The following is a 113,446-nucleotide window of genomic DNA, read 5'->3' on the forward strand; positions in this document are numbered from 1 at the left end:
TCGCAGTAGCCCTGCCCAATCCTCAAGACCCAAGTAGCGACGCGAAATTCCTGATCCTATGAAAAGGTACGGTGGAGAAGGAAATTTCTTCAAATGGCCCAGCAACGATTCGCCCAAAGTCATGCACACCCCCAAAAGATGTTTAATTAACGTGGATTGTTGCAACATGTTGCCACACGATACGTGTGATGGGCCATTGCTAGTAGATGAAATGACTGGAAGCTACTGAAACGTGATGAACCGTAGAGGGCCATCTGGAGCCTGGCCCTAGCAAAAAGCATCCAACCTCAGCCGCTTCTGATTGCGCTTCAACCTATCGACCCGTATCAGTCTGGTGTCACTGAGCGGCTTATGCAAATGCCTTGTGGAACGTCGCGCAGTTTTCTCTGATCCTGTCCCTTCACATCCCCTCACTTGAGCGTAGGTGTGATTAGTCAAGCCTCTCTCCAACTCTCGTCGGAAGAGGGTCTCACAGCGACGTCCATTCTTCTACGTCCACCTCCGTTTCCATCGGGCATGCGCAGACAGAGAATTCCGACGGCAGTAACCATGAAGAGCACCGATGACAGCAGCCACACCCAGTACCAATGCAAGGGAGAGCATCCAACGTGTCGTCAGGGACTTGGAAAAAGTGGGATTACAGAATCGAGGCACTGTCCTAGGAGGCCTTCTCGAGAACGCGATCTACTGCATCCGAACGATCGACAAGGAGCTGGTCCAGGAACGCGAAAAGAATCAATGGCTCACATTGATTCTGCGAAAACTCATTGATCTTTAGCCACAGGGCTCTGTCGTCAAAGAGGTGAGGCGGATGGGACGCAAGAGTCCCACCCCATGGAACCAGCAAGAGGACGCTGCCTCGGTCGAATACAGGGCTGGAATCACGATCGAAAGCTAACCGATGGCATCGATCAATGAATCGTTGACCGAACGAAACCGGAGACCGTGTTGAACCCCAAACCCTGCGAACCCGTTGCACTGGCCCCGGTCGTACCGGAATCAGCCTTGCACCAATTCCGACACGACCGATCACAACAACCCATCAGTACAGCTGCAGGCTCACCCAATAGGCAATTGCCGCGACGAAAGCGCTGGCCGGAATCGTCAGAATCCAGGCCCAGACGATGTTGCCTGCCACGCCCCAGCGCACGGCGCTGGCCCGCTGGGTGGAGCCCACGCCTACGATGGCGCCCGTGATGGTGTGCGTGGTCGAGACCGGCACCCCCAGAAAGGTGGCGATGAACAGCGTCAGTGCGCCTCCGCTTTCGGCGCAGAAGCCGCCCACGGGCTTGAGCTTGGTGATCTTCTGGCCCATGGTCTTCACGATGCGCCAGCCGCCGAACATGGTTCCCAGGCCGATGGCCATGTAGCAGCACACAATCGTCCAGGTGGGAGGCGCCGCGTCACCCGCATTGGCATAGCCGGTGGCGATCAGCAGCAGCCAGATGATGCCGATGGTCTTTTGGGCATCGTTGCCGCCGTGGCCCAGGCTGTATGCGCTGGCCGACAGCAACTGCAGCCTGCGGAACCACCGGTCCACCTTCAGCGGACTGGTGCGCCGGCAGATCCAGGCCACCAGCACCATCATCAGCGAGCCCAGCAGATAGCCCAGCACCGGCGAGACGAAGATGAAGGCCACGGTCTTCCAGATGCCGCCGGCAATCAGTGCGCCCGCGCCGGCCTTGGCGATGACCGAGCCCACGATGCCGCCGATCAGCGCATGCGAGGAGCTGCTCGGAATGCCGTAGATCCAGGTAATGACGTTCCAGGCGATGGCGCCCACCAGGGCGCCGAAGATCACATGCGTGTCCACCACTCCCGGCTGCACGATGCCCTTGCCCACCGTGGCGGCAACGCTCAGGTGAAAGACGAAGACGGCAATCACGTTGAAGAAGGCCGCAAACACCACGGCCTGCGTGGGCTTGAGCACCCCCGTGGAAACCACGGTGGCAATGGAGTTGGCGGCGTCGTGGAAGCCGTTCATGAAATCGAACAGCAAGGCCAGCGCGACCAGCAGAATCACAACCCAGAGGGCTGCTTGTGCGGTTTCCATATCCGGCTCCCGGCTGCGGTCAGGAGTTCTCGAGGACGATGCCCTCGACCAGATTGGCTACGTCCTCGCAGCGATCGGTAATGGTTTCGAGCAGCTCGTAGATGGCCTTGAGCTTGATGACTTCGCGCACATCGGGCTCTTCGCGGAACAGCTTGCTCATGGCCGCGCGCAACACGCGGTCGGCATCGCCTTCGAGACGGTCGATTTCCTCGCAGGTCTTGCGCGCCGCCTCGACCACCGACGCATCGGCGATGCGGCCCAGCATCTTGACCACGTCGCGCACGCGTTCGCAGCAGCGCACGCACAGCTCCGTCAGGCGCGTGATCTCGTCCGTCATCTGGCGGATGTCGTACAGCGCCATGGTCTCGGCCGAATCCTGGATCAGGTCGGCCACGTCGTCCATGGTGTTGATCAGCGAATGGATGTGTTCGCGATCCAGCGGCGTGATGAAGGTCTTGTGCAGCAGGGTGGTGACGTCGTGCGTCACGCGGTCTGCGGCGCGCTCGGCGTTGTCCACATCGTCGTTGTATTTCTCACGCAGATGCGGGTCGTTGTAATTGGCGACAAGCTGCGAGAAGGCGTGTGCCGCATCAACAATGCGGTCCGCATGTTGATTGAACATCTCGAAAAAATTGCCTTCGCGCGGCAATAACTTGCCAAACAGCATGAATGCTCCTTACCGGGGACAGAATAGAACCAGGCGACTCAGTGCTCCACATAAGGCATGCTGGGCATGGCTTCCCGGTTTGAACGGGGCGAAGTGTACTCTCGAGGCCTTTTGCGTTTTGGCGCGCATCATGGACAACCCTATCAAGCGCCACGAAAAATAAAATACACCGGGCGCCCCGTGCACCAGGCGGCCCGCAGGGAGCTCCGTTCGGGCAGCAGGGGCTCCGCCTGCAGCGCTGCGGGCGTGGCTTGCCAACCCTTGGCGCCCTTTCAGCAAGCGGCGGAAAGCACTGTTCAAGGAGGGTGATACGGGCGACGAAGGCATGCGCGTTTTTTTTCTTTATATTTCTTTTTGAAATATATAAATACAGATTTCTTGAAGCCTAGAAAATCAAGGAACACATACACGCCGGTTACAACAAGCCCTCGCTGTCACGAAATCGTCATTTTTTTGACACGCCAAGCATTTTTAGGGGAATTTTCCTGGCGCTGGAACCTACTTATTCTCCTAGGTAGGCGGCGCGCACCCGGGGGTCATCGAGCAGCTCCTGGCCCGCGCCGGTCATGGTGATGATGCCCGACTCCATCACATAGCCGCGGTCGGCGATGGCCAGCGCACGGCTGGCGTTCTGCTCGACCAGCACCAGGGTCACGCCCAGCGCATAGACGTCGCGCACCACCTCGAAGATCTTGTCCACCATGATGGGCGACAGGCCCATGGAGGGCTCGTCCAGCAGCAGCACCTTGGGCTGGCTCATCAGTGCGCGCGCCATGGCCAGCATCTGCTGCTCGCCGCCGGACATGGTGCCCGCCAGCTGGTCCTTGCGCTCCTTGAGGCGCGGGAAGATGCCGAACATGCGCTCGATGTCGGCCTGGATGCCGGCCTTGTCGCTGCGCGTATAGGCGCCCATGAGCAGGTTCTCGGTGATCGTCATGCGCGCGAACACGCCGCGCCCTTCGGGCACCATGACCAGGCCCTGCGCCACCAGGTCCCAGGCGCCCTTGTTCCGGATGCTCTGGCCCAGGTAGAGGATTTCGCCGTCCGCCATGGGCAGGCCCCGCGTCACGGCCTTCATGGTCGTGGTCTTGCCCGCACCATTGGAGCCGATCAGCGACACCAGCTCGCCCCGGCGCACCTCGAAATCCACGCCCTTGACGGCCTGGATGCCGCCGTAGGCCACCTTCAGGTCCCGGACCTGCAGCAGCACCTCGCCTGCTGCCCTGCCGGCGGCGGCCGATGCGGCGTCCGCCGGCCGGTCTTGCGTTGCTTGCTGCATTTCAGTGCCCTCCGGTACCCAGGTAGGCCTCGATCACTTTTTCATTTTTCTGCACCTCGGCCGGCGTGCCTTCGGCAATCGGCTTGCCGTAGTCCAGCACCGTCACGCGGTCGCACAGGCCCATGACCAGCTTCACATCGTGCTCGATCAGCAAGATGGTGCGCCCGTCGTTGCGGATACGGTCGATCAGTTCGCGCAGCTGCACCTTTTCGGTGGCATTCATGCCGGCCGCCGGCTCGTCCAGCGCGATCAGCTGCGGGTCGGTCGCCAGCGCGCGAGCGATCTCCAGGCGCCGCTGGTCGCCGTAGCTCAGCGTGCGGGCCTTGAAATCCGCATATTTGGCGATGCCTACATAGTTGAGCAGCTCATGGGCGCGCTCGCGGATCGCCGCTTCCTCGGCCTTGAAGCGCCGCGTGCGGAAGACCGCGCCGATCAGGCCGGAGTGGGTGCGCACATGGCGCCCGACCATGACGTTCTCCAGCGCCGTCATCTCGGCAAACAGCCGGATGTTCTGGAAGGTGCGCGCAATCCCGGCCCGGGCCACCTTGTGGACGGCCGAGGGCTGGTAGGGCTTGCCCGCCAGCTCGAAATGGCCGGTATCGGGCGTGTACAGGCCCGTGATCACATTGAAGAACGTGGTCTTGCCTGCGCCGTTGGGCCCGATCAGGCCATAGACCTGGCCCTGCGCAATCTTCATGTTCACGTCCGACAGGGCCTGCAGGCCGCCGAAGCGCTTGGAGATCCCTGAAACCTCGAGAACGGTGGAAACCGTGCTGTTCGACATTGCGTCTCCTCCGTGCTCAGGACCGCTGCGGCAGATTCTTGCCGTGCTCGGGCGTAGGCCACAGGCCGCGCGGGCGCATCAGCATGATGACGATCATGGCCAGCGCGATCAGCAGCTGGCGCAGGATGGAGGCGTCCAGCCGCCCATCGGTCATCTGCTGCAGCGGGCCGGCCACATAGCGCAGCACCTCGGGCAGGGCCGAGAGCAGCACGGCGCCCAGGATCACGCCCGGAATATGGCCCAGGCCGCCCAGCACGACCATGGCCACGATCATGATGGACTCCATGAGGCTGAACGATTCGGGCGAGACAAAGCCCTGGAAGGCACCGAACATGGAGCCGGCCACGCCGCCGAACGAAGCCCCCATGCCGAAGGCCAGCAGCTTCATATTGCGCGTGTTGATGCCCATGGCCTTGGCCGCGATCTCGTCCTCGCGGATGGCCATCCAGGCGCGGCCGATGCGCGAGTCCTGCAGCCGATAGCAGATCAGGATGGTGATCAGCACCAGGGCGAGGAACAGGTAGTAGTACAGCGTGACCGACGCGATATCGAAGCCCAGGATCTCCTGGCGCCGCGCCAGGTCCAGGCCGAAGATCTTGACCGAGTCGATCTGGCCGATGCCCTTGGGACCGTTGGTGATGTTGACCGGCTGGTCCAGGTTGTTCATGAAGATGCGGATGATCTCGCCGAAGCCCAGTGTCACGATGGCCAGGTAGTCGCCGCGCAGGCGCAGCACCGGCAGCCCCAGCAGCACGCCCGTGCAGGCCGCGAGGAAGACGCCCAGCGGAATCACCAGCCAGATGGAGGTGTGCATGCCGTCGGGGAACATGGCGCTGAACCACTCGAAGGTCTCGCCCAGATGGGGCGATGCCATGAGCGCGAACATGTAGGCCCCCACCGCATAGAAGGCCACATAGCCCAGGTCCAGCAGGCCCGCGTAGCCCACCACGATGTTCAGGCCCAGCGCCAGCATCACGTACAGCAGGGCCAGGTCGGCGATGCGCACCCAGGCGTTGCCGAAATATTGCAGGATCAGCGGCAGCACCAGCAGCGCCAGGCCGCCGCACAGCCATTTGAGTGCCTTGTTGTCTTTCATGGCAGTCCTTTCAGGCACGGTCGGCCACGCGCTCGCCCAGCAGGCCCGAGGGGCGCAGCGTGAGGATGATGATGAGCACGATGAAGGCAAAGATGTCGGTGTACTGGCTGCCCAGCACGCCGCCCGTCAGGTCGCCGATGTAGCCCGAGCCGATGGATTCGATCAGCCCCAGCAGCAGACCGCCGACGACGGCGCCCGCAAGGTTGCCGATGCCGCCGAACACGGCCGCCGTGAAGGCCTTGAGGCCGGGCAGAAAGCCCATGGTGTGGTGGGCCGTGCCGTAGTTCGAGGCATACATGATGCCCGCGATGGCCGCCAGCACGGCACCGATGATGAAGGTGGCCGAGATCACCATGTCGGGCTTGACGCCCATCAACGCGGCCACGCGCGGATTCTCGGCCGTGGCGCGCATGGCGCGGCCCAGCTTCGTGTAGTTGACCAGGTACATCAGCGTGACCAGCGCCACCACCGTCACCGCCAGCACCAGGATCTGCGTGGGCGTGATCACCGCCGTGCCGATCTCATAGGGAATGGAGGGCAGCAGCGTGGGATAGGCCTTGTAGTTGGGCTTCCAGATGATCATGGCCAGCGTCTGCAGCAGGATGGACACGCCGATGGCGGTGATCAGCGGCGCCAGGCGCGGGCTGTTGCGCAGCGGACGGTAGGCGATTTTCTCGATGGCGAAATTCAGCGTCGCGGCCACCACGCAGGCAATGACGGTGGCGATCAGCAGCATGAGCCAGCCAGGCAAGTAGGGCATGGCCTCCTGCATCAGGCCTATGCAGCTCCAGCTGGTCAGCGCGCCGACCATCAGCACCTCGCCGTGGGCGAAGTTGATCAGCTGAATGATGCCGTACACCATGGTGTAGCCCAGGGCTATCAAGGCATACATGCTGCCCAGGACCAGACCGTTGATGATCTGCTGCAGCAGGATATCCATACGCGCGCACTCCTTCTCCCGTCAAAGATGGAGACACTGCAAGCCTCTCATCCCGAACGACGGAGCCAGCGATGCCATGTCCGCCCCTGCCTTGTTGGTCCGCTCGGGCGGTCTGACGGCTTTGTGGGCCGCACGCAGCAGGAAGCTGGCGCGATTCTAGGCAGCGCCCGCCCCTGCGTAAGGGCGGGGTTTCCCGTGGCTTTACAAGAGGAGGCAAGGCTTTTATACGGCAGTGCAACATGAAAAAAAAGTAGCAGCTACCGCTTTCAAAACAAGCACTTAACCTTTGTTGAATGCTCAAACATACGAAAAGCAGGCGTCTGCCGCTAGCATTTCAGTAGATGAAAGCATGCTGGCATGCAGCCTGCCGGCAACGCCCAGGCCCTTGAGAACCATACGCTCCGCATGAATCCGCCCCGCCCTGCCCCTTCCGAAGCGCCGCCGCTCGATGCGCTGCTTGAGCGCGTGCGCGCCTGCACGCTGTGTCAGGGCCTGCCGCTGGGCCCCAGGCCCCTGCTGCAGGCCGGCAGCGGCGCGCGCATCCTGATTGCGGGCCAGGCGCCGGGGCGGCGCGCCCATCTGAGCGGCATCCCGTTCGACGACGTGAGCGGCGAGCGCCTGCGCGCCTGGCTGGGCCTGACGCGCGCGCAGTTCTACGATGCCAGCCGCGTGGCCATCGTCCCCATGGGCCTGTGCTTTCCCGGCACCGGCAGGAGCGGCGACCTGCCGCCGCGGCCCGAATGCGCACCGGCCTGGCGCATGCCCCTGCTGGCGGCGTTGCCGCAGATCGAGCTGACCGTGGTGCTGGGCCGCTATGCGCTGGCCTGGCATTGCCCCGGGCAGGCGCGCGCCATGCTGGCCGATGCGGTGGCCGCCTGGCTCCAGGCGCCGGGGCCGGTGGTCCCCCTGCCCCACCCCAGCCCGCGCAACATGGCCTGGATCAAGCGCCACCCCTGGTTCGAGGCCGAGGTGCTGCCGCTGCTGCGCGAACGCATACAGCTCGCCCTGGACACGCCAGGCGCCGCCTGATTCACTCTTCCGTGGATTCACCTCCGGCCTGCGCCCGCGCGGCAGCATTGAGCGCGCGCAGCTCCTCGAGCTTCTGGCCGATCTTGATCTCCAGCCCGCGCGGCACGGGCTGGTAGAAGCCGGGCTCCTCCATGCCGTCGGGCAGATATGTCTCGCCCGCCGCAAAGCCGCCTTCCTCGCTGTGCGCGTAGCGGTAGTTCCTGCCGTAGTCCAGCTGCTTCATGAGCTGGGTCGGCGCATTGCGCAGGTGCAGCGGCACGGGCCGCGTGGCGTCGCCCTTCACGAAGGCCTTGGCCTTGTTGTAGGCCATGTAGCCGGCATTGCTTTTGGGCGCCACGGCCAGGTAGATCACGGCCTGCGCCAGCGCCAGCTCGCCCTCGGGACTGCCCAGGCGCTCGTAGGTGGCGGCCGCATCGTTGCACATCTGCATGGCCCGCGGGTCGGCCAGGCCGATGTCCTCCCAGGCCATGCGCACGATGCGCCGCGCCAGGTAGCGCGGGTCGGCGCCGCCGTCCAGCATGCGGCAGAACCAGTACAGAGCCGCATCGGGATCGGAGCCGCGCACCGATTTGTGCAGCGCGCTGATGGTGTCGTAGAACTGCTCGCCGCCCTTGTCGTAGCGGCGCATGCGCTCGCCCAGCACCTGCAGCAGCCAGGTATCGGTGATGCGCTCCACCTGGGCCTGCTCGGCCGTGATGGCCAGCGTCTCCAGTGTGTTCAGCAATCGGCGCGCATCGCCGTCGGCATAGGCGATCAGGCGCTGCAGCGCTTCGTCTTCGATAGCGGGAACCGCTTGTATAGCCTGGGCCTTGGCCACGATCTGCTTGAGATCGTCCTCGCCCAGCGACTGCAGCACATAGACCGCCGCGCGCGACAGCAGCGCCGAATTGACCTCGAACGACGGGTTCTCGGTGGTCGCGCCGATGAAGGTGAACAGCCCGCTTTCCACATGCGGCAGAAAGGCGTCCTGCTGGCTTTTGTTGAAGCGGTGCACCTCGTCCACGAAGACGATGGTGCGCTGCTGCATCAATCCGTCGCGCGCGGACTGGGCGCGCTCCACGGCCTCGCGGATGTCCTTGACGCCGCCCAGCACGGCGCTGATGGAGATGAACTGCGCATCGAAGGCATCGGCCATGAGCCGCGCGATCGTGGTCTTGCCCACGCCGGGCGGGCCCCAGAGGATGCAGCTGTGCGGCCGGCCCGATTCGAAGGCCAGGCGCAGCGGCATGCCCGGCCCCAGCACATGCTGCTGGCCTATCACCTCGGCCAGCGTGCGGGGGCGCAAACGCTCGGCCAGCGGCTGGTGCGGGGCCGAAGCGCCGGCCTTGCCGCCGAACAAATCAGAGGCTGCCGAAGGGTTTGTTGCAGGTGTTGCCATATATCAGAACTTCTTATCAGGCAGAATAGGGTTTCAGCGGATTATTGCTCTCCATCGGCGAAGAATCCCCTCTTCGTTATGGATATCGGCTTTTCTGGTCTGCCAGCCACAAGCTTAAACGGCCCAGCCCCTCTGATTCCCCAGCCGCCTGCCGCCATCCACAGGGCCTGGCAATCCCGGCGCCTGATGCGGCCACCCGCCCTCAGCCGGAACTCGGAATCCGCCATCGCACTTGATTCCAACTTCCATGGCCTTTGCTGCGTGCCTTGCGGCAGGCCCGGGCTTTTTCGTATGACACAACTCAAGACGCGGGACCTGATCGCCCTCGGCTTCATGACCTTTGCGCTGTTCCTGGGCGCAGGCAACATCATTTTCCCCCCCATCGTCGGCAAGGCCGCGGGCGAGCACCTGTGGGGCGCGGCCGCCGGTTTTCTGCTCACCGGCGTGGGCCTGCCGCTGCTGACCGTGGTGGCCATGGCCCGCGTGGGCGGCGGCATCAAGACCATTACCGCGCCCATCGGCACCGTCGCGGGCACCGTGCTCGGCATAGCGGTGTACCTGTGCATAGGCCCGTTCTTCGCCACGCCGCGCACGGCCACGGTGTCGTTCGAGCTGGGCATCGCCCCGCTGACCGGCTCCTCGCCCACGGCACTTTTCGCCTACTCGGTGGCCTATTTCGGCCTGACCATGCTGCTGTCGCTGTACCCCGGCAAGCTGGTGGACAACATCGGCAAGCTCATCACGCCGGTGCTGATCGTGGCCCTGGCCGTACTGGGCAGCGCGGCCTTCATGCTGCCGGCCGGCGGTCCCGGCACGGCCGCGGCCGGCTACCAGAGCGCCGGCATGGCCCTGGGCCAGGGCTTTCTGCAGGGCTACCAGACCATGGATGCACTCGCGGCCCTGGTCTTCGGCATCGTGATCATCCACGCCATCAGGGACTGCGGCATCTGCGACGCGCGCCTGCACACCCGCTACGCCATCATCGCCGGCATCATGGCCGCCACGGGCCTGGGCCTGGTCTATGTGTCCCTGGTCTACCTGGGCGCCACCAGTGGCGCCCTGGCGCCGGACGCCGCCACGGGCGTGCAGATCCTGACCTCTTATGTGCAGCACACCTTCGGCCGCTGGGGCATGGTGCTGCTGGCCGTGGTCATCCTGCTGGCCTGCCTGACCACGGGCGTGGGCCTGGTCAGCGCCTGCGCCACCTATTTCGGCCAGCTCACGGGCTGGGGCTACCGCCGCACCGTGGTTGCCATCAGCCTGTTCAGCCTGGCGGTGTCCAACCAGGGGCTGGAACAGCTGATTGCGCTGGCCGAGCCGGTGCTGGTCGCCATCTACCCGCCAGCCATCGCCCTGGTTGTCTTGAGCCTGCCGTCCTCGCTGTGGAAGTCGCCCGGCCGGGTCTATATCCCCACCATGGCCGCGGCCCTGGGGCTGGGCATCTGCGACGCCGTCAAGGCCGTGATGGGCCCCGATGCGATTCCCCCATGGCTGGGCCAGTTGCCCGGCGCCTCGGTCAGCCTGGGCTGGACGCTGCCCGTGCTGGCCGTCGCCGTGCTGGCCGCGATTGCCGACCGGATGCTGGCCACGCCTGCGCCCTTGCCTTCTGCTGGCAATACATGAGCCGGCAACGCTTGAAGCAAGTTTCAAAAAAAGGTCTGCATGCAGACCTTTTTTGTTTCCCGAATCTCTTTAGCGCTTATTGCTTGAGCACATCGGCGCCCTTGGGCGGCGTGAAATGGAAGGTGGCGGCCGGCAGCGAGCCCAGGGTCTGCAGCTGCCTGAACTGCATCAGCGAGCGCTGGCCGAAGCTGTCCAGGATGTCGAGCGCGGCCAGCTGGCCCTGCGGCGTGAAGCCCACGCGCACGCTCTTGAGCTGGCCGGCCTTGTCCCTGGGGGTGGCCAGCACCCACTCCAGCCCGCCCTCGTCCGGCGCCGGCTGCAGGTCGAAGTCCGCCTTCAGCGCCTTCAGGTCGGTGGCCGCTGTCAGGATGGCCGCCGGCGTGCTGCCCAGCACCTGGGCCTGTGCGCGCTGCGTGACCTGATTCAGGTCCGCGTCGTACAGCCACAGCGTCTTGCCGTCGGCCACGATGGTCTGCTCGAAGGGCTTGGTGTAGACGAACTTGAACTTGCCGGGGCGCTGGAATTCGAAGCTGCCGCTGGAATTCTTGGTGCGCGCTTCCTGGCCGTCCTTGGCCGGCGCCGTCACGGCCTGGGTGAACTCGGCCTTGCCGGCCTGGGCGTTCTTCATGAACGCTTCCAGGCTCTGCAGCCCGTCGGCCAGTGCCAGGCCTGCGCTGCCGGCCATCAAAATCGCAGTGATCATTTTCTTCATAGAAGCTCTCCGATAAGTCCCTGGCGGGGTGCGCCGAGCCGTCTCGCGGCTCGGGGCATCAGGATTCCCGGGCCGGCACCAGCACTTCGCGCTGGCCGCTGGACGTGAGCGAGCTGACCAGGCCGGCCCGCTCCATCTGCTCGAGCAGGTTTGCCGAGCGGTTGTAGCCTATGCGCAGCTTGCGCTGCACGTAGGAGATGCTGGCCTTGCGATCCTTGAGCACGATCTCCACGGCCTGGTCGTAGAGCTCGTCCTTTTCGCCGCTGCCGCCGCCTTCTCCATCGTCATCGCCGTCGCCATCGGTGGTGCCGCCTTCCAGCACGCCTTCGATGTAGTCGGCTTCGCCCTGCTCCTTGAGATAGCTGACGACGCGGTGCACCTCGTCGTCCGAGACGAAGGCGCCATGCACGCGGATCGGCAGGCCCGTGCCGCTGGCCATGTAGAGCATGTCGCCCATGCCCAGCAGCGACTCGGCGCCCATCTGGTCCAGCACCGTGCGGCTGTCGATCTTGCTCGACACCTGGAAGGCGATGCGTGTCGGGATGTTGGCCTTGATCAGGCCCGTGATCACGTCCACGCTGGGGCGCTGGGTGGCCAGGATCAGGTGGATGCCGGCCGCGCGCGCCTTCTGGGCCAGGCGGGCGATCAGCTCCTCGATCTTCTTGCCGACGACCATCATCAGGTCGGCCAGCTCGTCGATGACGATGACGATGTGCGGCAGGCGCTGCAGCGGCTCGGGATCCTCGGGCGTGAGGCTGAACGGGTTCGGGATCGATTCCTCGCGCGCCCGGGCCTCGTCGATCTTGGCGTTGTAGCCGGCCAGGTTGCGCACGCCCAGCTTGCTCATGAGCTTGTAGCGGCGCTCCATCTCGGCCACGCACCAGTTCAGGCCGTTGGCGGCCTGCTTCATGTCGGTGACCACGGGACACAGCAGATGCGGAATGCCCTCGTAGACCGACATTTCCAGCATCTTGGGGTCGATCATCATCAGGCGCACGTCGCGCGCCTCCGCCTTGTACAGCAGCGACAGGATCATGGCGTTGATGCCCACCGACTTGCCCGAACCCGTGGTGCCGGCCACCAGCACGTGCGGCATCTTGGCCAGGTCGGCCACCACCGGGTTGCCCACGATGTCCTTGCCCAGGCCCATGGTCAGCAGGCTCTTGGCATCGTGGTAGACCTGCGAGCCCAGCACTTCCGACAGGCGGATGGACTGGCGCTTGGCATTGGGCAATTCGAGGGCCATGTAGTTCTTGCCCGGAATGGTCTCGATCACGCGGATGGACACCAGCGACAGCGAGCGCGCCAGATCCTTGGCAAGGTTCACGATCTGCGAGCCCTTGACGCCCGTGGCCGGCTCGATCTCGTAGCGGGTGATCACGGGGCCGGGCATGGCGGCGACCACGCGCACTTCGACGCCGAAGTCCTTGAGGCGCTTTTCGATGAGGCGGCTGGTCATTTCCAGCGTCTCGGGCGAGACGCTTTCCTGGCGCTGCTGCGCCGCGTCGAGCAGATCCACCTGCGGCAGCCTGCTGTCCGGATGGTCGGTGAACAGCGGCTGCTGGCGCTCCTTGACCACGCGCACGCTGGGCTGGGCCGCTTCCTGCAGCACCGGCTCGATGATCTGCACGGGCTGGTGCACGCCGGTTTCCGCGCCTTCGCTGCGCTCCTGGATCACCTCCTCGCGCTCGCGCGCGGCCTTGCGGCCGGCCGCTGCGTCCCTGGCGATCTCGCGGCGCTCGCGGCCGAACTGGACCAGCCCGTCCAGGCGCGCGCCCAGGCCCTCGGCCAGGCTGCCCCAGGAAAAGCCGAACACCATGGCCGTGCCGAGTATGAACAGGCAGATGCCGATCAGCCCCGAGCCGGTAAAGCCCAGCCACTGCAGGCTGTGCAGGCCCACCATGTAGCCGAACACGCCGCCGGCGGGGCCGGGCAGCATGCTTTCGAAGCGGTACAGGCGCGTCCATTCGAGCGCGCAGCTGGAGGACATGAGCAGGAACAATCCGCCCCAGAACAGGAAGCGGCGGCGCCACAGCGGCATCAGGGACAGCTGCGCGCCCTCCTTGTCCGTGCCGCCGCGGATCCAGCGCATCAGCGCAAAGCACCAAGTCTGGACGGCGGCCAGCACCAGCCACCAGATCGACATGCCGAAGCCGAAATAGCAGGCATCGGCCAGCCAGGCACCGACCCGCCCCATCCAGTTGTGGACGAAGGTCAGGTGCCCGTTGCCCGAAGTGGACCAGGCCGGGTCCTGCGGCGAATAGGTGAACATGGCCATGAGCCAGAACACCAGGGCCAGCAGTCCCATCATGAGCAGGACCTCCTGGCTGAAGCGGATCACCCCATAGCGCACAGGCGGCGTGCGGGATTTGGCCTTGCCAGAAGAAGACGCTTTCAGAGCGTTCAATGAATAAGTCATAAACAGCGGGAGCTTACCCCAGGCCCTTGGCCTGGCCATGGAAACGGCCGAAGCAGCCAGCTAGCGTAATGCAAGCACTTGCAACAAAACACAACGCCGGACAGCGCAACCGATCCATCAGCATCATTTTTAACAATTGCGGCGATTAAAGCGGCACAGAACGCAACTCTTGATCACGAGCGATACTCCCATACCTATCCTGTCAAACCCCAACCTGTTCGCGCCGGTTGTCGGCATGCTTTTTTAACAGAGCCCCGTTTCATGTCTTCTACAACACAACACGCACAAGTCCTCATTCTCGGCTCCGGCCCCGCCGGCTACACGGCAGCCGTGTATGCGGCCCGCGCCAACCTCAAACCCCTGCTCATCACGGGCATGGCCCAGGGCGGCCAGCTGATGACGACCACCGAAGTGGACAACTGGCCCGCCGACGTGATGGGCGTGCAGGGCCCGGAGCTGATGCAGCGCTTTCTCGAACATGCCGAGCGCTTCAAGACCCAGATTGTCTTTGATCACATCCACAAGGTCGACTTTTCCAAGCGTCCGTTCACGCTGACCGGCGACAGCGGCACCTACACCTGCGACTCGCTGATCATCGCCACCGGCGCCTCGGCCAAGTACCTGGGCCTGCCTTCCGAGGAGGCCTTCATGGGCCGCGGCGTGTCGGCCTGCGCCACCTGCGACGGTTTCTTCTACCGCGAGCAACCCGTGTGCGTGATCGGCGGCGGCAACACCGCCGTGGAAGAAGCGCTGTACCTGTCCAATATCGCGAGCAAGGTCACCCTGGTGCACCGCCGCGACAAGTTCAAGGCGGAGCCCATCCTGGTGGACAAGCTGATGGAAAAGGTCAAGGAAGGCAAGATCGAGCTCAAGACCCACTTCACGCTCGACGAGGTGCTGGGCGACCAGAGCGGCGTGACCGGCATCCGCATCAAGCACACCCAGGACGGCCATACCGAGGAAATCGCCCTGCAAGGCGCCTTCATCGCCATCGGCCACCATCCCAACACCGATATCTTCCAGGGCCAGCTGGAGATGGAAAACGGCTACATCGTGACCCAGGGCGGCCTCAAGGGCTTTGCCACCCAGACCAGCGTGCCCGGCGTGTTTGCCGCCGGCGACTGCCAGGACCATGTGTACCGCCAGGCCATCACCAGCGCCGGCACGGGCTGCATGGCGGCGCTCGACGCCCAGCGCTTCCTCGAGCAGGAGTGACCCCTTGCTGCCCGGCCGACGGCCAGGCAGAGCAAAAAGCCCCTGGACTTCGCCAGATATGTGCGGGTCCGGGGGCTTTTTGCCGAAAACGCTATAATCGCAGGCTTTGCTGGATCTGAAACCGTCTGAAGCGAGCGAAGCCAGGCTTTGCGCCGCGCCGGACACTCCTGCAAATCCGGGCTACCGCCACCCAATGAAAACTGGCGAGGTGAGGTCGGCAACCCAGCCTGCTTGCGCAGGCTCTCCGGTGTTGTCGACCGTTTAAAACTATCGGAGTGTCCTCATGGCACGCGTATGTGAAGTAACGGGCAAGAAGCCCATGGTGGGCAACAATGTTTCCCACGCCAACAACAAGACCAAGCGTCGTTTCCTGCCCAACCTGCAATACCGCCGTTTCTGGGTGGAGAGCGAAAACCGTTGGGTGCGCCTGCGCGTTTCCAGCGCTGCTCTGCGTCTGATCGACAAGAACGGTATTGACTCCGTGCTCGCAGACATGCGCGCTCGTGGCCAGGCTTAATTCCCCGAAGGAGAAAAATCATGGCTGCTAAAGGCGGACGCGAAAAGATCAAGCTGGAATCCACTGCAGGTACCGGCCACTTCTACACCACGACCAAGAACAAGAAGACGATGCCTGAAAAGATGTCGATCACGAAGTTCGACCCCAAGGCTCGCAAGCACGTCGAGTACAAGGAAGTGAAGCTGAAGTAATTCGGCCTTGCTCCAAAAAAACCGCCTCACGCAAGTGCAGGCGGTTTTTTTATGCACGCAGTGGCCGAAGGCCCGCGCAGGAACCCTCCCTATACTTGGCGCTTTTCAACGAGGACGGAGGGATCCCATGAATCGAGGAATGCCGGGTGCAGCACTGCTCATTTCGCTTGCCATGTCGCCAGCCGTCCTTGGCCAGACATTCGTATGCCCCACCGGTCCAGGGCCCGGCCAGCGGCAGGTCGGCATGACCGGAGGATCGCCCGGCCTGGCATCCGTGCCCGTCTGCGTACAGAACGGTGCCGCTCCCGCGGCAAGCCAGCCTGCAGAGAGCTCGCCCGCCGACGCACTGGCCGGCATGGCAGGCATCCACATGGACCTGTTGCGCGAAGGGCAGGAGCTCGTGGAGGAAGGCCAGAGGATTGCCCGGGACCCCGAGTTCCAGAAGCTGCGCAAGGGCTACTGGACTTTCTCGCATGACGAGCGGAATCCGCGCTCGGGTCTGCAATGCGCCGCGACTTTCGGCAGCCTGTCCGGCGCCGTCCAGCTTTCCGGGCCGACTGCCTCGCACAAGGGCGCACTCCTGACCTTTCTGGGCATGGACATTCCCAAACCCGCCAGCCCCCGGAAAGTCAGAACCACCCTGGTCCAGAACAAGGAGCAGCCCCAGGAAGTAGGCGCGATCAACTACGCCATTACCGAGGGGAAATGGGGCGCTCTCGCCTTTGCGCTTGCAGGGCCCGAAGCGCTGATCAAGGAGCTGGAGGAACAGGCGGACTTCAGGGTGTCCGTTGACGGCAGGAACGTCATCACCACCTTCTACAAAGAAGGCTCCAAGGCCCGCGAATACATGCGCCAATGCCTTGCGGGCCAGCTGGCGAAGTAGGAACGCCGCTCTTGCGGAGACGTCCCGCCGTACTTCCAAGCGGCCGGGCTCCCGCTCCTAGCTGCGCGGATTCTGGCCCAGCTGCCTGCAGGCCATTGCGCCCAGCGTGGCCATGGCCTGCTCCATCAAGCCATCGACGGGATGGGTACAGGCCAGACGCATGCAGTGCTCATAGCGGCCCGAATTGGAAAACATGCTTCCGGGCGCAATGCGTATGCCCTTGTCCAGTGCGGCCGCGAACAGCTCGGACGTGGACATCTCCGCAGGAAACTCCAGCCACAGGCACAGTCCCCCGGCAGGCAGGCTCAGGCGCGTACCCACAGGAAAGTGCCGCGCCACCAGCCTGGCCATGGCTTCGCGCTGCTTGCGCAGCAATTGCCTGAGCTTTTCCAGGCTGCGCTGGTGTGTGGGCGAGCCCAGCACTTCGGCCACCACGAGCTGGCCCAGCGTCTGGGTGTTTCGGCTTTGCGCGAACTTGAGCATCTGCACCCGTCCATGCCACTGGCCCGCATTCATCCAGCCCTGGCGCAACCCGGGCGCCAGGCTTTTGTTGAAGGCCTGGCAATAGATCACATGGCCTGAAACGCTGTCCCAGGCCTTGAGCGGACGGACAGCCTGCGGCCCCTCCACGAACAGGCCGTAGGAATCGTCTTCGATCAGCGCCGCGCCATGGGTGGCGCACAGCGCGACCAGCCGGGCCTTGTGCTCGTCGGGCATGCGCGCACCCAGCGGCATCTGCAGCTCGGGCACGACCACCACCGCCTTCAGGCGCGGCTGCGTCTGGAAGGCCAGCTCCAGCGCCTCGATCGACATGCCCGTGCGCGGGCTGCAGGGGATCTCCAGCGCCTTCAGCTGCAGCGATTCGACGACCTGCAGCAGCCCGTAATAGGTGGGCGACTCCACGGCCACCATATCCCCTGGCGAGGCCACGGCGGCCAGCGCCAGGCTGACGCCTTCGGAGTTGCCGGTGGTGGCCAGCACATCTGCCGGCGCCACGCGGATGCCCGACGCCAGCGCCCGTCGCGCCATGGCCTGCTGGAACTCGGGATGGTTGCCCTGGTTGGCCAGCAGCGAGCGTCCCTGCGACAGCAGCGTCGGGTGCGCGCGCAGCAGGCGGGTGACGGTCTTGTTCAGGTAGTGATGGTCGAACAGCGCCGCCGGCGGCGTGCAGCCGCCGAGATCCATATACACATCCGCCTGCCGGCCCCGCTCCAGCAGCAGCGAGATGTGCTCGTTGATGCCCACGAAATGCGCATGGGGGTTGGGCTGCACGGGCTGGCTCAGGTCCGGTTCGCTGGCCAGCGGCAGGGCCGCCGCCGCGGCGCGCACAAAATAGCCGACGCGGGGCCTGGCTTCCAGGCAGCCGTGCTCTTCCAGATAGCGCAGCACCTGCAGGGCCGTGGACAGGCTGATGTCGTGCCGTGCCATCAGCTCGCGCACCGAAGGCATGCGCTCACCCGCCTTGAGCGTGCCCAGCGCAATAGCCGTGCCATAGGTGGCGGCCAGCCGCTGGTACAGCGGCAAGGCCGGATTTGCAGCTGGCGAGGACTCAAGAACGGCAGGTGTCAGCATGATAGTGAAAGCGCTTTTCCGTCCCCATCATGCCAGCCGATCCTGTTCTGCAACAGATACAGATAAGCCGCGAACCGACCGGAACAGCCGCCGGAAAATCTGCATTGATACGCCTGCCCCGGCCGGATGCTGTGCCTGTCGTCAAACCGGGCCCCAACCTAAGCTGGAAACCCTGAATCACCTCCAAACAGGGCCATCCCGTGCATACCGAAACCCGCCAAAACAGCGCCTCGCAGCGCCACCCACTGTCCCCCGGCCAGATGCTGACACTGGCACTGACCGAAGGCAGCACCCTGACCTGCCTGGGTGCGCCCATCCAGCTGAGCGCCACGCCGCTGGCGGCCTTGGATGCCTGCTCGGGCTACAGCATGTGCCTGCGCAACGGGCAAAGCTGGCGCGCACCCGGCAGGCTCTGGGTCCAGCTGGTCTGCGTGGGCGAGCGCAGCAGCGTGCAGGTGCAGCCGGGCATGCCCGCAGCCAGCAAAAACCGCCTCGGCCTTGAGGGCCTGAGGCGGTGGATTGCTCGCTACCGGCCAGGCGGCCGCGAATCCGCTACCGGCATCAAGCGTGGGCAGCGCGCAGCTTGACGGAGAACTCCTTGAGCATGGCGATGCCGCTGGCTTCGGCACGCTGGCACCAGGCCTGCAGCTGGCTGGTCAGCTGTTCGCGGCTCAGCGTGGTGTTGAGCCACAGCTGGCGCAGCTCCTCGCGCATGATCAGCATCTGGTCGATCACGGGATGGGCCGCGCGCGCCTGGGCCAGCTGGGCCTGGGCGCGCTCGGGCACCTTGTCGTTGTCGCGATGCAGCCAGCGCTGGGCTGCCAGCAGCAGCGAGACATCGGCCTTCTGGGCCTTGCGCTGCCTGAGCACGTCCAGCTCCTGCCGCACGGCGGCACGCACGCCGCGCGCATAGCGGGCCATGACTTCGTAGCGATTGGCAATCACGGCCTCGAGAGTCAGCTCGTCGGCCACGGGCTTGACGGCGCCCATGCGCAAGCGCGGCGGCGTCTTCTTGACCTTGGCCCAGCCCATCTTCTGCATGGCGCTGATATAGAGCCAGCCGATGTCGAACTCGTAGCGCTTGACAGAGAACTTGGCCGAGGTCGGATAGGTATGGTGGTTGTTGTGCAGCTCCTCGCCGCCGATGATCAACCCCCAGGGCACGAGATTGGTGGAGGCATCGGGCGCCTCGTAGTTGCGGTAACCCCAGTAGTGGCCCACGCCATTGACCACGCCGGCCGCCCAGAACGGAATCCAGACCATCTGCACGGCCCAGATGGACAGGCCGATGGCGCCGAACAGCGCCACATCGAGGATCAGCATCAGCGAGGGGCCCAGCACCGAATGGCGGTACACATTGCGCTCCATCCAGTCGTCGGGCGTGCCGTGGCCGAACTTGCGCAGCGTGTCCTCGTTTTTCGCTTCCTCGCGGTACAGCTCGGCGCCGCGGCGCATCACGGTGCCCAGGCCGCGTGTCTGCGGGCTGTGCGGATCTTCGGCGGTCTCGCACTTGGCATGGTGCTTGCGGTGGATGGCCACCCATTGCTTGGTGACCATGCCCGTGCCCAGCCACAGCCAGAAGCGGAAGAAATGCGAGGGCACAGGCCCCAAGTCCAATGCCCGGTGGGCCTGGCAACGGTGCAGGTAGATGGTGACCGCGGCGATGGTGATGTGCGTGGTGGCCAGGGTATAGAGCAGCAGCTGCCACCACGACAGCTCCCACAGGCCATTGGCCAGCCAATTCACCAATCCGTCCACAACCGCACTCCCGTTCAAGCCGATATCCAGCGCCATGCGCCAAAGGCCCAGGCAAAAAGCGTGCTCGCTTCCGCGAAGCACGAGAACTGCCATTTTAGGTGGACGCCCTACATCCACACAGCCCTTTGTCTGACGGGGGATACTGGATTTGCCGGGAATTTACGCTTTTTTCATCCAAACTGCCGCAAAAAATCCATCGGTTTCATGGCGGTGGGGCCACAGGCGCACATAACGCCGGCCGTCCTCGCCGCCGCTGCACAGCGCATCGCCGCCCTCGACCTTGAGCTGTTCCAGCAGCTCGCCGGCGCTCAGCGGCACGAAGTCCGGGTGCGCAGCCGAAAAGGCCTCGGCAATGGCTTCGTTCTCCTGCGGCAGGATGGAGCAGGTGGCATAGACCAGGCGGCCGCCGGCCTTCACCAGGCGGGCGCTGCTTTCGAGGATGGCTGCCTGCTTTTGCGTCAGCTCTTCCACGGCCTTGGGGCTCTGGCGCCACTTGAGGTCGGGATTGCGGCGCAGCGTGCCCAGGCCCGAGCAGGGCGCATCGACCAGCACGCGGTCGATCTTGCCGGCCAGGCGCTTGATGCGCTCGTCGCGCTCATGGGCAATGGCCGCCGGGTGCACATTGGACAGGCCCGAGCGCGCCAGGCGCGGCTTCAGGGCGTCGAGGCGGTGGCCCGACACGTCGAAGGCATAGAGGCGGCCGGTATTGCGCATGGCCGCGCCGACGGCCAGCGTCTTGCCGCCCGCGCCGGCGCAGAAGTCCACCACCATTTCGCCGCGCTTGGCGTCGAGCAGCAGGGCCAGCAGCTGCGAGCCCTCGTCCTGCACCTCGATGGCGCCGCGCGTGAAGGCATCCAGCCGGGCCAGCGCCGGCTTGCCATCCACGCGCAGGCCCCAGGGCGAATACGGCGTGGGCTGGGCCTGGATGCCGGCCTTTTCCAGTTCCTTGCGCACATCGGAGCGCTTGGCATTCAGGATGTTCACGCGCAGATCCAGCGGCGCGCTGCGCTCCATGCTCGCGGCCAAGGCCCAGAATGCATCGCCCAGCTGCGCCTTGAGCGGCGCCACCAGCCACTCAGGCAGATTGTGGCGATGGGCCTCCATCAGGTCCTCGGGCTGGATGCTTGCGCAGTCCTTGAGCCATTTGAGCTCCTGCGGCAGCAGGGCTGCCTTCACGAAGCTGTCGCTGTCGAAGCCTTCACGGGCCCTGGTTTTGGGTTCCTTGCCGCTCTGTTCCTTGAGGCATTCGGCAAAACCCAGGATGGCCAGCCGGCGCTCGCGCGGGCCGCTGCCCGAATGCGCCAGCGCTTCGAACAACAGCTTCTTGCGCAGCACGGTGTAGGCGGTTTCGGCCAGGGTGGCGCGCTCGCGCGGGCCCAGGCTGCGGTTTTCACGGAAAAAGCGGGACACCACGGCATCGGCCGGATGTTCAAATGTCAGGGTGCGCTTGACGAGTTCGGTGCAAGCGTCGAGAAGCTGTTTGGGATGCATGGGAGCGATTGTCCCACTGTCGCCCAAGCCCTGGCCTCTCTCCCGGTTCTCGCCGGCATGCCGTCGCAGATGTTTTCTCAAGCATCAAAATGGCGTACAGCCCTTACCTATCCAGCGCATCCCGCTATCGAATTGCATAATGAGCCCACAAGACCTTCCGCCGCTCATCGTCACCGAACCCGGCCTCTACGCGCACTACAAAGGCATGCGCTATGAAGTGATAGGCACCGTGCGCCACAGCGAGACACTGGAATCCATGACGCTGTACCGCGCCCTGTATGGCGAACACGGCCTGTGGGTACGGCCCGCGGCCATGTTCAACGAAACCGTGGTCATAGACGGCGTGGAAAGGCCGCGCTTTCGCCGGCTGGCGGACACGGAAAAAGAACCTGAACAGCCCTGAGCACGGGCGCATCAAGCGCCACCCGCTATCGATTCTTGAGCAGATTGAGGACAGCGCGCGGGTAGATCACATGCTCCTGCACCAGCACGCGCGCGGCCAGTGCCTCGGCCGTGTCGCCCGGCAGGATGGGCACGACGGCCTGCTCGAGAATCGGGCCCACGTCGAGCTCCGCCGTGACGCGATGCACCGTGGCGCCGGCGAACTTGCAGCCCGCGGCTATGGCGCGCTGGTGCGTATGCAGGCCCGTGAAGGCCGGCAGCAGCGAGGGATGGATGTTGACCATGCGCCCCTCGTAGTGCGCCACAAAGCCCGGCGTGAGAATGCGCATGAAGCCGGCCAGCACCACCAGATCGGGCGCATGGCGGTCTATCACCTGCATCAGCTGGGCGTCGAAGGCCTCGCGGCTGTCGAACTGCCTGTGATCCAGCACCTCGGTGGCGATGCCGTTGTCGCGCGCAAAGGCCAGCCCCTGGGCCTCGGCCTTGTTGCTCACCACCGCAGCAACCCTGGCGTTGTACTGCTTTGCCCAGTTCTGCTGCTGGGATGCACGCACAATGGCGGCCATGTTCGAGCCGCCGCCCGAAATCAGGATCACGATGTTTTTCATGGGCGGCGATTGTCGCACTACCGGGCTTTCCCTTAGCCCGAGTTCTTGTGTGCCGCCCTGTGCCTTTTGAGGAGACTCCATGCCCTTCGATCCCAGAACCGCCCCGCTGACCGCCGTGGAGGCCCGCGTGCTGGCCACACTGATGGAAAAGGCGCGCACCGTGCCCGACAGCTATCCGCTGACGCTCAACGCCCTGGTCACCGGCTGCAACCAGAAATCCAGCCGCGATCCGGTGATGGAAGTGAGCGAATCCCAGGCCCAGGAAGCGCTGGACAGCCTGCGCTTCAGGACGCTGGCGGTACAAATCAGCGGCAGCCGCGCCACGCGCTGGGAGCACAACTTCCCGCGCGGCGTGGGCGTGCCCGACCAGTCGGCCGTGCTGCTGGCGCTGCTGATGCTGCGCGGCCCGCAGACGGCCGGCGAGCTGCGCATCAACTCCGAGCGCTGGCACCGCTTTGCCGATATTTCCTCGGTCGAGGCATTCCTGGACGAGCTGCGCGAGCGCAGCGAGGAAAAAGGCGGCCCGCTGGTGGTGCAGCTGCCGCGCGCGCCCGGCGCCCGCGAACAGCGCTGGGCGCACCTGCTGTGCGGCCCGGTCGATATCGCGGCCCTGCAAGGCGCGGCCAGCGCGGCACCGGCCGGCAATGCACCGGCCCTGCAGCAGCGCGTGGATGCGCTGGAGGCCGAAGTGGCCCGCCTGCGCGCCACCGTGCTGCAGCTGTGCGAGGCCCTGGGCGTGGAAAGCCCGCTGCAGGATGCGGCACCCGGCACCGCAGGCGGCCCGGCTGGCTGAAGGCCGCCGCGCTTCCTCCTGGGGTTTTCACCAAAGCCGGGCCGATCTGTCGCAGCCTCGACAGCTGGAAAAAGAACGCGCGTGCTACAACCTGGACCTTCTCAGGAGACAAGCGCATGGATCTGGCATTTACCCCCGAAGAACAAGCCTTTCGCGAAGAAGTCCGCACCTGGGTGCGGGCCCATCTGCCGGAGGAGATCGCGCACAAGGTGCGCAACGATTTGCGCCTGACGCGCGACGACCTGCAGCGCTGGGCCAAGATTCTCGGCAAGAAGGGCTGGCTGGCCTCGGGCTGGCCCGCCCAGTTCGGCGGACCCGGCTGGACCGCCGTGCAAAAGCATCTGTTCGAGGAAGAATGCGCCGCGGCCTGCGCGCCCGGCGTCGTGCCCTTCGGGCCGGTGATGGTGGCCCCCGTCATCATGGCCTACGGAAGCCCGGAGCAGCAAAAGCGCTTCCTGCCCGGCATCGCCAGCGGCGAAGTCTGGTGGAGCCAGGGCTATTCGGAGCCCGGCTCGGGCTCGGACCTGGCCAGCCTCAAGACCCGCGCCGAGCGCGTGGGCGACAAATACATCGTCAACGGCCAGAAGACCTGGACCACGCTGGGCCAGTACGGCGAGTGGATCTTCTGCCTGGTGCGCACCAGCAGCGAAGGCAAGCCCCAGACCGGCATCAGCTTCCTGCTGATCGACATGAAGTCCCCCGGCGTGACCGTGCGCCCCATCAAGCTGCTCGACGGCGAGTGCGAGGTCAACGAGGTCTTCTTCGACAACGTGGAAGTGCCCGCCGACCAGCTGATCGGCGAAGAGAACAAGGGCTGGACCTATGCCAAGCACCTGCTTTCGCACGAGCGCACCAACATCGCCGGCGTGAACCGCGCCAAGCGCGAGCTCGAGCGCCTCAAGCGCATCGCCAAGACCGAAGGCGTCTGGGACGACCAGCGCTTTCGCGACCAGATCGCGCTGCTCGAAGTGGACATCGTGGCCCTGGAGATGCTGGTGCTGCGCGTGCTCTCGGCAGAGAAGTCTGGCAAGAACCCGCTGGACATCGCCGGCCTGCTCAAGATCAAGGGCAGCGAGATCCAGCAGCGCTATGCCGAGCTGATGATGCTGGCCGCCGGCCCCTACAGCCTGCCCTTCATCGAGGAAGCCATGGAAGCCGGCTGGCAGGGCGACTTCCCGGGCGGCGTGGTGGCCAACGCGCCGCTGGCCTCGACCTATTTCAACATGCGCAAGACCACGATCTACGGCGGCAGCAACGAAGTACAGCGAAACATCGTCGCGCAGACGGTGCTGGGCTGACCCGGAACTGGTGACGGCGACGATATTTCGCTTGCGCGAAAACGTACGACTCCCCCGTGCCCCCCTCCGGGAGGGGGTTCTAGCAAGAGCTTCGCTGGATGTGAAGGGCGCCAAGGTGCCGCATGCAGCCAGCATCAGGAGACTTTCATGGATTTCAATTTTTCCGATGACCAGCAACAACTGCGCGACGCCGTCGCGCGCTGGGTGGACAAGGGCTATACCTTCGAGCGTCGCCAGTCCATCGTGGCCCAGGGCGGCTTTTCCCGGGAAGTGTGGGGCGAGCTGGCCGAGCTGGGCCTGACCGCCCTCACCGTGCCCGAGCAGTACGGCGGCCTGGGCCAGGGCGCTGTCGATGCCATGGTGGTGATGGAAGAGCTGGGCCGCGGCCTGGTGATGGAGCCGCTGGCCCAGGCCTTCGTGGCTTCGGCGGTGATCGCCCGCTACGGCAGCGAAGCCGTCAGGCAGCAGTGGCTGTCCGCCATCGCCAGTGGCGAAGCGCTGGTCGTGCTCGCATCGCAGGAGCGCAAGGCGCGCTACCGCCTTGATGTCTGCGATGCAAAGGCCAGCAGAAACGGTGATGCCTACACGCTGGACGCTACGAAAAACATAGTCCCGGCAGGCGACCAGGCCGATGCCTTCATCGTGCCCGCGCAGCTGGACGGCAAGATCGCCCTGTTCCTCGTGGAAAAGGGCGCGGCCGGCGTATCCACGCACGGCTACAGCACCCAGGACGAAGGCCGCGCGGCCGACCTGCTCTGCAAGGCCACGCCCGCCACGCTGATCACCGCGGACGGCCTGGCCGCGCTGACGCTGGCTCAGGATGTGGCCAACGCCGCCCTGTGCGCCGAAGGCGTGGGCGTGATGGAGCAGACCCTCAAGCTCACCACCGAATACATGAACCAGCGCAAGCAGTTTGGCGTGGTGATCGCCAGTTTCCAGGCCCTGCGCCATCGCGTGGCCGACATGAAGATGCAGCTCGAACTGGCCCGCTCCATGAGCTACTACGCCAGCCTCAAGCTCGGCGAACCCGAGGCCGAGCGCCACCTGGCCCTGGCCCGCGCCAAGGTGCAGCTGGGCCAGTCCATGCGCTTCGTCGGCCAGCAGTCGGTGCAGCTGCACGGCGGCATCGGCGTGACCGACGAATACGTGGGCAGCCACTACTTCAAGCGCCTGACGCAGATGGAAATGACCGGCGGCGACACCCTGCACCACCTGGGCGTGCTGTCCGCGGGGCTGCAGGACAGCGCCGGCGTCTTCGCCTGAAACCGGCCGTCCCGCCACGGCCGAATGACCAGCACTTAAAAAGCCCCGCATCGCGGGGCTTTTTTGTCAGGAAAAGTGGATCAGGCCGCTTGCAGGCTGCCGGCGCGCACGCGCTGCGACAGGCGCAGGCGGCTGATGAAGCCGATCTGGCGCAGGGCCTCGGCAAACTCCTGCTCGGTGCCGCGCTCGGTGCGCGATGCCAGCTCGGCAAACAGGCCGGCGCGCGTGTAGTGGCGCACGCAGGCGATGAAGGGAAAACCGTGGCGCGAGCGGTAGGCCTGGTTCAGCGCGGCCAGGCGCTCGCCCTGCTCCTGCTCCAGATCGCCCAGGCCGGCGCTTTGCTGCTCCTGCTGGGAATCGCTGGTCAGCGTGCCGGAGCGCACGGCGCTGGCCGACAGCTCGGGGTGGCCGCAGAGAAAGCGCACGGCCTGCTCGCGGGGGCTGGCATGCACGGCGGCCAGCATGGCGCCATGCAACGCATCGATGCTGTCGAAGGGCCGCTGGCTGGCAGCCGCTTCGGCAACCCAGGGGGCGTATTCGAAGACCTCGCCGAGCGCGGCCACGAAGGCGCCGTGCGCCATGGTGTTGAGCTCGTCGAGCGTGGGAAGGGAGGAGGCAGTGGTGGTAGTCATGGAGCCAGTGTAGGAAGCGCGTTTGCCGCCTCACAGTCCTGGCTTGTTATAGCCCGTATAGCAGCCGGCTACGCCAGCTCTGTCAGCACCTGCGAGGCCTGGCTCAGCAGCCCGCGCAGCCAGATGTGCGATGCATCGCGGTGCCGCGACGAATGCCACAGCTGGTAAAAGCGCATGGTGCGGTTGCCCATGGGCAGGGGCACCATGGCCAGCGGCAGGCGCCTGGCATGGTAGGCCGCGAAGTGGCGGCTGGTGGTCAGCAGCAGATCGGTCCCCACGAGCAGGTCCGGCGCCAGCGAGAAATGCGAGCACTGCACGCGGCCGTCGCGGCTCACGCGCATGGTGCCCAGGCTGGTCTCCACCACGCCGCGCTGGTCCGGCGAATAAGGCGTGAACACGATATGGGCCGACTGCAGATAGTGCTCGGCCGTGAGCTGGCCCGGTGCGGCCAGCGGGTGCCTTTCGTCGAGCAGGCAGACCACCTGGTCCTCGATCAGCGTGGACATGTGCAGATGCTCGGGCGGGCTCGGCCAGTTGCCGATGACGATGTCCACCTCGCCGCTTTGCAGCGCCTGTTCGTAGTCGAAGTTCTGGCCCAGGGGCAGCATGACCAGCCGGGCACCCGGCGCCTGCGTGCGCATGAGCTGGACCACGCGCGCCATGAAGGGCGGCGCCAGGTAGTCGGGGGTGGCAAGGGTGAAGCGCTGCTGCGTGGTCCCGGCAGAGAAGTCCTTGCCGGACGTCAGCAGCCCGTCGATCAGCCCCAGGGCCGCGCGCGCCTGCTCCACGGCCTGCAGCGCGCGCGCCGTGGGCACCATGCGGTTCTTGTCCCGCACCAGCAGCGGGTCGTTGAAGATGGCCCGCAGCCGCCGCAGCGCCGCGCTGATGGCCGGCTGCGACTGGTTCAGGCGTATGGCCGCGCGCGACACGCTTTTTTCGCTGATCAATGTGCACAGCACACGCAGCAGGTAAGTGTCGAACGGATCTTCGCTGCGAGACACGTGTTTTCCCTATGAATATGCATTTTGCTATGCGGCTCATAGCAGCTGCCTAGTTTCGCATATTGCCCCAACCCGCGACGATGCAAGCGTCCCCAAACCCAAACAACAAACTTCCGAGACAAGGACTTGCCATGAGTGCTCAACATGTGCCGATCAGCGGCACGACTGCCGGCGTCGACCAGGTCGACGCCACCTATTCCAAGATCTCCTGGCGCCTGCTGCCCTTCCTGGGCGTGCTGTGGGTGCTGGCATGGCTGGACCGCGTGAACATCGGTTTCGCCAAGCTGCAGATGCTCGACGACCTGAAGTTCAGCGAAGCAGTCTACGGCCTGGGTGCCGGCATCTTCTTCATCGGCTATTTCCTGTTCGAAGTGCCGTCCAACATGCTGCTGCAACGGATCGGCGCCAAGAAGACGGTGATGCGCATCACCATCGGCTGGGGCATCATCTGCGTCATGCAGGCCTGGGTCACGACACCGACCCACTTCTACATCCTGCGCTTTCTGATGGGCGTGTTCGAGGCCGGCTTCTACCCCGGCATCATCCTGTACCTGACCTACTGGTACCCGTCCAAGCGCCGCGCCAAGGCCTTCGGCACATTCATGTCGGCCTCCGCCATCGCGGGCGTGCTCGGCGGCCCCCTGGCCGGCGGCATCATGACCTGGGCCGCCGGCTGGCATGGCATGCACGGCTGGCAATGGCTGTTCATCATCGAGGGCATTCCCTCGGTGCTGGCCGGCGTCTTCGCCTATTTCTACATGACGGACCGGCCCGAGCAGGCCAAGTGGCTCACCGATGCCGACCGCGCCGTGGTGCGCCAGCAGCTCGAAATCGACCACAAGGCCCAGGGCGAGCGCCACAGCGACTGGCGCACCCTGTTCGGCAACCCCATGGTGTGGCTGCTGATCGCCGTGTTCTTCTGCCTGCTGTGCGCCAACTCCACGCTGACCTTCTGGACCCCCACCGTGATCCGCGAGGCCGGCTTCACCTCGCCCATGGAAGTGGGCTGGATTGCCGGCGCCGCCTACCTGCTGGGCGCGGCTGGCATGGTCATCAACGGCCGCCATTCCGACCAACGCGGCGAAGTGTGCTGGCACTTCGCGGGCTCGGCCCTGCTGGGCGCCGGCGGCATGCTGGCCCTGGCCATCACCATGGGCATGTCCAGCATCCCCGTGATCGTGGCACTGACGGCCATGGTGCTGGCCCTGGTAGGCACCATGAGCGCCATTCCCGTGTTCTGGCAGATGCCCAACATGCTGCTCAGCGGCGGAGCCGCCGCCGTGGGCGTGGCCCTGATCAACTCGGTCGCCAACCTGGCCGGCTTCGGCGCCCCCTACCTGATGGGCGTGATCAAGGCTTCCACCGGCAAGGTCGCTCCGGGCCTGTACCTGGTCGCCATCGTGGAAGTGCTGTCCGCCATCCTGGCCATCGCGTTCATTGCCCGCATCCAGCGCCGCAAGAGCCTCTGAAGCCGCATCCGCCCCGAGGAGACAGATCCATGTCCAAGACTTTCCCATCCAGCGCCGGGCACCAGGCCCAGCCGCAGGCTCCGGCCCGCCGCCAGTTCACTCTCTCGGGCCTGGCGCTCGGCGCCACCGCCCTGGCCGCCGCACGCGGCGCGCTGGCCGCCGATGCACCGGCAACGCCAGCCGCTCCTGCCCAGTCCTCCGGGCCCATCGTGCTGCACGGCGCCAGCCCCCGGCTGACCATGCATGCCGTGGACACCTTCCACGGCTCCGCGGCCACGGGGCTGCGCGTGGATTTCTCGCGCTTCGACGGCCAGAACTATGTGCTGCTGCGCAGCTTCATCGTGAATGCCAACGGCCGTGCCGACGATCCGCTGCTGATCGATGACAGCTACCGCGCCGGCCGCTACGAAATGCTGCTGCACGTGGACGAATACTTTGCGGCCAAGGGCGCCAAGCTGCCCCGCCCGGCCTTTCTGTCCAAGGTGCCGGTGCGCTTCCAGGTCGTGAACACGGCCGAGCGCATCCACCTGCCGGTCCAGTTCGGCCCCTGGAGCTATACCTACTCGCGCGGCAGCTGATCCGCCGCCTTTTTCCATCCCGGATACCACTATCTCGCGAAAGGCAAATCATGGCAGGCATCAGCACCCACGTACTCAATGTCACCACCGGCCGACCCATCGCAGGCATGCGGGTCGAACTCTATGATGTGGCGCAGTCTCCCGCGCAGCGCCTGAACAGCACGCGCACCAATGCCGACGGCCGCACCGACAGCCCCATGCTGCCGGCCCAGTCGGCCCGCACCGGTGACTTCGAACTGCGCTTCTACGTAGGCGAACATTTCAAGGAGCCCACGGCACTGTCGGAAGAAGTGCTGGTGCGCTTTTCCATCTTCGACGCAGCCCAGCACTATCACGTCCCCATGCTGTGCTCGCCCTGGTTTTTCACCACCTACCGCGGCAGCTGATTTTTTACAAGGAGAACAATTCCATGAACAACGAAGACAAGTACCTGCTCGAATCCATCCGCCTGGCCATGGGCAACGTCAAGGACCGCAAGCAGGCCACCTGGCCATTCGGTGCCGTGCTGGTCAGGGATGGCCAGGTGCTGGCCCGCGCCGTCAACCAGGTGGAGGACCTGTGCGACCCGTCGGCCCACGCCGAGATGCAGGCCCTGCGCATTGGCGCCAAGGCCCAGGGCAGCACGGACCTGTCGGGCGCCGTCATGTACGCCAGCGGCTATCCCTGCTCCATGTGCTACACGGCCATGCTGCTGGCCGGCGTGAAGAAGGTGTATTTCGCCTACTCCAACGAGGACGGCGAGCCCTACGACCTGTCGGCCGCCCGCGGCTATGTGGAGCTGGCCAAGCCCGAGGAGCAGCGTGAAATGGCCCTCATCAGCCATCGCGTGCGCGACGAGGGCGAGGACCTCTACGAAGCATGGCAGAAGGCGGTTTCCGCCACGGCCTGACCGCATACTCCTTTCCTCTCTCCTGCCCCGCGCTCCGGCCCGGGGCTTTTTAAGCCCGGCGCCAGGCGGCCGCGATCAGAGAGGGGCCACCCTAGCTGCGCCAGCGCGAATGGCGCGGCACATGGGCCACGAGGAATTCCATCTGATCGGCCAGGATGCGGCGGTTGCGCAGGATGAAGTCTTCCCACAGGCTGGGGACATAAGGCGTGTAGAGCAGCGGCATACGGGCCTGCTCCGGCGTGCGCGGGCCCTTGCGGTGGTTGCAGGCGCGGCAGGCCGTGACCAGGTTCATCCAGGTATGCTGGCCGCCCCGGCTGACGGGAATGATGTGCTCGCGCGTGAGCTCGCTTTCATGGAACTGGCGGCCGCAATAGGCGCAGACGCAGCGGTCGCGCGCAAACAGCTTGCCGTTGGTCAGGCCCGGCAGCAGCTCGTGCGGGTTGATCGCGGGCACGCCCTTGGTGCCGATGATGCTGTTGATGTGAATCACTGACTGCCGACCGGTCACAGCATTGTGGCCGCCGCGGAAACAGGCGATCTCCCCGCCGGATTCCCAGCGTACTTCATCCGCTGCATAGTGCAGCGCCGCCTGCTCCAGCGTGATCCAGGACTGGGGCAGTCCCTGGGCTGTCAGCTTCAAGACTTTCACAACATGCCTCCTGCCGGTAAACAACAAGAACAATCAGTCGCAAGAGTGATGCGCACTCACAGGCGGCCGCCAAGCCGCCCGAATCAAGGCAATATACTCCGAAATTATGTCAAATTGACGGCCGCCGCTGCCCGCATCGGGGCGAGCCGCTACGAAAAACAAAGCACGCCATGAAGATTTTCCGAGGATTCAAGCACCCTGGCCTGGCGCCGGCCTGCGCTGTGACCATTGGCAACTTTGACGGCGTGCACCGCGGCCACCAGGCCATGCTGGGCCTGCTGCGCGCCGAAGCGGCACAGCGCGGCATTCCCAGCTGCGCCATGACCTTCGAGCCGCATCCGCGCGACTACTTCGCCCAGAAGCTGAGCAAGCCCGAGCTGGCGCCGGCCCGCGTGGGCACGCTGCGCGACAAGCTCAGCCAGCTCGAGGTCTGCGGCGTGGACCAGGTGGTGATCCTGCCGTTCAACGCGGCGCTGGCCGGCCAGAGTCCCGAGAGCTTCATCCAGGACGTGCTGGTTTCGGGCCTGGGCGCCAAGTACGTGCTGGTGGGCGACGACTTCCGCTTCGGCGCCAAGCGCGCCGGCGACTACGCCATGCTGGACGCGGCCGGCCAGGCCCTGGGCTTCGATGTGGCGCGCATGAACAGCTACGAGGTGCACGGCCTGCGGGTCTCCAGCACCGCCGTGCGCGAGGCGCTGGCGGCCGGGGAGATGGCCGATGCCGCCCGCCTGCTCGGCCATCCCTACACGATTTCGGGCCATGTGGTCCACGGCCGCAAGCTGGGCCGCAAGCTGGCCGAGTCGCGCGAGGGCGCGGACGACGGCTTTCGCACGCTGAACCTGCGCTTCGACCACTGGAAGCCGGCGGCCAGCGGCATTTTCGCGGTGCTGGTGCACGGCCTCTCGGGCGAGCCGCTGCGCGGCGTGGCCAACCTGGGCGTGCGCCCCTCGCTGGACCCCCATGACGTCAATGGCGGCCGGGTGCTGCTGGAGACCCACTGCTTCGATTGGCCCGCCGAACTCGGTGGTGAAGAGGCCTACGGTAAAATCATCCGCGTGGAACTTCTGCACAAACTGCACGACGAGCTGAAGTACGACAGTCTCGATGCCCTGACGGCAGGCATCGCCAAGGACTGCGATGACGCGCGCGCGTTTTTCGCCGCCATCCACACGCCGTCCCACACGAGCAGCTACACCGAGACCCGTCGCCAGACCACGCGCGACCGAATTTGACGCTCGCCGTCCGCCCTGCCCTGAAGCGCACGCCATGACAGACGGCGCGCCAGGCCCACATTCCCCATTCACGCTCCGGCAGCCATGCCTGGGCACTGCATTGCTCTCAAGGTTCCCATGTCCGATTCCAAAGTCAACAAGAACGAAGCCTCTGGCTACCGCGCCACGCTGAACATGCCCGACACCCCCTTCCCCATGCGCGGCGACCTGCCCAAGCGCGAGCCGGGCTGGGTCAAGGACTGGGAAGACAAGGGCCTGTACAAGAAGCTGCGCGATGCGCGCCACGGCGCGCCCATGTTCATCCTGCACGACGGCCCGCCGTACGCCAACGGCAAGATCCACATCGGCCATGCCGTCAACAAGATCCTCAAGGACATGATCGTCAAGAGCCGCCAGCTCGAGGGCTTCGACGCGCTGTACGTGCCGGGCTGGGACTGCCACGGCCTGCCGATCGAGAACGCCATCGAGAAGCTGCACGGCCGCAACCTGCCGCGCGACGAGATGCAGGCCAGGAGCCGCGCCTTCGCCACCGAGCAGATCGCGCAGCAGATGGTGGACTTCAAGCGCCTGGGCGTGCTGGGCGACTGGGACCATCCCTACAAGACCATGAACTACGCCAACGAGGCGCAGGAGCTGCGCGCTCTGAAGAAGGTCATGGAGCGCGGCTTCGTCTACCGCGGCCTCAAGCCCGTGTACTGGTGCTTCGACTGCGCGTCCTCGCTGGCCGAGTTCGAGATCGAGTACGCCGACAAGCAGAGCCAGACGCTGGACGTGATGTTCCCCGCGGCCGAGCCCGCCAGGCTGGCCGCCGCCTTCGGCCTGCCGCAGCTGGACAAGCAAGCCTTCATCGTCATCTGGACGACGACGGCATGGACCATCCCCGCCAACCAGGCGCTCAACGTCAACCCCGAGCTGGAATACAGCCTGGTGGACACCGAGCGGGGCCTGCTGATCGTGGCCTCGGCCCTGGTCGAGAAGTGCCTGGCGCGCTGGAAGCTCGAGGGCACGGTGGTCGCCACCGCCAAAGGCGAGAAGCTGGACCACATGCCCTTCAAGCACCCGCTGGCGCACGTGGACAAGGGCTACGACCGCATCTCCCCCGTGTACCTGGCCGACTACGCCACGGCAGACGACGGCACGGGTATCGTGCACTCGGCGCCCGCCTACGGCCTGGACGACTTCAACTCCTGCAAGGCCAACGGCATGGAGTACAAGGACATCCTGAACCCCGTGCAGGGCAACGGCGTGTACGCGTCCGATCTGCCCCTGTTCGGCGGCCAGCACATCTGGAAGGCCGTGCCCGTCATCCTCGACGCGCTCAAGGTGGCCGGCCGCCTGATGGACACCACGACCATCACCCACAGCTACCCGCACTGCTGGCGCCACAAGACGCCGGTGATCTACCGCGCCGCGGCGCAGTGGTTCATCCGCATGGACGAAGGCGAAGGCGTGTTCACCGATCCGGCCCAGAAACCGGAAAAGACGCTGCGCCAGATCGCGCTGGACGCCATCGAGCACACGAGCTTCTACCCCGAGAACGGCAAGACCCGCCTGCGCGACATGATCGCCGGCCGGCCCGACTGGTGCATCTCCCGCCAGCGCAGCTGGGGCGTGCCCATCCCCTTCTTCCTGCATGTGGACACGGGCGCGCTGCACCCGCGCACCATGGAGATCATCGACCAGGCGGCCGACATGATCGAGCAGGGCGGCATCGAGGCCTGGAGCCGCGTGACGGCCGAGGACATCCTCGGCGCCGAGGATGCCGCCAGCTACACCAAGAGCACCGACATCCTGGAGGTGTGGTTCGACTCCGGCTCCACCTTCTGGCATGTGATGCGCGGCACGCACAACGCCATGCACCACGACCAGGGCCCCGAGGCCGACCTGTACCTGGAAGGCCATGACCAGCACCGCGGCTGGTTCCACAGCTCGCTGCTGCTGGCTGCCGCCATCTTCGGCCGCGCGCCCTACCGCGGCCTGCTCACGCACGGCTTCACGGTCGACGGCCAGGGCAAGAAGATGTCCAAGTCGCTGGGCAACACCGTGGCGCCGCAGGACGTGAGCGGCAAAATGGGCGCCGAGATCATCCGCCTGTGGGTGGCCTCGACCGACTACTCGGGCGACCTGGGCATCGACGACAAGATCCTGGCCCGCGTGGTGGACAGCTATCGCCGCATCCGCAACACGCTGCGCTTTTTGCTGGCCAACACCAGCGACTTCGACGCGGCCAGGGATTCCGTGGCCTACGAGGACCTGCTGGAAATCGACCGCTATGCCCTGGCACGCGCAGCCCAGCTGCAAAAGGAGATCCTGGGCCACTACCAGGTCTACGAATTCCACCCCGTGGTGGCCAAGCTGCAGCTGTTCTGCTCCGAGGACCTGGGCGGCTTCTACCTGGACGTGCTCAAGGACCGCCTCTACACCACGGGCGAGAAGAGCCTGGCCCGCCGCTCGGCCCAGACCGCGCTGCACCAGATCACCCACGCGCTGCTGCGCTGGATGGCGCCCTTCCTGTCGTTCACGGCCGAGGAGGCCTGGAAGATCTTCGGCAACAGCGAGACCATCTTCCTCGAGAAGTTCACCGACCTGCCCGAGGGCGACGAGGCGCTGCTGGCCAAGTGGACGCGCATCCGCGAGATCCGCGACGTGGTCAACAAGGACATCGAGGCCGTGCGTGCCGAAGGCAAGGTCGGCGCCTCGCTGCAGGCCGAAGTGACCGTGGCCGCCCAGCCCGAGGACCTGGCCCTGCTGGAGACGCTGGCGGATGACCTGAAGTTCGTCTTCATCACCTCGGCCGCCCGGGCCGTGGCCGCCCAGGCCGACGAGGGCCTGGCCGTGACCGTCACGCCTTCCGTGAAGGACAAGTGCGAGCGCTGCTGGCATTACCGCGAGGACGTGGGCGCCGACACGGCCCACCCCACGCTGTGCGGCCGCTGCGTGAGCAATCTGTACGGCGAAGGCGAAGTGCGCAGCAAGGCCTGAGCCTGCAGAGCCCGGACGCGAAACACCGTCAAAAAGTGAGCTGCCAGCGCTTGGTCGGCAATGATTTCAGATGATTTTCATTTTGAAATCATTGAACAGCAAGCGCAGGCAGCTATCCTATTTTTCATGAATCATCCGACCCAAGCCGCCATGACCTCTCCAACCCCTGCACAGCCTGTCAAAGGCTCCCTCTGGCCCTGGCTGGCGTGGGCGCTGGTCATCATCGGCGTGGACCAGCTCACCAAGCAGTGGATCCTGGACAACTACCAGTACGGCAACTGGACGGCCATCACGGGCTTTTTCAACATCGTGCGCGCGCACAACACGGGCGCGGCCTTCTCCTTCCTCGCCGACGGCAGCGGCTGGCAGCGCTGGCTGTTCGTGGGCATCGGCGCGGCCGCCACGGTGCTGATCGTCTGGCAGCTCAAAAAGCATCCGGGCCAGAAGATGTTCTGCCTGGCGCTGTCCAGCATCCTGGGCGGCGCCATCGGCAATGTGGTGGACCGCCTGCAGCACGGCTACGTGGTGGACTTCCTGGACTTCTACTGGGGCGCCAGCCACTTCCCGGCTTTCAACGTGGCCGACATGGGCATCACGCTGGGCGCCATCCTGCTGATCCTCGATGAGATCCTGAGGGCCAGGCGCGCCAAGGCCGGCACGTGAACCGCGACTGCCGTCCCCCTTCGCAAACCCCGCCGTGCCCCCCAGCCGGCGGGGTTTATTCCTTGCGGCCGTAGTCGGGCGCATCGGCCCAGACCAGCTGGCCGCCCTTCCAGTAGCGCACGCTCATGCCGGTGCCGGCATCAAAACAGGTCTCGAACACCCAGTCGCCCATGGCCAGCCCATCGTGCTGCGGCGGAAACGGCTCGTCCGGCGACGGCGGCCTGCGGGCATTGAACAGCGCCGCCAGGCCGGCCTCGCACTCCTGGGCCGGCTTGCCGTCGTGTGCGGCAAAGCGGTGCGGCCTTGCCAGCTCCAGGGCGACCTGGCCGTAGACGCTCATGGCGCCCACCCACATGGCGCCGATCCGCACCGGATGGGGAAAGCGCACCTCCCTGAGGCCGCGCAGATCGGGCGGGCCATCCGCATCCCCAGCCTCGTCTTGCGGCAGGTCGCGCTGCACATGGCTGCCCGCGGGCAGCGTGACATCGCCCCAGGCCACGGGCCGCTCCAGGGTGAAAAACATCAGCCGCTCCTGCGCCGCCCGATGCTGCTCCTGCCGGTGGTCCTGCCAGGCGATCTGCGCCAGGCCCACGGCCGTGGAAACGGGCAGCACGGACAGCAGCACGGCACCCGCCCATTGCCAGCGGCGCAGCGGCGGCCTCGGCCTGCCGCTTTGCGCGCGCCATGCGCGCCAGCCCCACCACACAAGCAGGCTGGCGCCCAGCGCAAGGCTCAGCACAAGCAGCAGCCACCCGACAACGGCGGCACCCGGAACAGCAGGAATCATGGTTGGTTTTGACGGATACGGGCGCAACCCGGGGCCGCAGCGACCTGGCGCGGGTTTTGCCCCGGGATTTTTCACAGGGTTTCCCCTGGATTTTGCATAAAACCCGGGGTCGAGCCCAAAAAGATCAGAAACGAAAACTATATTTACCAAATTCGCACCTAAATGTGCGTATTGGAGCAAGTCCCACAGCGCTGAACCGGCTGCCAAGGGTATATTTGATCGCTTCCTGGTTTGCAGTACATGAAGCACTTACTGAATCTTTTAGCCGCCATCGCGCTGCTGGTCTGGGGCTCGCACATGGTGCGCACCGGCGTCCTGCGCGTCTTCGGGGCCAATCTGCGCAACATCCTGGCCCGCAGCATGAGCAACCGTTTCTCGGCCGCCATGTCGGGGCTGGGGGTGACTGCGCTGGTGCAGTCGAGCACGGCCACGTCGCTGATGACCTCGGCCTTCGTGGGCCAGGGCCTGATCACCCTGCCCTCGGCGCTGGCGGTGATGCGCGGGGCCGACGTGGGCACGGCGCTGATGGCGGTGCTGTTCTCCACCGACCTGTCCTGGCTTTCGCCGCTGTTCATCTTCGTGGGCGTGGTGCTGTTCATCACGCGCCAGGATTCCACGCCGGGCCGCATAGGCCGCGTGCTGATCGGCCTGGGGCTGATGCTGCTGGCGCTGCGCCTGGTGGTCGATGCCACCGAGCCGCTGCTGCAGGCCGAGGCCGTGCGCACCCTGCTGGCCTCGGTCAGCAGCGATCTGTTCATGGAGCTGCTGCTGGGCGCGGTGCTGGCCGTGATCGCCTACTCCAGCCTGGCGGTGGTGCTGCTGATCGCCGCCATGGCGGGCTCGGGCGCGATTCCCATGGAAGTGGCGCTGGGCCTGGTGCTGGGCGCCAACCTGGGCAGCGGCCTGGTCGCGGTGCTGACCACGGCCAAGTCCGCCACGGAGGTGCGCCAGGTCACCGTGGGCAATCTGCTGTTCAAGATCATGGGCGTGGCCATCGTGGCACCGTTCCTGGGCCTGTGGATGCGCTATGTGCACCCCCATATCCCGAATGCCGGCCAGGACGCGGTGCTGTTCCACCTGGTCTTCAATATCTTCAACAGCCTGTGCTTCATCGGCCTGACGCAGACCGTGGCGCGCTGGGTGGCGGCTTTGCTGCCCAAGCCCGAGGACGGCGGCGGCAAGGGCAATCTGCTGCGCCCGCGCCATCTGGACCCCTCGGCCCTGTCCACGCCGTCGCTGGCGATTTCCTGCGCGGTGCGCGAGGCCCTGCACCAGGCCGACGTGGTGGAGTCCATGCTCATCGGCCTGCAGAAGGTCGTGGAGACCGACGATGCCAAGCTTTCCGAAGAGGTGCGCCATCTGGAGAGCACGGTGGACGACCTGTACTCGGCCATCAAGTACTACATGACCAAGATTTCGCGCGCCGAGCTCGACGAACGCGAGGGTCAGCGCTGGACGGAAATCATCAGCTTCACGATCAACATGGAGCAGATCGGCGACATCATCGAGCGCGTGCTGCTGGACCTGGAAGACAAGAAGATCAAGAAAGGCCGCCAGTTCTCGGATGCCGGCATGCAGGAAATCAGCGAGCTCAACCAGCATCTGCTCGACAACCTGCGCCTGGCCATGAGCGTGTTCCTCAACGGCAACGCGCGCGAGGCGCAGAAGCTGCTGGAGGAAAAGGCCCGCTTTCGCGACCTGGAGCTGGCCTATTCGGCCACCCACCTGGCGCGCCTGTCGGACAACACCGTGCCCAGCATCGAGACCAGCTCGCTGCACATCGACCTGATCAGCGACCTCAAGCGCATCAACTCGCTGCTGTGCTCGGTCGCCTATCCGATCCTGGAGCAGGCCGGCGCACTGGCCCCCAGCCGCCTGCGCGAGACCCCGCTGGGCCCCAAGCTCTGAGCCTGCACCCTCGGCAAAAAAGGCCCTGCCGCATGCCACGGCAGGGCCTTTTTCAGGGCGCGGCTTTTCTTTACTGCCAGCCGAAATACGCGGCCAGCACCAGCGAGGCCTCGGGCGTGAAGCGGTCCTCAAGCAGCCACTGCACGACCTCCCGGCGCTCCAGCAACTCGAAGCCCTGCACCTCGCCGTCCTGGTTGTCGGGGCGCAGCCCCTGGGGCACGGTGACCGCGTACCAGTCGATGCGTTCGCGCATATAGCCCTGGCCTTCGGCTTCCTGGCTGGGCCGGGCGAAGTCCACATGGCCGCCATGGCGCATGTCCTGCAGGTCGCCCACGCGCAGGCCGGCCTCCTCCCAGGTCTCGCGCTCCACGGCCTGGGCCAGCGTGTCCTCGGCCGAGACCATGCCGCCCATCAAGGTATCCCATTTGCCAGGGTTGGTGGGCTTGTCGTCGGCACGCTGCTGCACCCAGATGCGGCCGTCGGCCACGGCTCCGACCAGGTGTACGGCCTGCGTGGCAATGCCCAGCGGGCGCACGGCCCCGCGCTCGATGGTGGCGATCCTGCGGCCCTGGGCGTTGCATACCGCCAGCTGTTCGTTGCGCCAGGCCCCGCAATGGCCGGCCGCACGCATGGCCTGGGCCAGCCGGTTCAGGCAGCCAGTGGCATCGCCCTCGCCCTGCACCTGCCACAGCCCATGGCTCCAGTTCAGCGCCAGCCCGTTGGCCTGCAGCACGTCCGCGCCCAGGCACTGGATGAATTCCTGCTCCACCGTGCCGACCACGTGGCCGCCAATACCCAGGCACTGGCGCGGCCGCAGCGGTGGCTGCTGCGCCTGCGCCTGCGCGTGGCGCAGCCACCGGTCCACAGATTGCTCCATGTGTTCCATACAACCTTTCGCCTCAAAAAACACTCAGGCCATTGTGGCGTTGCAGCGCGGCATCGCCCTGCAAGAACATGTAAATGCCTCGGATCCCCGCGCCGGCCGGCCCGTCCTGCGCCCGCCCCGGCCTCAGACTCCGGGCGGCTCCATGCGCACCGGCACGCGCGCCAGCAGCTGCTCGAACGCATGCAACGGAACGGGCGGGCTGAACAGATAGCCCTGGAAATACGCACAGCCGTAGCTGGCCAGCATGGCGCGCTGCTCCTGGGTCTCCACGCCTTCGGCAATGACCTCGAGGTTCAGGTTGCGCGCCATGCCGATGATGGTCTGCACGATCACATCGTCCGTATGCCGGTGGCCCATGTTGCGGATGAAGGATTGGTCGATCTTGAGCTGGCTCAGCGGCAGCCGCGTCAGATAGGTCAGCGAGGACTGTCCGGTGCCGAAGTCGTCCATGGAAAAGCACAGCCCCAGCGCGCGCAGCTGCTTCATGGTGGCAATGGCCTGCTCCACGTTCTCGATCACCACCGATTCGGTCAGCTCCAGCTTGAGCCGCTGCGGCGAAATGCCCGTCTCCCGCAGCACTTCCACCACGCGGGTGGCGAAGTCCTTGTGGCGGAACTGGCGGGCGCTCACATTGACCGACACCTGCAGCTGGGACAGACGCGCATCCTTTTGCCAGCGCGCCAGCTGCTCGCAGGCCGTGCGCAGCACCCACATGCCCAGCGGCACGATGATCTCGCTTTCCTCGGCCACCGCGATGAACATGCCGGGCGGCACCAGGCCGCGTTCCGGATGGCGCCAGCGCAGCAGCGCCTCGGCGCCGATGACTTCGCCGGCCAGCGTGAACTGCGGCTGGTAGTGCAGCTCGAACTGCGACTGCGCCATGGCCACGCGCAAGTCCTCCTCCATGCGCACGCGCTGGTGGATCTCGACCTGCATCTGCGGATCGAAAAAGCACAGGCCGCTGCTCTTGCGGGTCTTGATCTGGTACATGGCGATGTCGGCCTGCTTGAGCAGCTCGGCCGCGGACTGCGGCTGCTGGCCGAACAGCGTGGCGCCGATGCTGCAGGCGCTGCGGTGGGTATGGCCGCCCAGCGTGTAAGGCTGGTTCAGGCGCGCCAGGATCTTGTCGCCGATGCGCTGTGCCGCAGTGGCGGCGGCGGCCTCGGCATAGGCCAGCTCGCAGAGCATGACCACGAATTCGTCGCCGCCCAGGCGTGCCACCGTGTCCGAGGAGCGCACGGCGCCGCGCAGGCGCTTGGCCACCTGCTGCAGCAGCTGGTCGCCCACCTCGTGCCCCAGGGTGTCGTTGAGCATCTTGAACTGGTCCAGGTCCAGGAACAGCAACGCGCCATACCAGCCTTCCCGGTAGGCCTGCTCCGTGGCCTGCGCGAGGCGATCGAGCAGCAGGCGGCGGTTGGGCAGGCCGGTCAGCGCATCGTAGAAGGCCAGGCTTTCGATTTCGGCGGCCGCCAGGCGGATGTCCGTCACATCGTTGTAGGTGATCACCATGCCGCCGTCTGCCACGGGGCTGGCCTTCATCTGCACGAATTGCCCCGTGGGCAGTTGCTGCTCCACCGGCCTGTCGGGATCTGCGAGCAGCTGCTCATGCAATTTCTTGATGGCCTGCAGCTGCAGATGGCCCAGGCCCAGCTGCATGGAAAATGCCCCCAGCACATCCATCAGGGGGCGGCCGCTGACGAGTTCATGCTTCTGCCAGGGAAACATTTCCTCATAGCAGCGGTTCCACTGCAGCACCTGCCGCTGCGCATCCAGCAGCAGAAAGCCGCTGCCCATGCTGTCCAGGGCCTGGTCCAGGCGCTGCTGCGACTGCATGGCCAGCAACTGCATGCCGCGCAGGCGCAGCAGATAGCCGCGCACGGTGGCCCACAGGGCGGCCGCCAGCAGCGCGAACACGGCAATGGCCATGCACAGCCCCAGCACCACCATGCGCCATGGGTTGGGCACCTTGTCCATGGGCAGGCTGGCCGATATCCACAACCCCTGCTTGGGCAGGCTCTGCACCGCCACCAGCGCCGGCTTGCGGCTCAGCCGTGCCACATGGCCCACGGGCGCCCGGCTCAGTGCCGGCAAGGGCTGGGTGTGCGGCTCCGGCTCCGGGACGGGCAGGGCCAGCAGAATTTCTCCGTCCTGGTTTTCCAGCGTGAATTCCACCTCCTCGAGCTCCAGCCCCCTCGTGAGCGCCGCCGCCCATTGCGCACGCGGCAAACGCATCAGCAGGTAGCGCTCGGCCCCCGCCTTGGACAGCGGCCTGAGCCAGTACAGCATGGGCTGGGGCTCCACATCCAGGGGCGCACGCAGCGGCGCGCCAGAAGCCATGGGATCGGTGAGCGACTGCCGGAGCCGCACCCACAGCGGACGCGGCACCTGGCCGTTGCGCCAGTGCTGGCGCGCGGCCACCAGCACCTTGCCCTGGCCATCCAGGATCAGCGCATCACCCAGCAGATTGCTCTGGCGCACCATGAGGGTCATGACAGGCTGCACGTTGCCGCCCAGGGCCAGCAGCTCGTCCACGCCATGGGCAAAAATGTCCAGCGAATCGAGCTGGTGGCTGAGCGTGGCGCCGGTCCCCTGCACGATACGGTTCAGGCGCTGCTGCGCTTCCACCTGGTCGCTGGCGCGCATGTTGACCAGCAGCCACGCGATGGCCGTGGCCGCAGTCAGCAGCAAAAGTGCCAGCAGCGCCCAGACCTTGTAGCGCACGCTCTTGGCGTGGATGGCCGAGCGCGCGTGGGCCATCAGCAGCATGTACGGCCTCCGGCCACAGGCCCGTGCATGGCGCCGCGGCACACGTCCAGATTCGGCCCTGCGCACGTCCCCCCCAGCCGGTCCGGACTGGCCTTGCGATCCGCATTGGAACGGCGGCTGGAGGTCATACAGGGGCTCAGTAAGTGCCTGGGTAGAGCCCGCCGTCGGGCAGGATGTTCTGTCCCGTCATATAGCCTGCATGCCGGCTGCACAGAAAGGCGCAGATGGCGCCGAACTCGTCGGCCGTGCCGAAGCGCTTGGCGGGTACCTGGGCCTGCTGCATCTCGCGCACTTCCTGCAGTGTCTTGCCGCTCTTGTTGGAGGCGGCCTGGAAGGTGCCGGCCAACCGGTCCGTCTCGAACTTGCCCGGCAGCAGATTGTTGATGGTCACGCCCTTGGCCGCAATGGGACTGCGTGCCAGGCCGGCGACAAAGCCGGTCAGGCCGCTGCGTGCGCCGTTGGACAGGCCCAGGATGTCGATGGGCGCCTTCACCGCGCTGGACGTGATGTTGACGATGCGGCCGAAACCGCGCGCCGCCATGCCGTCCACCGTGGCCTTGATCAGCTCGATGGGCGTGAGCATATTGGCCTCCACGGCCTTGAGCCATGCCTCGCGGTCCCATTCGCGGAAATCGCCGGGCGGCGGGCCGCCGGCATTGGTGACCACGATGTCGAAATCCTTGCCCGGGCCTTGCGCCACGGAAAAGACGGCCTCACGCCCGGCCGGCGTGGTGATGTCGGCGGCCACGCCCAGCACCTTGACCTGGGGCGCCAGAGCCTGCAGCTTGGCCACCGCCGCCTGCAGCGCATCGGCATTGCGGGCATTGATGACCACATTCACGCCTTCCTGTACCAGCGCCTTGGCGCAGCCGAAGCCCAGCCCCTTGCTTGCGCCGCATACCAGGGCCCATTTGCCCGCGATTCCCAGATCCATCTCGACTCCTTCTTGGTCATTGAAATTCCAGCGCCCTATCTTGCCTGATCAAGCGGCAGGACGGGCCCCCGATGCGGCCGCAGTGGCTAATGGCGGCTGCCGCGCCTCTTGCGATGTGCAAACGCTATCCAATTCGATAGCAGCCACCGCTTTCCATGCAAGCCTTCAGGGCATTTCCGGTCCATATTCCTGCAATTTTCAGTGCCGGCCGTGGAACAGCTTGTGGTGCAGGCGGCGCAGCGACCACCAGACCGAAAACGCCACGACCGGTATGGCGACCGCCGCCGTGGACTCCGGCGACCACGGCCAGCCCAGCTTCTGCGCCCCCTTGGCCAGATAGCTGATCAGGCCCGTGATGTAGTAGGTGATGGCGGCCACCGACAGGCCCTCCACCGTGGACTGCAGCTTCAGCTGCATGCCCTGGCGGTGGTTCATGGTGCCCAGCAGCTGCTGGCTGCTTTGCTGCTGCTCGATTTCCACGCGCGTGCGCAGCAGGCTGCTGACGCGCGAAACGCGCTCGGACAGCGCATTCTGGCGGCGCGTGGCCCACTCGCAGGTGGAGCGCGCGGGCGTCAGGCGCCGGTCCATGAACTCGCGTATGGTCTGTATGCCGTCCAGCCGGGTCTCCTGGATCTCCTGGATGCGCTTGTCCACCAGCTCGAAATAGGCCGAACTCGCCGAAAAGCGCGAATGCGTGGCCGCGTATTCGCTCTCCACCTGGCCGGCCAGGCGCGTGAGCCGGTCCAGCAGCGCAGGCTCGTTGTCGCGGTCCGCGGCGCGGATGGAATGCGCGAGCTCGGCCAGTTCCCGCTCGGCCGTGGCCAGCACGGATGCCGCCTTGCGTGCGGCCGGCAGCCCCAGCAGGGCCGCCATGCGATAGGTTTCGATTTCCAGCAGGCGCTGCACCAGGCGGCCCAGCCGGCGCGGCGACAGGGCCTCGCCCGCCAGCAGCAGCATGCGCGAAAAGCCGTCGGCATGGATGGCGAAATCGGTATAGATCTTGCCCGCGTCTCCGGCCACGCAGGAGCCCACCAGCGTCTCGGCCTGCAGCATGTGGCGCACCAGGTGTGCGGCATCCACGCTGTCTTCGTTGAGCACCCACAGATGCAGGCTGCTCAGGCACTGGCCGGGCAGCGCCGCCAGCCATTCATGGGGCACGGCATCGATGGCGGTCTCGGGCTCGCGCACATCGGCCACCGAAGCCTGGGCCATGGGCGTGGAAAACGTCCAGGCCACGAACTCGGTGTGCTGCTCCCAGCGCAGCCGGAAGGCGCCCAGGTCGATCAGCACATGGGTGGTGGCCGCATCCGGCAGAGGGCGGTGGTGGTTGCGCAGCAGCGCCGCCACATGCTCGCGGCTGGCCTCGCGCTGGGCCGCATCCGTGAGCATCACGATATGGGTGATGGCCAGCGGCGCCTGCATGATTTCCGCAGGCCGGGCGTGGATCTCGTTGTGCAAAAGCACCCGCTGCGGATGCTGGACAGGAAGAAGTGACAAGGGCATGGATCCTCAACAGGACCTGCGCAGGCCACGGCGCACGGCCGCCGCCTGCCAATGCGGATGCCTTGCCCGAACCCGCCTTGCGCAAGTGGTGCTCAAAAAAACTGCCGATATTGTGCCGCCGCCATGCCAGGGCGCAGGCTTCCATAAAAAAAGCGGCCCAGACGGGCCGCTTCGAAAGACGTGGCAGGCTGAAGAATCAGTCTTCCACGAAGGCTTCTTCGCGCTTGTTCTTCACGGAGGGCAGCAGCACCACGATCAGCAGGATCACCGCAGCAATCAGCAGGCCGGCCGAGATGGGACGCGTCACGAACACGCTCCAGTCGCCACGCGACAGCAGCAGCGCACGGCGCAGGTTCTCTTCCATCATCGGGCCCAGGATGAAGCCCAGCAGCAGCGGTGCGGGTTCGGTACCCAGCTTGTGGAACACGTAGCCGATGAAGCCGAAGATACCCACCATCCACACGTCCCAGGTGTTGTTGTTGGTACCGTACACGCCGATCGCGCAGAACAGCACGATGGACGGGAACAGCCAGCGGTAGGGCACGGTCAGCAGCTTGATCCAGACGCCGATCAGCGGCAGGTTCAGGATGATCAGCATCAGGTTGCCGATCCACATCGAGGCGATCAGGCCCCAGAACAGCTCGGGGTTGCTGGTCATCACCTGGGGACCAGGCTGGATGTTGTGGATGGTCATGGCACCCACCATCAGCGCCATCACGGCGTTGGGAGGGATGCCCAGCGTCAGCAGGGGGATGAACGAGGTCTGCGAACCGGCGTTGTTGGCCGACTCGGGAGCGCACACGCCACGGATGTTGCCCTGGCCGAAGGGGACTTCGCCCGGCTTGAGCTTGGTCTTCTTCTCGATGGTGTAGGCAGCAAAGGCCGACAGCATGGCACCGCCACCGGGCAGGATGCCCAGGGCCGAGCCCAGGGCCGTGCCGCGCAGCATGGCAGGCAACATGCGCTTGAAGTCTTCCTTGGTGGGCATCAGGCCGGTCACCTTGGCAGCGAACACTTCGCGCTCGTCTTCGGGCTGGGCCAGGTTGGCGATGATTTCGCCGTAGCCGAACACGCCCATGGCGATCACGACGAAGTCGATGCCGTCGGTCAGCTCGGGAATGTCGAAGCTGTAGCGGGCCACGCCGGAGTTCACGTCCGTGCCCACCATGCCCAGCAGCAGGCCCAGCACGATCATGGCAATGGCCTTGAGCAGCGAGCCCGAAGCCAGCACCACGGCGCCGATCAGGCCCAGGGTCATCAGCGAGAAGTATTCGGCAGGGCCGAACTTGAAGGCCACTTCGGTCAGCGGCGGCGCGAAGGCGGCCAGAATCACCGTACCCACGCAGCCGGCGAAGAACGAACCGATACCGGCCGATGCCAGCGCCGGGCCGGCCCGCCCCTTGCGCGCCATCTGGTAGCCGTCGATCACGGTCACCACGGAGGACGATTCGCCGGGCAGGTTCACCAGGATGGCGGTGGTGGAGCCACCGTACTGGGCACCGTAGTAGATGCCGGCCAGCATGATCAGCGCCGCCACGGGAGGCAGTGCATAGGTGGCGGGCAGCAGCATGGCGATGGTGGCCACCGGGCCGATGCCGGGCAGCACGCCGATCAGCGTGCCCAGCAGGCAGCCGACAAAGCAGTAAATCAGGTTCTGGAACGTGAAGGCCACGCCAAAACCCGTCGACAAGTTCTGAATCAGATCCATGGACGATGCTCCTGATTAGCCCGCAATGAAGCTGGGCCACACGGGGAACTGCAGATTCAGCGCCCACACGAAGGCGACATAGCTGCCCACCGCGAGGATGGTGGACAGAATCGCCGTTTCCTTGAAGTTGAACTTATCGCCGGCCAGGCTGGCGATGAAGACCAGTGCGTAGATCGCGATCATCAGGCCGAACTGGGGAATGCCCAGGCCCGGAACGCCGACCAGCAGAATGCCGAACGCGAAGTTGGCGGCAAGAATGAAGAACACCTGTCTCCAGGCCCACTTGCCGATCTTGTCACCGCCCTCGGGGCCCTTGGCCAGGCCCGAGATGCAGATGGCTGCACCGAGGATGGACATCAGCACGCCCAGGATCAGCGGGAAGTAACCGGGACCCATGCGCGCACCGGTGCCAACGGTGTAGTTGGTTGCGCCCACCGCGAAAGCGATGCCCACAACCAAGAACATCAGACCGGAGAAAAAGTCTTTCTGGCTCTTGATTTTCACAAAACGTCTCCATACGGAAATCACGACTGGGCGATTTTCGTTTCATTACAAAGGCGTTTTGATGTGGATTCCACCTACCAAGGGCATACCCTAGGCGCGCCGACATCCAGCATTGGTGCGGCTTGCAGCCCGGCGCTCTGTCGCTTTCAGGACATCAGCGGCGTGCAGGCCAGCACTTCGGGCAAGGTGGTGAGGCCTTCTGCCACGCGCAGCACGCCGGCCAGGCGCAAGGGGCGCATACCGTCCTGCACGGCCTGCCGCCGCAGGGCATCCATGGACGGCGCGGCATGGATCTGCTGCTTGAGCGCTTCCGAGACCGTCAGCAGCTCATACAGCCCCATGCGGCCCTTGAAGCCGGTCATGCGGCACTCCTCGCAGCCCACGGGCCGGTAGGGCTGGTAGCTGCCGGACAGCTTCCAGGGCCTGACGGTCTCGGCCAGCGCCTCGGCCGAAGACGCCTCGTCGCGCTGCTTGCAGGCCGTGCACAGCGTGCGCACCAGGCGCTGGGCCAGCACCCCCAGCAGGGTGGCGTTGATCAGGTACGGCGGCACGCCCAGCTCCATCAGCCGGCTCACGGCGCTGGGCGCATCGTTGGTGTGCAGCGTGGAGAACACCAGATGCCCGGTCAGCGCGGCCTGCACCGCCATCTCGGCCGTGGCCAGGTCGCGGATTTCGCCCACCATGATGATGTCCGGGTCCTGGCGCATCAGCGCGCGCAGCCCCTCGGTGAAGCCGAAATCCAGCTGAGGCTGCACCTGGGTCTGGTTGAAGCTGGGCTCGATCATCTCGATGGGGTCCTCCACCGTGCTGACGTTGACCTCTTCGGTCGCCACGCGCTTGAGCGTGGAATACAGCGTGGTGGTCTTGCCCGAGCCCGTGGGCCCGGTCACGAGGATGATGCCGTGCGGGCGCTGCACCAGCGACTGCCAGCGCGCCGCATCGTGCGGCGTGAAGCCCAGGCCATCCAGGTCCTTGACCGTGTTCTCAGGATCGAAGATACGCATCACCATCTTCTCGCCAAAGGCCGTGGGCAGCGTGGACAGGCGCATTTCCACTTCGTCGCCGCCGGGGTTGCGCGTCTTGATGCGGCCGTCCTGCGGCCGGCGCTTTTCCACCACGTCCATGCGGCCCAGCAGCTTGATGCGCGCCACCATGGCATTGAGCACGCCCATGGGCATCTGGTAGACCGGATGCAGCACGCCGTCGATGCGAAAGCGGATCACGCCCTGTTCGCGCCGCGGCTCCAGGTGAATGTCGCTGGCGCGCTGGTCGAAGGCGTACTGCCACAGCCAGTCCACCACGCGCACCACGCCCTGGTCGTTGGCATCGAGCTGCTTGTTGCTGCGGCCCAGCTCCACCAGCTGCTCGAAGCTTGCGGCACCCGATGCGCCTCCGGCCTTTTCCGCGGCGCGCACCGATTTGGCCAGCGCAAAGAACTCGGCCGTATAGCGCTTGATGTCCAGCGGGCTCGCCACCACGCGCCGCACGCTGCAGCGGGCCTGGCGCTCCACCTCGCCGACCCAGTCATCGATGAAGGGCTCGGCCGTGGCGATCACCACTTCCTTGGCGGTGACCTGCACCGGCAGCACCTTGTGCCGCTCGGCGTAGCTGGCGCTCATCACGTCGCCGACCCGGCCCACATCCACGCGCAGCGGATCGATGCGCAGATAGGCCAGGCCGCTGCGCCGGGCCAGGTACTGCGTCAGCTCCTCGATGTCCAGCGGCTTGCCGGTCGCGGCCTGCACCACGCCCACATTGGCCAGGCGCACCAGCGGATGCTGGGCGCTTTCCGCGGAGGAACAACGCAGCACCGTGCGCTCGGCCTCGGCCGCGGCAATCACGCCGTCCTCCAGCAGCCACTGCACCAGCAGACGCCAATCCAGCGGCCCGTTATGGCGCGGCGGGGTGGCGGGCGGGAGCGGCGTGCGGGCGGTCATGGAGCGCAAGTCTAGCCGCAGACCGCGCCCGCTTTCCCGGTGCGCTACGCGGGGCCGAAGATCTTGGGCCAGCGGCCCGTGGGCAGGTCCCAGCGCGCCTGCACCGTCTGGCTGGCGGCCTGCAGCGCCGCGGCGTCCAGCGCGCGCGGCGTGCGCTGGGCCAGCACCACGGTATTGCCTTCGCGTGTGGGCCGGAAATACCACATGGCATCGCTGCCGAAGGCCTGGGCCATTTTCTCCACGCTGCGCTCGTAGCTGGAGGTGCGGCCGAACAGGTTGACGGTCATGATGCCGTCCTCGGTCAGCAGGTTTCGGCAGTCGGCATAGAACTCTGCGCTGTCCAGCACCGGCGCGGCGGCTTCGTGGTCGTACAGGTCCACGGCCAGCGCATCCACCGTGCCCTGCCACTCGGGCTTTTTGATCTCCTGGGCCGCGTCGGCCAGGATGACGCTCAGCGTGGCATTGTCGGGCGGCAGCTTGAACCAGCTGCGGCACACGGCCAGCACCTGGGGATTGAGCTCGATGGCCGTGGTGCGCATGCGCAGCTTCTTGTAGCAGAACTTGGTGATGGCGGCCGCGCCCAGGCCCAGCTGCATTGCATGGCGCCCGGCCACGGTGGCCGGGTCCATGAACAGCAGCCAGCCCATCATGCGCTGCACGTATTCGAGCTCGATCTCGAAGGGATCCCGGATGCGCATGGAGCCCTGCACCCAGGGCGTGCCCAGGTGCAGATGGCGCACCTCGCCGTCATCGGAAACGCTGACTTCGGGCAGCTCGCTCACGACGTCCGGACTGTTTTTCTGTGGGGCGGCCGTCTTGCCGCCGCGGGTTTTGCGCAGCACGTTCTTACACCAGGGAATGGGCGGCCAGGGCATCGTGCCAGGCCTGCAGTTTTTTCTCGAAGGACCAGCTCGCGTTGGCAGGGCTGGTGGAGGGCAGGCGCAGCGCTTCCAGGCCCATGGCCCGGGTCTGCTTCGCATGCTTGAAGCTTTCGCTGCCGTTGTGCAGCGCCAGCGTCAGATGGGGGCACAGGCGCCGCAGGCCGGCGATGTCGTTGGGCTGCGCGGCGCGGATGGCGCTGTCCAGGCTGCCTTCGCGCTCGCAGCTCGCATATACGTCCCACAGGCCCAGGCCGCGCGCCAGCAGCCATTCGCAGCGGCCCGCATAGTCTTCGCGTGGGGGCTGAGGGTGCTGCGGCCACAGGGCCTGCATCAACCGCCAGAAATGGTTTTGCGGATGGGCATAGTACTGCTGCAACTGCAGGGAGCGCACGCCCGGAAAGCTGCCCAGCACCAGCGCGCGCGTGCGCACATCGGCCACCGGCGCCAAGCCCTGCCAGCGCACCCCGGCCGCCGCAGCCGACGGAAAAGCGGAAGTCACCATGGCTCCGATTGTCGCCCAGCGGCGCTGCGGCTGCCGGCCGTGCAGGCAAAGCCCGCATTCACGAAAAGAGGAGCACGTTGCGCAATGCCGGCAAGCGTTTCAGGCGTTCTCATCCTTCCATGCCGGCAGGCCGCGCAGTGCCTGGCGCGCGTTGGCACTGGTAGCCGCGGCCAGCTGCGCAGCCTCCATGCCGCGCAGGTCTGCCACCTCGTTCGCAATGCGCGGCAGCTCGGCCGGGCTGTTGCGGCCCTGGGACAGGCCGCTGGCGCGCTGCTCGGCCGTGGTGTAGAGCCAGTGCGGCGGAATATCGGGGGCATCGGTTTCCATGACCAGCGCCTGCAGCGGCAGGCTGGCGGCCAGCTCGCGCAGCTTGTGCGCACGGTCGTAGGTCATGGCGCCGCCAAAGCCCAGCTTGAAGCCCAGGTCGATGAAGATCTGCGCCTGCTGGGCGCTGCCGTTGAAGGCGTGCGCGATGCCGCCGCTCACCTTCAGCGCGCGCAGCGTCTTGAGCAGCCGGTCGCTGCTCTTGCGCACATGCAGGATGACGGGCAGCTCGAATTCGCGCGCCAGGCGGATCTGCTGCTCGTAGAACCAGATCTGGCGCTGCCTGTCGAGCCCCGGCACGAAGAAGTCAAGGCCTATCTCGCCCACCGCCACCAGGTGCGGATCCTCGCAGCGCTGCCTGAGCAGCACCCGCAGCGCCTCGATGTCCTCCTCCTTGGCCTGGGGCGTGTAAAGCGGGTGGATGCCCAGCGCATAGCTGTCGCCATGGCGGTGCGCCAGCTCGATCACCTCGTGCCAGCTGGCCTGCTCCACGGCGGGAATGACCAGGTGCGCCACGCCGGCCGCACGCGCCGCGGCGCGCACCGCATCGCGGTCGGCGCCGAATTCGGAAGCATCGAGATGGCAGTGGGTATCGATCCAGCAAGGCATGGCTCCATCATGCCACCACGGGGCAAGCACTGCGGAATGCAAGCTACGGCAAACCCTGGTGTCTCCAATAGTGCATTCCCGCTTGCACAGCCTGCGAGATTGATACACATCAATCAAAATACATTCGGAAACATTTGAGTTCCTGCTGCACTCGCACTTCACAACCAGGCTTTCTTTGAAAGGACCAGTTCATGATGCGCAACCTATGGGATCGGCTCCTGCATCGGGGCGCCTCGCTCCGGCAGGCGGAAATCGACGGCCAGATGGCCGCCATCCACAAGTGCCAGGCCGTGATCGAGTTCGATCTGCAAGGCCATGTGCTGGCCGCCAACCAGAATTTCCTGGACTGCATGGGCTACGGATTACAGGAAATCGTTGGCCAGCACCACCGCATGTTCGTCGAACCCAGGGTGGCGGAATCGCCCGAATATGCGCAATTCTGGCAACGACTGGGCAGCGGCCTTTCCGATAGCGGACGTTACCGTCGCATCGCCAAGAACGGGCGCGATGTCTGGCTGCAGGCCAGCTACAACCCCATCTTCGACCGGCAGGGAAGGCCTTTCAAGGTCATCAAATACGCCACCGATATCACAGAGCAGCAGCACAGGAACGCCGACGCCGAAGGCCAGCTGGCCGCCATCGGCAAGGTCCAGGCCATCATCGAGTTCGACCTCGACGGCACCATTGTCCACGCCAACCCGCTGTTCCTGCGGGCCATGGGCTACACGCTGGAGGAAATCGTCGGCCAGCACCACAGCATGTTCGTGCAGCCCGGCGAGCGCCAGAGCGCGGCCTATGCCGAGTTCTGGCGCAAGCTGGGCAGCGGCATGCATGATGCAGGCCAGTACCTGCGCATCGGCAAGCATGGACGACAGGTCTGGATAGAGGCCAGCTACAACCCCATCCTCGACTCCGAAGGCAGGCCCTTCAAGGTCGTCAAGTACGCCACCGACATCACACGCCGCTTCACGGCCGCGCAAACACTGGGCAAAGCCGTGCAGCAGCTGACAGAAAGCGCTTCCCACGCAGACCAGGCCAACACGCTGGCCCAGCAAGCCTGCCGGATTGCGGAAGAAGGCGGGCGCACGGTGCACCAGGTGATAGGCACCATGGAGTCGATCAGCGCCAGCTCGCGCAAGATCAGCGACATCATCGGCATGATGGACGGCATCGCTTTCCAGACCAATATTCTGGCGCTCAATGCGGCAGTGGAAGCCGCGCGCGCCGGCGAGCAGGGGCGAGGCTTCGCCGTCGTGGCCGGCGAGGTGCGCTCCCTGGCCCAGAACAGCGCCGCGGCCGCCAAGGAGATCAAGCAGCTCATCCACACGTCGGTGGACCAGGTGGCGCTGGGTGCCGCCCAGGTGCGCCAGGCCGGCAGCACCATGGAAGAAATCGTCACCTCTTCGCGCGAAGTCACCGCCATCATGGGCGAGGTCGTCCAGACCTCCCTGGCACAGTCGGCACGGCTGCGCGAAGTCACCGCCGACCTGACCGCGCAGAGCGTCGATGCCGCCGCGGCCTCCCGCCGGCAGCAGCCCTTGTCCGCGCGCCGACCGGCCGGCAAAACGCTGCACCTCGCCTGAGCGAAGCGCAACGGCCCAGCCGGGCGGGCCTCAGCTCAGCTGGCCGCGCACCAGCCGCACCACGCGGTCGCAGCGCGCGGCCAGGCTCTCGTCGTGCGTGACCATGACGAAGGCCGTGCCGTGGCTGCGCGCCAGCTCCAGCATCAGCTTGAACACGGTATCGGCCGTGCCGCGGTCCAGGTTGCCCGTGGGCTCGTCGGCCAGCACGCAGGCCGGCTGGGTGACCAGCGCGCGCGCAATGGCCACGCGCTGGCGCTCGCCGCCCGACAGCTCGGCCGGCCGGTGCAGCATGCGTTCGCCCAGCCCCACGGCGCGCAGCATGGCTGCGGCGCGGTCCATGCAGTCCAGCTTGTCGTCACGCCGTATGCGCAGCGGCATGGCCACGTTTTCCTGGGCGCTGAATTCGGGCAGCAGGTGGTGGAACTGGTAGATGAAGCCCAGATGGCGGTTGCGCAGCATGCCCTGCTTTTGCGGGCTCAGGCGGTGCAGCGGCTGCCCCATCAGCTCCACCGAGCCCGAGCTCGGTGCATCCAGGCCGCCCAGCAGGTGCAGCAGCGTGCTCTTGCCCGAGCCCGAGGCACCCACGATGGCCAGCGTCTCGCCCGCATGCACCGAAAGGTCCACGCCCTGCAGCACGGCCACGTCCAGCCGCCCTTCGGTGAAGCGCTTGGTCAGGCCCCGGGCCTGCAGCACCTGCTGGCCCTGGGCGGCATCCATCGTCGCCATCGCGGCGGAAGAAACATCATTCATAGCGCAGTGCCTCCGCAGGGTTCACGCGGCTGGCGCGCCAGCTGGGGTAGATCGTGGCCACAAAGGACAGGATCAGCGAGATCACGGCGATCGGCACGATGTCGCGGCTTTGCGGATCGCTGGGCATCTTGCTGATGATGTAGATGTCCTTGGGCAGGAAGTTGGCGTGCAGCAGGTGTTCGATGGCCGGCACGATGACGTCGATGTTGAAGGCTACCACCAGGCCCAGCGCCAGGCCGGCCAGCGTGCCGATCACGCCCACCATGGCGCCCTGCACCACGAAGATGCTCATCACGGACGAGGGCGAGGCGCCCAGCGTGCGCAGGATGGCGATGTCGGCGCGCTTGTCCTGCACGCTCATCACCAGCGTGGATACCAGGTTGAACGCGGCCACGGCCACGATCAGCGTGAGGATGATGAACATCATGCGTTTTTCCACCTGCACGGCCGCATACCAGGTCTTGTTCTGCTGCGTCCAGTCGCGGATCAGCAGCCGGTCGCTGAGCGTGAAGGCCAGCTCCTGGGCCACGCGCGGCGCCTCGTTGAGGTCCTTGAGCTTCAGGCGGATGCCGGTCGGCCCTTCGAGGCGGAACAGCCGCTCGGCATCCTGGTAATGCATCATCACCAGCGTGGAGTCGTACTCGTAGTGGCCCGAATCGAAAGTACCGGCCACCGTCATCTGCTTGAGGCGCGGCACCACGCCGGCCGGCGTGACCTGGCCGCTGGGCGCGATCAGCGTGACCTGGTCGCCCGCGCGCACGCCCAGGGCGCGCGCCAGCTCCAGGCCCAGCACCACGTTGAACTGGCCCGGCACCAGGCGCTGGAGCACTTCGGAATTGGTGGCGGCCAGATCGGTCACCTCGCCTTCGCGCGCCGGGTCGATGCCGCGCACCAGCGCGCCCTTGATGTCCTCGCCCCGCCCCAGCAGGGCCTGTGCCGAGACAAAGGGCGCGGCGCCCACCACTTCGGGATTGCCGCGCGCTTCGCGCATGGTGCGCTCCAGGTCGGGCAGCGGCGCGCCCTGCGGCGCAAAGATTTCGACGTGCGACACCACGCTGAGCATGCGGTCGCGCACTTCTTTCTGGAAGCCGTTCATCACGCTCAGCACGATGATCAAAGCCGCCACGCCCAGCGCAATGCCCAGCATGGAGACACCCGAGATAAAGGAAATAAAGCCGTTGCGGCGCGTGGCGCGCCCTGCACGGGTGTAGCGCCAGCCTACGGCCAGTTCGTAGGGAAATTGCATGTTGCCCGCATTGTGGCATTGCCCGCAATGCCCTGCCGGCAGCCCTGCCCCAATCCGGTTTTTCTTGTGAAACCGTCCATTTCACCGCTCCGGCCCATCCGCCATCCACGTCAAAGACACCGAGCGCGAGCCTGGTCGGACCCGCCACCATGCAGCCCTTCCAGGAAAGCCTTCAGCCTGGCAGGCGAGGGCTCCATCCCCCGATCCCTGGAACGGGCGCACCCCGTGCCAGAGATGCCAAGCAAGGGCCTACGCCTTCGCGGCTCAGGGGAAGTCACCTTTTTCTGCTGCGCTCCACCCGCGGCAGGTCCGCGTATCGCGGCAACTGCTCCAGCGTCAGCGCATGGGCCTGCAGCCTTGCCAGCATGGCGTCGAACTGGGCCACTTCCTCGTCGCTGAGCACCGACACCAGGTCCATGTGGATCTGGGCCATGGCCGGCAGGATGCGCCCGTACATGCGCCGGCCCTCCTCCGTCAGATGGATGGCCACGCGCCGACGGTCGCCCGGCAGCGGCTGGCGCCGCACCCAGCCTTTTTCCTCCAGGCCGCTGAGCGCGCGCGAGGTGCGCGCCCGGTCCAGCTGCGCCTTCTCCGCAAGTTCCGACGACAGCAGCCCCTCGTTCATGGCCACCGTGGCCATCACGCCCCATTCGCGGCGCGTCAGCCCGAAGCGCGCCTCGCACATGCGCATGGCCACGCCGCCGGCCGCACCGAAGAAGCGGTTGATGCGAAACAGCAGCATCTGATGGATGGTTTGCGGAACCGGTCGGGTATTCACGGGCAAGAGTTGATTTGGTCAATTGAAAGGCTGACTTCTACAGTGGGCGCTCCATTCCAGGAGACAAGCGCGGCAGCGCAATTTTCCCTGCCGCGCTGCGCACAAGAGAGATTTTCCATGACCTGCCTGACCGCACATCGCCGCAGCCTTCTTCACACCAGCCTGGCCCTGCTGCTGGGCTGCAGCGCGCTTGCCGCGCATGCCCAGCCCGATGCCCCGGCCGCCGCGGCCGCCAGCTGGCCCAGCAAGCCGGTACGCCTGGTGGCCGCGTTTCCGCCGGGCGGCGCCGTGGACATTCTGGCGCGCGGCGTTGGCGAAGTGCTGCAGCGCGAAACCCGGCAGCCCTTCGTCGTCGAAAACCGCACGGGCGCCGGCGGCAACATCGGCGCCGACAACGTTGCCAAGTCACCCGCCGACGGCTACTCGATCCTGTTCGGCCTGGACACCACCTTCACCGTCAATCCGCTCATCTACAAGAGCATGCCGTTCAGGAACAGCGATCTGCGCCCGGTGATGGTGTTCGCCTCGCAAGGCATGCTGGTGTCCGTGAACCCGCAGACCGGCATCAGGACGCTGGAGCAGTTCATCGCCCGCGGCAAGGACAAAGGCCTGACGCTGGGTTCGGCCGGCTACGGCACGCCGGGCCACCTGGCGGCCAGCATCCTCACGCATGCCACGGGCGCCAAGGTCAACCACGTGCCATACAAGGGCAATGCACCGGCGGCATTGGCCATGCTCTCGGGCGAGGTGGACGGCGGCGTCATCAGCTCCACGGCCATGCTGTCCCATGTGGCGGCCGGCAAGATTACGCCGCTGGCCGTGACCACCGCCAAACGCAACCCCTTGCTACCCAATGTGCCGTCGGTCGACGAGCTGGGCCGCAAGGAGCTGCAGCAGGAAGTGCTGTTCGCCGCCTGGGTGCCCGCCAGCATGCCCGAGCCACTGGTGCAGAAGATCCAGGCCGGCTTCGAAAAAGCCATGAAGGACGGCGCCCTGCGCGAGCGCATGCGCGTCAACGACATGGCCTACGAAGGCCTGACCGGCGACGCGGCCGCCCAACGCATCCAGGCCCTGGCCGACCGCTATCGCAGCTTGGCCCAGGCCACGGGCCTGAAGATGGAATAAGCCGCCATCCCGCTCGCGCCTTCATTGCAAACACAAGCCTTTCCATGTCCCGTCCCAACATCCTCTTCATCGTGGCCGACGATCTCGGCTATGCCGACCTGGGCTGCTACGGCGGCCGCGACGCCGAGTTCGGCGCGGTCTCACCCGTGCTCGACCGCCTGGCCGCGGGCGGCCTCAAGCTCACCCAGGGCTATGCCAATTCGCCCGTGTGCTCGCCCACGCGCTTTGCGCTGGCCACGGCGCGCTACCAGTACCGGCTGCGCGGCGCGGCCGAGGAGCCCATCAACAGCAAGACCCGCGGCACGCCGCTGGGCGAGAAGCTGGGCCTGCCGCCCGAAGTGCCCACCGTGGCCTCGCTGCTCAAGAATGCAGGCTACCGCACGGCGCTGATCGGCAAATGGCATCTGGGCTACCCGCCCCACTTCGGCCCGCTGCGCTCGGGTTACGAGGAATACTTCGGCCCCATGTCGGGCGGCGTGGACTATTTCACCCATCTGAGCAGCTCGGGCCAGCATGACCTGTGGATCGGCGAAGAAGAGCACCACGACGAAGGCTATCTGACCGACCTGCTGTCGCAGCGCAGCGTGGATTTCGTCAACCGCATGAGCCAAGGCGATGCCCCGTTCTTCCTGAGCCTGCACTACACGGCCCCGCACTGGCCCTGGGAAACACGCGATGACCGCGCCACGGCCGAGCAACTGGGCGCCGGTATCGCCCACCTGGCCGGCGGCAACATCCACCAGTACCGCCGCATGATCCACCACATGGACGAAGGCATAGGCTGGATCGTCGAGGCGCTGCGCGCCAACGGCCAGCTGGACAACACGCTCGTCGTCTTCACCAGCGACAACGGCGGCGAGCGCTTCTCCGACAACTGGCCGCTGGTGGGCGGCAAGATGGACCTGACCGAAGGCGGCATCCGCGTGCCCTGGATCGCCCACTGGCCGGCCGTGATCGGCGCCGGCCGCACCAGCATCCAGCAGTGCATGAGCATGGACTGGTCGGCCACGGTGCTGGATGCTGCCGGCGTGGCCGCCGATCCTCGGTACCCGCTGGACGGCGTCTCGCTGCTGCCCGTGCTGCAGCGCGAAGGCGCCGAGTTCGCGCGCCCGCTGTACTGGCGCATGCTGTACCGCGGCCAGCGCGCGCTGCGCGACGGCGACTGGAAATACCTGCGCGTGGACGAGCACGACTATCTGTTCAACATCGCCCGCGACGAGCGCGAGCGCGCCAACCTCGCGGCCAGCGAACCCGAACGCCTGCAGCGCATGCGCGCCGAATGGGAACGCTGGAATGCCGGGATGCCCGCCATTGCGCCCGACGCCAGCTTCAGCCTGGTCTACACGGCCCAAAACATGCCGCAGCGCTGACCGGTCGCTTCCAAAACAGGAGCTTCTTGCGCCTATCCTTGGCTGGATTCATAGGTGTTTCATTCGGAAACCCAGGCGTGCCAGGCGCAAGAAGCTCCTCGTTCCATAGCATGATGTGGCAAAAGAAAGGGCCGCTGCATCTCATTTCGAGTGATTCCGAGGCCATGCTTTTGCGGATGACTGGCACTCGTCTCACTTCAGAGGCCGGGACTCGCCCCGGCGCGGCCGGCAAGGCCTCTGCCGCTGGCAAGGCACGCCAGGATGCACCCGAGCATGGCCTGTTTTCATTGAAATTGAGATGCGATCACCCTGCGGCCAAAGATCTGAGGAGACACCCCGCGCTGCACCTGCCAAACGCGCATGCTCGACAATAGCGGCCATGTCTTTGACCGCGCCTTTGCTTCCTGCCGCCCAAGCCCTGGCCGCAGGCGCCTCCGAATGGATTGTTCCCTACGCCGACGGCCCCGCCGACAACGCCTGGGCCGATCTGCAACTGCCCCATCTGCAAGCCCTGCTGACGGCGCTTTCGCCCCGCACGGTGGTGCAAGGCAGCGAATACGACTTCTCCCCGCCGCATGAACGCGTGCTGGCCCGCACCATGGGCCTGCCCGATACGCCGGGACTGATTCCCTGGGCCGCCCTTGCCGCCAGCAACCTGGGGCAGGACGCGGCCCAGGCCTGCGCCTTCATCACGCCCAGCCACTGGCACATCGGCGCCGACCATGTGCACCAGAGCGACCCCGCAGCCACGCCGCTGGGTGAAGAGGAATCGCAGCAGCTGCTGGCGCTGATCTCGCCCTGGTTTGCCGACGACGGCATTGCGCTGCAATACCTGCAGCCCGACCTCTGGCTGGCGCGCGGCGACGCCTTCGAGAACCTGGCCACGGCCTCGATGGACCGCGTGCTCAACCGCGACGTGCGCCCCTGGTTTCCCGATGCCGCTCAGGGTGCCGTCATCCAGCGCCTGCAAAGCGAGGTGCAGATGCTGCTCTACACCCATGTGTTCAACGACCGCCGCGCCGCGCAGGGCCTGCAGCCCATCAACGCCTTCTGGGTACACGGCTCGGGCCGCCTGCCCGCGCCCGCTTCAACGCCCGCCAGCCAAGTCGCCTGCATCGATGACTTGCGCACGCCAGCGCTGCAAGGCAATGTGCAGGCCTGGCGTCAGGCATGGCAGCAGCTCGACGGCAGCCTGATCGCCCAGCTGCAGCAACGCGCCGAGCGCGGCGAAGCCGTCAAGCTCACGCTCAGCGGCGAGCGCCATGCCGTGCAATGGGTCAACGCGCCGCGCGGCTTCATGGACAAAATCAAAGGCATGTTTGCCACCAAGCGCTTACCCAATCTGCGGGACATGCTATGAAAATAATCCCCCGCCAAATTCCCAGCGACAGCGTCTCGGCCCTGCAACAGGCCGGCATCCATCCGCTGCTGGCCCAGCTCTATGCGGCGCGCGGCGTGTGCTCGCCCGACGAGCTCGACGAAGCCCCGGCCCGGCTGCTCGCTCCGTCGGGCCTGCGCGGCATCGATACCGCCGTGCAGTTGCTGGCCGATGCCATCGCCCGGCAAAAGCGCCTGTGCATCGTGGCCGACTACGACTGCGACGGCGCCACGGCCTGTGCCGTGGGCGTGCGCGGCCTGCGCCTGCTGGGCGCGGCCCATGTCGACTACCTGGTGCCCGACCGCGTGGTGGACGGCTACGGCCTCACGGCCCCGATCTCGCGCCGCGTCAAGGAAACCGGCGCCGACATGCTGATCACCGTGGACAACGGCATTGCCAGCGTCGAAGGCGTGGCCGTGGCCAAGGAACTGGGCCTGTCCGTGGTGGTGACGGATCATCACTTGCCCGGATCGCACCTGCCGCTGGCCGATGCCATCGTCAACCCCAACCAGCCCGGCTGCACCTTCGAGAGCAAGTCCATGGCCGGCGTGGGCGTGATGTTCTACGTGCTGCTGGCCCTGCGCACCGAGCTGCGCGCGCGCGGCCGCTTCGACCGCAACACCCAGCCGCGGCTGGAGACCCTGCTGCCGCTGGTGGCCCTGGGCACCGTGGCCGACGTGGTCAAGCTCGATGCCAACAACCGCCGCCTCGTGGCCCTGGGCCTCAAGCAGATCCGCAAGGGCCAGATGCAGCCCGGCATCCGCGCCCTGTTCGATGCGGCGGGCCGCCGCTTCGATGCGGCCACCACCTTCGACTTCGGCTTTGCGCTGGGCCCGCGCATCAATGCGGCCGGCCGCCTGGCCGACATGACCATCGGCATCGAATGCCTGGTCACCGAAGACCCGGTCCGCGCCGACAACCTGGCCCGCATGCTGGACTCCATCAACCGCGAGCGCCGCGAAATCGAGGTCGGCATGCGCGAGCATGCGCTGCTCATGGCCGAAGGCCTGTGCGAGGACGGCATGACGCCCCCGCCGGCCATCAGCGTGTTCGATCCCGACTTCCACGAAGGCGTGGTCGGCATCGTGGCATCGCGCATCAAGGACAAGCTGCACCGGCCCACCTTCGTGTTCGCGGCCAGCGGTGCCCCGGGCCACGAGCATGAGCTCAAGGGCTCGGGCCGCTCGATTCCCGGCTTTCATCTGCGCGACGCGCTGGACCTGGTTTCCAAGCGCCATCCCGGCCTGCTGCTGCGCTTTGGCGGCCATGCCATGGCCGCCGGCTGCACCATCGAGGAGGCGCGCTTTGACGAATTCGAGCAGGCGCTGGCCCAGGTGGCTCAGGAATGGCTGGACGCCGCCACGCTGACGCGCCGCATCGAGACCGACGGGCCGCTGTCGCCCCAATGGCTGGATACGGAACTCGTGGACCAGCTGCAGCTGGCCGTCTGGGGCCAGGGCTTTGCAGCCCCGACTTTCAGCGAGGAGATGGAAGTCATGTCGCAGCGCCTGGTTGGCGAAAAGCACCTCAAGCTGGAGCTGCTGCACCACGGCGCCAAGGTGGACGGCATCTGGTTCAACCACACCGATCCGCTGCCCAGCCGCATGACGCTGGCCTATCGCCTAGACATTAATGAATGGCGTGGAGAGCGCAAGGTGCAATTCCTGGTGGAAGCCGCCAGCCGCTCGGAATAAGCCCCGCAAGGCACCTCTTCGGTGCCTTTTTTGCGCCGTTGCGGTGCATTTTTTTGGGCACTCAAAATAATTTTTAACTAACGACAAAAAAAGCTTGATAAGAATTTTTAACACTCCTAATATTCGATCAAACGAATTACAGATTTCGATAGAAATTCTTAATTTGTTGCATGTTCTCCGAATCGTGAATCGGCACAGATGAGAGCAGCAGGGCCTAGGGGCCGGCACTCCATCTGAGGCAAAGCGCCAGCAGGTGACGCGGAACACGGTTCCCAGGACTCTACCGAAAGAGGGGTGTGCCGTGGACTTCACCGAATTCCGAGCCGCAGCCGAGCTGGTGGGCATGCTTTTGACGGATTTGCGTTCGCTCACCTTGCTGCTGCTCCTGCTGGCAGCCGCCATCTGCGATCTGCGCACGCGCCGCATTCCCAATCTCCTGACTTTCGGCGGCACGGCCCTCGCGCTGCTGTACAGCCTGGCCGCGCCCCAACACCACGGCAGCGGCCCGCTGTGGGCCCTGGGCGGGCTGGGCCTGGGCCTGGGCCTCATGCTGCCCCTGTATCTGCTGCGCGCCATGGGCGCCGGCGATGTCAAGCTGATGGCCATGGCCGGCGCCTTTCTCGGCCCCGACGGCACCTGGCAGGCCGTGATCTTCGTCTTCATCACGGGCGGCATGGCGGCCATGGCTTATGCGCTGTGGCACCGCGTGGCCGGCAAGCTGCTGCGCAACACGCTGCAGACCACGGAGCTTCTGTTCGTCACCGTTGCTGCAGGCATCCGGCCCGATGCCCGCGCAAGCTCGGCGCAATCGGTGGGCAGCCTGCCCTACGGCGTCAGCATCGCCCTGGGAACCACAGCGTTCCTGGTGGCCCGCCAGTTCACCTGGGTATAGGCCGAACCACGGCCCACACCACGCGGCCAACACAACGGCAAACACCACGTCATAGCGGGAGGTCCCATGAAAAACCTCAAGGCTCTGGGTCTGTTCGTCCTGGCGGCGCTCGCCAGCCTGGCGGCTGCGGTCTACGCGGCGAACTGGGTTGCCCAGCGCGGCAGCATAGACGCCGGCAAGGTCGTCGTCGCAGCCACCGACATCCCGCTGGGCAGCAAGATCGTCCCTACCATGCTGAGCACGGTGGACTGGCCCCGCGGCTCGATTCCTGCAGGCGCCTTCAACGACATGCAGCAGTTGCAGGACCGCGTCGTCAAGGTCGGCGTGCTGCGCGGCGAAGCCGTGCTCGAAGGCAAGCTGGCGCCCGAGGGCACCAAGGGCGGGCTGGCCGCCGTGATTGCGCCCGGCAAGCGTGCCATGACGGTGCGCGTCAACGATGTGGTCGGTGTCGCGGGCTTTGCCCTGCCTGGCAACTATGTGGACGTGGTCGTCAATGCCCAGCAGGAGCAGAACGGCAAGACGGAAGAGTCGCGCCAGATCAGCAAGACCGTGCTCGAGAACGTGCTGGTGCTGGCCGTGGCGCAGGAGGCCAGCCGCGACGAAACCAAGCCCAAGGTGGTCAGCGCCGTCACGCTGGAGCTCAGTCCCGAGGATGCTGAGAAGCTGGACCTGGCGCGCAGCGTGGGCAACCTTTCGCTGGTGCTGCGCAACCAGATCGACAAGGAACCCATCACCACGGCCGGCATCACCAAGAACCAGCTGTTCGGCACGGCCGAGCCGGCTCCCGCACCTGCACCGGCCAAGGTCGCCGCACCCGCCAGGCCGGTGCAGCGCGCACGGCCCGTTGCACAGCAGGCGCCGTCATCCACCTGCGTCGAAGTGATACAGGGCGGCAGCCGCACGCTCAACTGCTTCTGATTCCCGGACAGGCAACCACTCATTCACAACCTAGAGAGGCCGGCCGTGCAATACCACCATCTGTACACGGCAGCTAGCATGCTGCTCGCCAGTGCCGCCCCGGTGCTGGCCGCCGACGCCCAGCCCGCGGGCGCCCCCGTCCAGGCCATGGCCATGGCGGCTCCCGTTGCCGCAGCTCCCGCAGCCCGCACCACCATGCCGGCCCGCAACTGCACCGCCATCCGCACGGAAGAGCCTGCCACGGTCACGCTGGGCAAGTCCGTCGTCATTCCGCTCGCCTCTCCGATGGCGCGCATCCTGGTCAGCGGACAGACGCCCGGCAACACGCCGGCCGCCATGCCCGCACCGGGCGGCCAGATGCAGATGCAGGCACAAAACGGCATCGCCGATATCGAAGTGCAGCTGCTCAGCCCTCGGGACCTGTTCTTTCGCGGCCGCAAGGCCGGCGCCATGAACGTCATCCTGCAGAACGCCCAGGGCACCTGCTTCATCAAGGATGTGGTCGTCACCATGGACCCCGGTCCGCTGCAAGCCAAGCTCTCCGAACTCATGCCCGAGGAGCGCGGCATCCGCGTGCAGGGCGCCGACAACGCCCTGGTCCTCAGCGGCGAGATCAGCAACCCGCTGCGGCTCGACGACGTGATGACGCTGGCCTCGGCCTACAGCGACAGCAAGAAGATCGTCAACCTGATGCGCACCACATCGCCCCATCAGGTGATGCTGGAAGTCAAGATCGCCGAAGTAAGCAAGACCCTGCTGGACAAGCTCGGTTCCAGCTTCGCCAAGCAGGCCGTCAACGGCTCGAACACCTACTCCATCATTTCCAACTTCCTGAGCGGGGGCGGCGGGGTGCTCAGCGCCCTGCGCATAGGCAAGGCGTCGTTGAGCATCGACGGCCAGAAGGACGACGGCCTGGTGCGCATCCTGGCCGAGCCCAACATCATGGCCATCAGCGGCCAGCAGGCCAGCTTTCTCTCGGGGGGCAAGATCTTCATCCCCGTGGCCCAGAGCAACAGCAACGGCGTGCCGGTGATGACGCTGGAGGAAAAGGAGTTTGGCATCGGCGTCAAGTTCACGCCGACCGTGCTGGGCAACTCGCGTGTCAATCTCAAGCTGGTCTCCGAGGTATCGGACCTGTCGCAGACCGGCTCGCCCTTCACATCGATCAACGGCGTCACCTCCGTCATCCCGTCGCTCACCGTGCGGCGGGCCGACACCACGGTGCAGCTCAATGACGGGCAAAGCCTGGTGATTGCCGGCCTGATCAAGAACAACATCACCGAAGCCGTCAAGCGCTTCCCGGGGCTGGGCGAGATCCCCGTGCTCGGCGCGCTGGCACGCAGCACCGAGTTCCAGACCGACCAAACCGAGCTGATGTTCGTCATCACCCCGCGCCTGGTCCAGGCCCTGGCCGAGGCCCCGCGCGTACCGACCGACAACCATGTACCGCCCTCGCGCGCCGAGCGCTACTTGAACGGCGCCCTCGAAAGCGGCGCACCGGCCCAGGCGCCAGCCGCACAGCCGGTCCCGCAGGCCGCTCCCATGCAGCCCGAGCCTGTGGCATCCCCTGCACCGGCACCCATGGTGGCACCGCCGCCGCCAGCCGCGATGCCCGCACCGGTCTCGGCTGCACCGACCACCGAGCCCATGCCCCTGCCGCCAGCCGCTGCGCCTCAGCCACCGGTACGGCTGGACCAGAAACTGTATTCGCCCGCATGAACCGGAGGCCCGCCATGACCACGCGCATCCCCTTGCTTGCCCTTGTCGGCAGCGCCGCCTGTTCCGTATTGCTGGCCGGCTGCGGCAGCACCACCCCCAACTACGACACCCATTTCGGCGAAGCCGTGCGCACCGCCCGCCTGCAGATGACCATCAACCCCGATGCCGGCAAGGCCGTGGGCAAGGGCGTGGATGCGCCCACCGGCATGGACGGCCGCGCCACCGAGGCATCCATGGAGCGCTATGAACGCAGCTTCAAGACCCCGCCGCCAGCGGTCAATGTCATCAATATCGGCGGCTCGCTGAGCAGCAACTCAAGCGGCGGCGGGGGCGGCGGGTCCTCCTATTGATTCAAAAGCCTTTCAGCTACAACTCAACCGATTTCAACCATTGGCATCGAAAGGAGAGCAGATCGCATAGCGGCCTTGCACGCCAGCCACTGCCGGCCCTGCAAACCGGCATCCAAGCATGTACATGTTTCCGATCCATCACTCACTTTCGAGGTGTCACTATGAACAAGATCGCTCAGAAGTTTGGCAATTCCCTGCAGACTTTTGTCCACGATGAGGAAGGCGCACAGATCATCGAATACGCATTGATCGTTGCAGTCGTTTCTCTGGTTCTAATCGTTGCAATCAAGACAGCTCTAACGGGCAGCGGCGGTGCATTTACCCAATGGCTAGAAAAGGTGAAAGCCTGTTTGGGCGTGACTGGTGGCACCGGTACCTGCACATAAGCATTGCAGGCTTTCGCAACGGCAAAGGTCTCTGCCATCAACAAGCAGATGCAAGGCTTTTGCCGAAGCATCGCCTTAACGTCATCCACCTTCTCACTTGAGGTGTCACCATGAACAAGGTCGCTCAGCAATTTGGCAATTCCCTGCAATCCTTTGTCCGCGATGAAGAAGGTGCGCAGATCATCGAATACGCATTGATTGTCGCTGTCGTCTCTCTGGTTTTGATCATTGCAATCAAGACAGCTCTCGTCGATAACGGCGGTGCATTTACCAGTTGGCTAGATAAGGTCAAGGCCTGCTTGACTGCCGCTGCTACTGGTTGTTCTTAATTGGTTCGCCTCACAACGAAAGCCCATGCAGCGATGCCGCTGTATCGGCTTTCTCAGGGGATTCGACTTATTCAATCTGAATTGCATCATGAAAACCCACCCGCATTCCTGGCCCACAGTTCGGCCGCAGCGCGGTTCTGCCACCGCGCTGCGGCGGCAGCATGGTGCCGTCATCATTACCGTCGCACTGGCCCTGCTGTTTCTGCTGGGTTTCATGGGTATTGCTATCGACTTCGGTCGCTTGTTCGTAATAAAGACTGAACTGCAGACCGCCATGGACAGCTGTGCGCTGGCAGCGGCCCAGGAACTTGATACCGCTAGCGACGCCCTTACTCGAGCCGTCAGCGCAGGCCGCGCTTCGGGCAATCTCAATCGTGTTCAATTTCAGAGCTCCAGCGCCGGCATTACCGCTTCGGATATCAGTTTCAGCGATGCACTCAACGGCACCTACAGCGCCAACTTCCCCTACGCGACCGCCAAATACGCCAAGTGCCAGCACACGCAAACGGGAATCATGCCCTGGCTGCTGCAGGCGCTGGGAGCCTTTAGTGGCAATAGTACCTACGGCAACAGCCAGTCGGTCGCCGCAGTAGCCGTGGCTACGCGTGCACCGGCGCAAACCACCTGTGCCATACCGGTGCAGATCAATCCCAAGACTGGAGGCAAGCCACCAAACTATGGTTTTGCTATCGGGGAATGGATACCCACTGTCTACGACGAAAGCAAGTCCAGCACAGCCTCGCCTGGATATTTCGGCTGGGCCAATCTCGACGGCAGCAATAGTGGGAACACCACAACCAACGAACTCCTGGGTAACGGCCACTGCAACTTGAGCATCGGCGCTCCAGTCGGCACACCCGGCACCAAGTTTTCTGCCAGTATTGCTTGGAACTCTCGATTTGGCCTATACAAAAACGGCAATGGTAACCCCCAGGTCAATACGGCGTTGCCCGATCTGACAGGATATTCCTACACCAAAAAAAATTGGCCCAGTCAATCTAATGCTCTGCAGGATTTTCTGGCCAAACGCGCCGACCATAGATCCTACGGCGACCTCGCCGATAGCATTAATACCGGTGACACCATCACAGGCTTGAATATCAAAGGTGGCTATAAAGACGCGCAAATGGCTACTCATGCCGCAGGAGCCAATGCCCTGGCAACCTGGGGCGGCAACCGCCGATTGGTGATGGCTCCATTCGTGGTAGGTGGAAAAATTGATGGCTGGGCTTGCGTGTTGATGCTGCATCCCATAGACAGCAATAAGACCACGGTATATCTGGAGTACATCGCCAATGCCTCCAGCCCCCAGAGCAAGTGCACCACCAACGGTCTTCCCGGAGGCGGGACAGGCCCGTTAGTTCCAACGTTGGTCCAATAACCTCTGGGAGTATCAGCCATGAAGCCTACTTACTCTCTATATCAGCGCGGAGTGGCACTGACCGAATTCGCGCTGATTCTGCCACTGCTGCTGATACTGACCTTTATCACCACCGAGTTCGGACGCGCACTCTACCAATACAACACGCTCACAAAGGCTGTACGCGATGCTTCGCGGTATCTTTCAATACAAGACCCAAATATCGCGACCAATGATCCTCAAGGACTGATCACCAAGGCAAAAAATTTGGTGGTTTTTGGAAATGTCGCTGACACGGGAAATCCATTGGCCTTGGGGCTGTCAATCAACCAAGTACCCAAACCTACTTGGCAGAACGTGGGCTCATCTCCCGTCATCAATACAGTCACCATCCGCATTGCAGGTTGCGCCACCTCGCCACCACCTTGCTACAAATTCACACCACTTGTCTCAAGCGCGTTTGGCGTGAATTTCGGTACGGTGAACTTTGCGGATATCAGCGCCACGATGAGGGCACCGCTATGACAAACGCAGCTGCTCACTCTCAAGAACGAGGCGCCACGATGATCGAATTTTCCCTGGTGCTGATGATTTTTCTCACCTTCTTCCTCGGTGTGATGGACTTTGCCCGCATGCTGTGGACTTGGAATGCAGCCAATGAAGCTACACGCTGGGGCGCACGTACCGCCGTGGTGTGCTCCCAGGGCTCAGACAAAGTGCTGGACCGGATGAGGAAATTTCTGCCTCAACTCACTAGGGACAACGTAGTAGTGGATTGGTACGACGCCGCAGGCAATCAAAACAATGCCTGCACAGCTACCAACTGCGGCGCAGTCAATGTGCGTATCCAGAACCTGAACTATCAGTGGATCTCGCCGATCGGTTTCAGCTTGCCGGCAGCTTTTCCTATGCCGGGCTTTTCGACCTATTTGCCACGCGAAGCCATGGGTACGGATCCAGGCAGCAGCTCTGTATGTTCTGTTCCTTGAGCGATGGAGTAGCCCATGAAAATCGCCATCATCTCCCCCAACACCGCGCACCTGCACGAGATGGTCCAGGTGCTGCAGCGCTCGCACCAGGTGCAGACCTTCGAGGGCGGCAAGACACGCATGCCCGCCATTGCCGAGCAGGAGCGGCCCGATTTGATGATCGTGGACGGCATGTGCTGCGATCCGGCCGACCTGGCACCCGTGGAATCCGTGACCAACCGCTACCCGCATATGGCGGTGCTGCTGCTGTGCGCGCTGCAGACGCCCGAGTTCCTGCTGCAGTCCATGCGCGCCGGCGTGCGGGAAGTGCTGCCTTCGCCGCCGTCGACACAGGCCCTCATGGATGCCGTGCATCGCATTGCCGCCAAGCTGCCGGACAGGATGCAGGAACGCATGCAGGGACGGATCATGGCCTTTCTGCCCTGCAAGGGCGGTAGCGGCGCCACTTTTCTGGCCACCAATCTGGCGTGGATGCTGGCGCGCCACCATTCGGTGCTGCTGGTGGACCTGAACCTGCAGTTTGGCGATGCACTGGCCTATCTGCAGGAAGGCAATCCGGCATCGACCCTGGCCGATGTGGCGCGCGACATCCATCGCCTGGACGCTTCGTTTCTGGTCGCCAGCACGGTCAAGGTCACGCCCCGGCTGCACATGCTGGCGGCCCCGGAAGATGTGATCCATGCCATGGACGTGGAGCCCGAGCATGTGAACGCCATCGTGCAGCTGGCTGCAGCGCATTACGACTTTGTGCTGCTGGACCTGGGCCGCGTGCTCGACCCGCTGGCCCTGCGCATGCTGGACAGGGCCCAGAGCATTGTGCCGGTGCTGCTGCCCAATGTGCCGGCCGTGCGCAATGCGCAAAAGCTGCTGCGCATGTTCCATGACCTGGGCTACCCCGAAAGCAAGCTGCAGCCGGTGCTCAACCGCGTGGACCGGCGCCATGAAATCGGCCTGGCCGAAGTGCGCAAGACGCTGGGCCTGGACCAGCAGCAATGGCGCGCCGTGCCCGATGCGCCGCAGGAAGTGCAGGCCGCCATCAATGCCGGCGTGCCCCTGGCCGAATCTTCACGCAACAGCGCCGTGGTGCGCGAGCTGGCGGCCTGGGCCGAAGCTCTGGCCCCTGCAGCCCAGGAAGACAGCGGCGGCTTTCTGCACCGGCTCTTTCGCCGGGCCTGAGCCAGCCCATAGAGGAGGAGTCGATCATGTCATTGCGAGACCTGCTCACTACACCGGCCAGCCGCGTACCCCAGCCTGCATTGCATGCGGTGCCCGAGCCAGGCGATATGCCTGTGGCTGCTGCGGCGGAATCCACGCCGGCCGCCGCACCGCCATCCCTGTCGGCATCGCTGGCCGGCCGCGCTGCCTCCTACCTGGCGCTCAAGAGCCGCATCCACACCAAGCTGCTGGAGCGCTTTGACCTGGCGGCCCTGGAGTCTGCATCCGCCCAGGCGCTGCAGCAGGAAATCGCCGCCATGACCGAGCGGTTGCTGGCCGAGGACTCGGCCGCGGTCAACGACCTGGAAAAGCGCATGCTGATCCGCGATATCCAGCATGAAATGCTGGGCTTCGGCCCGCTGGAGCTGCTGATGGCCGACCCCTCCGTCTCCGACATCCTGGTCAACCGCTATGACAGCATCTATGTGGAGCGCCACGGCCGGCTGGAACCGACGCAGGTGGTCTTCACCGACGAAAAGCATCTGCTGCGCATCATCGACAAGATTGTCTCCCGCATAGGCCGGCGCATCGATGAGTCCAGCCCCATGGTCGACGCCCGCCTGCCCGATGGCTCGCGCGTGAATGCCGTGATTCCGCCCGTGGCGCTGGACGGCCCCATGATGTCGATCCGGCGCTTTGCCCGCACGCCGCTGCGCATGGAAAACCTGGTCAACGACCTCAAGAGCCTGACGCCCGCCATGGCCAGCGTGCTGGAAGCGCTGGCCAAGGCCAAGGTGAACATGATCATCTCGGGCGGCACGGGCGCCGGCAAGACCACGCTGCTCAACATTCTCTCGGGCTATATCCCCGAGGCCGAGCGCCTGGTCACCATCGAGGATGCCGCCGAGCTGCAGCTGCAGCAGCCCCATGTGGTGCGCATGGAAACGCGTCCGCCCAATATCGAGGGTCGCGGCGAGATCACGCAGCGCGCGCTGGTGCGCAATGCCCTGCGCATGCGGCCGGACCGCATCATCATCGGCGAGGTGCGCGGCGCCGAGGCCGTGGACATGCTGCAGGCCATGAACACCGGCCACGAGGGCTCGCTGACCACCATCCATGCCAACACGCCGCGCGATTCGCTGGCACGGCTGGAGAACATGGTGGGCATGGCCGGCATGAACCTGCCCCACCAGGCCGCGCGCCAGCAGATCGCCTCGGCCATCACGGTCGTCATCCAGGTGCTGCGCATGACGGACGGCAAGCGCAAGATCACCAGCATCCAGGAAATCACGGGCATGGAGGGCGAGGTCATCACCATGCAGGAAATCTTTGCCTTCACCCAGACCGGAGTGGGCGCGAATGGCGAAGTGCAGGGCTACTTCCATGCCACGGGCGTGCGGCCCAAGTTTGCCGACCGGCTCAAGGGCTTTGGCCTGGCATTGCCGGATACGGTATTCGACCCCGGAAAACGCTACCAGTGAAAACGGAGGCCGCCATGCCGTCCTTTTTTTCCTCCTACCCGGTGCTTGTGATCGTCGCACTGGTATTTGCGGCAGTGCTGCTGCTGCTGCAAGCCGCCCATGCGCTGTGGAAGCAGTACAAAAGCCCTGAAGCCAAACGGCTGGAGCGCCGGCTGCGTGCGCTGTCCGCCGCACATGATGACAGTGCCGCTACCAAGCTGGTCAAGGACCGCGTGCTAAGCGACATGCCCGGGTTGCAGCGCACGCTGCAGCGCATGCCCCGTGCCCACCAGCTGGATCGTTTCATCCTGCAGTCGGGCCTGGAGTGGACGGTCTCGGGGCTGCTGCTGGGCTGTCTGCTGCTATGTGCCGCTGGTTTGCTGGCCGCCACCATGCTGCGCCAGTCCCTGGCCCTGGGGCTGCTGGCCGGCGCTGTGCTTGGCGCCCTGCCGCTGCTCTACGTGCAGCGCAAGCGCCACCAACGCCTTAGCCTGATGGAGCGCCAGCTTCCCGAGGCGCTGGATCTGCTGGCCAGGGCGCTGCGCGCCGGCCATGCGTTTTCAGCGGGCCTGCAGATGGCAGGCGACGAGCTGGCCGAGCCCATTGCCGGCGAGTTCCGCCTGGTGCATGACGAAATCAACTATGGCACCTCGCTGCAGCAGGCCCTGGGCAATCTGGGCGAGCGCGTGCCCATCACCGATCTGCGCTATTTCATCGTGGCCGTGCTCATACAGCGCGAATCGGGCGGCAACCTCACGGAAATGCTGGGCAATCTGAGCCATTTGATCCGCGAGCGCCTCAAGCTCCACGCCAAGGTGCGCGTGCTCTCGGCCGACGGCCGCATGTCGGCCTGGATTCTGGGCCTCATGCCGTTTGGCCTGGGCGCCTTGCTCAATCTGCTGAACCCGGATTTCATGTCCCCGCTGTGGACCGACCCCATGGGCATCACCATCCTCAAATGGCTGGCGGCGATGATGGTGGTGGGGCTGCTGCTGCTGCGCCGCATTGCCCGCATCCGGGTATGAAACCGAATTGAACACAAGGAGTGCGCCATGCTGATCATTGCCGTGCTGACCTTTACCGCCCTCATGCTGACCGCCGGCGCGCTCTTCTTCTGGTGGGTGCCGACAGCCACGGAACAGCGCCTGCAGGCCTTGGCGCCGGCAGCCAGGGAAAGCCACTGGACCGAGACCGCCGTCAAGCTGGTGGGCCCGTTTGCCCAGCTGTCGTCGCCCACCGAAGGCATCGATGCCTCGCCACTGCGCCTGCGCTTTTTGAATGCGGGCATACGCAATGAGCACGCTTCAATGATTTACTTTGGTATCAAGACGCTGCTGCCGCTGGCTGTTGCATTGACTGTGTATTCGGTCCTCCTCGCTTCCGGTACGACAGAGACATCCCAGCTTCTGCTATTTACCGTGGTGGCATCTCTGATCGCCTGCTATCTACCTAATCTGGTACTGCGCTGGCTGGCCAGGCACCGCAAGCGCGAAATCTTCGAGAACTTTCCCGATGCGGCAGACCTCATGCTGGTCTGCGTGGAGGCCGGCCTGGGCCTGGATGCGGCCCTGGGCAAGGTGACCGAGGAAATCCGCATCAAGAGCGAAGCCCTGGCCGAAGAGCTGCACTGGACCAATCTGGAAATGCGCGCCGGCAGCACGCGAGAGAAAGCCCTGCGCAACCTGGCCGCACGCACCGGCGTGGATGAAATTCACACTTTCACCGCCATGCTCACGCAGGCGGATCGCTTCGGCACCAGCATCGGCGATTCGCTGCGTGTGTTCTCCGACGATCTGCGCCACAAGCGGCAGATGCGCGCCGAGGAACTCGCGGCCAAGATTCCCACCAAGATGCTGTTTCCGCTGGTGACCTGCATTTTTCCGGCCATCGTGATGGTGGTACTGGGGCCCGCCATCATCCGGATCGTGCACATGATCATGCCCATGCTCGCCGGAACCTCCTGACGGCCCTGGCTGTTTTCAGAAGGTCTCCCACTCGTCGTCTGCAGCTCCTGCAGTCATGCCGACAGGCTTGCCCTTGCTGGCAATGGTGGCCGGCACGTTCGCCGGAGCCTGGCCTGCGACTGCAGACTTGAGCTTGGCGGGCGCCTTGGTGTGAGGGCGCTGCACTGCCGCAGAGGGCTTGGGGGCTGATGCAGCAGCTGCACGGGGTGCAGCCTGCTTCGCCACGCTCTGCACCTGCTGGCCTGTCCTGAACACCGACACCACTTGCGACAGGCGGCTGGCCTGCTCCTGCAGCGCCATGGCCGCTGCACTCGACTCTTCGACCAGGGCGGCGTTCTGCTGCGTCATCTGGTCCAGATTGCTCACGGCCTGATTGACCTGATTGATGCCGTCGCGCTGTTCGGAGGACGAAGCCGTGATTTCGCCGATCAGGTCGCTGACGCGGCGCACGCTGGAGACGATTTCGTCCATGCTTCGGCCCGCCTGCTCGACCTGCTGCGAGCCCGATTGCACGTTGTCCACGCTGGTGGTGATCAGCAGCTTGATTTCCTTGGCCGCCTCGGCGCTGCGTCCGGCCAGGGCCCGCACTTCGCCGGCCACCACGGCAAAGCCGCGGCCCTGCTCGCCGGCGCGGGCCGCTTCGACGGCTGCATTCAATGCCAGGATATTGGTCTGGAAGGCAATGCCGTCGATCACGCCGATGATGTCGGCGATCTTGCGGCTGCTGTCCGTGATCTGCTGCATGCTGTGCACCACCTGCTGCACCACATGGCCGCCCTGCTCCGCCGCCTGGGCCGCGGTGGCGGCCAGCTGGTTGGCCTGGCGGGCCGTGTCGGCCGACTGGGTGACCGTGGCGGTCAGTTGTTCCATGCTGGCCGCAGTTTCCTCCAGGTTGGCCGCAGTCTGCTCGGTACGGGCCGACAGGTCCTGGTTGCCCGTGGCGATCTCGCCCGAAGCAGTGGAGACCGACTCCACGCCCTGGCGCACCTCGCCCACCACGGTGCGCAGGCGCTCGGTCATGGCATTGAGTGCACGCAGCAGCAGGCCGAGTTCATCATGGCGATCATTGCGCACCGCGGCCGTCAGGTCACCTTCGGCAATCTTGTCGGCCAGCGCCACGGCTTCGTTGAGCGGATGGGTGATGGAGCGCATCATCAGCACGCCAGCCGTCAGCCCCAGCAGCACGATGAGGCCGCAGGCCACGCCGATGATCCAGTAGGCACGGCCGCGCAGGCTCTCGCCGGCCTGCTCGGCCTGCTGCTTGAGGCGTTCCTGCAGCTCGACATAGGCCTGCTGGGAATCGCTGTAGGCCTTGGCGATGGGCGCCATCTTGTCCACCAGGTCGCGTGCAGCAGCGAAATCGCCGGACTTGCGTGCCTCCTGCACGGCACTGTTGACCTCCAGGGTCTTGCGGCGGTTTTCGGACACCTTGGCCAGTTCTGCCTTGGATTCGGGCGACACCGCCAGCTCGGTGACTTTCTTCTGCAGCGCGGTGATGCGTGCAATGCCCTTGTTCATGAGATCGCGCTGGCGTTCCACCAGATGCTCCTCGCTGGACATGGCGGCGACGATGGAGCGGTCCACGCTGGTGTCCGTGAGATCGCGCCATTCGCGTGCCAGCGCGGAACTGGTCTGGGCGCGGTCGATGTCTTCCAGGATGCGGCTGTTGACCTCATGCAGGTAGAAAAGACTGCCGACGACGACGGCCGCCATGCTCAGCAAAAGACCGATCACCAGCAGCCAGAGCTTGCGTGCAACAGTGAGATGAAGTGACTTCATGAAACAACCAATCCACAAAAAACCGACCAACAGACAACGGCCAGAGACCCGGACCCGGAAGGCTGCGTCCGCCCTGCAGTACGCCTAGCCACTCTTCGTCATAAGCATCTGAATATTAAATATTGTTACAAAATGATGAAGCTCTGCCGCCCGGCAAAACACTGATGCGCTGCCCGCATCGCCAGCTGCCTGCCAGGAGCAGGAAATCCATGATGGCCGCTCACCCAGCCTCACGGAGGGGGAACCTACAATGGGCTGGTGCCAAATACCTATCTGAATGCCGACCTGCACTGCCACTCCGTGGTATCCGACGGCACCCTCACGCCCGAGCAGCTGGCCCGGCGCGCCGCGGACCGGGGCGTGCAGCTGTGGGCTCTGACCGACCATGACGAGGTCGGCGGCCAGCACCGCGCTGCGCAAGCCGCCCATGCCTGCGGCCTGGACTATCTGACCGGCACAGAAATCTCGGTGAGCTTTGCCGGCCACACCGTGCACATCGTGGGCCTGGGCTTCGATGCCGACGATGCCCAGCTGAGCCAGGGTCTGTATGAGACGCGCAACGGCCGCGGCCCGCGCGCCAAGGAAATGGCGCGCCAGCTGGAACTCGCCGGCATCGCGGGCAGCTACGAGGGCGCGCTGCGCCATGCGGGAAACCCGGAGCTGATCTCGCGCACCCACTTTGCGCGCTACCTGGTGGAAAGCGGCATCTGCAGCGATACCTATGAGGTGTTCCGTCGCTTCCTGACCGAAGGCCATCCCGGCTACGTGCCCCATGTCTGGGCCAGCCTGCGCGACGCCGTGCACTGGATCACGGATGCCGGCGGCATGGCCGTGATTGCCCATCCGGCCCGCTATGGCCTGACGGCCAACGAGGAATACGCGCTGTTTTCGGAATTCAAGCAGCATGGCGGCCAGGGCGTGGAAGTCGTCACGGGCAGCCACCATCCGCATGAATACGCCATCTACGCCGACATGGCGCAGGAATTCGGCCTGGCCGCATCGCGCGGCAGCGATTTCCACAGCCCCGAGGAATCGCATACCGATCTCGGCGACCTGCCGCCATTGCCCGCCAGGCTCACGCCGGTATGGGAGCTGCTTCAGGAGCGCATCCAGAGGGCCTGACCGGCCCGCCATCCGCTATTCTTTTCATATTGGCACCGGCCTACAGGATCCCGCTCCATGACCATCCGCTTTGAAGTCTATCCAGAGAACCCGCAGCCCCGCATCATCAAGCAGGCGGCCGAGATGCTGCGCAAGGGCGCCATCATGGCGGTGCCCACGGACTCCAGCTACGCACTGGTCTGCCACCTGGACGACAAGAATGCCGTGGACCGCATCCGCCGCATCCGCCAGATCAACGACAAGCACCATCTGACGCTGCTGTGCCGCGACCTGTCCGAGCTTGCCAACTATGCGCGCGTGGACAACCGGCAGTACCGCCTGCTCAAGCTGGCCACGCCCGGGCCCTACACCTTCATCCTGGAAGCCTCCAAGGAGGTTCCCAAGCGCCTGAGCCACCCTTCGCGCAAGACCATAGGCCTGCGCGTGCCGGACCGCAAGGGCCTGCAGCTGCTGCTGGAGGAACTGGGCGAACCGCTGCTGGCCACCACATTGATTGCGCCCGGAGAGACCGAGCCGCTCAACGATGCCGATGCCATCCTGGAGCGCTTTCCCCATGAACTCGATGCCGTGGTCGATGCCGGCGCCTGCCCGCAGGAGCCGACGACCGTGCTCGATCTGGTGCCCATGGCACTCAACAATCCACCCACCGTCGTGCGCCAGGGCCGCGGCAGCCTGGACAGCATAGGCCTGCAGGCCGATTGAGATCGATCTGCCAGGCCGGCGGCGAGCCCGGCTGGCCGTCAATCAAAAAAAGGGGCTTTCGCTCCTTTTTTTGATAGCTTGCTGCGCTCATGCAGCAAGCGTGAGAGTCGGTTTTAGCTTCGATTCGCCATCAGGCCGATTCATGCGCCAGTTGCTTGGCCACGGACCTGGCTGCGGGCTTGCCGCCATCGCGCCGCAGCGCGGCAGGCGCCAGCGCAGGAACCGCAAGGGCAGGCATTGCCGGCGCGTCTTCCTCGTCCAGCTTGAACGCCCCCACGGCCTCCTGCAGGTCCCGGGTACGGGCATTGAGCGCCGCCGCCGCCTGCGTGGCTTGCTGCACCAGCACGGCGTTTTCCTGGTTGGTGCTGTCCATGTGCGCCACGGCCGTGTTCACATGGTCGATGCCTTCGCTCTGTTCCTGCAGGGCATGGGAGATTTCGCCGAGCAGGCCCGTGACCTGGCCCACGGACTGCACGATGTCCTTCATTGTCACGCCAGCCTGGCCCACGAGACCGGCACCGCTTTCCACCTGCGCTACGCTGACGGTGATCAGCTCCTTGATCTGCTTGGCCGCCTCGGCACTGCGCTGCGCCAGCGAACGCACCTCGCTGGCCACCACCGCAAAGCCGCGCCCCTGCTCGCCCGCGCGGGCAGCTTCCACCGCGGCATTGAGCGCCAGGATATTCGTCTGGAAGGCAATGCCCTCGATCACCTGGATGATGTCCACGATCTTGCGCGAACTGCCACTGATGGCTTCCATGGTGCTCACCACCTGGCCGACCACCGCGCCGCCGCGCTCGGCCGTGGCCGAAGCCGCCACCGCCAGTCCGCTGGCCGAGCGCGCCCGGTCCGCGTTCTGGCGCACCGTGGCCGTGAACTGTTCCATGCTGGCGGCCGTTTCGGCCAGGGCGCTGACCTGGGCTTCGGTACGGCTGGAAAGATTGGCATTGCCGGCATCGATCTCCCCGGCCGAGACGCCGATGGCGTCGGTGGACTGCTTGATGCGCCCCACCAGCTCGGTCAGCGTGTCTTCCATGGTGCCAAGCGCCGTCAGCAGGCGGCCGAAGTCGCCCTGGGTGTCGGAAGAGAACTCCTGGCTCAGATCACCGGAGGCCACGGTCTCGGCAATCAGAATGGCCTGCCTGAGAGGCTGGACGATGCCGCGGCTCAGGCTGAACCAGGCAAACACGCAGACCAGCAGGGCCACGGCCCCCAGGCCCAATGCCCACCAGCGGGTCTGCGCCACCTCATCCAGCAACCCGTGCCACTGCGCTCCCTGCAACTGGCCCGACTGGCCCGCCTGCAGTCCCTGGGCCACATGGTCCAGCGCCAGCAGGCTCGTGCCCGCCAGGCCCAGAACCAGCAAGCCGATGGAACCAAAAGCGATCACGAGCCGCATACCGATCGGCAATCTTGCAAATATTCCCACGATACCTTCCTTGCCTTGAACCCACTGTGCGCCCTTGGGGCCGCCCTACCTGCCGCAGCGTGCATTCACTGACATGCGGACACAAACGCCCGACACTACAGCATCTGTTGCATTTTGCAACAGAAACTTTCCCTAAAGCGCACCGCCCCCGCCGCAACAGCGCGCTCCACTTCCGCTCATCGCCCTGTCTCCCCAGCGACATGGAGCGCCACACGGGCATATCGCAACGCACAGGGGCCCGGTCTGAGACAATCAGTGTGTGGAACTGTCTGAACTTATACAAACCGTACTCATCTACGCCCTGCCGGTGCTGTTCGCCATCACCATCCATGAGGCAGCGCACGGCTATGCGGCACGCCATTTCGGCGACAACACGGCGGCCATGATGGGGCGCATCACGCTCAACCCCATCAAGCACATCGATCCCGTCGGCACCATCCTGATGCCGCTGCTGCTGTACTTCGCGACCTCGGGAGCCTTTCTGTTCGGCTATGCCAAGCCCGTGCCCGTGCGCTTCGACCAGCTGCGCCATCCCAAGCGCGACATGATCTGGGTAGCGCTGGCCGGCCCGGCCTCCAATTTCGTGCAGGCGCTGCTGTGGGGCGTTGCGCTGGTCGTGCTCGTGGGCGCGGGCCTGAACGAGCGCTTCTTCCTGGAGATGTGCCGCGCCGGCATTCTGGTCAATCTGGTGATGTGGGCGTTCAACCTGTTTCCGCTGCCGCCGCTGGATGGCGGCCGCATCCTGGTCGGCCTGCTGCCATGGAAGCAGGCCCATGCCGTGGCCCGCATCGAGCCCTACGGCTTCTTCATCGTCATGGCCCTGGTGATCGCCGGCGTGGTGGGCAGCTACTGGCTGCGCCCGCTGATGAACCTGGGCTACGGCGCCATCGATCTGGTTCTTTCCCCCCTGATTGCCTTGCTGCGCTGAGCGCCCGGCGATAGACCGACCGTATTTCGCAGACCTTCTGTTATGAGCACCACCCGTTTCCTGACCGGCATCACCCCCAGCGGCACGCCCCATCTGGGCAATTACGCAGGCATGATGCGCCCCGCCATCCTCGCCAGCCGTGCCCCGAATGTGGAGAACTTCTACTTTCTGGCCGACTACCACGCACTGATCAAGTGCCAGGATCCCGACCGCGTCCAGCGCTCGACCATCGAGATCGCGGCCAGCTGGCTGGCCGCCGGCCTGGACCCCGAGCATGTGACCTTCTACCGCCAGTCCGACATCCCCGAGATCCCGGAGCTGACCTGGTTTCTCACCTGCGTGACCGGCAAGGGCCTGCTCAACCGCGCCCATGCCTACAAGGCTTCCGTGGACAAGAACCATGCCGCCGGCGTGGATCCTGACGACGGCGTGACCGCCGGCCTGTTCATGTATCCCGTGCTGATGGGCGCCGACATTCTGGTGTTCAATGCCCAGAAGGTGCCCGTGGGCCGCGATCAGGTGCAGCACCTGGAGATGGCGCGCGACATGGCCTCCAGCTTCAACCACATCTACGGCGGCGACTACTTCACCCTGCCCGAGGCCGTGGTCGAGGAAAGCGTGGCCACGCTGCCCGGCCTGGACGGCCGCAAGATGAGCAAGAGCTACAACAACACCATCCCGCTGTTCGCGCCGCGCGAGCAGCTCCGCAAGCTCATCAACAGCATCACCACCGACTCGCGCGCGCCCGGCGAGCCCAAGGAAGTCGAAGGCTCGGCCCTGTTCCAGATCTACCAGGCCTTTGCCAGCGAAGAGGAAACCGCCGCGCTGCGCCAGCAATATGCCGAAGGCATTGCCTGGGGCGATGCCAAGCAGGTGCTGTTCGAGCGCATCGACCGCGAGATCGCGCCCATGCGCGAACGCTATGAATACCTGATCTCCCACCCGCAGGAGCTGGAAGACATTCTGCAGGCGGGCGCCGCCAAGGCCCGCAAGCTCGCCACGCCGCTGCTGCGCGAGCTGCGCAGTGCCGTGGGCCTGCGCAACCTGGCCAGCACGGCGACCCAAAAGAGTGCCAAGGCCGCCAAGTCGGCCCTGCCGCAGTTCAAGCAGTACCGCGAGACGGACGGACTCTTCTACTTCAAACTCGTGGCCGGCGACGGCCGGCTGCTGCTGCAGAGCCAGGGCTTCACGGCCCCCAAGGACGCCGGGCAGAGCATCGCCCGGCTGCAGCGCGAAGGCGCGGCGGCCCTCTCGGACCTGCAGGACCGGCTGCGGCCGGTGGACGGCGTGGCCGAAGCACAGGTGCTGTCGGCGCTGCAACAGCTGCGCGAGGCGGCCGAGCAGTAAAGTTAGACTGCACAACGGAGGACAGCCCGCCGCAAGCATGGCGGGCCCTATCGGAAACCTCGCTTTTTTGCGGAAGGGAATATCAATGCGTATTGCTGCCTTGGACGACGATCCTTTGCAACTGGACATGCTGGTCCAGGTGGCGACGGAAAGCGGTCATAGCTGCCACACCTACCTCAAGGGGGCCGCCCTGCAGCAGGACCTGCGCCGCGAAAGCTTCGATCTGCTGATCGTGGACTGGCAGCTGCCCGACATGCAGGGCACGGATCTGGTGCGCTGGGTGCGCAGCCAGGTCAGCAAGGAGCTGCCCATCCTCTTCATCACCTTCCGCAGCGAAGAATCGGACATCATCGAAGGCCTGGCCTGCGGCGCCGACGATTTCATGATCAAGCCCGTGCGCGCCGGCGAGCTGCGCGCGCGCATTGCGGCGCTGCTGCGCCGCGCCTATCCCGTTCCGGCGCAAAGCGTGCTGGAGTTCGGCCCCTACCGTTTTCTCACCGCGACCAACAGCATCGAGATCAACGGCCAGCCCGTGGACGTCACGCACCGCGAATACACGCTGGCGCTGACGCTGTTCCAGAACCAGGGCCGCCTGCTGTCGCGCGACCATCTGCGCGAGGTGGTCTGGGGCCACAACTCCGAAGTGCAGTCGCGTTCGCTGGATACCCATGTCTCGCGCCTGCGCACGCTGCTGAACTTGCGGGCCGGCCAGCCCTATGCGATCTCGGCCGTCTACGGCTATGGGTACCGGCTGGACGTTCCCGATGCCGGCGATCCAGCCCCGGCTGCAGCCAGCGCCTAAGCGCAGCAGCGGCCTGGCGGCGGATCCGTTGCCAGGTCGTTTCCCTCATCCCCACCCCCTACCGCTTCATGCCACCAACCGCCTTCTCTCCAAGCTTTCCACGCCCAACGCTGCAGCGCCCGCTGCGCGGCCGGCCCTGGCTGGCAGTTGAGCTGGCTGCAGGGCTGACCGGCCTGGGCAGCCTGCTGGCCAGCACCGCAGCGCTGGCGCAGATCACGCCCCTGCCGCGCGGCGGCGACGTGATTGCGCACCGGGTGGTGGCTGGAGACACGCTGGAGCAGCTCGCGGCCCGCTATCTGGGCGACTACCGCCAGTGGTCGGCGCTGCAAAGCCACAACAAGGTTCCCGATCCTTACCGCCTGCGCCCCGGCTCGGTGCTGGAGATCCCGCTGAACCTGCTGCGCGCGGCCACGGCCTCGGTGGAATTCGTGCATGGCGACGTGCGCTCGCGCTCGCTCAGCCATCCGGGCGACGCCGGCGCGGGCCAGCCCGTGCAGACCCCCGTACAAAAAGGCCAGCTGCTGCAGGAAGGCGACTCGCTCAAGCTGGCGCCGGACTCCTTTGTCGCCGTCAAGCTGGCCGACGGCTCGCTGGTGCGCGTGCAGGCCGAATCCGAAGTACAGCTGCGCCAGATGCGCCGCAAGGGCCGCGCCGGCACGCTGCAATCGGTGCTGGATCTGCGCGAAGGCGCCCTGGAGGCTTCGGTCCCCAAGCAGGCCAATGGCGAGCGCCGCTTCGAGGTGCGTACGCCGGCGGCCTCCACCAGCGTGCGCGGCACCCGTTTTCTGGTGTTCAACGATGCCGATGGCCGCACGGCTGCCGCGGTGGACGAAGGCTCGGTGGCCGTGCGCGCGGGCCAGCCCTCGGCATTGCTGCATCCGGGCCAGGGTGTCTCCGTCACGGCCGACGGCCAGGTGGGCGCCCCCCGCAAGATGCTGCCGGCCCCCGACGTTTCTGCGTGGCCGCAACTGGCCGAGGATGCAAGCTGGGTCAGCCTGCCCCTGCCCACCCTGCCTGGCGCCATACGCTATCAGGTCCAGCTGGCGCAGGACGCGTCCATGGACCAAGTGATACGCAGCGGGCTCTTCAGCCAGTCGCCTGCACGCCTGACCGGCGTGGACGATGGCAGCTATGTGGTCGCCATCCGCGCGCTGGATGCCAACGGCATCCCCGGCGCACGCAGCCTGCATTCTTTGCGCGTCAAGGCCCACCCCGTGCCGCCGCTGTACGAGTCGCCTGCGGCCGACGCCACCATCGGCCTGGGACAGACCGGCCTGAGCTGCACCAAGGTGGCGGAAGCCTCGGCCTACCGCATCCAGGTCGCGGCCGCCGACGGCGACTTCGCGCAGCCCCTGGTCGATGCCTCCGCGCTCCAGGACTGCGCATTGCCGGCCGAGGCACTGGCCGGGCTAGCCCCGGGCGCCTACCGCTGGCGCGCCGCCAGCCTGCGTACCCTGGCGGACGGCCGCATCGACCAGGGCCCGTTTGCCGCCGCGCAGGCCGTGAAGCTGGCCCCGCCGCCCCCCCAGCCGTCCGGCGATGCCCTGCAGATGGGCGGAGGTCCTGGTGAAGGCAGCCGCACCATCCGCTGGAGCGGCGAGCCGGGCCAGCGCTACCACATCGTTGTCGCCAGCGAGCCCGGCTTTGCCGCGCCGCTGGTGGACACCTGGGTGGATGAGCCGCAGTGGAGCACGCAGGAGCTGCCCGCCGGGTCCTACTACCTGCGCCTGCAGGTACAGGACAGCAACGGGCTGCGCAGCAATTTCTCGGCCGCGCGCCAGTTCCAGACCGGCAGCTGGGTCACCGACGGCGGCGGCCAGATGCTGACTTCCGGCGATGGAGCACGGCTGCAGCGCCAGCAACCTTGAACCTCCTGCGCGCTCGCTCATAAAAAAGGAGCTGCTACCGCTTGCCGCCACATGACTTCGGTGATCCATTACATTGAAGTCCAATGAATACAGGCGCCAGCAGCTCCTTTTTTTCAAACAGCCAGAGCAACCACCATGTCCGAGCCCACCGCCGACGAACCAATCAGCCGTCGCCAGAGCTTGCGCAAGGACTGGCTATGGCTTAGCGCCTTTCTGCTGGCACTGGTCTACTGGCTCAGCGGACCGGGCCAGCTGGCGCGCGTGAACGGGCTGATCCAGGACACCTCCAACTGGCTGCACCAGCGCCAGGCCTCCAGCGACATCGTCATCATCGCCATCGACGATGCCAGCATCGCCGCGATAGGCCGCTGGCCCTGGCGCCGCGCCCTGCATGCGGCCGTGCTGGAGCATGTCGCCAAGGGGTCGCCGCGCGCCATCGGCATGGACGTGGTCTTCAGCGAGGAAGACCTGGACTACCCCGGCGACGACCTGCTGCTGCAGCGCGCGCTGCAGCACAGTGGCAAGGTGGTGCTGCCCATCACGCGCAATGCGCCAGGCCTGTCCATGCCGCCGCTGCAAAGCCTGGCGCAATCGGCCGCGGCGCTGGGCCATACGCAGCTGCCCGTCGATGCCGACGGCGTGGTGCGCCGCTTCTACGCCCAGGAGGGCGAAAAGCCCTGGTGGCACATGGCCATGAGCCTGCACTGCGTGGGACAGAGCGGACACGCCTGCACAGGAGCCGATGCGCCAGCCGGTGCGGCTCCCACCGCCGCCTGGCAACGCCGCCAGGCGCGGATCATCGCCTTTGCGCATGCCGCGCAGGACAAGCAGCGGCAACACCTGTCGCCCTTTGTCACCTACTCCTATATCGACGTTCTGCGCGGCGACATCCCGGCTGCGGCCTTTCGTGGCAAATACGTGCTCATCGGGGCCACCGCCGCAGGCCTGGGCGAGAAGTTCACCGCGCCGCTGCGCACCAGCACACGGCCCATCTCCAACGTGGAGATGCTGGCCCACATCCTCAACGGCGTGCTGCAGGACACGCACCTGGAGCTGGCCTCGCCCACGCTCAACCGGGCGCTCAATCTCGTTCCCGTGGCGCTGGGCCTGCTGGCCCTGGCCTGGCTCGGCCCCTCGGGCGGACTGATCGCCTGCACCGCGCTGGCTTTTACCTGCCTGCTGGCTGCGGGCCTGTTGCCGCGCTGGACCCAGATTCAGACGGCGCCGGCCGCGGCACTCATGGGACTGGCCCTGGCCTATCCGCTCTGGAGCTGGCTGCGCCTGCGCGCTGCCGCCCGCTTTCTGGCCATGGAACTGCGCGACCTGCAAAGCCAGGGCCTGCCCGTGCTGCCCGCAGGCGCACTGACCGTGGACGCGCTGGACCAGCGCATTGCCGCCGTGGAACAGGCCTCGCACCAGTTGCGCGCCCTGCACCACTTCGTCAGCGAAAGCCTGCGCCAGCTGCCGTCGGCCACCTTTGTCAGCGACCGGCAGGGCCGTCTGCTGCTGGCCAATGCCGCAGCCCATGCCTACGCCCACAGCCTGGGCCATGCGCTGCAGGCAGGCGATGATCTGCCGCGCGTGCTCGGCGGCCTGTCCGGCCAGGGCAGGGACAACGCACGCCACAACACCCCCATGCAGCCGCTGCTGACTCGCGAAGCGCTGCAGCAAGGACTGCTGCCGCCGCAAAGCGAAGGACGCGACGCCCAGGGCCGCGCGCTCATGCTGCTGTCGCAGCCTTTCCAGGCGCCGCCCACCTCGGGCTGGCTGCTCACCCTGGTCGACATCAGCGACCTGCGCAGCGCCCAGGCCCAGCGCGACCAGGCCATGCAGTTCATCTCGCACGACATCCGCACGCCCATAGGCGCCATCATCACCCTGCTCGAAATGCAGCGCTCCCCTTCCGATCCCACGGCAGATACCGGCGACAGCACTGCGCTGCTGCAGCGCATTGAAAGCTATGCCCAGGCCTCGCTGCAGCTGGCCGACGATTTCGTGCACCTTGCCCGGGCGCAGGAACAGAGCCTGCGCAGCGAAGCCCTGGATCTGGGCCTGCTCGCCGACCAGGCCGTGGCCGACTGCTGGGCCTTGGCGCAGAAGCAGGGCATGGCGCTGCAGATGGCACTGCCCGAGCATGAGGCCCTGGTGCAGGGCGATCCCGGCCTGCTGCACCGCGCCGTCGTCAATCTCCTGAGCAATGCCATCAAGTACGGCAAGCCGCCGCAGGCAGATGCCGGCGCCACCGTGGAATGCTCCATCGTGCACCCACCCGGCTTCTGGGGCGTGGCCGTGCGCGATCACGGCACTGGCATGGACAAGCAGGCACTGGCCCGCCTGAGCCAGCCTTTCGAGCGCCTGCAGCAGCACCGCCGCACGGACGGCGTGGGCCTGGGCCTGGCCTTTGTCCGCACCGTGGCCGAGCGCCATGGCGGCCGGCTCCAGATCACCAGCCAGCCCGGGCAAGGCAGCTGCTTCACGCTGCTGATCCCGCAGGCCTGAAGCAGGTCTTTTTTGACAACGACAGAAACGAAAAAGCCTTGAAATCTTTCGACTTCAAGGCTTTGCGTTTTGGTGCGGCTGGCAGGAATCGAACCCACGACCCCTTGGTTCGTAGCCAAGTACTCTATCCAGCTGAGCTACAGCCGCAATACGATGTATTCTAGCAGCAGTCCCGAGGCCTCCAGACCAAACTGCAAACTTTTTTGCAAAAGAGCAAAGAAAAAGCCTGCTGGCATGGCGCCAGCAGGCTTGGGCATTGTCTGGTAGGGCGTGGCGGACTTGAACCGACGACCAAGGGATTATGAGTCCCCTGCTCTAACCAACTGAGCTAACGCCCCGACACCGGCAGCTGCCGGAAAAAAACTTCGCTATTGTAGGGCCTAACGCTTGTGGCTCAAGGCATTGCTCACCAGTTTGGACGTGATGTCCACAATCTGGATCATCTTGTCGTAGTGCATGCGCGTGGGACCGATCACGCCCAGCGTCCCGACGACCTGGCCATCGAGTTCATAGGGCGCGCTGACCACGGACAGTTCCTCGAACGGCACGGTCTGGCTTTCGCCGCCGATATAGATGCGCACGCCCTCGGCCTGGCTGGAGAAGTCCAGCAGACGCAGGATCTGGGTCTTCTGCTCGAACAGGTCGAAGGCGCGCCGCAGATTGCCCATGTCGCTGGAGAAATCGCTGACCGACAGCAGGTTGCGTTCGCCGGCGATCACCACATCCTCTTTCTCGTTGCCGCTCATCACTTCTGCGCCGACATTCACGGCCGCCTGCATGAGCTGGGCCACTTCACCGCGCAACCGCTCCACCTCGCCCTTGATGCGCGTGCGCACCTCCTCCATGGCCAGTCCTGCGTAGTTGTGGTTGAGGAAATTCGCGGCCTCGATGAGCTGGGACGCCGTGTAGTCCACATCGGTGAAGATCACGCGGTTCTGCACATCGCCTTCGGGCGAGACAATGATGACCAGATAGCGGCGCTCGGAAAGACGCACGAACTCAATGTGCTTGAACACCGAGCTGCGGCGCGGCACCATGACCACGCCCACGAATTGCGAGAGGTTGGACAGCAGGTTGGCCGCATTGGCAATGACCTTCTGCGGCTGCTCTGGCATGAGTTCGGGCGCCACAAAGCCGGCACGGTCCACGGTGAGCATGGTGTCCACGAATAGCCGGTAGCCCCGGGCCGTGGGGATGCGGCCCGCAGACGTGTGCGGACTGGCGATCAGCCCCAGCTCTTCCAGGTCTGCCATCACATTGCGTATCGTGGCAGGCGACAATTCGAGGCCGGACGCGCGGGAAAGGGTGCGCGAACCCACCGGCTGGCCGTCGGCGATATAACGCTCGATCAGCGCTTTGAGCAGTAACTTGGCACGTTCGTCGAGCATGTAATGATTTTAATGATGTAATTTCCCAAATGACATCCACGTTCCGCCACGTCGCCTTGATAGGCAAGTACCACGCACCCAGCGCGGGTGCGCCGTCGGAAAGCGCCAGCAACGCGCTGCAAAGGATCGCCGCCCATCTGCGCGGTCTCGGCCGCGAGGTAGTGCTGGATACGCAATCGGCCATCTACTCGGGCCTGTCCGATTATCCGAGCATGGATGTCGACGGCCTGGGGCGCCACTGCGACCTCGGCCTGGTCGTGGGCGGCGACGGCACCATGCTGGGGGTGAGCCGCCATCTCGCACGGTATGGCACGCCGCTGATCGGCATCAACCAGGGCCGGCTGGGCTTTGTGACCGACATTGCGCTGGATGATTTCGAAGCCACGATCACGCCCATGCTGGACGGCGAATACGAAGAGGACGAGCGCCCCCTGATGCAGGCCCGCGTGATGCGCGACGGGCAATGCGTGTTCGAGGCCCTGGCCATGAACGACGTGGTGGTCAACCGCGGCTCGACCTCGGGCATGGTGGAACTGCGCGTGGAAGTCGGTGGCCGCTTTGTCTCCAACCAGCGCGCGGACGGACTGATCGTGGCCACGCCCACGGGTTCCACGGCCTATGCGCTCTCTGCAGGCGGCCCCATGCTGCACCCCTCGATTCCGGCCTGGGTCATGGTGCCGATCGCGCCGCACAACCTCTCCAACCGCCCCATCGTGCTTTCCGATGCCGAGGAAGTGATGATCGAGGTCGTTGGCGGCCGGGATGTCAGCGCCAATTTCGACATGCAGTCCCTGGCCTCGCTGCAGCACGGCGACCGCATCCTGGTGCGCCGCGCAGACCACAGCGTGCACTTTCTGCACCCCAAGGGCTGGAATTACTATGCCACCTTGCGCAAGAAACTGGGCTGGAACGAAGGAGGCACCTGACCATGGCGCTCAAGCGCATTGTTCTGCGTGACTTCGTGATCGTGCAGTCCCTGGATCTGGACTGGCACAGCGGCTTTACGGTACTGACCGGCGAGACCGGCGCCGGCAAATCCATTCTGATCGATGCCTTGCAGCTGGTGCTGGGCAGCCGGGCCGACGCCGATGTGGTGCGCGAAGGCTGCAGCCAGGCGGACATCTGCGCCGAATTCGATTGCCCCCCACGTCTTGTGCCCTGGCTGCAGGAAGCGGGCTTTGCCAACGAAGAACAATTGCTGCTCAGGCGCACCATCGACAGCCAGGGCCGCAGCCGCGCCTGGATCAATGGCACGCCGGCCACGGCCACGCAGTTGCGCCACCTCGGCGACCAGCTGCTGGACATTCACGGACAGCATGCCTGGCACAGCCTGACGCGGCCCGATGCGGCCCGGTCCATGCTCGACACCTATGGCGCCATCGACACCGGCGAAATCCGCCAGCTGTGGAGCGACTGGCACCAGGCGCACCAGGCGCTCGAGCATGCGATTGCCGCGCAGGACAATCTGCAGCGCGAGCGCGAGCGCCTGCAGTGGCAGATTTCCGAGCTCGACAAGCTCTCCCCGCAAGCCGACGAATGGGATGAGCTCAACGCCCAGCACACGCGCCTGTCCCACGCCCAGACGCTGATGGACACGGCCCAGCACTGCCTGCAGTTGCTGGAGGACGACGAATCGGGCGCCTCCAGTCCGCTGGCACGCGCCCATCACCTGCTGCAGGACCAGGAGCATCTGGAGCCCGATTTCCAGGGCATCTCCGACGTGCTGGGCTCCTGCGTGGCACTGCTGCAGGATGCCCGCCACTCGCTGCAGGCCTATCTGCGCCGCGCCGACCTGGACCCCGAGCTGCTGGCCGATCTGGACGCCCGCCTGTCGCAGTGGATGCAGCTGGCCCGCCGCTACAAGCGCACCCCGCAGGAGCTGCCTGCCTTGCTGGAGGGCTGGCGGCAGGAGCTGCGCCAGCTGGACGCGGCCGTCGACATCGACGGCCTGCACCTGGCGGAGCAGACGGCGCACCAGCGCCTCATGGCCAGTGCCCGCCATGTTTCGCAGCAGCGTGCGCTCGCCGCGCCGCGGCTTTCCCATGCCATCACCCAGGCCATGCAGGGACTGGGCATGAAGGGCGGGAGGTTCGAGGTGCAGCTGAGCAATACGGAAGCCCCGGGGCCGACCGGAGTCGACAGCGTCGGTTTTCTGGTCGCAGGCCATCCCGGCTCGACGCCCAAGCCGATCGCCAAGGTCGCTTCAGGCGGCGAGCTGTCGCGCATCTCGCTGGCCATCGCAGTCACCACCAGCGAACTTGGCGAGGCCCCCACGCTGATCTTCGACGAGGTCGATTCGGGCGTGGGCGGAGCCGTGGCCGAGACCGTGGGCCGGCTGATGCATTCGCTGGGCGCATCGCGCCAAGTGCTGGCCGTCACCCATCTGCCGCAGGTGGCGGTCCATGCCGACCACCATTACCAGGTGGCCAAGAAGGCCGAGACCCATGCCACGGTCAGCCATGTCCGGCCGCTGACGGGCCAGGACCGCGAAACCGAGCTGGCGCGCATGCTGGGCGGCGAGTATCTGTCGCAGGCAACCATGGCCCATGCCCGAGAAATGCTGGCCATGGCAAGATTGGCACCTCGTACAGGCCAGCCGGCATCCGCACGCCCGCGCCAGGGCACCCGCGCAGGCCATGCTGGCACGGCACCGTCCAGATCGGCCAAGCCGGCTCCTGCATCACACCAGGCACCCAGAAAATCCAGAGGAGAGTGAAGCCATGTCATTGGAGATTATTCTGATCACAGGCATGTCCGGGTCGGGAAAATCCGTGGCTTTGCATGCGCTGGAGGACGCCGGTTACTACTGCGTGGACAATCTTCCGCCCGAACTGCTGCTGTCGTTCGTGGAGCTGCAGCACAAGCTGCACGGCAGCAAGGTAGCCATCGCCATGGATGCGCGCAGCGCGGCCGCCCTGCCGCAGCTGCCGGCGCAGCTGGAGCGGCTGCAGAACCTGGGGCTGATGCCCTACTTCATCTTTCTCGATGCCTCTACCAACACGCTGGTCAAGCGCTTCTCGGAAACGCGCCGGCGCCACCCGCTGTCCCAGGACAAACTGGCCACCGAACGGCAGGCGCTGGAGCAGGACATCGAGACAGAGCGCGAGCTGCTGGGCAGCCTGCGTGACAAGTCGCTGGTGCTGGATACCAGCGACCTCAAATCCTCCCAGCTGCAGACCTATATCAAGCAGCTCATCGCCGCGCCCACCAGCCAGATGACGCTGGTCTTCCAGTCCTTCGGCTTCAAGCACGGCCTGCCCATGGACTCGGACTACGTCTTCGATGTGCGCATGCTGCCCAACCCCCACTACGAGACGGCACTGCGGCCGCTGACAGGACTGGACTGGCCTGTCATCCAGTATCTGACCCAGCAGCCCCAGGTGCTGCAGATGCAGCAGGACATCCAGACTTTCCTGGAGCGCTGGCTCAATGTGCTGGCTCAGAACCACCGCAGCTATGTCACGGTCGCCATCGGCTGCACCGGCGGCCAGCATCGCTCCGTGTATCTGGTCGAAGCGCTGGCCAAGCATTTCGGCCCCCACTGGCCCACGCTGCGCAGGCACCGCTCGCTGGACTTCCACGACAAGCTCGCCCTGCCCATGGGCGGCGATGCCGCTGCGGCTTCCAGCTGACCGGCCATACGCTGGAGCGGCCGACCATGCCCCGTGTTCTGCTTCTCGAAGACGATCCTGCGATTGCACGCACCATCAGCTACACGCTGGAGCGCGACGGCATTGCCGTCACCCACTGTCTGCTGATGGCCGATGCCAGGCAGCAATGGAGGCAGCATGCCTTCGATCTTTTGCTGCTTGACGTGGGCCTGCCCGACGGCAACGGCCTGGACTGGTGCCGCGATCTGCGCGCCGCCGGCGCCACGATGCCGATGCTGGTCCTCAGCGCACGCGGCGAGGAGATGGACAAGGTGCTGGGCCTGGAACTCGGGGCCGATGACTATCTGAGCAAGCCTTTCAGCCCCCGCGAGCTGCTGGCCCGCTGCAGGGCCATGCTGCGGCGCCTGCAGCAATACCGCCAGCCCGCCCTGCCTGCCGCCACCGGGGCCCCCATCGAAGTCGATGCCCCAGGCCAGCGCGTCCTGGTCTGCGGCCTGCCGCTGGACCTGACGCGCCGCGAATACCAGCTGCTGCAATGCCTGATGCAGGGACGTGGACGCATTCTGAGCCGCGAATTCCTGCTGGAACAGGTCTGGGGCCTGGACAGTGAAAGCACCGACCGTACCGTGGACACCCATGTCAAGACGCTGCGGGCCAAGCTGCGCGAGCACCTGCCCCAGCAGGATGTCATCGTCACCCACCGGGGCCTGGGCTACAGCTTCAGCCCCGAGGCATAACGCCATGCGCCTGGGCCTGAGGCTGTTCTTCGCGTTTTTTCTGATCAACGGCCTGGCAGCCTTTTTCGTGCTGCGCGTATTCATGGTCGAAATCAAGCCCAGCGTGCGCAAGGTGACCGAAGACACATTGGTCGAAGCGGCCTATGCACTGGCTGCGCTGGCCGGCACCGACATGGCCAGCGGCGCGCTGCAGCACGGCAGCGACAGCCGTTTTGCGCAGCAGTTGGCCGGCTACACGCAAAAGCCGGTGCAGGCCTGGATCTGGGACACGCGCAAGAGCCGACTGGACATGCGCATCACGGTCACGGACCGGCAAGGCATGGTGCTGTTCGATTCGACCGGCAAGGACCTGGGGGCGGACTATTCGCGCTGGCGCGACGTGTACCGCACGCTGCGGGGCGAGTATGGCGCGCGCACCACGCGCGATGTGCCCGAGGATGAAGCCAGCAGCGTGATGTACGTCTCCGCCCCCATTCTGGTCGATGGGCAGATTGCCGGCGTGCTGACCGTCTCCAAGCCCTCGCGCTCGGTCCAGAGAATCGTCGACAGCGCCGAGCGCAAGATTGCGCGCGGCGGCCTGCTGTTCGTGCTGCTGTCCGCCGGCGTCGGCTGCGCCGTCACCTGGTGGTTCGTCTTGCATGTGCGCCGCCTGCGCAGCTATGCCCAGCAGGTGCAGGGGCCCACGCTCAACGAAGCCGCCTCCACAGCGGCCACCGCGCCCGTTGCCGTGCCCCAGATGCCCGGCGAACTGGGCGAACTGGCGCAGGCCATGGACAACATGCGCAAGCGCCTGGAAGGCCGCGACTACATCGAAGGCTATGTGCGCGCGCTCACCCACGAGCTCAAGAGTCCGGTCGCGGCGATCCGCGGCGCAGGCGAGCTGCTGCAGGAGGATCTGCCAGCGCAGGATAGGGAGCTTTTCGCGCAGCAGGTGCTGGACCAGTGCGAGCGCCTGCAGAACCTCGTCGATCAGCTGCTGCAGCTCAGCCGCCTGGAGCAGCGCCAGCAGCTGCATGCCGCACGCTGCAGCCTGCAGCAATGCGCCCGGCAGGCCATGGACCAGATCGCGAGCACCGCGCAGCAGCGCGGCATCGGCCTCGAACTCGAAGGTCCGGACAGCACAGGCCCATGGGAACAGGGCCTGGTGGTGCTGGCCATCAGCAACCTGCTGCAGAACGCCCTGGATTTCGCGCCGCCTCAGAGCGCCATCCACGTTCTCCTGGGCCTGCAGACCATCACCGTTGCAGACCAGGGCCCCGGCGTCGCGGCCAGCCTGCTGCCCCGGCTGGGCGAGCGCTTCTTCACCACGCCAAGGCCCGACGGCCGGCGCAGCGGCACAGGCCTGGGCCTGTCCATCGTGCTGCGCATCATGCATCTGCATGGCGGCAGCATGCATGTCCGCAACACCCATCCCGGGTTGAGTGTGACACTGGACTTCTCCCGCATGGACGGCGAGAGGCACTGAGCCCGGACTTCACGTTCGCTTCACAAACTTCATCTCCAGCGCACGCAAGGCATCGAGACTGCCCCCGTCAACCAATACCGGGAGCCTTGATGAAAAACCGATTGCTGTTCAAGACAGCCGCGCTGCTGATGGTGCTGGCCCTGCTGATGGCCGGCCTGTCCATGATCCAGGATGTGGTCCGGGACCGCATCCGCAACAGGAACCATGCGGTGCAAAGCGTGGTTGCCAGTCTTGCCGGGCCGCAGACCCTGGTCGGTCCCGCCCTGGTGCAGAGCTGCACCGAAACCACCAGCGTGCCCAACGGCCGCAAAACGGAGTACACGACCCGCGAGTTCCAGCGCATCTTGCTGCCCGATACGCTGCGGCACCATGCCGATGCCAATATGGAAGAGCGCTCGCGCGGACTGCACCGCATCAACGCTTACGTGCTGCACGACAAGCTGCGCGCCAGCTTTGCCAATGCCGGAAGCTACCTGGATCTGCCGGCCTCCAGTTCGCCCGGTGCCGAAGTACGCTGCAAGAGCCTGCATATCGCCTTTGCCCTTACCGATCCGCGCGGCATGCGCAGCGCCGCCATCACGGCCAACGGCCACACCCTCGACGTGGAGCCCGGCACGCCGCTGGAACGCTACGGCAAGGGCCTGCAGGCGCCCATCGATCCCAAGCTGCTGGCCAGGGGGCAGGCATTGGAAATTGACATGAAGCTGGAGCTGGTGGGCACGGAAAGCCTGGCTTTCACCCCTCTGGGAACCGACAACCAGGTCACGTTGACGGCGGACTGGCCCCACCCTTCGTTCGGCGGCAGCTTTCTGCCCACACGCCGGGAGATCGGCGGCCACGGATTCACCGCCAGCTGGAATCTTTCCGCCCTGGCTTCCTCGGCCCAGCAGGCCTTCACACGCCAGCAGGCGCTGTGCCGCGCAGATCGCGCCGAGCCACCGGACGACTACGCCGCAGAGACCGCCGCTGCCGCAGGCGCCGCCGATGCCCCCTGCCTGGAAACCATGGATACCGGCTTCATCAGTCCCGTCAACCCCTATTCGCTGAGCGACCGCGCCAGCAAATACGGCCTGCTGTTCGTGGTGCTGACCTTTGTCGCCGTCGGCCTGTTCGAGGTGCTGCAGAAACTGCGCGTCCACCCCGTGCAATACCTGCTGGTCGGCTCGGCGCTCAGCAGCTTTTTCCTGCTGCTGCTCGGCCTGTCCGAGCACCTGGGCTTTGCCACGGCCTATGCGGTGGCCGCCAGCGCCTGCGTCGCGCTGCTGGCCTATTACGCCAGCCACATGCTGGGCAGCGTAAGGCGCGGCCTGCCGCTGGCCGCCGGCATTGCCATGCTGTACGGCCTGCTGTACGTGCTGCTGCAGCTGGAGCAGACCGCCCTGGTCGTGGGATCCATCGCCCTGTTTGCCGTGCTGGCCCTGGTCATGGTCTGCACGCGCCGCGTGGACTGGTATGCCTTTGGCGCCACTTCAGCGCAGGTTCCCGTCAGGGAGGCTGCATGACGGCCATCGCCTTTGCCCCTGCGGAGCCCCGGGGCCCGCAGCCGGATGCCATGGCGCTCCAAATGGAGCAATGCCGGCGGCAATGGCATGCGGCGCTGCAGGCGCATGACCGCGCGCAGCTGAAAGCGCTGCGTACCCGGCTGATTGCCGAGGGCCGCCAGGCCGAACGCCATCTGGCCCTGCCCGGCATGCGCGAGCAATGGCTGGCCTGGCTGCAGTTGCGCTGCGCGCTGGTCATTCCGCGCAGCCGGTTCTAGCCTTTGGTCAAGGCCGGAGTTCGGAATCCAGCAGCTTGCGCACGGGTGCGGGCAGACCCAGGCCATCCCAGACGGACGGACTGGCCCAGCACGCATGATCGGCCTCGGAAACCATGGCCGCTGGCGCCTGCCCCACGGACACCCGCACCGGATGCAGGTGCAGATCCTTGTGTGTCAGCACATGCACAAAGGCCGGCAGCTCCTGCCAGGCGGCTTCGGCCACATGCCAATGCGCATGCGCAAAGCGCCGCAGATCCTCATGGCTCTCGAAGGCGGGCGGGCTGTAGAGCCCGGCCCAGATGCCGGCTCCCGGTCGCTTGTGCAGCCAGACCCGGCCTTCGCCGTCCACAGCCAGCAGCAGCCACCAGGATTCGGCGCTTCTCTTGAGCTTGCGCGTCTTGACCGGATAGCTCTCGGGGTTGCCGGCACGCCCGGCCCGGCATTCGGACAGCAGCGGGCAAACCAGGCAGCTGGGCTTGCGCGGCATGCAGATGCTGGCACCCAGGTCCATCATGCCCTGCGTGTAACGGGGCATGGCTTGCGCCAGATCCTCGGTGGGGCACAGCTGCTGCGCATGGTCCCACAGCACGCGCTCGTTCCTGGCCTGGGCCAGGTCGGCATCGAAGGCCAGCACGCGCGTGAGCACGCGCCGCACGTTGGCATCCAGGATGGGCACGCGCTCGGAAAAGCAGAACGCGGCAATGGCACCGGCCGTGGACCGGCCTATGCCCGGCAAGGTGGCCAGTTCCTCGGCCGTGCGCGGAAAGGCACCGCCCCATTCCTGCATCACGGCCTGCGCGCAGCGGTGCAGATTGCGGGCCCGGCTGTAGTAGCCCAGCCCGCTCCATAGCGCCAGCACTTCGTCCTGCGAAGCCGCAGCAAGGCTGGCCACATCGGGAAAGGCATCGAGAAAGCGCTGGTAGTAGCCCAGCACCGTGCCGACCTGGGTCTGCTGCAGCATGATTTCGGACAGCCAGACGCGGTAGGGATCGCGGGTTTGCTGCCAGGGCAGATGGTTGCGCCCATGAGTGGCCTGCCACTGCACGACGGCGGTGGCAATCGACGGAAGATTCAAGATTTCAAGCTACCAGGGTGATGTCCAGCGGCACGGAGGACGCCGGCGCATATTCTTTGAGCGGCGACAGCAGCTGCGCCGCAGCGCATGCCAGCTGTGTCTGCATGGCAGTGAGCTGCGTGTCTGACGTCTCGATTTCGGCAATGCGTTCTTCCAGCCCCGTGGCCGCATGCTGTATGCGGTCCACCGCCTCCAGGCGGCGCGAGAAGCTGCGCTTGCGTTCCTTCAATTGTGCATCGAGCGGCGCGGTGACCGATTTGCTCCACAAATCCACATCGTTGGCGGCCGACTCGAACACCGTGCGCAGCCGCATGGCCAGCGCCTTGATCAGCCGCTGGGAAAAGGCGGCATTGCTGAGCTTGAGCACCTGGCCCAGGCCCAGGTATTGGGTGTAGCTGGCCTCGATGCGGCGCAGGTCGTCGGTGAAGTCGGGCAGCAGCAGCGGCGGCGGCATCTGCAGCGAAAAACCGGATTCCGCATTGAGCTCCTTGTAGGTCGCGCTCATCATGGCCTGGATGTCGGCAGCCTGGGAGTGCGCACGCTCGGCCACGATGTGCAGCCGCTCGAAAGTCTCGGCATACACCTTGCGGGCGCCGAGCTTGAGGCCGCGCTGCTCCAGCGCATCCTTGAGCTCGCCCAGCTCGCGCTTGAGGCTGCCGGAGCTGAGCTGATGGAACAGGGCCTTGAGCATGCGCATGTGCACGGTGCGCAGCGCCTGTATCTTGGCCGTGCTCCGCTCGAATTCGCGCTGCTCGGTCTCGATGCGGCTGCGCATGCTGGCGATGACCGTGGCATTCTTGCCGCGCAGGCTCTGCAGCTCGGCCATCTGGTCGTCGAGGTCGCGGCGGCGGATGTTGAGCACGCGCTCCACCTCCTGGCGCAGCTGCTGCACGTTGGCGGCCACCGCCGCCTGCAGCACCCTCTGGCGCTGACCCATGATGCCATGGGCCAGCATGTTCTCGAAGGCCGGCAGCCCGCTGGCCTGCAGCAGCGGCTGGTTGTCGCTCACCTTGGCCACCAGGCCCTTCTGGGCCGACACCGGCAGCACGCGCTCGACGGCCACGCCGAGCATCTGCGCCGAATCCTCGCGCTGGCGCCTGAGCTGGGCCTGCACCTGCGGGCCCGAACTCAGCGAATCCCACAGCGTATCGATCTTGTTGAGCACCACCAGCCGCGAAGCAGCCTGCGCACCCATGCCTTGCCCTGCATCGGCGGGCACAGGGTCCTGGGCCAGCACATGGTCGCGCCATATGGACAGGTCCGACTTGGTCACGCCCGTGTCGGCTGCCAGCACGAAGACCACCGCATGGGCCTGCGGAATGAGGTTGACGGTCAGCTCGGGCTCGGCACCCACGGCGTTCAGGCCCGGTGTGTCGAGAATCACCAGGCCCTGCTTGAGCAGCGGATGGGGCATGTTGATCAGCGCATGGCGCCAGCGCGGCACTTCCACCAGGCCGTGCGCGTCGCGCTGCGGATTGTCGGCGCCGTCCTCGTCGTGCCAGAAACCCCAGGCGCGCGCCTGCTCCACCGTCACCTTGCGCACTTCGGCCACCTTGGTCAGCGTGTCGGCGATCTGCTGGGCATTCGAGACGTCCAGCGGATGGTGCATCCAGGCTTCGCCACGCATGCGCCACTGGCCCAGGCTTTCGGGCGATTCGCGCGTATCGATGGGCAGCAGCCGCAGGCCCGGCGGGTGCTCGGCATCCCAGCCCAGCTCGGCCGGACACATGGTGGTGCGGCCCGCGCTGGCCGGCATGAGCCGGCGCCCGTACTGGGCAAAGAAGATGGCGTTGATGAGCTCGGACTTGCCGCGCGAGAACTCGGCCACGAAGGCCACCATCACCTTGTCGCTGCGCACCTGGGCCTCCAGGCGCTGCAGGCGTTCCTGGACGGCGGCATCCAGCAGATCCTGGCCGGCCAGCCATTCGCGCAGCGCATTCAGCTGCTGGGCAAAGCCTCTGCGCCAGGCACCGAATTGGTCGAATTGCTCGTTAAATGATGGTCCCACCGGAATCCCCTGCGACTGGGTTGTACTCAGACCGTGTTGACGATCTCTGGGACGGCGCACACATCCCGCCAGCGGGCTTTGCGCCCGCCTGCGCAAAATATAGCATCGCCGTCCCGGGTGCCCTTGCATTCCAAGCCCCGCACTGCGGGGGAAAGGTCCGGCTTTTCCAGGCATTCCGCCACGGCCCGCAAGGCACCAGGCTCTGCAGGACAGCGCTGCTGCGCTTGGAGCATGATGCTATTTAATCAAGAGCACCTTGCGCCTGCCATCTTTCATTCATAGATGGTTTCCACAGTAGAATCCATACAGAAACAGCGCGAACAGCTACTTTTTCAATAGCTTGGTGCAAGGCTCAGGCCGCTTGGCAATGCACGCAGTAATAGGTGCTGCGCTGCCCCTGGCGCATCAGCCGGATCGGCCGGCTGCAATGCGTGCAGGGCTGTCCGTCGCGGCCGTAGACCCTGGCCTGCAGCTGGAAATGCCCCTCCATGCCGTTGGCCGCCGAAAAGTCGCGCAGCGTGGTGCCGCCCTGCTCCACGGCCAGCGCCAGCACCGCGCGGATCGCCTCGTGCAGCGCGCGCACCTTGCGCGGGCCTATGTCCCGCGCGGGCCGCGCCGGATGGATGCGCGACAGGAACAGCACTTCGGAGGCATAGATATTGCCCACGCCGACCACCACGCTGCCCGAGAGCAGCAGCTGCTTGATCGGCGAGCGGCTGGCCGCCAGGCCGCGGCGGAAGGCCTCGAGGCTGAAGCTGTCCTCCAGCGGCTCCATGCCCAGATGGTCGAGCAGCTTGCGCGCCAGCGCGTCGTCCTCGCCGGGCACATAGACCACGGCGCCAAAGCGGCGCGGGTCGTGCAGGCGCAGCAGGCCCTGCGTGGTCTGCAGGTCGAAATGGTCGTGCGCGCCCGCGGCGCCCAGCGGCGCCTCGCCGGGGCCGGCAAAGCGCAGGCTGCCCGACATGCCCAGGTGCAGCAGCAAAAGGCCTTCGCTCAGGTCCAGCAGCAGGTACTTGCCGCGGCGGCGCACGCCCAGCACCTGCCGCCCAGCCAGGGCCGCGCAGTCAATGCCCAGCGGCCAGCGCAAGGGCTTTCCCAATGAGGCGGAAACAATGTGCGCGCCGGCAATCCGGTCGGCAAACGAGCGGCGCGTCACCTCGACTTCTGGCAACTCAGGCATGCAATCTCATGTTCGTCAAGTGTTGTATGAGCTTCGATTATTATGGGTCGATGGTTCATCCTCTTCGCCTTCAGGGACTCGCCGTGGCTGCCGCCATGGCCTTGGGAACAGCTATTGCCTCGGCTCAGCCCGCCGATCCGCCGACCACCGTGCCCACGCCGGCCACACCGGAAACCAATACCCAGGCCACCGACCGCGAAGAGGAACAGGCCGCGCTGAATGCCGAGCTGTTCTACGAGATCCTGGTCGGCGAAATGGCCGCCAGCGACGGCGCGCTCACCGACGCCCAGGCCATGATGATGGAAGCCGCGCGCACCAGCGGCGATGAAAAACTCTACCGCCGCGCGACCGAGCTTGCGCTGCAGTCGCGCTCGGGCGAGCGCGCGCTGCGCAATGCCCGCGCATGGCTGGATGCCTATCCGGATTCGCGCAATGCCAACCGCGCCGTGCTGCAGATCCTCGTGGCGCTCAACCGCATCTCCGATTCGGCCAGCTACCTGCGCAAGGAAGTGCAGACCACGCCCGCGGCCGCCAAGCCTGCCACCTTTCTGAGCATCACCCAGCTCTACAACAACGCCAGCGACAAGCCGCTGGCCGCCGACGTCGTCGAGCAGGCGCTCGAAGGCGAGCTCAAGGACCCGACCAGCGGCCCCATGGCCTGGGCCGCCATCGGCCACATGCGCCTGATCGCCGACCAGAAGCCCGCGGCGCTGCAGGCCGTGCAGAACGCCCAGGAACTGAACCCCGACACCGGCGCCATCGTCCTGCTGGCCATGGAACTGCTCGAATCCGGCTCCACCGAGGTCGAGCCCCTGGTCCAGCGCTACCTGGCCAAGAATCCTTCTGCCCAGATGCGCATGGCCTACGCGCGCGTGCTGCTGGGACAAAAGCGCGTGGCCGATGCCCAGGTCCAGCTCAAGGCCATCACCACCGATACGCCCGAATATCCGGAGGCCTGGGCCGTCCTGGCCGGCCTGCAGCTGCAGGCCAACGACCTGCCCGCGGCACAGAACTCCATCGAGCACTTCGGCGCGCTGCTGCCCAAGCTGCACAGCGGCGTGGGCCGCAATGCCGGCCAGTCCCAGTACTACCTGCTGCAGGCCGACCTGGCCGAAAGGCAGCAGCGCTACGAGGAAGCCGATGCCTACCTGAGCCAGATCAACGATGCGCCCAACCTGCTGAGCGTGCAGGCGCGCCGCGCCGGGCTGCTGGCCCGCCAGGGAAAGATCCGGCAGGCGCAGGCCCTGATCCGCGCCGTGCCGGCCACGGGCCCCAACCAGCAGCGCCTCAAGCAACTGGCCGAAGTGCAGCTGCTGCGCGATGCCGGCCTGACCGGCGAGGCCTACACCCTGCAGGCGGCCATGCAGAAGGAGGCCCCCGACGATGTGGAGCTGGCCTACGACACCGCCATGCTGGCCGAACGCGCCGGCAAGTACGACGCGATGGAGAAGCTGCTGCGCGACATCATTGCGCGCAAGCCCGACTTCCAGCACGCATACAACGCGCTGGGCTATTCGTTTGCCGAGCGCGGCATCCGTCTGGACGAGGCCGAGACGCTGATCCAGAAGGCGCTGGACATGGAGCCCGGCGATCCCTTCATCACCGACAGCCTGGGCTGGGTCAAGTTCCGCCGCGGCGACCTGGCCGGCGCCCAGGCCCTGCTCGAGAAAGCGTATGCCACACGCCAGGACGCGGAAATCGCCGCCCACCTGGGCGAAGTGCTGTGGGTGCAGGGCAAGCGCGACCGCGCGCAGCAGATCTGGCGCCAGGCCCTGCAGGCCGATCCCGACAACAGCGCCCTGAAGGACACGATGAAGCGCCTGGGAGTGGCGCCTTGATGGATTTCACGAACCACCCTCTGCGCGTGGCGCAGTCCCGCGCCGCCATGCTGGCCTGCGCTGCGCTGACAGCCGCCCTGCTGGCCGGCTGCGCCCAGCCCGCACGCCAGCTGGGCCGCAGCGAAGATGCCGCATCGGCCCACTGGTCGGGGCGCATGGCGCTGCAGGTCGAAGGCCAGAGCCAGGCGCAGAACCAGTCCTTCAGCGCAGCTTTCGAGCTTGAGGGCCGCCCCCAGCAGGGCCGGCTGCTGGTCTTCAACCCCTTGGGCTCCACCATCGCGAGCCTGCAATGGACGGCCACGCAGGCCGTGCTGCAGCAGGGCGAGCGCATCACCACCTCGGAATCGCTGCCCGCGCTGATAGCGCAGCTGACAGGCAGCGAACTGCCGGTTGCCGCGCTGTTCGACTGGCTGCAGGGCAGGAACACGGCCGCAGCGGGCTGGCAGGTGGACCTGTCGCGCATCGGCGAGGGGCGGCTGCGCGCCGACCGCATCAGCCCGCCGCCGCCGGCCTCGCTGCGCATCGTGCTGGACTCCGGGCAATAAGTCCCGCCCAGGGAGCGGCAAGCCGCGCGGCACGCCTGCTATCGTCGCCCCTGCATTTCCACTCTTTTTTGTTTTGCGCCATGCACTCGCTTCATGACGTGCCGGCTCCGGCCAAGCTCAACCTCTTTCTGCACATCACGGGGCGCCGCCCCGACGGCTACCACCTGCTCGAATCGGTGTTCATGCTCATCGACTGGCATGACACCCTGCACTTCGAACGCCGCCATGACGGCCAGGTGAGCCGCGAAGACCTGTCAGGCCTAGCTTTGCCGCCCGACGACCTGATCGTGCGCGCCGCCCGGGCGCTGCAGCAGGCCACGGGCTGCACCCAGGGCGTGCATGTCGGCGTGCACAAGCGCATTCCGGCCCAGGCCGGCATGGGCGGCGGCTCCTCCGACGCCGCCACCACGCTGATGGCACTCAACCGCCTGTGGAACCTGAACCTTTCGCGCCAGCAGCTGCAGCAGATCGGCCTGGGCCTGGGCGCCGACGTGCCGTTTTTCCTGCACGGCAGCTCCGCCTGGGTCAGCGGCATCGGTGAAGCCATCACGCCGCTGGAGGGTGCAAGCCGGCTGCCGCCCGGGCAGTTCGTGGTGGTCAAGCCCGAGGCGGGTCTGGAGACCGGCAAGATTTTTTCCAGCGACTTGCTCAAACGCGATTCGGAGCCTGCTACAATCTCGGTCTTTGCTGCAGATCACTACGGCTTTGGCCGAAACGACTTGCAGCCAGTTGCTGAAGGCTTGCAGCCCGAAGTGAAGAAAGTCAGAAACTGGCTCGAATCCTTCAAATTGCGTGCTACAATGACGGGCTCAGGAAGTGCAGTGTTTGCACCAATGAAGCAAATCATTGATTTTGCAGGGCATCCAAGCTCGTGGCAAGTCAGGATCTGCAAAAATCTGGAAAGCCATCCCCTCAAGGATTGGGTTTCAGATAAAAAGTTATAAGGCTTCTTGTTTTCGGCAAGTGGCCTGTGTAGGGGAGTCGCCAAGTTGGTCAAGGCACCGGATTTTGATTCCGGCATGCGAGGGTTCGAGTCCTTCCTCCCCTGCCAAACATCTTCTTGCGTCAAGGCAACCCGTAGCACTGGGACGCTCAATGCACTCACATCACTCTGATTTCATGGTCTTCACTGGCAATGCCAATCCCGGCATGGCAGAGGAGATTGTTAAGCACCTGGGCACCACTCTGGGTGCTGCTGACGTTGGCCGTTTCTCCGATGGAGAAGTCGCGGTCGAGATCAAACAGAATGTTCGCGCCCGCGACGTCTTCGTGGTCCAGTCCACCTGCGCACCGACCAACGACAACCTGATGGAGTTGCTGGTCATGGTCGATGCCCTCAAGCGCGCATCGGCCGAGCGCATCTGCGCCGTGATCCCCTATTTCGGCTACGCCCGCCAGGATCGCCGCCCCCGCTCCAGCCGCGTGCCCATCACCGCCAAGGTCGTGGCCAACATGCTGCAGGCCGTGGGCGTGGAACGCGTGCTGACCATGGACCTGCATGCCGACCAGATCCAGGGCTTCTTCGACATCCCCGTGGACAACATCTACGCAACGCCCGTGCTGCTGGGCGATCTGCGCCAGAAGAACTACGAGGACCTGATTGTGGTGTCGCCCGACGTGGGCGGCGTGGTGCGCGCCCGTGCGCTGGCCAAGGAGCTGGGCTGCGATCTGGCCATCATCGACAAGCGCCGCCCCAAGGCGAACGTGTCCGAAGTCATGCATGTGATCGGCGACATCGACGGCCGCAACTGCGTGATCATGGACGACATGATCGACACCGCCGGCACGCTGGTGAAGGCTGCCGAAGTGCTCAAGCAGCGCGGCGCCAAGAATGTCTACGCCTACTGCTCGCACCCCATCTTCTCGGGCCCGGCCCTGGAGCGCATCGGCAACGGCTCGGCCCTGGACGAAGTGGTCGTGACCAACACCATTCCGCTGAGCCCCGCTGCCCAGCAGTGCGGCAAGATCCGCCAGCTGTCCGTAGCGCCGCTGATTGCCGAGACAATTCACCGGATTTCCACCGGCGATTCGGTGAGCAGCCTGTTTACGGCATAAAATCTCGGGTTTTTCGGCCTGAACACCAGCAAACCTCCCTGGCATACCGGGAGGTTTGACTGTTTCAGGCTTTCGCAAGAGCCGACGTCCGTCCCTGCGCCGGACAGGTTCTTTTATCAATGGGTGAGGCTGGTCGCGGTCCACCCCACTAGGAGTTAGTTATGCAATTCGTCGCTTTTGAGCGCGCAAAGCAAGGTACGGGTGCGAGCCGCCGTCTGCGTAATTCGGGCAAGACCCCCGGCATCGTTTACGGCGCCGGCGAAGCCCAGCTGATCGAACTCGATCACAACGCCCTGTGGCACGCCCTGCACAAGGAAGCCTTCCACTCCAGCGTGCTGGACATGGAACTGAACGGTCAAGTGACCAAGGTGGTGCTGCGCGACGTGCAGTTCCACCCCTTCAAGAAGCTGGTGCAGCACGTTGACTTCCAGCGCGTGGACGCCAACACCAAGGTGCACCTGAAGGTGCCGCTGCACTTCGAAGGCGTGGAAGAGTCCCCCGCCGTGAAGGCCGAGAAGTGCACCGTCACGCCTCTGATCCACGAACTGGACGTGGTGTGCATGCCCGCCCAGCTGCCCGAGTTCATCAAGGTGGACCTGAGCGGCCTGACCTCCAAGTCCGCCCTGGGCCTGCAAGCCCTGAAGCTGCCCAACGGCGTGAAGGCCGTGGTGCGCGGTTCCAACAAGAACCCCGCCCTGGTGTCCATCAAGCTGCCCGAAGTAGCTCCCGAAGAAGGCGCAGCAGCTGCCGCTCCCGCAGCCGCTCCCGCCAAGAAGGGCAAGAAGTAATTCTTGCGGTCTTCGGTACGGCGCCCGTCGCCGTACGCCATGCAAAAAGCCCACCTTGGTGGGCTTTTTGCATGGCGCGCCGACCCTCCTGCGGTCGGCCGCAGCAGCAGATAATCACGCCATGATCAAACTGTTTGTCGGCCTGGGCAATCCCGGCCCGGAATACGAAGACACGCGCCACAACGCCGGCTTCTGGTGGATCGATGCGCTGGCGCGCGAGCTCAAGGTCACGCTGGTGCCCGAGCGCAGCTACTGGGGACTGATGGCCCGCACCACGGTCAACGGGCAGAACGTCTGGCTGCTGCAGCCCCAGACCTTCATGAACCTCTCGGGCAAGTCGGTCGGCGCGCTGGCGCGCTTTTTCAAGATCCAGCCCGACGAGATCCTGGTGGTGCACGACGAGCTGGATTTCGAGCCCGGCCAGGTCAAGCTCAAGCGCGGCGGCAGCCATGGCGGGCACAACGGCCTGCGCGACATCCATGCCCAGCTGGGTTCGGCCGATTACTGGCGCCTGCGCGTGGGCATAGGCCATCCGGGGCACAAGGGAGAAGTGGCGAACTGGGTGCTCAAGAAACCGGCGCCGGACCAGCTCAAGCTGATCGAGGACGGCATTGCCCATTCGCTCAAGGCCTGGCCCGAGCTGGTCGCAGGCCAGATGGACAAGGCCACGCTGGCCATCCACACCACCAAGCCGCAGCGCCCCAAGCCGCCGCGCAAACCCGAACCTGAAGCAGCGCAGTAACTATTGAAGCAATAGCAGCTTGCGCCTTCTTGACATGAATTTCAGAGCGGAAATGAGCTGAATTCAGGTTTTAGCTTGCGTCAGCTGCTCATATTTCCTGAGCAGGACCTCGCGGCTTTCAATGAACTCGGGGTTGACCGGAATGCAGGCCACGGGGCAGATCTGCACGCACTGGGGCTCGTCGAAATGGCCCACGCATTCGGTGCACTTGTGCGGGTCGATCTCGTAGAACGCCTCGCCCATGGAAATGGCGTCGTTGGGGCATTCGGGCTCGCATACATCGCAGTTGATGCATTCGTCGGTGATCATCAGTGCCATGCGAAAACTCCTATGTCCTATCCCGGGGTGACAGCGCTGCTGCGTATTATCCCAAGCCGCCCAAGACATGGCACAGCCATGGGCAAAGCGGCGGACGGCGCCACCGCGGCGCAATTGCCGCTATGCTGCGCAGGCCGTCCGCGCATGCGCCTGCGGGTTTGCGCCCGCCGATCCGCCTGCCAGCCGTGTTCCCGATGAAACGCTTTCCGAATCCATGAGCATCTTCCTGCTCAAACGCCTGCTCACGCTGATCGCCACGCTGCTTGGCGCCTCCGCCGTGGTGTTCGCCGTGCTCGAGATCCTGCCCGGCAATGCCGCGCAGATGCTGATGGGCCCCGACGCGGCGCCCGAGGCCGTGCAGGCCATGGCCGAGCAGTTGGGCCTGAACCAGCCGGCCTGGACGCGCTACTGGCAGTGGCTGGCCGGGCTGCTGCAGGGCGACATGGGCACGAGCTATGCCTACGGCTCGCCCGTATCCGGGCTGGTGTGGGAGCGCCTCGCGGTGACCGTGCCGCTGGCCGTGCTGGCCATGGCCATCACCACGGCGCTGGCGCTGGCCGCTGGCGTGTTCGCGGCCTCGCGCCACAGGCGCTGGGGCGATGTGGGCGTCATGGGCCTGGCCCAGATCGGCATCGCCATTCCGAATTTCTGGTTCGCCATCCTGCTGATCCTGCTGTTTTCGGTGAAGCTGCAATGGTTCTCGGCCGGAGGCTTCCCGGGCTGGAGCGAGGCGGACGGCGGCGGCTTCTGGCCCGCGCTGCAGGCCCTGCTGCTGCCCTCCATCGCGCTGGCGGTGGTGCAGGCCGCCATCCTGGCGCGCATCACGCGCTCGGCCGTGCTGGACGTGCTGCGCGAGGACTTCGTGCGCACCGCGCGCGCCAAGGGCCTGTCGCGCGGCGCCGCGCTGTGGCGCCACGTGCTGCGCAACGCCATGATTCCCGTGCTCACCGTCATGGGCCTGCAGTTCGCCAACCTGCTGGCCGGCACCATCGTGGTGGAGAACGTGTTCTACCTGCCGGGCCTGGGCCGGCTGATCTTCCAGTCCATCGCCAACCGCGACCTCATCGTGGTGCGCAACTGCGTGCTGCTGCTCGCGGCCATGGTGGTCATCGTCAATTTCGTGGTCGACCTGCTCTACGCCGCCATCGACCCGCGCATCCAGGCCAGCGATATATGAGCGTTCGCCTCTCGTCCCATCGCAGCTTCTGGCTGGGCGCGGTGCTCACCGCACTGCTGATCGCCTGCGCCCTGCTGTCCTTCGCCTGGACGCCCGGCTCCGCCTACGAGATGAACATGGACGCCGCGCTGCAGCCGCCGGGCAGCCGGCACTGGCTGGGCACGGATGCCTTCGGCCGCGACGTGGCCTCGCAGATCCTGGTCGGCGCGCGCGCCTCCATCGCCGTGGGCCTGATCGCCGTGGGCATAGGCCTGGCCGCCGGCCTGGCGCTGGGCCTGCTGGCCTCGGCGCGCCGCGGCTGGACGGAGGAGATCATCATGCGGCTGGCGGACTTCACCTTCGCCTTCCCCGCCCTGCTCTCGGCCATCATGCTCACGGCCGTGTTCGGCGCCGGCATGGTCAATGCCATCATCGCCATCGGCATCTTCAACATCCCCACCTTCGCACGCATCACGCGCGCCTCGGCCAATGCCATCTGGGCGCGCGACTATGTGACGGCCGCGCGCGCCTGCGGCAAGAGCCGCACGGCCATCACGCTGCAGCATGTGCTGCCCAATATCGCCTCGGTGCTCATCGTGCAGGCCACCATACAGTTCGCGCTGGCCATCCTGGCCGAAGCCGCGCTGTCCTACCTGGGCCTGGGCACGCAGCCGCCCCAGCCGTCCTGGGGCCGCATGCTCAGCGAGGCCCAGACCCTGATGTTCCAGGCGCCGCTGCTGGCGATCTGGCCCGGCCTGGCGATCGCGCTGTCGGTGCTGGGGCTGAACCTGCTGGGCGACGGCCTGCGCGACCTGCTCGACCCGCGCCTGGCGCGCACGCGCTGACCCCCGGGAAACGCCCATGCCCTTGCTGGAAGTCTCCGACCTCACCATCCAACTGCCCACGCGCCGCGGCCTGGTGCAGGCCGTGCGCCATGTGGGCTTTGCGCTGGAGCGCGGCGCCACGCTGGGCCTGATCGGCGAATCGGGCTGCGGCAAATCGCTGACCGCGCTGGCCCTGATGGGACTGCTGCCCGAACAGGCCCGGGTGAGCGGCAGCATCCGCCTGGACGGCCAGGAGCTGCTGGGCCTGAGCGAGAGGCGCCTGTGCGCGCTGCGCGGCAACCGCATGGCCATGGTCTTCCAGGAACCCATGACGGCGCTGAATCCCTTGCACGGCATAGGCCGCCAGGTGGCCGAGCCGCTGCGCCTGCACCTGGGACTGGGGCGCCGCGCCGCGCAGGCGCGCGCCGTGGAGTTGCTGGAGCGCGTGGGCATTGCCCAGGCGGCCCAGCGCTTTGGCGAATATCCCCACCAGTTCTCGGGCGGCCAGCGTCAGCGCATCACCATCGCCATGGCCCTGGCCTGCGGGCCCGACCTGCTGATTGCCGACGAGCCGACCACGGCGCTGGACGTGACCGTGCAGCAGCAGATCCTCGCCCTGCTGCAGGAGCTGGTGGCCGAGCATTCCATGGCCCTGGTGCTGATCTCGCACGACCTGGGCGTGATCGCGCAGAACGCCGAGCAGCTGCTCGTCATGTACGGCGGCAGCGTGGTGGAGTCCGGCATGACGGAAGCCGTTTTCAGGCAGCGCGCCCATCCCTATACGCGCGGCCTGTTTGCCGCACGCCCGCAGATGCTGCCGGCGGCGGCGCGGCCGCCCGGGCACCTGCCGACCATCGCCGGCACCGTGCCCGAGCTGGCCGACCTGCCCGCAGGCTGCCCGTTTGCCGGGCGCTGCGCCTTCACCGCCCAGGCCTGCTTTGCGCAGGCGCCCGCGCCGCGCCTGCTTCAGGCGCCGGCGGGACCCGCGCCCGCCTCTCTGGCCTTCTGGCGCCAGCCGCATGTCGTGCGCTGCCTGCGCGACGAGGCCATCCATGCCGGCGCGCCGGAGACTACGCCATGAGCGCCACGCAAAACCTCGCTACCGGCGCGGCCCTGCTCAAGGTGACGGCGCTCCAGCGCACTTACCAGCTGCCGCGCGCCTCGCTGTGGCGCCCGGCCGCGCAGCTGCATGCCCTGCGCGGCGTGAGCTTTGCGCTGCAGGCCGGCCGCAGTCTGGGCGTGGTGGGCGAGTCCGGCTCGGGCAAGTCCACGCTGGCGCGCCTGGTCATGGCGCTGGACACGCCCACCGCGGGCTCGGTGGAACTGCTGGGCCAGGACCTGCACCGCCTGGGCAGCCAGCAGCTGCGCGCCGCGCGCCGCCATTTCCAGATGGTGTTCCAGGACCCCTATGCCTCGCTGGACCCGCGCATGCGCGTGGAGCGCATCGTTGCCGAGCCACTGGCCCATCTCGGCCCGCCCGATGCGCCTGCCGGCCGCGAGGCCGTGCGCGCCCTGGTGCAGGCCACGCTGGAACAGGTGGGGCTGCGCGCCCGGGACCTGGACAAGTATCCGCATGAATTCTCGGGCGGCCAGCGCCAGCGCATCGCGATTGCCCGCGCTCTCGTCACCCGGCCCCGCCTGATCGTGGCCGACGAGCCGGTCAGCGCGCTCGACGTCTCGGTCCAGGCCCAGGTGCTCAACCTCATGCAGGACCTGCAGCGCGAACTGGGCCTGTCGTACCTGTTCATCAGCCATGACCTGGCCGTGGTCCAGCACCTGTGCGACGAGGTCATCGTGCTCCACCAGGGCGAGATCGTGGAGCGCGGCGCGCCGCACAAGCTGTTCCACGCGCCCGGGCATCCGTACACCCAGGCCCTGGTCAGGGCCGTGCCACGCCTGCCCGGCCACATTTTTTGAACCCCGGCGACGCCTTATTCCCTGTCGGTGCGGGCGCAGCGCTCCGGCTGGTGTAAAAACGCATATGAATACAGGCCCGGCGGCTTTCTTGCCGGAGCCTGCCGCATCCAGAGGCCATGCGCTGCGCCTCGCCCCATACGGAGATTTCTGCCGATGTTCAATCGCCGCACCCTGCTGGCCGGCACCGCTGCCGCCAGCCTGCCCCTGCTGTCGTCCTGGCCCGCGCTGGCCCAGGGCAGGAAGGACAGCGTCACGCTGGCCCTGGTCCTGGAACCGCCGGGCCTGGACCCTACGGCCGGCGCCGCCTCGTCCATCGCCGAGATCGTGCACTACAACGTCTTCGAGACGCTGACCAAGATCAACGCCGACGGCAGCGTCTCGCCGCTGCTGGCCGAGAGCTGGGAAGTCTCGCCCGACCTCAAGACCTACACCTTCCGGCTGCGCAAGGGCGTGAAGTTCCAGAACGGCGAGCCGTTCAACGCGGCGGCCGTCAAGTTCTCGTTCGACCGCGCGTCCGGCGACAAGAGCACCAACAAGGACAAGCGCACCTTCGCCAACCTGAGCACGCAGGTTTCGGACGAGCACACCGTCGTCATCACCAACAAGGACATCGATCCCGACTTCCTGTTCGTGCTGGGCCAGGCCACGTCCATCATCGTCGAGCCCAGGAGCGCCGACACCAATGCCACCCGGCCCGTGGGCACGGGCCCCTACCAGCTGGCCGGCTGGTCCCGCGGAGCCTCGGTCACGCTCGCGGCCTGGCCGGGCTTTCGCGCGCCGCAGAGCCTGCGCATCAGGCGCGCGGTGTTCCGCTTCATACCCGACGCGGCGGCCCAGGTGGCCGCGCTGCTGGCCGGCGACGTGGACGCCTTCCCGCGCGTGACGCCGCGCAGCGTGCCGCAGTTCAGGAGCAACCCGCGCTTCCAGGTGGTGGTGAGCAACTCGCGCGCCAAGACCATTCTGGCCATCAACAACGCGAGAAAGCCTCTGAACGACGTGCGCGTGCGCCGCGCCATCGCGGCCGCCATCGACCGCAAGGCCGTGATCGCCGGCGCCGCCGACGGCTACGGCGTGCCCATCGGCAGCTATTACGTGCCCACGGCCTTCGGCTATGTGGACACCACGGGCATCAACCCCTTCGACGTGGAAAAGGCCAAGGCCCTGCTGTCCGAGGCCGGCATCAAGACGCCGCTCACGCTGACCATGACGCTGCCGCCCACGCCCTATGCGCGCCAGGGCGGCGAGCTGATCGCCGCCCAGCTGGCCAAGATCGGCATCCAGGCCAGGCTGCAGAACGTGGAATGGGCTCAGTGGCTGTCGGGCACCTATGGCAACAAGAACTACGACCTGACCATCATCTCCCACGTGGAGCCGTTCGATCTGGGCAACTTTGCCAAGCCCGATTACTACTGGGGCTACCACTCCCAGGAGTTCAACGAGCTGTTCGAGAAGATCCAGAACACCCCGCGCCCGGCCGACCGCGCGCGCCTGCTCGGCGACGCCCAGCGCCTGCTGGCCCGGGATTCGGTGCACGGCTTTCTCTACACGCCGCAGTGGGTCACCGTGGCAGACAAGAAGCTGCGCGGGCTGTGGAAGGACATGCCCATCTTCGTCAACGACCTGTCCTCCCTGTCCTGGGGATGAAACTGCCCCCCGAGCGGCTCCGCCGCTTCCCCCTCTGCCTACGCGCTATGGGAGGGGGACGATGCCTTCGCCTGGGCGGCGCCGCCGCGAGACGGCTCTTGCTCGGCATCCCTGGCTGGGGCCACGCCAGTTGTTGAAGGCGTTTGGTTCAGCGCTGGGTTAAAGCCAGCTTTAGCGCCAGCGCGCCGAACACCGTGGCGGCGATGCGGTTGAGCCAGCGCTGGGCGCGGGCCGAGCGCAGCAGCAGCTCGCCGAACAGGCCCGAGGCGCAGGCAATGGAGCCGAACACCAGCAGCGCAGCCAGCATGAACACGCAGCCCAGCACGACGACCTGCAGCGCCAGGCTGCCGCGCGCCGGATCGGCGAACTGCGGCAGAAAGGCCAGGAAGAAGATCAGCACCTTGGGATTGGTGAGGTTCATCACCGTGCCGCGGCCCACCCAGCGCAGGGCCGAGCCCCAGGTGAGCCGGTCGCGTTCGGACTGCACCTGCACCGGGCCCACGGCGCTGACCGGCGCATGCCATGCGCCCCAGGCCAGGTACAGCAGATAGGCCGCGCCGCACAGCTTGATGGCCGTGAACAGCAGCGGCGATGCCGCCACCATGGCGGCCAGCCCCAGGGCCACCGCAGCCGTGTGGCCCACGATGCCCAGGCACAGCCCCAGCACCACGCACAGGCCCACGCGCCAGCCGCGCTGGGCCGACTGCATGAGCACGAAAAGATTGTCCGGCCCCGGGCTCAGGCCGAGCACGACGGCCACGCCGAAAAACGCGATCAGGGTCTGCAAGGTGGGCATGTGGTTCTCTTTGCTGCAATCAATTCAATAGCTGCTTGCGCTGGCCCATCAATATTTTCAAATGGTTTTCAATGCAAAACCATTGCCTGAAAGGCACGGCCAGCTCACTTTTTTCACTTTCTTGAAGCCATGCGTTTCCGGCAGGCCGGATCGGCAAACGGTCCGTCGTCCAGGCTCCAGGCCTGGCCCGGCGAGAACTGCTGGCAGCTGAGCGCGCCGTCGAGCTGGCTGCGCCACAGATACCAGGGCGCGGGGGCCGCCTGCGAAGGCAGCGGCATCACGGTGACCAGGGCAGCGCACAGGCACAGTGCCCGCCCCGGACGGAATTTCGGCTTCATCAATGGCTTGCTCCCCCCAGTGCGCCTGCGGTGACGATCCAGCCCTCCAGCGTATCGCGGCCGGGCGGCAGGCCGTACAGCATATCGCCTTCCTGGCGCCGGCAGGCCGCCCAGCCTGCCTGCAGCAGGCACAGCACGGCATCGAGCGCATCGGCCTTGGCGTCGTCCTCCAGCGCCCGGCGCTGGGCCTGGGTGAGTTCCAGGCGCAGGCCCAGGCCGGCTCGGCCCTGCTCCAGTGCGTCGATCAGCTCCTGCCTGGCCTGCCGGCGCTCGGGCGTCTGGCGCGCGGTATCGTCGCTCTTGTAGCTGCGCCGCCCCAGCACGGCGCGCGCCAGCAGGCCCGGATAGGCTTCGAGCCCCACGCGCGCGGGCGTCTGTTCTGGCGCGGGCTGCAGGCCCGGCAGATGCACGCCGGCCGCCCGCAGCAGCGGCACGCCCGCATGCAGCATGTAGGCCACGGGCGGATTGACCCATTTCATCGACGGGCTCGAGCCCGCGGGCCCGTCGGTGGCGCGGTGCGCAAACTTGCGGCCCGCGGGCCGGGCGGCGCAGAAGGCCTTGAACTGTTCGCGAATCTGCGCGCGGCTCAGCCTCGCGTAGTGATCCATGCAGGCCTGCCAGTCCGTGGGCCAGCCCAGGGTCTCCACCAGCTCGCGCGGCAGGCCGAAAGGCATGTCGAAGCCGCCGATCCATGGCGTATGCCGCTCGTCGGCCAGCCACCGGCCCCAGCTGTCCAGGGTGGCAAAGCCCAGCAATTCGGCCAGCTGCACGCTGCGCATTTCCGGGCCGAGCCGCCCGCGCGCGATCACGATGGGCTTGCGCCGGCCGGGACTGCTGCTGAAGTCGCAGCCCAGGATCTGCATGCCTTCAGCCCAGGCCCAGGGCCGTCACGCCCAGGGCGATCAGCACGGCACCCGCGATGCGCAGCGCGCGGTCGCCCTCGCCCAGCAATCTGCCGCCGATCAGGGCCGCGAACAGCATGGAGACTTCGCGCGCCGGCGCCACATGCGAGATCGGCGCGCTCTGCACCGCATACAGCACCAGCACATAGGCAATGGGGCTGAAGAAGGCCACCAGGGCCGCATGGCGCCACTGCACGCGCCACAGGCTGCAGGTCTCGGGCCAGTTGCGCATGCCCAGCGGCAGCAGCATCACGATGCGCAGCAGATTGCCCATGTAGTCCACGAGGATGGGCGACATCAGCAGCACCTTGACCGCATAGCTGTCCACCACCGTGTAGCCGGCGATGAACAGGCCCGTGAGCAGCCCGTAGTACAGGCCGGCCAGCACGCGGTGGCGCGCCTGGGCCGATTCGCCGCTGCGGATGGCCGCGATCATGCGCGGGCCGCCGGCGATCAGGAACACGCCCAGCACCACGCCCGCGATGCCGGCCGCGCCCAGGGCAGTGAGCTGCTCGCCCAGGAAAGCCACGGCCACCAGCGAAGAGATCAGCGGCCCGCTGCCGCGCGCCAGCGGATAGACCACGGTCAGGTCGGCCACGCGGTAGCCGCGCAGCAGCACCACGAAATAGAACACGTGCAGCAAGGCGCTGGCGGCCACGAAGCCCCATTCCGTCCAGCCCCACAGCGGCACCGCATCGCGGCCCAGCCACCAGCCCAGTGGCAGCCAGATGACGGCGTTGAGCACCGAGGTGAACAGCGAAAAGCGCGCATCCCCTCCGGCCTTCTTGGCCACGATGTTCCAGCCCGAATGGATCAGGCCGGCGAGGATGATGAGAACAAAGGCTTGCAGTGACATGGCGCCGGGAAAGCAAAAAGGCCGCGCGCCGCGCAGCCTTCCGGGACAGGGGTTTTCAATGGAGGGCGCAGGCCCGGGGCCGGCATGCCCCGCGCCCCGGATGCCGGGCGGAGGATGTCCGGCGGTGCGCCGCCCTGGGCAGCATCACTTGCGGGCCGCGATCAGCGCCAGGAATTCGCGGCGCAGCTCGGCGTTGGTCAGGAAGGCGCCGCGCATGACGGAGTTGAGCATCTTGCTGTCCATCTCGCGCACGCCGCGCCAGGACAT

105 protein-coding genes and 3 tRNA genes (2 of these 108 cut by a window edge) are annotated in these 113,446 nt (G+C 65.8%); 63 read left to right on the plus strand and 45 right to left on the minus strand.

Features of this window, described 5'->3' with window-relative positions; translation table 11 throughout:
* The 7 genes from Cte04_RS04875 to Cte04_RS04905 form a co-directional block, all read right to left on the minus strand.
* Positions 1-168 carry the 5' portion of an SIR2 family protein gene (locus Cte04_RS04875; RefSeq protein ID WP_083526511.1) on the minus strand. 1,440 nt of this gene lie to the left of the window's left edge, so 168 of the gene's 1,608 nt are visible here — the first part of the coding sequence; it begins with the start codon at positions 166-168; its stop codon lies beyond the left edge, outside the window.
* An 874-nt stretch (positions 169-1,042) separates the two neighbouring features.
* Positions 1,043-2,053, minus strand: a complete 1,011-nt coding sequence (locus tag Cte04_RS04880; RefSeq protein WP_066472942.1) for an inorganic phosphate transporter — start codon at positions 2,051-2,053, stop codon at positions 1,043-1,045.
* A gap of 19 nt (positions 2,054-2,072) precedes the next feature.
* Positions 2,073-2,720 (minus strand): DUF47 domain-containing protein, encoded by a 648-nt coding sequence (locus Cte04_RS04885; RefSeq protein ID WP_066472946.1) that lies wholly within the window; start codon positions 2,718-2,720, stop codon positions 2,073-2,075.
* A 502-nt stretch (positions 2,721-3,222) separates the two neighbouring features.
* Positions 3,223-3,999, minus strand: coding sequence for an ABC transporter ATP-binding protein (locus Cte04_RS04890; RefSeq protein ID WP_066472951.1), 777 nt, complete (start codon positions 3,997-3,999; stop codon positions 3,223-3,225).
* Between the two features lies 1 nt (position 4,000).
* Positions 4,001-4,783 (minus strand): ABC transporter ATP-binding protein, encoded by a 783-nt coding sequence (locus tag Cte04_RS04895; protein WP_066472954.1) that lies wholly within the window; start codon positions 4,781-4,783, stop codon positions 4,001-4,003.
* A gap of 16 nt (positions 4,784-4,799) precedes the next feature.
* Complete coding sequence (locus Cte04_RS04900; protein WP_066472957.1) at positions 4,800-5,879, minus strand: ABC transporter permease subunit; 1,080 nt, start codon at positions 5,877-5,879, stop codon at positions 4,800-4,802.
* A gap of 10 nt (positions 5,880-5,889) precedes the next feature.
* Positions 5,890-6,819, minus strand: a complete 930-nt coding sequence (locus tag Cte04_RS04905; RefSeq protein WP_066472961.1) for a branched-chain amino acid ABC transporter permease — start codon at positions 6,817-6,819, stop codon at positions 5,890-5,892.
* 405 nt (positions 6,820-7,224) lie between these two features.
* Between Cte04_RS04905 and Cte04_RS04910 the strand changes: the two genes are divergently transcribed.
* A complete protein-coding gene (locus Cte04_RS04910) occupies positions 7,225-7,848 on the plus strand; it encodes a uracil-DNA glycosylase family protein (protein ID WP_066473993.1) in 624 nt (207 codons plus the stop codon).
* A gap of 1 nt (position 7,849) precedes the next feature.
* On the opposite strand, the gene Cte04_RS04915 is transcribed toward Cte04_RS04910, so the two are convergent.
* The gene (locus Cte04_RS04915; protein WP_245633294.1) at positions 7,850-9,226 is read right to left on the minus strand and encodes a replication-associated recombination protein A; all 1,377 of its coding nucleotides are present in this window, start codon (positions 9,224-9,226) and stop codon (positions 7,850-7,852) included.
* 291 nt (positions 9,227-9,517) lie between these two features.
* On the opposite strand from Cte04_RS04915, the gene brnQ reads away from it, so the two are divergent.
* A complete protein-coding gene (brnQ, locus tag Cte04_RS04920; protein ID WP_066472968.1) occupies positions 9,518-10,849 on the plus strand; it encodes a branched-chain amino acid transport system II carrier protein in 1,332 nt (443 codons plus the stop codon).
* A gap of 76 nt (positions 10,850-10,925) precedes the next feature.
* Here the strand turns inward: brnQ and lolA are convergent, their stop codons facing one another.
* Complete coding sequence (lolA, locus tag Cte04_RS04925) at positions 10,926-11,561, minus strand: outer membrane lipoprotein periplasmic chaperone LolA (protein WP_066472969.1); 636 nt, start codon at positions 11,559-11,561, stop codon at positions 10,926-10,928.
* Positions 11,562-11,619: 58 nt separating this feature from the next.
* Positions 11,620-13,980 (minus strand): DNA translocase FtsK, encoded by a 2,361-nt coding sequence (locus Cte04_RS04930; RefSeq protein WP_066472970.1) that lies wholly within the window; start codon positions 13,978-13,980, stop codon positions 11,620-11,622.
* A 261-nt stretch (positions 13,981-14,241) separates the two neighbouring features.
* Here Cte04_RS04930 and trxB point away from each other — a divergent pair, with 261 nt between their 5' ends.
* The 4 genes from trxB (at position 14,242) to Cte04_RS04950 (ending at position 16,786) form a co-directional block, all read left to right on the plus strand.
* Positions 14,242-15,195, plus strand: a complete 954-nt coding sequence (gene trxB / locus Cte04_RS04935) for a thioredoxin-disulfide reductase (protein ID WP_066472972.1) — start codon at positions 14,242-14,244, stop codon at positions 15,193-15,195.
* Positions 15,196-15,478: 283 nt separating this feature from the next.
* Positions 15,479-15,712, plus strand: coding sequence for a 50S ribosomal protein L28 (gene rpmB / locus Cte04_RS04940; RefSeq protein ID WP_003058229.1), 234 nt, complete (start codon positions 15,479-15,481; stop codon positions 15,710-15,712).
* A gap of 20 nt (positions 15,713-15,732) precedes the next feature.
* Positions 15,733-15,903, plus strand: coding sequence for a 50S ribosomal protein L33 (gene rpmG / locus Cte04_RS04945; RefSeq protein WP_066472974.1), 171 nt, complete (start codon positions 15,733-15,735; stop codon positions 15,901-15,903).
* A gap of 244 nt (positions 15,904-16,147) precedes the next feature.
* Entirely contained in the window at positions 16,148-16,786 is a 639-nt protein-coding gene (locus Cte04_RS04950) for a hypothetical protein (RefSeq protein WP_245633295.1), read from the plus strand.
* A 57-nt stretch (positions 16,787-16,843) separates the two neighbouring features.
* On the opposite strand, the gene Cte04_RS04955 is transcribed toward Cte04_RS04950, so the two are convergent.
* Positions 16,844-18,358 (minus strand): aminotransferase-like domain-containing protein, encoded by a 1,515-nt coding sequence (locus tag Cte04_RS04955; RefSeq protein ID WP_066472986.1) that lies wholly within the window; start codon positions 18,356-18,358, stop codon positions 16,844-16,846.
* A gap of 200 nt (positions 18,359-18,558) precedes the next feature.
* Between Cte04_RS04955 and Cte04_RS04960 the strand changes: the two genes are divergently transcribed.
* Positions 18,559-18,945 carry a hypothetical protein gene (locus Cte04_RS04960; RefSeq protein ID WP_066473002.1) on the plus strand — a complete coding sequence of 129 codons (387 nt, stop codon included), beginning with the start codon at positions 18,559-18,561 and terminating at the stop codon, positions 18,943-18,945.
* On the opposite strand, the gene Cte04_RS04965 is transcribed toward Cte04_RS04960, so the two are convergent.
* On the minus strand, positions 18,920-20,152 hold the full coding sequence (locus Cte04_RS04965) for a DesA family fatty acid desaturase (protein ID WP_066473005.1): 1,233 nt from the start codon (positions 20,150-20,152) through the stop codon (positions 18,920-18,922). The two genes, Cte04_RS04960 and Cte04_RS04965, sit on opposite strands and share 26 nt — an antisense overlap.
* Positions 20,153-20,275: 123 nt before the next feature.
* The gene (locus tag Cte04_RS04970; RefSeq protein WP_066473026.1) at positions 20,276-21,607 is read right to left on the minus strand and encodes an RsmB/NOP family class I SAM-dependent RNA methyltransferase; all 1,332 of its coding nucleotides are present in this window, start codon (positions 21,605-21,607) and stop codon (positions 20,276-20,278) included.
* Positions 21,608-21,746: 139 nt separating this feature from the next.
* Here Cte04_RS04970 and Cte04_RS04975 point away from each other — a divergent pair, with 139 nt between their 5' ends.
* Positions 21,747-22,010: a DUF1653 domain-containing protein gene (locus Cte04_RS04975; protein ID WP_066473029.1), complete on the plus strand. Its 264-nt coding sequence runs from the start codon at positions 21,747-21,749 to the stop codon at positions 22,008-22,010.
* Between the two features lie 25 nt (positions 22,011-22,035).
* Here Cte04_RS04975 and purN read toward each other — a convergent pair whose 3' ends face one another.
* A complete protein-coding gene (purN, locus tag Cte04_RS04980; protein ID WP_066473032.1) occupies positions 22,036-22,617 on the minus strand; it encodes a phosphoribosylglycinamide formyltransferase in 582 nt (193 codons plus the stop codon).
* A gap of 79 nt (positions 22,618-22,696) precedes the next feature.
* Here purN and Cte04_RS04985 point away from each other — a divergent pair, with 79 nt between their 5' ends.
* The 3 genes from Cte04_RS04985 (at position 22,697) to Cte04_RS04995 (ending at position 25,971) form a co-directional block, all read left to right on the plus strand.
* Positions 22,697-23,410, plus strand: a complete 714-nt coding sequence (locus Cte04_RS04985; protein ID WP_066473035.1) for a YceH family protein — start codon at positions 22,697-22,699, stop codon at positions 23,408-23,410.
* Between the two features lie 116 nt (positions 23,411-23,526).
* The gene (locus Cte04_RS04990; RefSeq protein ID WP_066473037.1) at positions 23,527-24,708 is read left to right on the plus strand and encodes an acyl-CoA dehydrogenase family protein; all 1,182 of its coding nucleotides are present in this window, start codon (positions 23,527-23,529) and stop codon (positions 24,706-24,708) included.
* Between the two features lie 147 nt (positions 24,709-24,855).
* Positions 24,856-25,971 (plus strand): acyl-CoA dehydrogenase family protein, encoded by a 1,116-nt coding sequence (locus Cte04_RS04995; protein WP_066473038.1) that lies wholly within the window; start codon positions 24,856-24,858, stop codon positions 25,969-25,971.
* A gap of 80 nt (positions 25,972-26,051) precedes the next feature.
* Here Cte04_RS04995 and uraD read toward each other — a convergent pair whose 3' ends face one another.
* Positions 26,052-26,603, minus strand: coding sequence for a 2-oxo-4-hydroxy-4-carboxy-5-ureidoimidazoline decarboxylase (uraD, locus tag Cte04_RS05000; protein WP_066473039.1), 552 nt, complete (start codon positions 26,601-26,603; stop codon positions 26,052-26,054).
* A gap of 68 nt (positions 26,604-26,671) precedes the next feature.
* Positions 26,672-27,604: a LysR family transcriptional regulator gene (locus tag Cte04_RS05005; RefSeq protein ID WP_066473040.1), complete on the minus strand. Its 933-nt coding sequence runs from the start codon at positions 27,602-27,604 to the stop codon at positions 26,672-26,674.
* A 131-nt stretch (positions 27,605-27,735) separates the two neighbouring features.
* Here Cte04_RS05005 and Cte04_RS05010 point away from each other — a divergent pair, with 131 nt between their 5' ends.
* Genes Cte04_RS05010 through Cte04_RS05025 form a run of 4 tightly spaced genes read left to right on the plus strand, consistent with a single transcriptional unit; the run spans position 27,736 to position 30,540 of the window.
* Positions 27,736-29,073, plus strand: coding sequence for an MFS transporter (locus Cte04_RS05010; protein ID WP_066473043.1), 1,338 nt, complete (start codon positions 27,736-27,738; stop codon positions 29,071-29,073).
* Positions 29,074-29,102: 29 nt separating this feature from the next.
* Entirely contained in the window at positions 29,103-29,651 is a 549-nt protein-coding gene (locus Cte04_RS05015; protein ID WP_066473046.1) for a hydroxyisourate hydrolase, read from the plus strand.
* A 50-nt stretch (positions 29,652-29,701) separates the two neighbouring features.
* Positions 29,702-30,037: a hydroxyisourate hydrolase gene (uraH, locus tag Cte04_RS05020; RefSeq protein WP_066473051.1), complete on the plus strand. Its 336-nt coding sequence runs from the start codon at positions 29,702-29,704 to the stop codon at positions 30,035-30,037.
* A 23-nt stretch (positions 30,038-30,060) separates the two neighbouring features.
* Positions 30,061-30,540: a nucleoside deaminase gene (locus tag Cte04_RS05025; protein ID WP_066473053.1), complete on the plus strand. Its 480-nt coding sequence runs from the start codon at positions 30,061-30,063 to the stop codon at positions 30,538-30,540.
* Between the two features lie 91 nt (positions 30,541-30,631).
* On the opposite strand, the gene Cte04_RS05030 is transcribed toward Cte04_RS05025, so the two are convergent.
* Positions 30,632-31,189 carry an HNH endonuclease gene (locus Cte04_RS05030; RefSeq protein ID WP_066473055.1) on the minus strand — a complete coding sequence of 186 codons (558 nt, stop codon included), beginning with the start codon at positions 31,187-31,189 and terminating at the stop codon, positions 30,632-30,634.
* Positions 31,190-31,359: 170 nt separating this feature from the next.
* Between Cte04_RS05030 and Cte04_RS05035 the strand changes: the two genes are divergently transcribed.
* The 3 genes from Cte04_RS05035 to lspA all read left to right on the plus strand — a co-directional run bounded on the left by Cte04_RS05035 (position 31,360) and on the right by lspA (position 36,066).
* The gene (locus tag Cte04_RS05035; protein WP_066473057.1) at positions 31,360-32,421 is read left to right on the plus strand and encodes a bifunctional riboflavin kinase/FAD synthetase; all 1,062 of its coding nucleotides are present in this window, start codon (positions 31,360-31,362) and stop codon (positions 32,419-32,421) included.
* A gap of 117 nt (positions 32,422-32,538) precedes the next feature.
* Positions 32,539-35,403, plus strand: a complete 2,865-nt coding sequence (ileS, locus tag Cte04_RS05040) for an isoleucine--tRNA ligase (protein ID WP_066473059.1) — start codon at positions 32,539-32,541, stop codon at positions 35,401-35,403.
* Between the two features lie 150 nt (positions 35,404-35,553).
* Positions 35,554-36,066 carry a signal peptidase II gene (lspA, locus tag Cte04_RS05045; protein WP_066473072.1) on the plus strand — a complete coding sequence of 171 codons (513 nt, stop codon included), beginning with the start codon at positions 35,554-35,556 and terminating at the stop codon, positions 36,064-36,066.
* 55 nt (positions 36,067-36,121) lie between these two features.
* On the opposite strand, the gene Cte04_RS05050 is transcribed toward lspA, so the two are convergent.
* A complete protein-coding gene (locus tag Cte04_RS05050; RefSeq protein WP_066473081.1) occupies positions 36,122-36,853 on the minus strand; it encodes a hypothetical protein in 732 nt (243 codons plus the stop codon).
* Positions 36,854-37,093: 240 nt separating this feature from the next.
* Here Cte04_RS05050 and Cte04_RS05055 point away from each other — a divergent pair, with 240 nt between their 5' ends.
* Positions 37,094-38,761, plus strand: a complete 1,668-nt coding sequence (locus Cte04_RS05055) for a Na/Pi cotransporter family protein (protein ID WP_066473082.1) — start codon at positions 37,094-37,096, stop codon at positions 38,759-38,761.
* 70 nt (positions 38,762-38,831) lie between these two features.
* Here the strand turns inward: Cte04_RS05055 and Cte04_RS05060 are convergent, their stop codons facing one another.
* The 10 genes from Cte04_RS05060 to Cte04_RS05105 form a co-directional block, all read right to left on the minus strand.
* Complete coding sequence (locus Cte04_RS05060) at positions 38,832-39,638, minus strand: NUDIX hydrolase (RefSeq protein WP_066473995.1); 807 nt, start codon at positions 39,636-39,638, stop codon at positions 38,832-38,834.
* 132 nt (positions 39,639-39,770) lie between these two features.
* Entirely contained in the window at positions 39,771-42,413 is a 2,643-nt protein-coding gene (locus tag Cte04_RS05065) for a putative bifunctional diguanylate cyclase/phosphodiesterase (protein ID WP_066473083.1), read from the minus strand.
* Positions 42,414-42,549: 136 nt separating this feature from the next.
* Complete coding sequence (locus Cte04_RS05070; protein WP_066473084.1) at positions 42,550-43,347, minus strand: SDR family oxidoreductase; 798 nt, start codon at positions 43,345-43,347, stop codon at positions 42,550-42,552.
* Between the two features lie 198 nt (positions 43,348-43,545).
* Entirely contained in the window at positions 43,546-44,850 is a 1,305-nt protein-coding gene (locus tag Cte04_RS05075; protein ID WP_066473086.1) for a DUF3422 family protein, read from the minus strand.
* 196 nt (positions 44,851-45,046) lie between these two features.
* Entirely contained in the window at positions 45,047-46,558 is a 1,512-nt protein-coding gene (locus tag Cte04_RS05080) for a tripartite tricarboxylate transporter permease (RefSeq protein ID WP_066473088.1), read from the minus strand.
* A 15-nt stretch (positions 46,559-46,573) separates the two neighbouring features.
* Complete coding sequence (locus tag Cte04_RS05085) at positions 46,574-47,062, minus strand: tripartite tricarboxylate transporter TctB family protein (protein ID WP_066473090.1); 489 nt, start codon at positions 47,060-47,062, stop codon at positions 46,574-46,576.
* A 146-nt stretch (positions 47,063-47,208) separates the two neighbouring features.
* Complete coding sequence (gene tfpB / locus Cte04_RS05090) at positions 47,209-48,999, minus strand: type IV pilus assembly ATPase TfpB (protein ID WP_066473092.1); 1,791 nt, start codon at positions 48,997-48,999, stop codon at positions 47,209-47,211.
* Between the two features lie 44 nt (positions 49,000-49,043).
* Positions 49,044-49,841, minus strand: a complete 798-nt coding sequence (locus tag Cte04_RS05095; RefSeq protein WP_066473094.1) for a class I SAM-dependent methyltransferase — start codon at positions 49,839-49,841, stop codon at positions 49,044-49,046.
* 4 nt (positions 49,842-49,845) lie between these two features.
* Entirely contained in the window at positions 49,846-50,382 is a 537-nt protein-coding gene (locus tag Cte04_RS05100; protein WP_066473096.1) for a DNA-deoxyinosine glycosylase, read from the minus strand.
* A 99-nt stretch (positions 50,383-50,481) separates the two neighbouring features.
* Positions 50,482-51,315 (minus strand): TatD family hydrolase, encoded by an 834-nt coding sequence (locus tag Cte04_RS05105; RefSeq protein WP_066473098.1) that lies wholly within the window; start codon positions 51,313-51,315, stop codon positions 50,482-50,484.
* Positions 51,316-51,506: 191 nt separating this feature from the next.
* On the opposite strand from Cte04_RS05105, the gene Cte04_RS22120 reads away from it, so the two are divergent.
* Positions 51,507-52,898: a methyl-accepting chemotaxis protein gene (locus Cte04_RS22120; RefSeq protein WP_066473100.1), complete on the plus strand. Its 1,392-nt coding sequence runs from the start codon at positions 51,507-51,509 to the stop codon at positions 52,896-52,898.
* A 30-nt stretch (positions 52,899-52,928) separates the two neighbouring features.
* Here the strand turns inward: Cte04_RS22120 and lolD are convergent, their stop codons facing one another.
* The 3 genes from lolD to Cte04_RS05125 all read right to left on the minus strand — a co-directional run bounded on the left by lolD (position 52,929) and on the right by Cte04_RS05125 (position 55,672).
* Entirely contained in the window at positions 52,929-53,648 is a 720-nt protein-coding gene (gene lolD / locus Cte04_RS05115; protein ID WP_066473104.1) for a lipoprotein-releasing ABC transporter ATP-binding protein LolD, read from the minus strand.
* Positions 53,641-54,894: a lipoprotein-releasing ABC transporter permease subunit gene (locus Cte04_RS05120; RefSeq protein ID WP_066473106.1), complete on the minus strand. Its 1,254-nt coding sequence runs from the start codon at positions 54,892-54,894 to the stop codon at positions 53,641-53,643. Before Cte04_RS05120 ends, lolD begins: the two co-directional genes overlap by 8 nt.
* Before the next feature lie 274 nt (positions 54,895-55,168).
* Positions 55,169-55,672 (minus strand): MarR family winged helix-turn-helix transcriptional regulator, encoded by a 504-nt coding sequence (locus Cte04_RS05125; protein WP_245633296.1) that lies wholly within the window; start codon positions 55,670-55,672, stop codon positions 55,169-55,171.
* Between the two features lie 117 nt (positions 55,673-55,789).
* Here Cte04_RS05125 and Cte04_RS05130 point away from each other — a divergent pair, with 117 nt between their 5' ends.
* The 17 genes from Cte04_RS05130 (at position 55,790) to Cte04_RS05210 (ending at position 72,761) form a co-directional block, all read left to right on the plus strand.
* The gene (locus Cte04_RS05130; RefSeq protein WP_066473119.1) at positions 55,790-56,797 is read left to right on the plus strand and encodes a tripartite tricarboxylate transporter substrate binding protein; all 1,008 of its coding nucleotides are present in this window, start codon (positions 55,790-55,792) and stop codon (positions 56,795-56,797) included.
* Between the two features lie 44 nt (positions 56,798-56,841).
* Positions 56,842-58,167 (plus strand): sulfatase family protein, encoded by a 1,326-nt coding sequence (locus Cte04_RS05135; protein WP_066473121.1) that lies wholly within the window; start codon positions 56,842-56,844, stop codon positions 58,165-58,167.
* Positions 58,168-58,546: 379 nt separating this feature from the next.
* A complete protein-coding gene (locus tag Cte04_RS05140) occupies positions 58,547-59,527 on the plus strand; it encodes a phosphoglycerate mutase (protein WP_066473123.1) in 981 nt (326 codons plus the stop codon).
* Positions 59,524-61,239 carry a single-stranded-DNA-specific exonuclease RecJ gene (recJ, locus tag Cte04_RS05145; RefSeq protein ID WP_066473126.1) on the plus strand — a complete coding sequence of 572 codons (1,716 nt, stop codon included), beginning with the start codon at positions 59,524-59,526 and terminating at the stop codon, positions 61,237-61,239. Before Cte04_RS05140 ends, recJ begins: the two co-directional genes overlap by 4 nt.
* A gap of 301 nt (positions 61,240-61,540) precedes the next feature.
* Positions 61,541-62,131, plus strand: coding sequence for an A24 family peptidase (locus Cte04_RS05150; protein WP_157081848.1), 591 nt, complete (start codon positions 61,541-61,543; stop codon positions 62,129-62,131).
* 66 nt (positions 62,132-62,197) lie between these two features.
* The gene (gene cpaB / locus Cte04_RS05155; RefSeq protein WP_066473128.1) at positions 62,198-63,049 is read left to right on the plus strand and encodes a Flp pilus assembly protein CpaB; all 852 of its coding nucleotides are present in this window, start codon (positions 62,198-62,200) and stop codon (positions 63,047-63,049) included.
* Positions 63,050-63,127: 78 nt separating this feature from the next.
* The gene (locus tag Cte04_RS05160) at positions 63,128-64,768 is read left to right on the plus strand and encodes a type II and III secretion system protein family protein (protein ID WP_083526514.1); all 1,641 of its coding nucleotides are present in this window, start codon (positions 63,128-63,130) and stop codon (positions 64,766-64,768) included.
* Between the two features lie 14 nt (positions 64,769-64,782).
* Complete coding sequence (locus Cte04_RS05165) at positions 64,783-65,118, plus strand: hypothetical protein (RefSeq protein WP_066473130.1); 336 nt, start codon at positions 64,783-64,785, stop codon at positions 65,116-65,118.
* A 161-nt stretch (positions 65,119-65,279) separates the two neighbouring features.
* Positions 65,280-65,504, plus strand: coding sequence for a Flp family type IVb pilin (locus tag Cte04_RS05170; protein WP_066473132.1), 225 nt, complete (start codon positions 65,280-65,282; stop codon positions 65,502-65,504).
* Between the two features lie 110 nt (positions 65,505-65,614).
* Positions 65,615-65,833: a Flp family type IVb pilin gene (locus Cte04_RS05175; RefSeq protein ID WP_066473134.1), complete on the plus strand. Its 219-nt coding sequence runs from the start codon at positions 65,615-65,617 to the stop codon at positions 65,831-65,833.
* A 25-nt stretch (positions 65,834-65,858) separates the two neighbouring features.
* On the plus strand, positions 65,859-67,214 hold the full coding sequence (locus Cte04_RS05180) for a pilus assembly protein TadG-related protein (RefSeq protein ID WP_245633297.1): 1,356 nt from the start codon (positions 65,859-65,861) through the stop codon (positions 67,212-67,214).
* A gap of 18 nt (positions 67,215-67,232) precedes the next feature.
* Positions 67,233-67,718, plus strand: coding sequence for a TadE/TadG family type IV pilus assembly protein (locus tag Cte04_RS05185; RefSeq protein ID WP_083526515.1), 486 nt, complete (start codon positions 67,233-67,235; stop codon positions 67,716-67,718).
* Positions 67,719-67,756: 38 nt separating this feature from the next.
* Positions 67,757-68,182 carry a TadE family protein gene (locus Cte04_RS05190; RefSeq protein ID WP_083526533.1) on the plus strand — a complete coding sequence of 142 codons (426 nt, stop codon included), beginning with the start codon at positions 67,757-67,759 and terminating at the stop codon, positions 68,180-68,182.
* Positions 68,183-68,197: 15 nt separating this feature from the next.
* Positions 68,198-69,358, plus strand: coding sequence for a CpaE/TadZ family protein (locus Cte04_RS05195; RefSeq protein ID WP_066473138.1), 1,161 nt, complete (start codon positions 68,198-68,200; stop codon positions 69,356-69,358).
* Between the two features lie 26 nt (positions 69,359-69,384).
* Positions 69,385-70,818, plus strand: coding sequence for a TadA family conjugal transfer-associated ATPase (locus Cte04_RS05200; RefSeq protein WP_083526516.1), 1,434 nt, complete (start codon positions 69,385-69,387; stop codon positions 70,816-70,818).
* 14 nt (positions 70,819-70,832) lie between these two features.
* Entirely contained in the window at positions 70,833-71,822 is a 990-nt protein-coding gene (locus Cte04_RS05205) for a type II secretion system F family protein (protein ID WP_066474004.1), read from the plus strand.
* 27 nt (positions 71,823-71,849) lie between these two features.
* Entirely contained in the window at positions 71,850-72,761 is a 912-nt protein-coding gene (locus Cte04_RS05210) for a type II secretion system F family protein (RefSeq protein ID WP_066473150.1), read from the plus strand.
* 15 nt (positions 72,762-72,776) lie between these two features.
* Here Cte04_RS05210 and Cte04_RS05215 read toward each other — a convergent pair whose 3' ends face one another.
* A complete protein-coding gene (locus Cte04_RS05215) occupies positions 72,777-74,540 on the minus strand; it encodes a methyl-accepting chemotaxis protein (RefSeq protein WP_066473152.1) in 1,764 nt (587 codons plus the stop codon).
* A 258-nt stretch (positions 74,541-74,798) separates the two neighbouring features.
* On the opposite strand from Cte04_RS05215, the gene Cte04_RS05220 reads away from it, so the two are divergent.
* Both Cte04_RS05220 and Cte04_RS05225 read left to right on the plus strand, forming a co-directional pair.
* The gene (locus tag Cte04_RS05220; RefSeq protein WP_066473154.1) at positions 74,799-75,662 is read left to right on the plus strand and encodes a 3',5'-nucleoside bisphosphate phosphatase; all 864 of its coding nucleotides are present in this window, start codon (positions 74,799-74,801) and stop codon (positions 75,660-75,662) included.
* 57 nt (positions 75,663-75,719) lie between these two features.
* Entirely contained in the window at positions 75,720-76,364 is a 645-nt protein-coding gene (locus tag Cte04_RS05225) for an L-threonylcarbamoyladenylate synthase (protein ID WP_066473158.1), read from the plus strand.
* Between the two features lie 130 nt (positions 76,365-76,494).
* On the opposite strand, the gene Cte04_RS05230 is transcribed toward Cte04_RS05225, so the two are convergent.
* The gene (locus Cte04_RS05230; protein ID WP_066473160.1) at positions 76,495-77,763 is read right to left on the minus strand and encodes a methyl-accepting chemotaxis protein; all 1,269 of its coding nucleotides are present in this window, start codon (positions 77,761-77,763) and stop codon (positions 76,495-76,497) included.
* A gap of 289 nt (positions 77,764-78,052) precedes the next feature.
* On the opposite strand from Cte04_RS05230, the gene Cte04_RS05235 reads away from it, so the two are divergent.
* The 5 genes from Cte04_RS05235 to Cte04_RS05255 all read left to right on the plus strand — a co-directional run bounded on the left by Cte04_RS05235 (position 78,053) and on the right by Cte04_RS05255 (position 85,237).
* The gene (locus Cte04_RS05235) at positions 78,053-78,721 is read left to right on the plus strand and encodes a site-2 protease family protein (RefSeq protein ID WP_066473163.1); all 669 of its coding nucleotides are present in this window, start codon (positions 78,053-78,055) and stop codon (positions 78,719-78,721) included.
* Positions 78,722-78,763: 42 nt separating this feature from the next.
* Positions 78,764-80,068 carry a tryptophan--tRNA ligase gene (locus Cte04_RS05240; protein WP_066473165.1) on the plus strand — a complete coding sequence of 435 codons (1,305 nt, stop codon included), beginning with the start codon at positions 78,764-78,766 and terminating at the stop codon, positions 80,066-80,068.
* Positions 80,069-80,153: 85 nt separating this feature from the next.
* Positions 80,154-80,870, plus strand: a complete 717-nt coding sequence (locus Cte04_RS05245; protein ID WP_066473169.1) for a response regulator transcription factor — start codon at positions 80,154-80,156, stop codon at positions 80,868-80,870.
* A 68-nt stretch (positions 80,871-80,938) separates the two neighbouring features.
* Positions 80,939-82,738 (plus strand): FecR family protein, encoded by a 1,800-nt coding sequence (locus Cte04_RS05250; RefSeq protein ID WP_083526517.1) that lies wholly within the window; start codon positions 80,939-80,941, stop codon positions 82,736-82,738.
* 135 nt (positions 82,739-82,873) lie between these two features.
* Positions 82,874-85,237, plus strand: a complete 2,364-nt coding sequence (locus Cte04_RS05255) for a CHASE2 domain-containing protein (RefSeq protein ID WP_066473172.1) — start codon at positions 82,874-82,876, stop codon at positions 85,235-85,237.
* Positions 85,238-85,307: 70 nt separating this feature from the next.
* Here Cte04_RS05255 and Cte04_RS05260 read toward each other — a convergent pair.
* From Cte04_RS05260 to hrcA, 3 genes are all read right to left on the minus strand, one after another.
* A tRNA-Arg gene (locus Cte04_RS05260) sits at positions 85,308-85,384 on the minus strand.
* A 114-nt stretch (positions 85,385-85,498) separates the two neighbouring features.
* Positions 85,499-85,575: transfer RNA gene (locus Cte04_RS05265), tRNA-Ile, on the minus strand.
* A gap of 42 nt (positions 85,576-85,617) precedes the next feature.
* Positions 85,618-86,625, minus strand: coding sequence for a heat-inducible transcriptional repressor HrcA (hrcA, locus tag Cte04_RS05270; protein ID WP_066473175.1), 1,008 nt, complete (start codon positions 86,623-86,625; stop codon positions 85,618-85,620).
* A 29-nt stretch (positions 86,626-86,654) separates the two neighbouring features.
* Here hrcA and Cte04_RS05275 point away from each other — a divergent pair, with 29 nt between their 5' ends.
* The 7 genes from Cte04_RS05275 (at position 86,655) to Cte04_RS05305 (ending at position 94,197) form a co-directional block, all read left to right on the plus strand.
* Entirely contained in the window at positions 86,655-87,551 is an 897-nt protein-coding gene (locus tag Cte04_RS05275) for an NAD kinase (RefSeq protein ID WP_066473178.1), read from the plus strand.
* Positions 87,552-87,553: 2 nt separating this feature from the next.
* Positions 87,554-89,341, plus strand: coding sequence for a DNA repair protein RecN (gene recN / locus Cte04_RS05280; protein WP_066473180.1), 1,788 nt, complete (start codon positions 87,554-87,556; stop codon positions 89,339-89,341).
* 4 nt (positions 89,342-89,345) lie between these two features.
* Positions 89,346-90,257 (plus strand): RNase adapter RapZ, encoded by a 912-nt coding sequence (gene rapZ / locus Cte04_RS05285; protein WP_066473181.1) that lies wholly within the window; start codon positions 89,346-89,348, stop codon positions 90,255-90,257.
* Between the two features lie 26 nt (positions 90,258-90,283).
* Positions 90,284-90,973 carry a response regulator gene (locus Cte04_RS05290; protein ID WP_066473184.1) on the plus strand — a complete coding sequence of 230 codons (690 nt, stop codon included), beginning with the start codon at positions 90,284-90,286 and terminating at the stop codon, positions 90,971-90,973.
* 4 nt (positions 90,974-90,977) lie between these two features.
* Entirely contained in the window at positions 90,978-92,438 is a 1,461-nt protein-coding gene (creC, locus tag Cte04_RS05295; protein WP_066473186.1) for a two-component system sensor histidine kinase CreC, read from the plus strand.
* A gap of 89 nt (positions 92,439-92,527) precedes the next feature.
* Positions 92,528-93,940 (plus strand): cell envelope integrity protein CreD, encoded by a 1,413-nt coding sequence (creD, locus tag Cte04_RS05300; protein WP_066473188.1) that lies wholly within the window; start codon positions 92,528-92,530, stop codon positions 93,938-93,940.
* On the plus strand, positions 93,937-94,197 hold the full coding sequence (locus Cte04_RS05305; RefSeq protein ID WP_066473190.1) for a hypothetical protein: 261 nt from the start codon (positions 93,937-93,939) through the stop codon (positions 94,195-94,197). The genes creD and Cte04_RS05305 overlap by 4 nt, the downstream gene beginning before the upstream one ends.
* Before the next feature lie 7 nt (positions 94,198-94,204).
* Here Cte04_RS05305 and mutY read toward each other — a convergent pair whose 3' ends face one another.
* The 3 genes from mutY to mutM all read right to left on the minus strand — a co-directional run bounded on the left by mutY (position 94,205) and on the right by mutM (position 98,460).
* Entirely contained in the window at positions 94,205-95,272 is a 1,068-nt protein-coding gene (gene mutY, locus Cte04_RS05310; RefSeq protein ID WP_066473192.1) for an A/G-specific adenine glycosylase, read from the minus strand.
* Positions 95,273-95,276: 4 nt separating this feature from the next.
* The gene (locus Cte04_RS05315) at positions 95,277-97,280 is read right to left on the minus strand and encodes a dynamin family protein (RefSeq protein WP_066473194.1); all 2,004 of its coding nucleotides are present in this window, start codon (positions 97,278-97,280) and stop codon (positions 95,277-95,279) included.
* A 352-nt stretch (positions 97,281-97,632) separates the two neighbouring features.
* Complete coding sequence (gene mutM / locus Cte04_RS05320; RefSeq protein WP_066473196.1) at positions 97,633-98,460, minus strand: bifunctional DNA-formamidopyrimidine glycosylase/DNA-(apurinic or apyrimidinic site) lyase; 828 nt, start codon at positions 98,458-98,460, stop codon at positions 97,633-97,635.
* A gap of 50 nt (positions 98,461-98,510) precedes the next feature.
* On the opposite strand from mutM, the gene Cte04_RS05325 reads away from it, so the two are divergent.
* The 7 genes from Cte04_RS05325 (at position 98,511) to pth (ending at position 104,428) form a co-directional block, all read left to right on the plus strand.
* Complete coding sequence (locus tag Cte04_RS05325; protein WP_066473207.1) at positions 98,511-100,298, plus strand: tetratricopeptide repeat protein; 1,788 nt, start codon at positions 98,511-98,513, stop codon at positions 100,296-100,298.
* 47 nt (positions 100,299-100,345) lie between these two features.
* Positions 100,346-100,843 carry a lipoprotein insertase outer membrane protein LolB gene (locus tag Cte04_RS05330; protein ID WP_066474010.1) on the plus strand — a complete coding sequence of 166 codons (498 nt, stop codon included), beginning with the start codon at positions 100,346-100,348 and terminating at the stop codon, positions 100,841-100,843.
* A gap of 80 nt (positions 100,844-100,923) precedes the next feature.
* Positions 100,924-101,787: a 4-(cytidine 5'-diphospho)-2-C-methyl-D-erythritol kinase gene (gene ispE, locus Cte04_RS05335; RefSeq protein WP_066473208.1), complete on the plus strand. Its 864-nt coding sequence runs from the start codon at positions 100,924-100,926 to the stop codon at positions 101,785-101,787.
* Positions 101,788-101,817: 30 nt separating this feature from the next.
* A tRNA-Gln gene (locus tag Cte04_RS05340) sits at positions 101,818-101,894 on the plus strand.
* A gap of 44 nt (positions 101,895-101,938) precedes the next feature.
* Positions 101,939-102,898, plus strand: a complete 960-nt coding sequence (locus Cte04_RS05345; RefSeq protein WP_066473209.1) for a ribose-phosphate pyrophosphokinase — start codon at positions 101,939-101,941, stop codon at positions 102,896-102,898.
* A gap of 161 nt (positions 102,899-103,059) precedes the next feature.
* Positions 103,060-103,686: a 50S ribosomal protein L25/general stress protein Ctc gene (locus tag Cte04_RS05350; RefSeq protein ID WP_066473210.1), complete on the plus strand. Its 627-nt coding sequence runs from the start codon at positions 103,060-103,062 to the stop codon at positions 103,684-103,686.
* A 121-nt stretch (positions 103,687-103,807) separates the two neighbouring features.
* On the plus strand, positions 103,808-104,428 hold the full coding sequence (gene pth / locus Cte04_RS05355; RefSeq protein WP_066473211.1) for an aminoacyl-tRNA hydrolase: 621 nt from the start codon (positions 103,808-103,810) through the stop codon (positions 104,426-104,428).
* 63 nt (positions 104,429-104,491) lie between these two features.
* On the opposite strand, the gene Cte04_RS05360 is transcribed toward pth, so the two are convergent.
* Positions 104,492-104,746, minus strand: coding sequence for a YfhL family 4Fe-4S dicluster ferredoxin (locus Cte04_RS05360; RefSeq protein WP_066473217.1), 255 nt, complete (start codon positions 104,744-104,746; stop codon positions 104,492-104,494).
* A gap of 214 nt (positions 104,747-104,960) precedes the next feature.
* On the opposite strand from Cte04_RS05360, the gene Cte04_RS05365 reads away from it, so the two are divergent.
* The 5 genes from Cte04_RS05365 to Cte04_RS05385 all read left to right on the plus strand — a co-directional run bounded on the left by Cte04_RS05365 (position 104,961) and on the right by Cte04_RS05385 (position 110,287).
* Entirely contained in the window at positions 104,961-105,923 is a 963-nt protein-coding gene (locus Cte04_RS05365; protein WP_066473220.1) for an ABC transporter permease, read from the plus strand.
* On the plus strand, positions 105,920-106,747 hold the full coding sequence (locus Cte04_RS05370) for an ABC transporter permease (RefSeq protein WP_066473224.1): 828 nt from the start codon (positions 105,920-105,922) through the stop codon (positions 106,745-106,747). Before Cte04_RS05365 ends, Cte04_RS05370 begins: the two co-directional genes overlap by 4 nt.
* Positions 106,748-106,763: 16 nt before the next feature.
* The gene (locus Cte04_RS05375) at positions 106,764-107,807 is read left to right on the plus strand and encodes an ABC transporter ATP-binding protein (RefSeq protein ID WP_066473227.1); all 1,044 of its coding nucleotides are present in this window, start codon (positions 106,764-106,766) and stop codon (positions 107,805-107,807) included.
* Positions 107,804-108,643, plus strand: a complete 840-nt coding sequence (locus Cte04_RS05380; protein WP_066473230.1) for an ATP-binding cassette domain-containing protein — start codon at positions 107,804-107,806, stop codon at positions 108,641-108,643. The genes Cte04_RS05375 and Cte04_RS05380 overlap by 4 nt, the downstream gene beginning before the upstream one ends.
* Positions 108,644-108,796: 153 nt before the next feature.
* Positions 108,797-110,287, plus strand: a complete 1,491-nt coding sequence (locus Cte04_RS05385; RefSeq protein WP_066473232.1) for an ABC transporter substrate-binding protein — start codon at positions 108,797-108,799, stop codon at positions 110,285-110,287.
* Positions 110,288-110,435: 148 nt separating this feature from the next.
* On the opposite strand, the gene Cte04_RS05390 is transcribed toward Cte04_RS05385, so the two are convergent.
* The 5 genes from Cte04_RS05390 to folE all read right to left on the minus strand — a co-directional run.
* Positions 110,436-111,083: a LysE family translocator gene (locus Cte04_RS05390; protein WP_066473234.1), complete on the minus strand. Its 648-nt coding sequence runs from the start codon at positions 111,081-111,083 to the stop codon at positions 110,436-110,438.
* A 113-nt stretch (positions 111,084-111,196) separates the two neighbouring features.
* Positions 111,197-111,421 (minus strand): hypothetical protein, encoded by a 225-nt coding sequence (locus Cte04_RS05395; protein WP_066473236.1) that lies wholly within the window; start codon positions 111,419-111,421, stop codon positions 111,197-111,199.
* Entirely contained in the window at positions 111,421-112,284 is an 864-nt protein-coding gene (locus Cte04_RS05400) for a DUF429 domain-containing protein (RefSeq protein WP_066473239.1), read from the minus strand. The genes Cte04_RS05395 and Cte04_RS05400 overlap by 1 nt, the downstream gene beginning before the upstream one ends.
* Positions 112,285-112,288: 4 nt before the next feature.
* The gene (locus Cte04_RS05405; protein WP_066473242.1) at positions 112,289-113,179 is read right to left on the minus strand and encodes an EamA family transporter; all 891 of its coding nucleotides are present in this window, start codon (positions 113,177-113,179) and stop codon (positions 112,289-112,291) included.
* A gap of 144 nt (positions 113,180-113,323) precedes the next feature.
* Positions 113,324-113,446: the end of a GTP cyclohydrolase I gene (gene folE, locus Cte04_RS05410; protein WP_066474018.1), read on the minus strand. It continues 600 nt past the right edge of the window; the window shows 123 of its 723 coding nt (coding positions 601-723); its start codon lies off the right edge, out of view; its stop codon occupies positions 113,324-113,326.

The sequence above is a fragment of the Comamonas terrae genome (assembly GCF_001544075.1).
GTDB classification, from domain to species: Bacteria; Pseudomonadota; Gammaproteobacteria; order Burkholderiales; family Burkholderiaceae_C; genus Comamonas; species Comamonas terrae.

Excerpts from the sequence above, each read along its gene's own strand:
- Cte04_RS04880 (WP_066472942.1), bottom strand. The coding sequence starts at position 2,053 with ATGGAAACCGCACAAGCAGCCCTCTGGGTTGTGATTCTGCTGGTCGCG.
- Cte04_RS04885 (WP_066472946.1), bottom strand. The coding sequence starts at position 2,720 with ATGCTGTTTGGCAAGTTATTGCCGCGCGAAGGCAATTTTTTCGAGATG.
- Cte04_RS04890 (WP_066472951.1), bottom strand. The coding sequence starts at position 3,999 with ATGCAGCAAGCAACGCAAGACCGGCCGGCGGACGCCGCATCGGCCGCC.
- Cte04_RS04895 (WP_066472954.1), bottom strand. The coding sequence starts at position 4,783 with ATGTCGAACAGCACGGTTTCCACCGTTCTCGAGGTTTCAGGGATCTCC.
- Cte04_RS04900 (WP_066472957.1), bottom strand. The coding sequence starts at position 5,879 with ATGAAAGACAACAAGGCACTCAAATGGCTGTGCGGCGGCCTGGCGCTG.
- Cte04_RS04905 (WP_066472961.1), bottom strand. The coding sequence starts at position 6,819 with ATGGATATCCTGCTGCAGCAGATCATCAACGGTCTGGTCCTGGGCAGC.
- Cte04_RS04910 (WP_066473993.1), top strand. The coding sequence starts at position 7,225 with ATGAATCCGCCCCGCCCTGCCCCTTCCGAAGCGCCGCCGCTCGATGCG.
- Cte04_RS04915 (WP_245633294.1), bottom strand. The coding sequence starts at position 9,226 with ATGGCAACACCTGCAACAAACCCTTCGGCAGCCTCTGATTTGTTCGGC.
- brnQ (WP_066472968.1), top strand. The coding sequence starts at position 9,518 with ATGACACAACTCAAGACGCGGGACCTGATCGCCCTCGGCTTCATGACC.
- lolA (WP_066472969.1), bottom strand. The coding sequence starts at position 11,561 with ATGAAGAAAATGATCACTGCGATTTTGATGGCCGGCAGCGCAGGCCTG.
- Cte04_RS04930 (WP_066472970.1), bottom strand. The coding sequence starts at position 13,980 with ATGACTTATTCATTGAACGCTCTGAAAGCGTCTTCTTCTGGCAAGGCC.
- trxB (WP_066472972.1), top strand. The coding sequence starts at position 14,242 with ATGTCTTCTACAACACAACACGCACAAGTCCTCATTCTCGGCTCCGGC.
- rpmB (WP_003058229.1), top strand. The coding sequence starts at position 15,479 with ATGGCACGCGTATGTGAAGTAACGGGCAAGAAGCCCATGGTGGGCAAC.
- rpmG (WP_066472974.1), top strand. The coding sequence starts at position 15,733 with ATGGCTGCTAAAGGCGGACGCGAAAAGATCAAGCTGGAATCCACTGCA.
- Cte04_RS04950 (WP_245633295.1), top strand. The coding sequence starts at position 16,148 with ATGACCGGAGGATCGCCCGGCCTGGCATCCGTGCCCGTCTGCGTACAG.
- Cte04_RS04955 (WP_066472986.1), bottom strand. The coding sequence starts at position 18,358 with ATGCTGACACCTGCCGTTCTTGAGTCCTCGCCAGCTGCAAATCCGGCC.
- Cte04_RS04965 (WP_066473005.1), bottom strand. The coding sequence starts at position 20,152 with ATGGCGCTGGATATCGGCTTGAACGGGAGTGCGGTTGTGGACGGATTG.
- Cte04_RS04970 (WP_066473026.1), bottom strand. The coding sequence starts at position 21,607 with ATGCATCCCAAACAGCTTCTCGACGCTTGCACCGAACTCGTCAAGCGC.
- Cte04_RS04975 (WP_066473029.1), top strand. The coding sequence starts at position 21,747 with ATGAGCCCACAAGACCTTCCGCCGCTCATCGTCACCGAACCCGGCCTC.
- purN (WP_066473032.1), bottom strand. The coding sequence starts at position 22,617 with ATGAAAAACATCGTGATCCTGATTTCGGGCGGCGGCTCGAACATGGCC.
- Cte04_RS04985 (WP_066473035.1), top strand. The coding sequence starts at position 22,697 with ATGCCCTTCGATCCCAGAACCGCCCCGCTGACCGCCGTGGAGGCCCGC.
- Cte04_RS04990 (WP_066473037.1), top strand. The coding sequence starts at position 23,527 with ATGGATCTGGCATTTACCCCCGAAGAACAAGCCTTTCGCGAAGAAGTC.
- Cte04_RS04995 (WP_066473038.1), top strand. The coding sequence starts at position 24,856 with ATGGATTTCAATTTTTCCGATGACCAGCAACAACTGCGCGACGCCGTC.
- uraD (WP_066473039.1), bottom strand. The coding sequence starts at position 26,603 with ATGACTACCACCACTGCCTCCTCCCTTCCCACGCTCGACGAGCTCAAC.
- Cte04_RS05010 (WP_066473043.1), top strand. The coding sequence starts at position 27,736 with ATGAGTGCTCAACATGTGCCGATCAGCGGCACGACTGCCGGCGTCGAC.
- Cte04_RS05015 (WP_066473046.1), top strand. The coding sequence starts at position 29,103 with ATGTCCAAGACTTTCCCATCCAGCGCCGGGCACCAGGCCCAGCCGCAG.
- uraH (WP_066473051.1), top strand. The coding sequence starts at position 29,702 with ATGGCAGGCATCAGCACCCACGTACTCAATGTCACCACCGGCCGACCC.
- Cte04_RS05025 (WP_066473053.1), top strand. The coding sequence starts at position 30,061 with ATGAACAACGAAGACAAGTACCTGCTCGAATCCATCCGCCTGGCCATG.
- Cte04_RS05035 (WP_066473057.1), top strand. The coding sequence starts at position 31,360 with ATGAAGATTTTCCGAGGATTCAAGCACCCTGGCCTGGCGCCGGCCTGC.
- ileS (WP_066473059.1), top strand. The coding sequence starts at position 32,539 with ATGTCCGATTCCAAAGTCAACAAGAACGAAGCCTCTGGCTACCGCGCC.
- lspA (WP_066473072.1), top strand. The coding sequence starts at position 35,554 with ATGACCTCTCCAACCCCTGCACAGCCTGTCAAAGGCTCCCTCTGGCCC.
- Cte04_RS05050 (WP_066473081.1), bottom strand. The coding sequence starts at position 36,853 with ATGATTCCTGCTGTTCCGGGTGCCGCCGTTGTCGGGTGGCTGCTGCTT.
- Cte04_RS05055 (WP_066473082.1), top strand. The coding sequence starts at position 37,094 with ATGAAGCACTTACTGAATCTTTTAGCCGCCATCGCGCTGCTGGTCTGG.
- Cte04_RS05060 (WP_066473995.1), bottom strand. The coding sequence starts at position 39,638 with ATGGAGCAATCTGTGGACCGGTGGCTGCGCCACGCGCAGGCGCAGGCG.
- Cte04_RS05065 (WP_066473083.1), bottom strand. The coding sequence starts at position 42,413 with ATGCTGCTGATGGCCCACGCGCGCTCGGCCATCCACGCCAAGAGCGTG.
- Cte04_RS05070 (WP_066473084.1), bottom strand. The coding sequence starts at position 43,347 with ATGGATCTGGGAATCGCGGGCAAATGGGCCCTGGTATGCGGCGCAAGC.
- Cte04_RS05075 (WP_066473086.1), bottom strand. The coding sequence starts at position 44,850 with ATGCCCTTGTCACTTCTTCCTGTCCAGCATCCGCAGCGGGTGCTTTTG.
- Cte04_RS05080 (WP_066473088.1), bottom strand. The coding sequence starts at position 46,558 with ATGGATCTGATTCAGAACTTGTCGACGGGTTTTGGCGTGGCCTTCACG.
- tfpB (WP_066473092.1), bottom strand. The coding sequence starts at position 48,999 with ATGACCGCCCGCACGCCGCTCCCGCCCGCCACCCCGCCGCGCCATAAC.
- Cte04_RS05100 (WP_066473096.1), bottom strand. The coding sequence starts at position 50,382 with ATGGTGACTTCCGCTTTTCCGTCGGCTGCGGCGGCCGGGGTGCGCTGG.
- Cte04_RS05105 (WP_066473098.1), bottom strand. The coding sequence starts at position 51,315 with ATGCCTTGCTGGATCGATACCCACTGCCATCTCGATGCTTCCGAATTC.
- Cte04_RS22120 (WP_066473100.1), top strand. The coding sequence starts at position 51,507 with ATGATGCGCAACCTATGGGATCGGCTCCTGCATCGGGGCGCCTCGCTC.
- lolD (WP_066473104.1), bottom strand. The coding sequence starts at position 53,648 with ATGAATGATGTTTCTTCCGCCGCGATGGCGACGATGGATGCCGCCCAG.
- Cte04_RS05120 (WP_066473106.1), bottom strand. The coding sequence starts at position 54,894 with ATGCAATTTCCCTACGAACTGGCCGTAGGCTGGCGCTACACCCGTGCA.
- Cte04_RS05130 (WP_066473119.1), top strand. The coding sequence starts at position 55,790 with ATGACCTGCCTGACCGCACATCGCCGCAGCCTTCTTCACACCAGCCTG.
- Cte04_RS05135 (WP_066473121.1), top strand. The coding sequence starts at position 56,842 with ATGTCCCGTCCCAACATCCTCTTCATCGTGGCCGACGATCTCGGCTAT.
- Cte04_RS05140 (WP_066473123.1), top strand. The coding sequence starts at position 58,547 with ATGTCTTTGACCGCGCCTTTGCTTCCTGCCGCCCAAGCCCTGGCCGCA.
- recJ (WP_066473126.1), top strand. The coding sequence starts at position 59,524 with ATGAAAATAATCCCCCGCCAAATTCCCAGCGACAGCGTCTCGGCCCTG.
- cpaB (WP_066473128.1), top strand. The coding sequence starts at position 62,198 with ATGAAAAACCTCAAGGCTCTGGGTCTGTTCGTCCTGGCGGCGCTCGCC.
- Cte04_RS05160 (WP_083526514.1), top strand. The coding sequence starts at position 63,128 with ATGCTGCTCGCCAGTGCCGCCCCGGTGCTGGCCGCCGACGCCCAGCCC.
- Cte04_RS05165 (WP_066473130.1), top strand. The coding sequence starts at position 64,783 with ATGACCACGCGCATCCCCTTGCTTGCCCTTGTCGGCAGCGCCGCCTGT.
- Cte04_RS05170 (WP_066473132.1), top strand. The coding sequence starts at position 65,280 with ATGAACAAGATCGCTCAGAAGTTTGGCAATTCCCTGCAGACTTTTGTC.
- Cte04_RS05175 (WP_066473134.1), top strand. The coding sequence starts at position 65,615 with ATGAACAAGGTCGCTCAGCAATTTGGCAATTCCCTGCAATCCTTTGTC.
- Cte04_RS05180 (WP_245633297.1), top strand. The coding sequence starts at position 65,859 with ATGCAGCGATGCCGCTGTATCGGCTTTCTCAGGGGATTCGACTTATTC.
- Cte04_RS05185 (WP_083526515.1), top strand. The coding sequence starts at position 67,233 with ATGAAGCCTACTTACTCTCTATATCAGCGCGGAGTGGCACTGACCGAA.
- Cte04_RS05190 (WP_083526533.1), top strand. The coding sequence starts at position 67,757 with ATGATCGAATTTTCCCTGGTGCTGATGATTTTTCTCACCTTCTTCCTC.
- Cte04_RS05195 (WP_066473138.1), top strand. The coding sequence starts at position 68,198 with ATGAAAATCGCCATCATCTCCCCCAACACCGCGCACCTGCACGAGATG.
- Cte04_RS05200 (WP_083526516.1), top strand. The coding sequence starts at position 69,385 with ATGTCATTGCGAGACCTGCTCACTACACCGGCCAGCCGCGTACCCCAG.
- Cte04_RS05205 (WP_066474004.1), top strand. The coding sequence starts at position 70,833 with ATGCCGTCCTTTTTTTCCTCCTACCCGGTGCTTGTGATCGTCGCACTG.
- Cte04_RS05210 (WP_066473150.1), top strand. The coding sequence starts at position 71,850 with ATGCTGATCATTGCCGTGCTGACCTTTACCGCCCTCATGCTGACCGCC.
- Cte04_RS05215 (WP_066473152.1), bottom strand. The coding sequence starts at position 74,540 with ATGAAGTCACTTCATCTCACTGTTGCACGCAAGCTCTGGCTGCTGGTG.
- Cte04_RS05225 (WP_066473158.1), top strand. The coding sequence starts at position 75,720 with ATGACCATCCGCTTTGAAGTCTATCCAGAGAACCCGCAGCCCCGCATC.
- Cte04_RS05230 (WP_066473160.1), bottom strand. The coding sequence starts at position 77,763 with ATGCGGCTCGTGATCGCTTTTGGTTCCATCGGCTTGCTGGTTCTGGGC.
- Cte04_RS05240 (WP_066473165.1), top strand. The coding sequence starts at position 78,764 with ATGAGCACCACCCGTTTCCTGACCGGCATCACCCCCAGCGGCACGCCC.
- Cte04_RS05245 (WP_066473169.1), top strand. The coding sequence starts at position 80,154 with ATGCGTATTGCTGCCTTGGACGACGATCCTTTGCAACTGGACATGCTG.
- Cte04_RS05250 (WP_083526517.1), top strand. The coding sequence starts at position 80,939 with ATGCCACCAACCGCCTTCTCTCCAAGCTTTCCACGCCCAACGCTGCAG.
- Cte04_RS05255 (WP_066473172.1), top strand. The coding sequence starts at position 82,874 with ATGTCCGAGCCCACCGCCGACGAACCAATCAGCCGTCGCCAGAGCTTG.
- hrcA (WP_066473175.1), bottom strand. The coding sequence starts at position 86,625 with ATGCTCGACGAACGTGCCAAGTTACTGCTCAAAGCGCTGATCGAGCGT.
- Cte04_RS05275 (WP_066473178.1), top strand. The coding sequence starts at position 86,655 with ATGACATCCACGTTCCGCCACGTCGCCTTGATAGGCAAGTACCACGCA.
- recN (WP_066473180.1), top strand. The coding sequence starts at position 87,554 with ATGGCGCTCAAGCGCATTGTTCTGCGTGACTTCGTGATCGTGCAGTCC.
- rapZ (WP_066473181.1), top strand. The coding sequence starts at position 89,346 with ATGTCATTGGAGATTATTCTGATCACAGGCATGTCCGGGTCGGGAAAA.
- Cte04_RS05290 (WP_066473184.1), top strand. The coding sequence starts at position 90,284 with ATGCCCCGTGTTCTGCTTCTCGAAGACGATCCTGCGATTGCACGCACC.
- creC (WP_066473186.1), top strand. The coding sequence starts at position 90,978 with ATGCGCCTGGGCCTGAGGCTGTTCTTCGCGTTTTTTCTGATCAACGGC.
- creD (WP_066473188.1), top strand. The coding sequence starts at position 92,528 with ATGAAAAACCGATTGCTGTTCAAGACAGCCGCGCTGCTGATGGTGCTG.
- Cte04_RS05305 (WP_066473190.1), top strand. The coding sequence starts at position 93,937 with ATGACGGCCATCGCCTTTGCCCCTGCGGAGCCCCGGGGCCCGCAGCCG.
- mutM (WP_066473196.1), bottom strand. The coding sequence starts at position 98,460 with ATGCCTGAGTTGCCAGAAGTCGAGGTGACGCGCCGCTCGTTTGCCGAC.
- Cte04_RS05325 (WP_066473207.1), top strand. The coding sequence starts at position 98,511 with ATGGTTCATCCTCTTCGCCTTCAGGGACTCGCCGTGGCTGCCGCCATG.
- Cte04_RS05330 (WP_066474010.1), top strand. The coding sequence starts at position 100,346 with ATGCTGGCCTGCGCTGCGCTGACAGCCGCCCTGCTGGCCGGCTGCGCC.
- ispE (WP_066473208.1), top strand. The coding sequence starts at position 100,924 with ATGCACTCGCTTCATGACGTGCCGGCTCCGGCCAAGCTCAACCTCTTT.
- Cte04_RS05345 (WP_066473209.1), top strand. The coding sequence starts at position 101,939 with ATGCACTCACATCACTCTGATTTCATGGTCTTCACTGGCAATGCCAAT.
- Cte04_RS05350 (WP_066473210.1), top strand. The coding sequence starts at position 103,060 with ATGCAATTCGTCGCTTTTGAGCGCGCAAAGCAAGGTACGGGTGCGAGC.
- pth (WP_066473211.1), top strand. The coding sequence starts at position 103,808 with ATGATCAAACTGTTTGTCGGCCTGGGCAATCCCGGCCCGGAATACGAA.
- Cte04_RS05360 (WP_066473217.1), bottom strand. The coding sequence starts at position 104,746 with ATGGCACTGATGATCACCGACGAATGCATCAACTGCGATGTATGCGAG.
- Cte04_RS05365 (WP_066473220.1), top strand. The coding sequence starts at position 104,961 with ATGAGCATCTTCCTGCTCAAACGCCTGCTCACGCTGATCGCCACGCTG.
- Cte04_RS05370 (WP_066473224.1), top strand. The coding sequence starts at position 105,920 with ATGAGCGTTCGCCTCTCGTCCCATCGCAGCTTCTGGCTGGGCGCGGTG.
- Cte04_RS05375 (WP_066473227.1), top strand. The coding sequence starts at position 106,764 with ATGCCCTTGCTGGAAGTCTCCGACCTCACCATCCAACTGCCCACGCGC.
- Cte04_RS05380 (WP_066473230.1), top strand. The coding sequence starts at position 107,804 with ATGAGCGCCACGCAAAACCTCGCTACCGGCGCGGCCCTGCTCAAGGTG.
- Cte04_RS05385 (WP_066473232.1), top strand. The coding sequence starts at position 108,797 with ATGTTCAATCGCCGCACCCTGCTGGCCGGCACCGCTGCCGCCAGCCTG.
- Cte04_RS05390 (WP_066473234.1), bottom strand. The coding sequence starts at position 111,083 with ATGCCCACCTTGCAGACCCTGATCGCGTTTTTCGGCGTGGCCGTCGTG.
- Cte04_RS05395 (WP_066473236.1), bottom strand. The coding sequence starts at position 111,421 with ATGAAGCCGAAATTCCGTCCGGGGCGGGCACTGTGCCTGTGCGCTGCC.
- Cte04_RS05400 (WP_066473239.1), bottom strand. The coding sequence starts at position 112,284 with ATGCAGATCCTGGGCTGCGACTTCAGCAGCAGTCCCGGCCGGCGCAAG.
- Cte04_RS05405 (WP_066473242.1), bottom strand. The coding sequence starts at position 113,179 with ATGTCACTGCAAGCCTTTGTTCTCATCATCCTCGCCGGCCTGATCCAT.